Annotated in this window: 102 protein-coding genes, 2 tRNA genes and 1 other RNA gene (1 of these 105 running past the window's edge); 84 read left to right on the top strand and 21 right to left on the bottom strand. The window is 41.8% G+C overall.

Annotated features, from left to right (window positions below; translation table 11 throughout):
- Positions 1–31: the 3' end of a DUF1858 domain-containing protein gene (locus tag DOT_RS17595; protein WP_009621584.1), read on the top strand. Its footprint begins 851 nt before the window's first position; only the last 31 of its 882 coding nucleotides appear in the window; its start codon lies beyond the left edge, outside the window; its stop codon occupies positions 29–31.
- Between the two features lie 68 nt (positions 32–99).
- Here DOT_RS17595 and DOT_RS17590 read toward each other — a convergent pair whose 3' ends face one another.
- A complete protein-coding gene (locus DOT_RS17590) occupies positions 100–288 on the bottom strand; it encodes a ferredoxin (protein WP_009621581.1) in 189 nt (62 codons plus the stop codon).
- Between the two features lie 496 nt (positions 289–784).
- Here DOT_RS17590 and spo0A point away from each other — a divergent pair, with 496 nt between their 5' ends.
- From spo0A to DOT_RS30625, 11 genes are all read left to right on the top strand, one after another.
- Complete coding sequence (gene spo0A, locus DOT_RS17585) at positions 785–1,585, top strand: sporulation transcription factor Spo0A (protein WP_009621579.1); 801 nt, start codon at positions 785–787, stop codon at positions 1,583–1,585.
- 652 nt (positions 1,586–2,237) lie between these two features.
- Positions 2,238–3,662 carry a peptide ABC transporter substrate-binding protein gene (locus tag DOT_RS17580; RefSeq protein ID WP_242833862.1) on the top strand — a complete coding sequence of 475 codons (1,425 nt, stop codon included), beginning with the start codon at positions 2,238–2,240 and terminating at the stop codon, positions 3,660–3,662.
- A 175-nt stretch (positions 3,663–3,837) separates the two neighbouring features.
- Positions 3,838–5,169, top strand: coding sequence for a HAMP domain-containing sensor histidine kinase (locus DOT_RS17575; protein WP_009621575.1), 1,332 nt, complete (start codon positions 3,838–3,840; stop codon positions 5,167–5,169).
- Complete coding sequence (locus tag DOT_RS17570) at positions 5,166–5,792, top strand: response regulator (RefSeq protein WP_009621573.1); 627 nt, start codon at positions 5,166–5,168, stop codon at positions 5,790–5,792. Before DOT_RS17575 ends, DOT_RS17570 begins: the two co-directional genes overlap by 4 nt.
- 151 nt (positions 5,793–5,943) lie before the next feature.
- On the top strand, positions 5,944–7,572 hold the full coding sequence (locus DOT_RS17565) for a peptide ABC transporter substrate-binding protein (RefSeq protein ID WP_009621571.1): 1,629 nt from the start codon (positions 5,944–5,946) through the stop codon (positions 7,570–7,572).
- Between the two features lie 73 nt (positions 7,573–7,645).
- On the top strand, positions 7,646–8,575 hold the full coding sequence (locus DOT_RS17560; protein ID WP_040412656.1) for an ABC transporter permease: 930 nt from the start codon (positions 7,646–7,648) through the stop codon (positions 8,573–8,575).
- Positions 8,576–8,579: 4 nt separating this feature from the next.
- Positions 8,580–9,497, top strand: coding sequence for an ABC transporter permease (locus DOT_RS17555; protein WP_009621567.1), 918 nt, complete (start codon positions 8,580–8,582; stop codon positions 9,495–9,497).
- 14 nt (positions 9,498–9,511) lie between these two features.
- The gene (locus DOT_RS17550; protein ID WP_009621565.1) at positions 9,512–10,507 is read left to right on the top strand and encodes an ABC transporter ATP-binding protein; all 996 of its coding nucleotides are present in this window, start codon (positions 9,512–9,514) and stop codon (positions 10,505–10,507) included.
- A gap of 17 nt (positions 10,508–10,524) precedes the next feature.
- On the top strand, positions 10,525–11,478 hold the full coding sequence (locus tag DOT_RS17545; RefSeq protein ID WP_009621563.1) for an ABC transporter ATP-binding protein: 954 nt from the start codon (positions 10,525–10,527) through the stop codon (positions 11,476–11,478).
- Between the two features lie 238 nt (positions 11,479–11,716).
- Entirely contained in the window at positions 11,717–12,316 is a 600-nt protein-coding gene (locus DOT_RS17540) for a guanylate kinase (protein WP_009621561.1), read from the top strand.
- A 292-nt stretch (positions 12,317–12,608) separates the two neighbouring features.
- Entirely contained in the window at positions 12,609–12,836 is a 228-nt protein-coding gene (locus DOT_RS30625) for a hypothetical protein (protein WP_157998483.1), read from the top strand.
- 131 nt (positions 12,837–12,967) lie between these two features.
- Here the strand turns inward: DOT_RS30625 and DOT_RS17535 are convergent.
- Positions 12,968–13,043, bottom strand: a tRNA-Arg gene (locus DOT_RS17535).
- 285 nt (positions 13,044–13,328) lie between these two features.
- Between DOT_RS17535 and DOT_RS17530 the strand changes: the two genes are divergently transcribed.
- Both DOT_RS17530 and DOT_RS17525 read left to right on the top strand, forming a co-directional pair.
- Positions 13,329–14,198, top strand: coding sequence for a YitT family protein (locus DOT_RS17530; protein WP_009621554.1), 870 nt, complete (start codon positions 13,329–13,331; stop codon positions 14,196–14,198).
- 65 nt (positions 14,199–14,263) lie between these two features.
- Positions 14,264–15,283, top strand: coding sequence for a hypothetical protein (locus DOT_RS17525; protein WP_040412654.1), 1,020 nt, complete (start codon positions 14,264–14,266; stop codon positions 15,281–15,283).
- 6 nt (positions 15,284–15,289) lie between these two features.
- On the opposite strand, the gene DOT_RS17520 is transcribed toward DOT_RS17525, so the two are convergent.
- Both DOT_RS17520 and DOT_RS17515 read right to left on the bottom strand, forming a co-directional pair.
- Positions 15,290–16,081 (bottom strand): polysaccharide deacetylase family protein, encoded by a 792-nt coding sequence (locus DOT_RS17520; RefSeq protein WP_009621551.1) that lies wholly within the window; start codon positions 16,079–16,081, stop codon positions 15,290–15,292.
- Between the two features lie 145 nt (positions 16,082–16,226).
- Positions 16,227–16,484 (bottom strand): hypothetical protein, encoded by a 258-nt coding sequence (locus DOT_RS17515; protein ID WP_009621549.1) that lies wholly within the window; start codon positions 16,482–16,484, stop codon positions 16,227–16,229.
- Positions 16,485–16,691: 207 nt separating this feature from the next.
- Between DOT_RS17515 and DOT_RS17510 the strand changes: the two genes are divergently transcribed.
- The 12 genes from DOT_RS17510 to DOT_RS17455 all read left to right on the top strand — a co-directional run bounded on the left by DOT_RS17510 (position 16,692) and on the right by DOT_RS17455 (position 28,995).
- On the top strand, positions 16,692–17,954 hold the full coding sequence (locus tag DOT_RS17510) for a tetratricopeptide repeat protein (protein WP_009621547.1): 1,263 nt from the start codon (positions 16,692–16,694) through the stop codon (positions 17,952–17,954).
- Positions 17,955–18,077: 123 nt separating this feature from the next.
- Positions 18,078–18,608 (top strand): hypothetical protein, encoded by a 531-nt coding sequence (locus DOT_RS17505; protein WP_009621546.1) that lies wholly within the window; start codon positions 18,078–18,080, stop codon positions 18,606–18,608.
- Positions 18,608–19,141, top strand: a complete 534-nt coding sequence (cobO, locus tag DOT_RS17500; RefSeq protein ID WP_009621544.1) for a cob(I)yrinic acid a,c-diamide adenosyltransferase — start codon at positions 18,608–18,610, stop codon at positions 19,139–19,141. Before DOT_RS17505 ends, cobO begins: the two co-directional genes overlap by 1 nt.
- A gap of 147 nt (positions 19,142–19,288) precedes the next feature.
- The gene (glnA, locus tag DOT_RS17495; RefSeq protein WP_040412652.1) at positions 19,289–20,617 is read left to right on the top strand and encodes a type I glutamate--ammonia ligase; all 1,329 of its coding nucleotides are present in this window, start codon (positions 19,289–19,291) and stop codon (positions 20,615–20,617) included.
- Between the two features lie 191 nt (positions 20,618–20,808).
- On the top strand, positions 20,809–21,009 hold the full coding sequence (locus DOT_RS17490; RefSeq protein ID WP_040412679.1) for a hypothetical protein: 201 nt from the start codon (positions 20,809–20,811) through the stop codon (positions 21,007–21,009).
- Between the two features lie 149 nt (positions 21,010–21,158).
- The gene (locus DOT_RS17485) at positions 21,159–23,060 is read left to right on the top strand and encodes a PrkA family serine protein kinase (RefSeq protein ID WP_009621538.1); all 1,902 of its coding nucleotides are present in this window, start codon (positions 21,159–21,161) and stop codon (positions 23,058–23,060) included.
- An 18-nt stretch (positions 23,061–23,078) separates the two neighbouring features.
- Entirely contained in the window at positions 23,079–24,215 is a 1,137-nt protein-coding gene (gene yhbH, locus DOT_RS17480) for a sporulation protein YhbH (RefSeq protein WP_009621536.1), read from the top strand.
- Between the two features lie 72 nt (positions 24,216–24,287).
- Positions 24,288–25,769, top strand: a complete 1,482-nt coding sequence (locus DOT_RS17475) for a SpoVR family protein (RefSeq protein WP_009621534.1) — start codon at positions 24,288–24,290, stop codon at positions 25,767–25,769.
- A gap of 239 nt (positions 25,770–26,008) precedes the next feature.
- On the top strand, positions 26,009–26,623 hold the full coding sequence (locus DOT_RS17470; protein WP_009621532.1) for a DedA family protein: 615 nt from the start codon (positions 26,009–26,011) through the stop codon (positions 26,621–26,623).
- Between the two features lie 78 nt (positions 26,624–26,701).
- The gene (locus DOT_RS17465) at positions 26,702–27,307 is read left to right on the top strand and encodes a DedA family protein (RefSeq protein ID WP_009621530.1); all 606 of its coding nucleotides are present in this window, start codon (positions 26,702–26,704) and stop codon (positions 27,305–27,307) included.
- Positions 27,308–27,408: 101 nt separating this feature from the next.
- Positions 27,409–27,927 (top strand): peptidylprolyl isomerase, encoded by a 519-nt coding sequence (locus tag DOT_RS17460; protein ID WP_040412649.1) that lies wholly within the window; start codon positions 27,409–27,411, stop codon positions 27,925–27,927.
- A gap of 159 nt (positions 27,928–28,086) precedes the next feature.
- Positions 28,087–28,995, top strand: coding sequence for a selenium metabolism-associated LysR family transcriptional regulator (locus DOT_RS17455; RefSeq protein ID WP_009621526.1), 909 nt, complete (start codon positions 28,087–28,089; stop codon positions 28,993–28,995).
- A 21-nt stretch (positions 28,996–29,016) separates the two neighbouring features.
- Here DOT_RS17455 and DOT_RS17450 read toward each other — a convergent pair whose 3' ends face one another.
- A complete protein-coding gene (locus DOT_RS17450) occupies positions 29,017–29,901 on the bottom strand; it encodes an amidohydrolase family protein (protein ID WP_009621523.1) in 885 nt (294 codons plus the stop codon).
- A gap of 152 nt (positions 29,902–30,053) precedes the next feature.
- Between DOT_RS17450 and DOT_RS17445 the strand changes: the two genes are divergently transcribed.
- From DOT_RS17445 to lgt, 6 genes are all read left to right on the top strand, one after another.
- On the top strand, positions 30,054–31,022 hold the full coding sequence (locus DOT_RS17445; protein ID WP_009621521.1) for a DnaA/Hda family protein: 969 nt from the start codon (positions 30,054–30,056) through the stop codon (positions 31,020–31,022).
- Positions 31,023–31,147: 125 nt separating this feature from the next.
- A complete protein-coding gene (gene pfkA, locus DOT_RS17440) occupies positions 31,148–32,119 on the top strand; it encodes a 6-phosphofructokinase (protein WP_009621519.1) in 972 nt (323 codons plus the stop codon).
- A gap of 38 nt (positions 32,120–32,157) precedes the next feature.
- Positions 32,158–33,585 carry a glucose-6-phosphate isomerase gene (locus tag DOT_RS17435; RefSeq protein WP_009621518.1) on the top strand — a complete coding sequence of 476 codons (1,428 nt, stop codon included), beginning with the start codon at positions 32,158–32,160 and terminating at the stop codon, positions 33,583–33,585.
- 215 nt (positions 33,586–33,800) lie between these two features.
- Positions 33,801–35,906, top strand: a complete 2,106-nt coding sequence (locus tag DOT_RS17430; RefSeq protein WP_009621517.1) for a cell division FtsA domain-containing protein — start codon at positions 33,801–33,803, stop codon at positions 35,904–35,906.
- 56 nt (positions 35,907–35,962) lie between these two features.
- On the top strand, positions 35,963–36,160 hold the full coding sequence (locus DOT_RS17425; RefSeq protein ID WP_009621516.1) for a hypothetical protein: 198 nt from the start codon (positions 35,963–35,965) through the stop codon (positions 36,158–36,160).
- Positions 36,161–36,317: 157 nt separating this feature from the next.
- On the top strand, positions 36,318–37,103 hold the full coding sequence (lgt, locus tag DOT_RS17420) for a prolipoprotein diacylglyceryl transferase (RefSeq protein ID WP_009621513.1): 786 nt from the start codon (positions 36,318–36,320) through the stop codon (positions 37,101–37,103).
- Between the two features lie 37 nt (positions 37,104–37,140).
- Here lgt and DOT_RS17415 read toward each other — a convergent pair whose 3' ends face one another.
- Both DOT_RS17415 and DOT_RS17410 read right to left on the bottom strand, forming a co-directional pair.
- Positions 37,141–37,572, bottom strand: a complete 432-nt coding sequence (locus DOT_RS17415) for a formylmethanofuran dehydrogenase subunit E family protein (RefSeq protein ID WP_009621512.1) — start codon at positions 37,570–37,572, stop codon at positions 37,141–37,143.
- A gap of 244 nt (positions 37,573–37,816) precedes the next feature.
- Entirely contained in the window at positions 37,817–38,188 is a 372-nt protein-coding gene (locus DOT_RS17410; RefSeq protein WP_009621511.1) for a TIGR04086 family membrane protein, read from the bottom strand.
- A 106-nt stretch (positions 38,189–38,294) separates the two neighbouring features.
- Between DOT_RS17410 and panB the strand changes: the two genes are divergently transcribed.
- The 4 genes from panB to DOT_RS17395 all read left to right on the top strand — a co-directional run bounded on the left by panB (position 38,295) and on the right by DOT_RS17395 (position 40,916).
- A complete protein-coding gene (gene panB / locus DOT_RS17405; protein ID WP_009621510.1) occupies positions 38,295–39,128 on the top strand; it encodes a 3-methyl-2-oxobutanoate hydroxymethyltransferase in 834 nt (277 codons plus the stop codon).
- A gap of 133 nt (positions 39,129–39,261) precedes the next feature.
- Positions 39,262–39,723, top strand: coding sequence for a hypothetical protein (locus DOT_RS17400; RefSeq protein ID WP_040412646.1), 462 nt, complete (start codon positions 39,262–39,264; stop codon positions 39,721–39,723).
- Between the two features lie 56 nt (positions 39,724–39,779).
- A non-coding RNA gene (ssrS, locus tag DOT_RS28835) (6S RNA) lies at positions 39,780–39,959 on the top strand.
- A 294-nt stretch (positions 39,960–40,253) separates the two neighbouring features.
- Positions 40,254–40,916 carry a histidine phosphatase family protein gene (locus tag DOT_RS17395; protein ID WP_009621507.1) on the top strand — a complete coding sequence of 221 codons (663 nt, stop codon included), beginning with the start codon at positions 40,254–40,256 and terminating at the stop codon, positions 40,914–40,916.
- A gap of 96 nt (positions 40,917–41,012) precedes the next feature.
- Here DOT_RS17395 and DOT_RS17390 read toward each other — a convergent pair whose 3' ends face one another.
- Complete coding sequence (locus DOT_RS17390; protein WP_009621506.1) at positions 41,013–42,035, bottom strand: phosphatidylserine/phosphatidylglycerophosphate/cardiolipin synthase family protein; 1,023 nt, start codon at positions 42,033–42,035, stop codon at positions 41,013–41,015.
- 137 nt (positions 42,036–42,172) lie between these two features.
- Between DOT_RS17390 and DOT_RS17385 the strand changes: the two genes are divergently transcribed.
- The 12 genes from DOT_RS17385 (at position 42,173) to surE (ending at position 52,823) form a co-directional block, all read left to right on the top strand.
- A complete protein-coding gene (locus DOT_RS17385) occupies positions 42,173–44,521 on the top strand; it encodes a M28 family peptidase (RefSeq protein ID WP_242833861.1) in 2,349 nt (782 codons plus the stop codon).
- 68 nt (positions 44,522–44,589) lie between these two features.
- Complete coding sequence (locus tag DOT_RS17380; protein WP_009621503.1) at positions 44,590–44,829, top strand: YkuS family protein; 240 nt, start codon at positions 44,590–44,592, stop codon at positions 44,827–44,829.
- A 527-nt stretch (positions 44,830–45,356) separates the two neighbouring features.
- The gene (locus tag DOT_RS17375; protein ID WP_009621501.1) at positions 45,357–46,631 is read left to right on the top strand and encodes a class I SAM-dependent rRNA methyltransferase; all 1,275 of its coding nucleotides are present in this window, start codon (positions 45,357–45,359) and stop codon (positions 46,629–46,631) included.
- A gap of 109 nt (positions 46,632–46,740) precedes the next feature.
- Entirely contained in the window at positions 46,741–47,190 is a 450-nt protein-coding gene (locus tag DOT_RS17370) for a transcriptional repressor (RefSeq protein ID WP_009621498.1), read from the top strand.
- Between the two features lie 267 nt (positions 47,191–47,457).
- Positions 47,458–48,627 carry a tetratricopeptide repeat protein gene (locus tag DOT_RS17365; protein ID WP_009621496.1) on the top strand — a complete coding sequence of 390 codons (1,170 nt, stop codon included), beginning with the start codon at positions 47,458–47,460 and terminating at the stop codon, positions 48,625–48,627.
- Positions 48,628–48,807: 180 nt separating this feature from the next.
- Positions 48,808–49,185, top strand: coding sequence for a 6-carboxytetrahydropterin synthase QueD (gene queD, locus DOT_RS17360; protein WP_040412642.1), 378 nt, complete (start codon positions 48,808–48,810; stop codon positions 49,183–49,185).
- Between the two features lie 4 nt (positions 49,186–49,189).
- Positions 49,190–49,882, top strand: a complete 693-nt coding sequence (gene queC / locus DOT_RS17355; RefSeq protein WP_009621491.1) for a 7-cyano-7-deazaguanine synthase QueC — start codon at positions 49,190–49,192, stop codon at positions 49,880–49,882.
- A gap of 61 nt (positions 49,883–49,943) precedes the next feature.
- On the top strand, positions 49,944–50,501 hold the full coding sequence (locus tag DOT_RS17350) for a DUF366 family protein (protein ID WP_009621490.1): 558 nt from the start codon (positions 49,944–49,946) through the stop codon (positions 50,499–50,501).
- Positions 50,501–51,235, top strand: a complete 735-nt coding sequence (locus DOT_RS17345) for a 7-carboxy-7-deazaguanine synthase QueE (protein ID WP_009621489.1) — start codon at positions 50,501–50,503, stop codon at positions 51,233–51,235. Before DOT_RS17350 ends, DOT_RS17345 begins: the two co-directional genes overlap by 1 nt.
- A gap of 44 nt (positions 51,236–51,279) precedes the next feature.
- A complete protein-coding gene (gene folE / locus DOT_RS17340; RefSeq protein ID WP_176716267.1) occupies positions 51,280–51,855 on the top strand; it encodes a GTP cyclohydrolase I FolE in 576 nt (191 codons plus the stop codon).
- A gap of 13 nt (positions 51,856–51,868) precedes the next feature.
- Positions 51,869–52,054 (top strand): YpmA family protein, encoded by a 186-nt coding sequence (locus DOT_RS17335; RefSeq protein WP_009621486.1) that lies wholly within the window; start codon positions 51,869–51,871, stop codon positions 52,052–52,054.
- A gap of 13 nt (positions 52,055–52,067) precedes the next feature.
- Positions 52,068–52,823 (top strand): 5'/3'-nucleotidase SurE, encoded by a 756-nt coding sequence (surE, locus tag DOT_RS17330; RefSeq protein WP_009621484.1) that lies wholly within the window; start codon positions 52,068–52,070, stop codon positions 52,821–52,823.
- Positions 52,824–53,109: 286 nt separating this feature from the next.
- On the opposite strand, the gene DOT_RS17325 is transcribed toward surE, so the two are convergent.
- A complete protein-coding gene (locus tag DOT_RS17325) occupies positions 53,110–53,337 on the bottom strand; it encodes an alpha/beta-type small acid-soluble spore protein (RefSeq protein WP_009621480.1) in 228 nt (75 codons plus the stop codon).
- A gap of 384 nt (positions 53,338–53,721) precedes the next feature.
- The gene (locus tag DOT_RS17315) at positions 53,722–55,266 is read right to left on the bottom strand and encodes a polysaccharide biosynthesis protein (RefSeq protein ID WP_040412637.1); all 1,545 of its coding nucleotides are present in this window, start codon (positions 55,264–55,266) and stop codon (positions 53,722–53,724) included.
- 264 nt (positions 55,267–55,530) lie between these two features.
- On the opposite strand from DOT_RS17315, the gene iadA reads away from it, so the two are divergent.
- The 8 genes from iadA to DOT_RS17280 all read left to right on the top strand — a co-directional run bounded on the left by iadA (position 55,531) and on the right by DOT_RS17280 (position 67,675).
- Entirely contained in the window at positions 55,531–56,697 is a 1,167-nt protein-coding gene (gene iadA, locus DOT_RS17310; RefSeq protein ID WP_009621476.1) for a beta-aspartyl-peptidase, read from the top strand.
- Between the two features lie 145 nt (positions 56,698–56,842).
- Positions 56,843–58,861 (top strand): elongation factor G, encoded by a 2,019-nt coding sequence (gene fusA, locus DOT_RS17305; RefSeq protein ID WP_009621474.1) that lies wholly within the window; start codon positions 56,843–56,845, stop codon positions 58,859–58,861.
- Positions 58,862–59,062: 201 nt separating this feature from the next.
- Positions 59,063–59,638: a TetR/AcrR family transcriptional regulator gene (locus DOT_RS17300; protein ID WP_040412634.1), complete on the top strand. Its 576-nt coding sequence runs from the start codon at positions 59,063–59,065 to the stop codon at positions 59,636–59,638.
- Positions 59,639–59,691: 53 nt separating this feature from the next.
- Positions 59,692–64,038, top strand: a complete 4,347-nt coding sequence (locus DOT_RS17295; RefSeq protein WP_009621469.1) for a 2-hydroxyacyl-CoA dehydratase — start codon at positions 59,692–59,694, stop codon at positions 64,036–64,038.
- Positions 64,039–64,181: 143 nt separating this feature from the next.
- Positions 64,182–64,349 carry a hypothetical protein gene (locus tag DOT_RS30620; protein ID WP_157998482.1) on the top strand — a complete coding sequence of 56 codons (168 nt, stop codon included), beginning with the start codon at positions 64,182–64,184 and terminating at the stop codon, positions 64,347–64,349.
- A gap of 222 nt (positions 64,350–64,571) precedes the next feature.
- Positions 64,572–66,299: a GMC family oxidoreductase gene (locus DOT_RS17290; protein ID WP_009621467.1), complete on the top strand. Its 1,728-nt coding sequence runs from the start codon at positions 64,572–64,574 to the stop codon at positions 66,297–66,299.
- Between the two features lie 285 nt (positions 66,300–66,584).
- Complete coding sequence (locus tag DOT_RS17285) at positions 66,585–66,986, top strand: DUF2809 domain-containing protein (RefSeq protein ID WP_040412674.1); 402 nt, start codon at positions 66,585–66,587, stop codon at positions 66,984–66,986.
- Between the two features lie 68 nt (positions 66,987–67,054).
- The gene (locus tag DOT_RS17280) at positions 67,055–67,675 is read left to right on the top strand and encodes a hypothetical protein (protein WP_040412632.1); all 621 of its coding nucleotides are present in this window, start codon (positions 67,055–67,057) and stop codon (positions 67,673–67,675) included.
- A gap of 74 nt (positions 67,676–67,749) precedes the next feature.
- Here DOT_RS17280 and ilvD read toward each other — a convergent pair whose 3' ends face one another.
- The 3 genes from ilvD to DOT_RS17265 form a co-directional block, all read right to left on the bottom strand.
- On the bottom strand, positions 67,750–69,411 hold the full coding sequence (ilvD, locus tag DOT_RS17275; RefSeq protein ID WP_009621461.1) for a dihydroxy-acid dehydratase: 1,662 nt from the start codon (positions 69,409–69,411) through the stop codon (positions 67,750–67,752).
- A 127-nt stretch (positions 69,412–69,538) separates the two neighbouring features.
- Positions 69,539–70,225, bottom strand: a complete 687-nt coding sequence (locus DOT_RS17270) for a FadR/GntR family transcriptional regulator (RefSeq protein WP_009621459.1) — start codon at positions 70,223–70,225, stop codon at positions 69,539–69,541.
- Positions 70,226–70,539: 314 nt separating this feature from the next.
- A complete protein-coding gene (locus DOT_RS17265) occupies positions 70,540–70,809 on the bottom strand; it encodes a YjcQ family protein (RefSeq protein ID WP_009621456.1) in 270 nt (89 codons plus the stop codon).
- Positions 70,810–70,979: 170 nt separating this feature from the next.
- On the opposite strand from DOT_RS17265, the gene DOT_RS17260 reads away from it, so the two are divergent.
- A complete protein-coding gene (locus DOT_RS17260) occupies positions 70,980–71,867 on the top strand; it encodes a hypothetical protein (protein WP_009621454.1) in 888 nt (295 codons plus the stop codon).
- Between the two features lie 90 nt (positions 71,868–71,957).
- Here the strand turns inward: DOT_RS17260 and DOT_RS17255 are convergent.
- A tRNA-Trp gene (locus DOT_RS17255) sits at positions 71,958–72,031 on the bottom strand.
- A 240-nt stretch (positions 72,032–72,271) separates the two neighbouring features.
- Between DOT_RS17255 and DOT_RS17250 the strand changes: the two genes are divergently transcribed.
- The 8 genes from DOT_RS17250 (at position 72,272) to DOT_RS17215 (ending at position 89,101) form a co-directional block, all read left to right on the top strand.
- Positions 72,272–73,099 (top strand): PHP domain-containing protein, encoded by an 828-nt coding sequence (locus DOT_RS17250; RefSeq protein WP_009621452.1) that lies wholly within the window; start codon positions 72,272–72,274, stop codon positions 73,097–73,099.
- 261 nt (positions 73,100–73,360) lie between these two features.
- Positions 73,361–73,549 (top strand): DUF2179 domain-containing protein, encoded by a 189-nt coding sequence (locus tag DOT_RS31930; protein ID WP_242833860.1) that lies wholly within the window; start codon positions 73,361–73,363, stop codon positions 73,547–73,549.
- 53 nt (positions 73,550–73,602) lie between these two features.
- Entirely contained in the window at positions 73,603–74,610 is a 1,008-nt protein-coding gene (locus DOT_RS17240) for a potassium channel protein (protein ID WP_009621440.1), read from the top strand.
- A 96-nt stretch (positions 74,611–74,706) separates the two neighbouring features.
- Positions 74,707–75,597 (top strand): BON domain-containing protein, encoded by an 891-nt coding sequence (locus DOT_RS17235; protein ID WP_009621438.1) that lies wholly within the window; start codon positions 74,707–74,709, stop codon positions 75,595–75,597.
- Between the two features lie 241 nt (positions 75,598–75,838).
- Positions 75,839–76,798, top strand: coding sequence for a metal-dependent hydrolase (locus DOT_RS17230; RefSeq protein ID WP_040412630.1), 960 nt, complete (start codon positions 75,839–75,841; stop codon positions 76,796–76,798).
- A gap of 143 nt (positions 76,799–76,941) precedes the next feature.
- Entirely contained in the window at positions 76,942–79,554 is a 2,613-nt protein-coding gene (locus DOT_RS17225) for a DNA translocase FtsK (RefSeq protein WP_085930991.1), read from the top strand.
- A 215-nt stretch (positions 79,555–79,769) separates the two neighbouring features.
- The gene (locus DOT_RS17220) at positions 79,770–88,355 is read left to right on the top strand and encodes a glucoamylase family protein (protein WP_009621435.1); all 8,586 of its coding nucleotides are present in this window, start codon (positions 79,770–79,772) and stop codon (positions 88,353–88,355) included.
- Positions 88,356–88,378: 23 nt separating this feature from the next.
- On the top strand, positions 88,379–89,101 hold the full coding sequence (locus DOT_RS17215) for a class I SAM-dependent methyltransferase (RefSeq protein WP_009621434.1): 723 nt from the start codon (positions 88,379–88,381) through the stop codon (positions 89,099–89,101).
- A 262-nt stretch (positions 89,102–89,363) separates the two neighbouring features.
- On the opposite strand, the gene DOT_RS32465 is transcribed toward DOT_RS17215, so the two are convergent.
- Entirely contained in the window at positions 89,364–89,492 is a 129-nt protein-coding gene (locus DOT_RS32465; protein ID WP_009621433.1) for a hypothetical protein, read from the bottom strand.
- Between the two features lie 117 nt (positions 89,493–89,609).
- Positions 89,610–91,058: an MFS transporter gene (locus DOT_RS17210; protein WP_009621432.1), complete on the bottom strand. Its 1,449-nt coding sequence runs from the start codon at positions 91,056–91,058 to the stop codon at positions 89,610–89,612.
- A 273-nt stretch (positions 91,059–91,331) separates the two neighbouring features.
- Between DOT_RS17210 and DOT_RS28825 the strand changes: the two genes are divergently transcribed.
- Complete coding sequence (locus tag DOT_RS28825; protein ID WP_009621430.1) at positions 91,332–91,499, top strand: DUF3787 domain-containing protein; 168 nt, start codon at positions 91,332–91,334, stop codon at positions 91,497–91,499.
- Positions 91,500–91,592: 93 nt separating this feature from the next.
- On the opposite strand, the gene nifJ is transcribed toward DOT_RS28825, so the two are convergent.
- Positions 91,593–95,117: a pyruvate:ferredoxin (flavodoxin) oxidoreductase gene (nifJ, locus tag DOT_RS17205; protein WP_009621428.1), complete on the bottom strand. Its 3,525-nt coding sequence runs from the start codon at positions 95,115–95,117 to the stop codon at positions 91,593–91,595.
- A gap of 138 nt (positions 95,118–95,255) precedes the next feature.
- Here nifJ and DOT_RS17200 point away from each other — a divergent pair, with 138 nt between their 5' ends.
- The gene (locus tag DOT_RS17200) at positions 95,256–95,882 is read left to right on the top strand and encodes a ribonuclease H family protein (protein ID WP_009621426.1); all 627 of its coding nucleotides are present in this window, start codon (positions 95,256–95,258) and stop codon (positions 95,880–95,882) included.
- On the opposite strand, the gene DOT_RS17195 is transcribed toward DOT_RS17200, so the two are convergent.
- Both DOT_RS17195 and DOT_RS17190 read right to left on the bottom strand, forming a co-directional pair.
- The gene (locus tag DOT_RS17195) at positions 95,883–96,359 is read right to left on the bottom strand and encodes a DsrE/DsrF/DrsH-like family protein (RefSeq protein ID WP_009621424.1); all 477 of its coding nucleotides are present in this window, start codon (positions 96,357–96,359) and stop codon (positions 95,883–95,885) included. It abuts the gene before it with no gap.
- 67 nt (positions 96,360–96,426) lie between these two features.
- On the bottom strand, positions 96,427–97,740 hold the full coding sequence (locus DOT_RS17190; RefSeq protein WP_009621423.1) for an aminotransferase class V-fold PLP-dependent enzyme: 1,314 nt from the start codon (positions 97,738–97,740) through the stop codon (positions 96,427–96,429).
- Positions 97,741–98,030: 290 nt separating this feature from the next.
- Between DOT_RS17190 and DOT_RS32460 the strand changes: the two genes are divergently transcribed.
- Positions 98,031–98,165: a hypothetical protein gene (locus DOT_RS32460; RefSeq protein ID WP_282433471.1), complete on the top strand. Its 135-nt coding sequence runs from the start codon at positions 98,031–98,033 to the stop codon at positions 98,163–98,165.
- A gap of 172 nt (positions 98,166–98,337) precedes the next feature.
- The gene (pepT, locus tag DOT_RS17185; RefSeq protein ID WP_009621419.1) at positions 98,338–99,561 is read left to right on the top strand and encodes a peptidase T; all 1,224 of its coding nucleotides are present in this window, start codon (positions 98,338–98,340) and stop codon (positions 99,559–99,561) included.
- 69 nt (positions 99,562–99,630) lie between these two features.
- On the opposite strand, the gene DOT_RS32455 is transcribed toward pepT, so the two are convergent.
- Complete coding sequence (locus DOT_RS32455; protein WP_009621417.1) at positions 99,631–99,759, bottom strand: hypothetical protein; 129 nt, start codon at positions 99,757–99,759, stop codon at positions 99,631–99,633.
- A gap of 310 nt (positions 99,760–100,069) precedes the next feature.
- Here DOT_RS32455 and DOT_RS17180 point away from each other — a divergent pair, with 310 nt between their 5' ends.
- The 15 genes from DOT_RS17180 to DOT_RS17115 all read left to right on the top strand — a co-directional run bounded on the left by DOT_RS17180 (position 100,070) and on the right by DOT_RS17115 (position 114,519).
- Positions 100,070–100,444 carry a hypothetical protein gene (locus tag DOT_RS17180; RefSeq protein ID WP_009621415.1) on the top strand — a complete coding sequence of 125 codons (375 nt, stop codon included), beginning with the start codon at positions 100,070–100,072 and terminating at the stop codon, positions 100,442–100,444.
- Between the two features lie 270 nt (positions 100,445–100,714).
- Complete coding sequence (locus DOT_RS17175; protein WP_040412627.1) at positions 100,715–101,029, top strand: hypothetical protein; 315 nt, start codon at positions 100,715–100,717, stop codon at positions 101,027–101,029.
- A gap of 112 nt (positions 101,030–101,141) precedes the next feature.
- Entirely contained in the window at positions 101,142–101,489 is a 348-nt protein-coding gene (locus DOT_RS17170; RefSeq protein WP_040412624.1) for a YlbF family regulator, read from the top strand.
- Positions 101,490–101,675: 186 nt separating this feature from the next.
- Positions 101,676–102,830 (top strand): class I SAM-dependent RNA methyltransferase, encoded by a 1,155-nt coding sequence (locus DOT_RS17165; RefSeq protein ID WP_009621409.1) that lies wholly within the window; start codon positions 101,676–101,678, stop codon positions 102,828–102,830.
- Positions 102,831–103,103: 273 nt separating this feature from the next.
- Positions 103,104–103,994 (top strand): nitrate reductase gamma subunit, encoded by an 891-nt coding sequence (locus DOT_RS17160; RefSeq protein WP_009621407.1) that lies wholly within the window; start codon positions 103,104–103,106, stop codon positions 103,992–103,994.
- Between the two features lie 45 nt (positions 103,995–104,039).
- Complete coding sequence (locus tag DOT_RS17155) at positions 104,040–105,656, top strand: (Fe-S)-binding protein (protein WP_009621405.1); 1,617 nt, start codon at positions 104,040–104,042, stop codon at positions 105,654–105,656.
- A 487-nt stretch (positions 105,657–106,143) separates the two neighbouring features.
- Positions 106,144–106,290 carry a hypothetical protein gene (locus tag DOT_RS30615; RefSeq protein ID WP_009621403.1) on the top strand — a complete coding sequence of 49 codons (147 nt, stop codon included), beginning with the start codon at positions 106,144–106,146 and terminating at the stop codon, positions 106,288–106,290.
- Between the two features lie 239 nt (positions 106,291–106,529).
- Positions 106,530–106,718, top strand: a complete 189-nt coding sequence (locus DOT_RS17150) for a 4Fe-4S binding protein (protein WP_009621401.1) — start codon at positions 106,530–106,532, stop codon at positions 106,716–106,718.
- 33 nt (positions 106,719–106,751) lie between these two features.
- Positions 106,752–107,975 carry a dissimilatory-type sulfite reductase subunit alpha gene (dsrA, locus tag DOT_RS17145; protein ID WP_009621399.1) on the top strand — a complete coding sequence of 408 codons (1,224 nt, stop codon included), beginning with the start codon at positions 106,752–106,754 and terminating at the stop codon, positions 107,973–107,975.
- Between the two features lie 36 nt (positions 107,976–108,011).
- Positions 108,012–109,067, top strand: coding sequence for a dissimilatory-type sulfite reductase subunit beta (dsrB, locus tag DOT_RS17140; RefSeq protein ID WP_009621397.1), 1,056 nt, complete (start codon positions 108,012–108,014; stop codon positions 109,065–109,067).
- A gap of 39 nt (positions 109,068–109,106) precedes the next feature.
- Positions 109,107–109,349 carry a hypothetical protein gene (locus DOT_RS17135; RefSeq protein WP_009621395.1) on the top strand — a complete coding sequence of 81 codons (243 nt, stop codon included), beginning with the start codon at positions 109,107–109,109 and terminating at the stop codon, positions 109,347–109,349.
- A gap of 191 nt (positions 109,350–109,540) precedes the next feature.
- Positions 109,541–111,007 carry a cobyrinate a,c-diamide synthase gene (locus tag DOT_RS17130; protein ID WP_040412668.1) on the top strand — a complete coding sequence of 489 codons (1,467 nt, stop codon included), beginning with the start codon at positions 109,541–109,543 and terminating at the stop codon, positions 111,005–111,007.
- A gap of 511 nt (positions 111,008–111,518) precedes the next feature.
- Complete coding sequence (locus DOT_RS17125) at positions 111,519–112,457, top strand: LysR family transcriptional regulator (protein WP_009621389.1); 939 nt, start codon at positions 111,519–111,521, stop codon at positions 112,455–112,457.
- 56 nt (positions 112,458–112,513) lie between these two features.
- Positions 112,514–113,362 carry a nitrilase-related carbon-nitrogen hydrolase gene (locus tag DOT_RS17120; RefSeq protein WP_040412618.1) on the top strand — a complete coding sequence of 283 codons (849 nt, stop codon included), beginning with the start codon at positions 112,514–112,516 and terminating at the stop codon, positions 113,360–113,362.
- Positions 113,363–113,682: 320 nt separating this feature from the next.
- Positions 113,683–114,519, top strand: coding sequence for a VanW family protein (locus DOT_RS17115; RefSeq protein ID WP_009621385.1), 837 nt, complete (start codon positions 113,683–113,685; stop codon positions 114,517–114,519).
- 54 nt (positions 114,520–114,573) lie between these two features.
- Here DOT_RS17115 and DOT_RS17110 read toward each other — a convergent pair whose 3' ends face one another.
- Positions 114,574–114,882: a zinc-ribbon domain containing protein gene (locus tag DOT_RS17110; protein ID WP_009621383.1), complete on the bottom strand. Its 309-nt coding sequence runs from the start codon at positions 114,880–114,882 to the stop codon at positions 114,574–114,576.
- Positions 114,883–115,343: the final 461 nt, after the last annotated feature.

The raw sequence follows: 115,343 nt of genomic DNA, 5'->3' as shown, positions 1-115,343 counted from the left end.
TCATGAAGTTGCAGAAAAAGCTATGCATTAAGACAGTAAAAAGCGGATGGTATCATCCGCTTTTTACTGTCTTTTTAAGGTTTGACGTTCATTTCTTAACTAGTTAACATGAATTGCGTCTGTTGGGCAGCCATCAGCGGCTTCTTTAGCGGCTGACTCGACCTCACTTGGTACCGGGCTAGTATACGCTACGGCTAATCCGTCATCCTCCATCTTGAAGACCTCGGGACAGAATTCTGGGCAAGCTCCACACCCAATACACGTATCTTTGTCAACTGCAGCAATCATATTGTACCCTCCTTTAATTAACTAGCTATATTCTCTCCTTGTTAAAGTCAACTATTCATAAAACATTAACTATTTTCGAAATGGATTTGGTTCAAGATCAGACGATCCGTAAGCAATGAAGCAAAAAAGCACGATTTTGTGGGTAGCATTGTATGCAATGAATAGACTTTACCCGCTTCAATAACACGTTATTTTTTCTCAGGAGGATATGTTTTGCTTAAACTCGATATTGTTCACGACAATTCGTTTATTTAATAGTGTAATAATTGCTTATGGAAAATTATAGTAGATTTTGCGGTAAATAGAAAATTCCAATAATATCCATAAACCCTTTGCCGATAAGCCTTTCTCGTAAAATTAACGGCTTAACATAGTTGCCTTATTATTTACGATTTCGACATCGACCCTAACGTATAATAAGGGCACCGGAGTGAAACAAACGCTGATAAAGGCAATTAGGTGAACCGGAATACAGTTAAGGCGGGATGATGGTAGAATGGGTAAGAAAATAAAAATAATTGTCGCGGACGATAATCGTAATTTATGTCAAATGCTACAGAACTATCTCCAAGAACAAGAAGACTTAATCATTGTTGGAGTCGCTAATAATGGTTTAGAAGCTTGGGAACTCATTCAAACTCAGGAACCGGACTTGATTATTCTTGATCTAGTGATGCCAAATTTGGATGGTTTAGGCGTATTGGAACGAATTAATAATCGTACAACAATGACTCGACCGAAAATTATTATGTTAACGGCTTTCGGACAGGAATCTCTCACTCACCAAGCGATGATGCTTGGAGTTGATTACTTTATTTTAAAACCATTCGATCTTGATATTCTCAGTAAACGTATCCGTACTTTAACGCAGGATATGCCTACGGCAGCACCCGAACAGTTTTCTTCTTCAAGTTCTCCCATCGTGTCAACGGCGGGAAACGGACTTAATTTGAACGTTGAAGTGACCACGATGATGCATCAAATTGGGATTCCAGCCCATGTTAAAGGGTATCAATACATTCGTGATGCAATTTTGATGGTGGTTGAGGATGTTTCGTTGTTAGGAGCGGTAACCAAGGAATTATATCCGGGGATTGCCAAAAAGTTTGATACTGCACCTAGTAGGGTAGAACGTGGAATTCGTCACGCTATAGAGTTAGCTTGGGAACGTGGACATACAGATACGTTAAAACGTATTTTTGGATATTCGATGAATATTGAACGACAAAAACCTACAAATTCAGAATTTATAGCACTTCTAGCCGACAAATTGAGAGTGATGAGCAAAGTGAGTTAATCTAAGTTAATCTAAGTCATCAAGTTAATCTAGGTCAAATTAAGTCAGTCAAATCAAATCTGCTGCACCATATCTGTTTTATTAGAATAATTGAATCTGTAAATTCGTAAGAACCTGGAGGTTTTCATTTGAATTGTTTGCTGTGATTTTTAGCAAATTTATAAATAATATATATTTTAAATCCCTCAAAACAAACGACTGAAAGATAATTTTGGATGAGATAGAGGGTGCACTTTATTCAAAACAATTATATTGCTCAGAAAACAGACGAAACACCTTATAAATAAATAACGTAAGGTGTTTTTGTCTGTTTTTGTTTTCCAAGACTAGTGTTATAACGAAGCTTCAACGTTGCCTTTTCAATCTCTATGCAATGATTTCAGAGCGATATAAGGTCTGAATAATGCTTCTTTGTTATATGGTTACCAATAAATGCGTTTAAAAGCGTGTAGGTAAATCTTAGAAAGGAAGGAATAAGCACATGTTTAGGAAGAATAAATTAGGAGCGATAATACTAGTAGTTGCCCTAATGATATGCATTACGGCACCAGGCTACAGCCTCAGAAAAATGAAAACTAGTTATAACCCGGGACCCGAACCAAAAACATTGGACCCTCAAATGTCCAATAATACTTCTGAAGTGATTATGGAAATGGCCATGTTTGAAGGCCTGACACGTTTAGATGTGAACAACGTTCCGCAGCCAGCTATTGCGGAAAAAATTGATGTATCAGCTGATGGTCTGAATTATACGTTCCATTTGCGTGACTCCAGATTTAGCAATGGTGATCCGCTAACGGCAGATGATTTTAAATTTGCATGGATGCGAGCCATGGATCCTGTTAATGCCGCAGGGTATGCATACCCGATAGCTGCTTATATTAAGGGAGGAGCTGCCTATAATGCTAAAATGGGAAAAGCTGAAGATGTTGGTATAAAAGTGATCAATCCACAGACATTAGAAGTAACGCTTGTCAATGTTGCTCCTTACTTTCTGGCTCTGACTGCATTTCCAACCTATTTTCCGGTTGATAAAAAGGTTGTTCAAGCGAATAAGGATTGGAACCTTAAAGCGGAGACATTTGTCAGTAATGGTCCTTTTCAAATGAAATCGTGGACTCATAATAAGGAAATCATCGTTGTGAAAAACGATAATTACTGGGATGCCAAATCGGTTAAAATTTCAGAACTTACGTTTAACCTTATTGAAGATCCTAAAGCTGCGCTGACTGCCTATGAAGCAGGTCAAGTTGATGGAATAGATAGTGTTCCGGCAGGTGATACTAAGCGTCTACTTAAATCAGGAGATCTTAAAATTGATCCTCAAGTAGGTACCTACTATTATGCTTTTAATGTTACAAAGAAGCCTTTTGATGACCCCAAAGTGCGCCAAGCCTTGACCTTAGCGATCGACCGCCAGGAAATTATTGCTGCAGCAACCCAAACAAATGAAAAGCCGGCCTTTGCTTTTGTTCCATACGGTATTAACGATGCCGATACAAGTAAACAATTTCGCGATGTCGGAGGTGACTACTTCCAAGAAGACGTCGCAAAGGCTACGAAACTCATGTCCGATGCGGGTTTCCCCGGTGGAAAAGGTTTTCCGGAAATCAAAATCCTATTTAACCCTAATTTCAATCACGAAAAAATTGCAACTGTTATCAAAGATATGTGGAGTAGAAACCTTGGGATCTCGGTTACACTTCGCAAAGAAGAAGGTCAAGTCTATTTGAAATTGTTACAAAGCTTTGATTTTGATGTAGCTCGTGTTGGCTGGACTGTTGACTATATGGATCCACTGTCTTTATTGGATATTTTCACAAAAGGTGGTGCAAATAATAAAACTGGGTGGGCTAACCAACAATATGATACGCTTATTGCAGGAGTAAAGAAAAACCTGGATCCTAAGGCCCGCATGCAACAAATGCATGATGCTGAAAAAATCTTAATGACGGAATTGCCTGTGATGCCTATTTATTATGAAAACCTTAAATACACTTCGAAGTCATTTGTAAAAGGTGTAATTCATTCGCCCCTTGGTCTTGTAGACTTTAAAAACGCAACTGTAGAAAAATAAACAGGAAACTTCGTGAGAAATGAAATTTCAATTGAATTGGAGGTTAACTTGACAGAGGTAAGATCAAATCGTAAAGTTGTCTTATTGGTGACGAGTTATGCCCACTTGAAGCGGAAAAATTATCAGTATTCCGATTTCATGTTACACTCTCATGAGTAGGAAGGTGGTAATTTAAGTGGGGAAAGTCGTAAGGTCGCGGAAAATATGGATAGGAATTGGGTTGTTTTTGTTAGGTGTCTTAATTCCACTTTGGTTAAAACCTCAACTTCTGAGGTTAGATCAATTACTCCAAACGATGGATCATAGAACTGACGGGAATGCGTTAATGATTGACGCATTTCTTACTGTATCAATTAATACCATTATTACCACCCCCCAGTTTCTCAGTGTGGTGATGCTGGGGGATGGAATGGCAGATGTTTTCAATCGTTCCGCCTTAAAGACTATCGTTCCCTTGGTTGCTGTGCCGCTCGCTTATGTTATCGTTAATGTAATGACGCCGCTAAACTATAGTTTTGGAGCTACAGATATTTTCCTTTGGCTTACGATCGTGGTGATGCAGCAACTAAGTAAACAAAAATTGAATATGGGAATGAAATTACTGGTTTTCTCCCAACTGATTTTTGGTGTTGCTTGGTTAAATCAAGTTCCTTTTCTTACTCAATATGGTTTCGGACAAGGTTCTTTATCGATAAAAGTAAAACAGGCAGCGATTCAACTTGGATTTGGTCGAGTGCTCGCCCTTTATGCGAATGTATTGTTTTTTATCTTCGTAGCTAGTGCTCTCACTTTATGGATTTACTTGATTTTGTATATGGAAAAATGGTCCATTTCTCAGGACCTGCATCGTGCTCAACTTGAAGCTTATGAATCTCGATCAGGACGTGAAGTTCTGCATCTTGTCCATGACCTTAAAACTCCGCTTGCTACCGTCGAAGGATTGGTTTCTTTAATGGAAATACGATGGCCCGATCCTAAGATGCAAGAATACTGTCAAACCATCTATGGTTCGATTCAATCGATGAGCAGAATGGTTTCGGAAATTTTGTATGAGGATCGAAAGAACTGGTGTGAGCTTAAAGAATTAATTGATTATATTCGGGCTAGTCGTCTAAGTGGAACTAATTTATTGGTGGATATTGAGTTAGAGGAAGAACCTCACCCGATTATTTACATTAATAAAATTAGGCTGACTCGAGCAATCATAAATTTAATTGATAATGCCTTGGATGCCACTCGAGAGCAAGATAATGGAAGGGTAGTCCTGCGCGCAAAAACATTGCCCAACGCAATAAAATTAGAGGTTGAAGACAATGGGCATGGTATTCAGGCAAACGATGTAAAAAGAATCTGGAAAACTGGATACAGCACTAAAAACCATCCTGGAGTTGGCTTAGCTTTTGTGCGACAGGTAGCGGAAGGGCATGAAGGATCCGTTAATATAAAAAGTGTAGTGGGGCAGGGAACGAAAATTTGGATAACCCTGCCACTGGGAGAAAGCCAATGAGAATATTAATTATGGACGATGACCAGTCTCTTCGTTATATGCTGAGTGAAATATTTAAATTTGTTGGTTGGGAGCCCGAGGCCTATCCTAATGGAAGAGCCGGAATTGAGGGGTTTCTCAAGCATGGCGCGGATATCATTTTAGTGGACTATCATATGCCGGAAATTGATGGTTTAGAAACAGTTCGTCTAATTCGGAAACAAGATCAACAAATACCGATTCTTGTACTTACCGTTGATGAAAGGCAGGAAATTGCCGATCGTTTTTTAGATGTAGGTGCCACCGATTTTGCCCTTAAACCTGTCAAAGCACCTGATTTAATTGCTCGCGTGCAACTGCATAAACGACTATTGGATATGACGAAAACTTTTCAAGCAACACCTAAAGTCCAAGACGAAGTGTTTGTAACCAAGGGGATTAGCAAGCCGACACTATCTTATATCGAACGATATCTAACGACTTGCCAGCAACCTTCCACAGTAGAGGAGATTTCCAAGGAATTATCCCTCGCCGTTCCCACCGTTTATCGCTATCTGATGTATCTTGTTCAAAATGGTAAAGTAAAGCCAATTCCTAGTTACAAAAAAATAGGACGTCCGAAAAATCGCTATTGTTGGGTTTAACGCAACCTTTTAGGGAATACTTAAGCGGGATTCTCTCAAATCCGGCAAATATAATCAAACTTATACTTTTTATCTTTTTTATTTCTTTAGTTGGTCCATGCATTTTGTTATAATAACTAAAAATGTTGCACATTAATTAAGGAGGATACATATGACTAACGCAAAAAGGTTCATTGCCGGAATCTCAACCACTGTGCTACTTGCGGGTCTACTTACAGGGTGTGGTGGAAACACGGCTCAATCAGGCAGTGCGGGAAATTCTAAGCAATTATTAAAAATGACTTTGCTGGCAGAACCGCAGGCCCTGGACACATCAGTTGCCAACGCCGCCGTATCGTTTGATATTCTGAATGCGATTAACGAAGGCCTCTATCGATTAGGAGCAAACGGAGAACCGATACCTGCTTTAGCTGCTTCAATGCCGGTGATTACGAACGAAGGAAAGACGTATACAATCAAGCTGCGGGATAACATTAAATGGTCAGATGATTCACCTGTGACGGCAAAAGATTTCGAATATGCTTGGAAGCGTACGTTGGATCCTAAAACAAAAGCGGATTACGCCTTTATGGTTGCTTGGATTAAAGGTGGAGATGCCTTCATGAACGGAAAAGGGAGCGCTGACCAAGTTCAGGTCAAAGCAATTGATGACAAAACCCTCACGTTCACGTTGGAGAACCCAATTCCTTTTATGACGGCCCAACTCTCATTCCCGGTCTTTTTCGCAGAAAAGCAAGAGTTTGTCGAGAAATATGGTGACAAGTATGCTGCTGATGCTGACAAGCTGTTGTTCGATGGTCCTTTCCAACTAAGCAAATGGGATCATGAACAAAGTTTAACCTTAGTGAAAAACGACAAATATTGGGACAAAGATAATGTAAAACTGAATGAAGTAGATGTTCAAATCGCTTCGGACAATAATACCTTAGCTAACTTGTACCAATCCAACGCCATCGATGTAGCTCGCATCACCCGTGACCAGGTGGATCAATGGAAAGCTAAGCCCGATTATCAGATTTCACCCCAACTCTATATTACCTACGTAGAGATGAATGAAGCTGTACCAGCCTTGAAAAACGATAAAATTCGTCAGGCTCTGGCCTTGTCGATTGATCGCAGCAATTTAGTCGATATTGTATTCCATGATGGAAGCCAAGCGCCGACTGGATTCGTACCGAATGGGACTATGGACGGAAACAATAAAGAGTTCCGTAAAGATGCAGGAGATGTGCTGCCGAAATATGATCCAGCCCAAGCCAAAACATTATTAGCTCAAGGATTAAAAGAAGCAGGACTTACCTCCTTCCCAACCTTAAAATTCACAGGTGATGATACCGAAGATGGGAAAAAGGCTTTAGAATTTATCCAAGGACAATGGAAACAAAATCTTGGGATTGATGTCACAGTTGAGTCGATTCCCCACAAACTAAGGATTGAACATGGACAAACGCATCAATTTGATCTGTTATTATTTAACTGGGGTGCGGATTATAACGACCCAATGACTTTCCTGGATTGCCATGAATCAACCTCTTCCTTCAACGAGAGTCAGTTTAAAGATCCAGAGTACGATCAATTGATTGAAAAAGCCAAAGCAGAACCCGATGGAGCGAAACGTGCTCAATATTTAGTTGATGCTGAAAAGATTTTAGTTGCTAAAATGCCAGTTGCTCCCGTGAACTTCCGTGCTTATTCCTATCTGGTTAAACCAAACGCCAAAAATATTCTCTTCTTCCCTTATGGTTCTGAGTGGGATCTCAAAAACGCATCTGTCGAATAGTTAGATCAATTTAGAAAAGATAGAGGGGTTCCATCCGGAACCCCTTCCTTTTTAGTTTGTAGGAGGTGTTATGATGTATCGTTTTATTCTGCGACGTTTCTGTTATATGTTGATCACGTTCTGGATGATTGTAACTGTGACTTTTGTGCTCATGCATAATTTGCCAGGTGATCCATTCGCCAATTCCGAGAAACTTTCTACCCAACAGAGGGCGTTATTAGCCAAAGAATACGGACTGGATCAGCCGATTTCCGTTCAATATAAAGACTATCTCATTAACATAGCAAAGGGTGACTTAGGAGTATCTTTTGCTTATCCTACCCGTAGAGTCACTGAGATCATTAAACAGTCCTTCCCTGCATCAGCTGAACTTGGCATAGAATCGATTATTTTTTCTGTTTTAATTGGGTTGATTCTCGGGATTACAGCAGCTCTCAAACATAATAAATCTTGGGATTATGGAGCGATGTTTATTGCTATTGTCGGTGTTTCAATTCCTTCATTTGTGCTGGGACCGATTTTGCAATATCTAGTGGGTGTCAAATGGGGGATTTTACCCGCGGCTCTTTGGGATGGACCTGCCAACCGAGTCTTACCCGCCTTGACCTTATCATTTATGACGATTGCCATAACTGCGAGAATGATGCGTACCTCAATGCTTGATGTCCTTCATTCGGATTATATCAAAACAGCTCGATCCAAAGGATTGTCTCAATTCTCTATTATCCTTAAGCATACTTTGCGTAATGCGATTCTACCGATCGTTACAGTTCTTGGACCTATAACAGTCAATGTTATTACGGGAACTCTTGTGGTAGAACAGATTTTTGCCATACCAGGCCTAGGAAAATACTTTGTTCAGGCTGTTTATTCTAATGATTACACGTTAATCATGGGGTTAACCATCTTTTATAGTCTGCTGCTCATCGTGGTGATGTTCTTGACGGATATCGCCTACGGATTCATTGACCCTCGAATTCGTTTAGCGAAAGGGAGGAATTAATACTATGCCGGAAGTCAGAGATAACCTGTTTATCCCCGTTACAAAACAGGCTGACCAACAAGAGAAAATTACGCGACCGTCGATCACCTATTGGCAAGATGCTCGGCGACGGTTGAAGAAAAATAAGTTCGCAATGGCCGGTTTCTATTTCTTACTGGGAATTACTTTATTCGCTATTCTTGGGCCGTTTTTACAAAAAAATGGGTATGATGTGCAACACCTGACAGCGAGAAATGAGATGCCCAACAGCACATTCTGGTTTGGAACGGATGAATTCGGACGAGATCTTTGGGTTCGGCTCTGGTGGGGAACCCGTATCTCGTTGTTCATCGGGATTATGGCTGCGCTGATGGACTTGTTGATTGGGGTTCTATATGGTGGAATTTCTGCCTATTACGGTGGGAAAATCGACGATATGATGCAGCGCTTTATTGAGGTGGTCTACTCCATTCCGTATTTATTGATCACGGTGTTACTCATAGTGATGATGGGATCGGGAATTTGGACGATTGTATTTGCCTACGGTATAACCGGTTGGATTTCGATGGCTCGTCTGGTTCGGGGACAAGTCCTCTCCTTGAAAGAACAAGAATACGTGTTGGCGGCCACCTCTTTGGGTGCCAGCCCTTGGCGAATCATTACCAAACATCTTATTCCCAACGCGCTTAGTTTTATTATTATTCAGATTACCTTTACAATTCCTCAAGCTATTTTTACAGAAGCTTTTCTTTCCTTTCTCGGACTCGGAGTTAAAGTTCCCCTAGCTTCATTAGGAATGCTACTCTCGGATGGAGTTGGGTCGATGCGTGTATACCCCTGGAGATTGTTGTTCCCGGCCCTGATTTTTTCGTTGATGATGGTCTCGTTTAATCTTCTCGGAGACGGTTTGCGTGATGCGCTTGATCCAAAATTTAGAAAATAAAAGGAAGTGTCCGTGTGGAAAACATTCTGGAAGTAAAAGATCTAAAAGTATCTTTTCATACGTATGCGGGAGAAGTTCAGGCTGTGCGAGGCGTTTCCTTTGATTTAAAGAAAGGGGAAGTCTTAGCCATTGTGGGGGAATCTGGGTGCGGGAAATCGGTAACTTCTCAAACCATAATGCGATTAATTCCAAGCCCACCTTCAATTATCAAAGAAGGTTCAATTCTCTTTGACAAGAAGATAGACCTGGTGCAACTTACCCTAAAAGAAATGGAATCAATTCGTGGTTCCGAAATTGGCATGATCTTTCAAGATCCAATGACATCCTTAAATCCAACAATGACTATTGGCAAGCAAATCACCGAAGGATTAGTCAGACACCAAGGGCTCAGCAAGGAGAAAGCTCAAAAGGAAGCGATTGAACTGCTTTCGTTGGTAGGTATTCCTCGTCCTGAAACTCGGATAAAACAGTATCCGCATGAATTTTCGGGTGGGATGCGTCAACGGGTAATGATTGCTATTTCTCTGGCCTGTCGTCCCAAATTATTGATTGCTGATGAGCCTACTACGGCGCTCGATGTAACAATTCAAGCCCAAATCATTGATTTATTAAAGGATTTACAGGAGAAAATTGGCTCTTCAATTATTATTATTACTCACAATTTGGGAGTCGTTGCCGACATCGCTCAACGGGTGGTGGTTATGTATGCCGGAAAAATAGTGGAGCAAGGAACAGTGGATGACATTTTCTACCGTGCCCAGCATCCCTACACCTGGGGGCTTTTGCATTCCATTCTACGGCTCGATGATGACGAAAAGAGCGAACTAGTGCCAATCGAAGGAATGCCGCCGGATTTGTTAGCTCCTCCGCAAGGATGTGCTTTTGCTGCACGGTGTCCGCACGCTATGAACATTTGTTTAAATGAGGATCCGCAAACTCAGATTATACAAGATGAACACAGCATGGCTTGTTGGCTAATGGACAAGCGAATGAGGACGGAAATTCGCTAAAGCAAGGAGGGAACACTGTGTCTGATCCAATTTTAGAAGTTAAAAATCTAAAAAAATATTTTCGCGTAACGAATGGCGTTTTGAAAGCCGTGGACAATGTCAATTTATCTATTCAACGGGGAGAAACCTTTGGCTTAGTGGGAGAATCGGGATGCGGAAAGTCTACTTTGGGACGCACAATTATGCGCTTATATAATACAACTGAGGGACAGGTTCTTTTTAATGGAGAGAATGTTCATCAGTTGAAAGGAAGCAGGCTGAAACAATTTAATCGAGACATGCAGATGGTGTTTCAAGACCCTTATGCTTCGCTTAATCCGCGGATGACCGTAGGCGATATCATTGCCGAAGGGATCGACATCCATAGATTATCTAGCGGTGTCAAACGACGGGAGCGGGTTTCTGAGTTGTTGCAAACAGTTGGCCTTCCCGAAGAGCATGCTTCTCGCTTCCCCCATGAGTTTTCCGGAGGACAAAGACAACGGATTGGAATTGCGCGGGCCCTCGCGATTAACCCCCAATTTATCGTTGCGGATGAGCCAGTCTCGGCGTTAGATGTTTCCGTACAAGCCCAGGTCATTAATTTATTTAAGCGTCTGCAAGAAGAAAATGGACTAACCTATTTGTTTATTTCTCACGATTTAGCCATGGTCAAGCATATTGCCGATCGCGTTGGGGTAATGTATTTAGGATCGTTGACCGAAGTTGCCCAGTCTCACGAGTTATATCGTAATCCACTTCATCCCTATACCGTAGCCTTATTGTCTGCGATTCCGATCCCTGACCCTGAAGTGGAACGAAAACGGGAGAGAATTATTTTGGAAGGGGATGTTCCTTCTCCAATCAATCCTCCACCTGGTTGTCGCTTTTTTGCTCGGTGTCCAAAAGCCATGCCTCAATGCCAAGTGGATACTCCGCGTTGGATTGAAGTGGAAACGGACCATTATGTAGCCTGTCATTTATATAAATAGCCAGGGAAATGTTGTTATCCATCGGTCAATGGCCTGGCCTGAAACTCAATGATTATTCGACGACGTCGGTTATAGTCTTCCTAAACGGAGAACGGTAACCGATGTCTGTTATTGTTCAAGAGTTAATATAGTTTAAAAACATATTTCGTTCTATGCTCAAGTTTGCCATTCCTTGATAAGCGATGTTACAATAGATGTTACAGTAAAGTGCAGTAGTGATTATGAGGGATGGGACGATGTGGGTAAGATATTCTGCCTAATGGGTAAAAGCAGCTCTGGAAAAGATACTATTTCTAAAAAGCTGTTACAAGATAAACAACTGAATTTGAAGTCAATAATTCCATATACGACGAGACCTATAAGGCACAACGAAGTCCAAGGGCTTGATTATTACTTTGTATCTAAAGAATTATTGGCACATTATCGAGAAATGGGTAAAATTATAGAACAGAGGGATTACTATACTATTCATGGTAAATGGTCTTACTGTACGATTGACGATGGTCAAATTAAATTGACTCAGGATAATAATTATCTGCTGATCGCTACGTTAGAGTCCTATGAAAACCTCCAAAATTATTTTGTGGCAAGTGATGTTATTCCCCTGTATATTGAAGTTGACGATGGAGTTAGACTGCTACGGGCAATAGAAAGGGAAAAACAGCAAGCTCAACCTAACTATGAGGAGCTATGCAGAAGATTTTTAGCGGATAGTAATGATTTTAGTAAGCAAAAGCTAGAAGATCTTGGAGTGATAAAATTTTATTCAAATGAGAATATAAATCAATGTATTAACCGTATTAAAACCGATATTTTGCTAGTAATTCATAAATCGTAGTCTTATGATGGGTGTAGAATTATGATGAGTGTTGAATTATAAAATATAGAGGTAATAGGAAAAATGGGTGCCCTGAACTCATTAAATACCTGCAAAAAAGAGGTGGTAAATATAAAATTGCCACCTCTTTTTACTACTAGTTAGAAATGTATTGCGCTAAACTTTCTGGAAGGTCCCTTCTCGCCATCCTTGGCTACAGGGACACTCGGCCCGTCCATGGCCAGCGGTCTCTTTTTGCCATCACGGTGCCTTGCCAATCCACACTGCAGGAGTATGCGTAATAAGTTGCAGTGTGGCGATAAGCTCGTCCGCTTATCGTCATGGCGATGCTCTAATCTCGAACGTCCTGTTCGAATCTTGGCTACAAGGACACTGGGTCATCCATGGCTGTGTTCTGATCTCGCACGTTACACCGGTTGTTAGGGTTGTTATACAAGCTTTAACGGACGCCATTAGTTCGGGGCATCTCGCTAGACAAAGAGGTAAAATACATGTCCTGTTTGCAATATCAAAAGAATAGGAAAAAGAATCAGAAAATTCTTACTTCATTGAGAACAAAAGTAGTAAAATTGCGAAGTAGTAATAAAAATAAAACTAAAAATAGAATAAAAATAAAAAAAGCCACAAAAAAATTGTGACTTAATTTCAGTATGGTGCGCCCGGCGGGATTTGAACCTGCGACCTCCGGCTTCGGAAACCGTCACTCTATCCACTGAGCTACGAGCGCTTATTGAGGACACTTTAACACTTTACTCAATAATGAGTATTTTGTCAAGCATATATTGTAAATATATATTTGGTTAGAGTGATTATCTGAATCATTCTTAGAGGATAATCCAAATATAATACAGTATTTATCAAAGAATTCTAGCTCTTTGCTGGATAAACTATTGTAGGGCAACACCCAGATCTGATTTGAAGGGTTCATTAAGTTGTCTCTAGGGAGACTCTGCAGTATAATTCAACAAGGATAAACAACACGTGGATAATAATGTGTGAACGGAGGATTCAAGTGCACTGGAGACGTTTTCGTGAAATTATTCCGTGGCAATTGTTGCAACACTTGGTGGGGATCATAGTAGGTGCTACGATCGTGAGTGTAAGTATAAACACACTAATTATCCCTAATCAAATTGCAGATGGCGGGGTCACGGGAATAGCTATCATATTACATTACTTATTTCTTTGGCCCGTAAGCTGGACGGTTCTTCTGCTGAACCTGCCACTTTTTATTCTAGGCCTACGTTTGGTAGGACGAAACTTCTTAGTTTTTAGTGTCGTGGGTGTTGGTATGCTCTCGGTTATGCTTTCTCTGACTTCACATCTCCCGGCATTGACTCATGATACGCTGCTTGCCGTGATATCTGCAGGGGTCCTTTCAGGAATCGGGATGGGCATCATCTTCCGCTCCAGCGGTTCGCTTGGTGGAACGGATATTTTAGCTGTCCTGTTTGCGCGAACAACCTCATTTAGTGTGGGTCAAATATTGCTGGGGATTGATGCCCTGATCTTTCTGGCAGTTGCCATTTTGTTTCGCCCTGAAATGGCTATGTATGCCATGATTTATATGTTTATAGCGACGCGTGTCGTTGATCTTGTACAGGAGGGATTAAGTCACTCCAAGGCGGTTATGGTAGTGACAACTCAGCCTCAGAAAATTGCTGAGGAAATCATGGCGAAGCTTGAGCGAGGGGTTACACTTTTTCAAGCGACAGGGGCCTTCTCAGGCGATGCTAAACAAGTAGTTTATTGTGTAATTAATCGTACTGAATTGTCTCAAGTCAAAAAAATTGTTCGGGATCAAGATCATCAGGCTTTTGTGGCTATTTCGGAGGTGCCGGAAGTTGTTGGTGAAGGTTTCTCATCATGGAAAGGACATTGAGAAACAATGGTGATTAATCAAAGAATGTGAGCAATAGTTAAGAAAGATGGAAACGAGGGATAGGATTGTCAAAACGGCGCAAACATGGTCTTAGAAGACGTCGACAGGCCACGTTTTTGCTTTTATTGTCTATCATTTTTATGCTTAGTTGTGGGCCTTTTTTATGGCGTCTGGAGCAATTAAGACAAGCTGAAAGTGTTTATGACGTTTCAAAGGTGAGGGATGAACTGCAGTGGTGGAATGCACATGGGGGCCTATTAAATAAACTGGAATTGTTGAAAGAGGCAAATTTATGGCTGGAACTTGAACTTAATGTGGAGAGTAAGGACTTAGAGTCTCAACTGACCATGTATCAAGACGAACAGCACAGATTCTGGTTGTTTTTGTATTACTTGAAGAACGGGAAAATCACGGAAGCGCAGGATGTCCTTGGCCCCATGGGTAAGACGCCCTTGGGTCAGTTGGGGCAAGGGCTCACATCCTTAGAAAATGGTGATGCAGAAGAGTCACGTAGTCAGTTGGCCGAGACAGAGACAGAAGTGGATTGGAATAAATTACCGATACAAGAGCAGACTTTAAGACATTTAGTACTAGCTCAAGCTGCAATGAGCATGGGTGATCAACTGGCAGCCAGGGCTGAGCTCGAAGAGGCCCAGAAACTAGAACCTCATAATCCGGCCTGCCTTACTGTAGCTTTTGACGTCGCTGTAGGAGAAGGACAGTGGGCAAAAGCCGTAGAGTTATGTCATTCAATAGTTACTCAAACCTGGCGGTCTAGAACTACGTTGTTTGAAACCAAAAGGGCGGTCCTTGCCCTACATGAAAATAATCTGCAGGAGTTGACTGCTAGCCTAGCCTCTCTCAAGGAGCTCCCCGGAGGGGATGGTTGTATCGACTATGTGAATGGAATTCAAGCTTTAAGTAAAGGTCAGCAGCAAGAAGGTAAGAACTTGCTTGAACGTGCTATGAACAGTGGGCTTGAGGGAGAGTTAAAAGCAGATGCCCAAAAAGCAGTGGCGCAGGTCATAGATCGACAAAAAGCGGATCAACTCTTGCGATCTGTCGTGGATGAAAACGTTGAATAACGGCACTTATTTATTGGTTGAACTAGGTTCTTCTTTAAGATTACTTTCAGGTGGCCAAGTGCTGTTTGCTTCAGAAAGCAATTGTCCTACTGGGATGAGGGTGTAACCTTTAGTTCTGAGGCGTTGAATGACCGTCGGCAAGGCCTGAATAGTATCTGGCGCTGAGTCTGAGGCATGAAATAAAATAATGTCCCCGGCTTTCGCCCCACCTTCGGAGTGTATCCCGTTGAGTACATTATTAATGACAGCGCCAGGGCCGGGCCGTTTCCAGTCTAGAGAATCAACACTCCATTGGATAACTCGATAACCCAGCTTGTTGGCGGTGGATATGACCTTATTATCATAGGCTCCGTTGGGTGCCCGGATCAATCGGACTTTCTGACCGGATATTTGCTCAAGGACTTGTTGGGCAGTAGTAATTTCATGTTCTATCTCGCCTGATCCTAAAGTATTGAGATCAATATGACGGTTGCCGTGTGATCCGATCTCATGGCCATCGGCCACCATTCGTTGCACTAATTGTTGATGTTTGTCTGCCCATGGACTCGAAAGAAAAAATGTGGCATGAACGCCTTCCTGTTTGAGAATATCAAGTATTGGTTCGGCTGTCTTCTCCCCCCAACTGATATCAAAGGTCAGTCCAATTGCCTGGGTGTTGACGTTTGTGGAGTAAATTGGCTTTAACTTTCCAGAAAAAACAGAAGTGACATTTTCACGGTAAGCAATCAAGATGAACAAGAGGATCCCCCAGAGGGCAATATTTCGCCATGATGGACGTTTGAAGATTATAATTTGCATTTGGCATTCCTCCTTTGAGTAAAAGATATTCGTTAGAAAGCCAGATCATGAGGGTAAAACAAAAAAACGCCCTTTTAAGGCGTTCGATTTGGAAAAGATTGTTATCTTATTAAAATCTGGTTAAGCTTAAGTAAATTTGATACCCCTAACGATTCTTATATCGTCCACCCAACACTAACTTGAAGAGATCAATTTTAAATAATAATTTAAGAAAAAAATGAACGACAACAAAGGAGACGCCAACAAAAACGATAAAGCGTATTAGGAAAAAGGCAACTGCAAATACCCACGTGAATACTTTACCTAAGATCAAGGCAGAGAAATAGAGACCCAGAATGAGTATGAGAAGTTTGAGTGCAACCATCCAATAATTTGAAGATTGAGTTGGACGATAAGTATTCAAGGCCAAACACTCCCTTCTTGAACCTAAAATTAGATTATCATATTTCGACTTTTATGTCTAGGTTACAATAAGGTTCGTCCTTAATTTCCTTTGATTTTATGGCTATTCAAATGCTGTGCTGTGAAGAGAAGCTCCAGCTTGAATTTAAATATTGATGCCCAAAGAATCGACTCGTGCATATGATGGAACAGACACGGAGGCGATAATATGTACGATGGGGAATTATCCGTTTGGCGGAACCTTATGGAGGTTGGAACACAGTGTCTTGGAGAAGAACAGTACCTTAAAGCTGAAGAGTATTATACGCAGGGCCTCTTAAAGGCGTATCAATTAACCGTACCGGAAATCGTCGCATTTACGCTAAGACTGTTAGCGACAGTGAGAGTGCGTTTAGGAAATTTAGAGTTTGCAGAAGAGGGTTTCAAAGAAGCATTACGTATTTGCCAAGAGATTCAGAATGCGAAAGGAATGTCCGAAGCATGGGCAGGGTTAGCCAGTGTCTCAGTTAAGAAGGGTATGCTTGGAGACGCTAGCAGGGAATATGAGCTTTCAATATCTGTGTACCCGAGTTCATCTCCACCGTTAAGGTTGGGCATGCTCTATGCTGACCTGGGCCAAGTCTATGCTACCCTCAAAGATTGGGCAATGGCCAAGAGAGCTTATGAGGAGGCACATAAAATCTGCCGTTCCAATGGGTTTCCTAAAGGAGAAGGAGAGTTGGATGTTCTCTTAGGAGAATTGTGCTTTCGACAAGGGAATAATAAGGAAGCTACGCTAAACTTAAAGAATGCGTGCCAAATTTTTGCTCAGATAGAGGATCTGATCGCTTTGTCAAATACTCTGCAATATTTGGCGTTTCTCTACTTTGATCAAAATGAAATGCTCTTAGCCTTTGAATGTCAACAAAGGGCAGTGGCCCTGTGTTTAAAATTTGATAGTAGCAATGTATTTAGTGAAAGTTGTTTTTTCTTGAGTAAAATTGAGCAAATCTTAGAAAACTATGAAGAGGCGAAATATTACCTTGAATTATCGATTCAGTTTTATCCAGATCATAATTTTGACCTAGCCTTGCGTTTTCAAAGTTTAGCGGGCTTATTCTTTCTTTCAATGGATTTAGCTAAGGCTGAAGTTTATTATTTAAAAGCCTTAAGTCTTTTCGAATCGATAGAAGACAATCTGCGGATTGGTGAAGTATATGAAGCACTAACTGCTCTTAAAGAAATTCGAGAGAGTAAGGTTGTGCCACAAAAAGCTCGAGTTGAATCAGAAGATAAAGCTCAATTTCATAGAGAATTTTCACTAGAAGCCCTGGTGCGTTTAGCGGAGTTTTATGAAAAGCGTCGTAACTTTAGAGATGCTTTAGAATGTTACTGGAAGGCTCTTGAATTGGGACGAGATGCAGCAATAGCGACAGATTGGATCGAGACAAGTGTCCAGCGCGTTTCCAAACGTCTGCGCCAGAAGAAGTAATTTAAGTCGTTTTCCTAAATATTTTGAAAAGTAGGCTTTATAAATCAATGAGGTTCAGATAAAATAGCATTATAGAAACTCTCCTCCGATCAAAAGGAGGGACGGGGATGAGGGGGAATCAATATGCGAGAGGAAGATGCGATACTCCTCGAATGCTTGGAAGACGTGTATCACACCTTTGAAACAGCCTTAAAGAAGGCTCAAAAAGTTCGTTCGATCCATGTCCGAAAATTTGAGCGACTCTTTGATGAGTTAATGAGTGAGCGTCGGGTTTTTGAAGATATTTCTATTCCAGCTCGACTCATTGTTGAACAACTACTAGAATCTCAATTTAAAGTTGGACAGGTTGCGCTGGAAGCGGAGTACTTAAGACAACCATTTACAGGCGTAAAATCTGTCAAAGTCGAGGAATTTGGAATGATCCGTGTCAAACTTGGAGATGTAGAAATTTCCTGGCGAGATGGGAATTATTCCTATTACTTCTATCCAGATAAGGTGGAATTAAGAGCGACTGATGAGAAGTCGGCAATCAAATTGTTTTTTTCTATTGCCTTCAATCGGCAAACTCTTGAAAGGTTTCCTGAAATACTAACGTCACCAAAGGTCGTTTATATACATCCACAACTTGAAAAATGGATACGGGGTGTGCTATAATGTCAAATCTTACACAAGGATTAGTACAAGTTTATACTGGCAATGGTAAGGGAAAAACAACTGCTGCCTTTGGTTTGGCAATCCGTGCGGTTGGTCATGGTTTTCGGGTTTATATTATTCAATTTATGAAAGGGAGAGACGACTGCGGAGAGTTAGAAGGCTTGAAACGTTTGTCGCCAGACTGTCAACATGAACACTTTGGAGGACAAGGTTGGGTTCATAAGGGAGAACATCAGGAAGAACACATCCTCGAAGCTCGTAAGGGCTTTTTAAGGGCACAGGACATCATTCTTTCGGGACAATGGGATATTGTAATTCTTGATGAAGTCATTAATGCGCTTTGGTTTGATCTAATACCTGAAAGCGAGGTTCTAGATTTACTGAGTAAGAAGCCAGTTCATGTTGAAGTGGTTTTAACTGGCCGAAATGCTTCGCAGCCAATAATCGAAAGAGCAGATCTTGTAACGGAGATGGTCCTAAAAAAACATCCTTTTGAGCAAGGGATTATGGCGCGCCAGGGGATTGAGTATTAAACTCAAGCCAAACCATTGTAAATTGAAATAACAATGGATATACTATCCTTATAAGGTTTAGGACAAAGTATTGTCCATGCTGAGCCATTCAGGGTTGACGCATGGACGTTTTTCATTTTTTAAGAGTGGAAGGGAGAGATTAATATTATGATGATGACCAAAGAAGACGTCTTGCGGGAAGCACATGACAAGGGGGTTAAGTTCATTCGGTTGCAGTTTACAGATATCTTTGGAATTCTTAAGAATGTGGCCATTACAATTGAGCAGCTGGAAAAGGCCCTAGATGGGGAGATGATGTTTGACGGTTCGTCAATTGAAGGATTTGCCCGCATTGAAGAATCCGATATGTATTTGAGACCAGATCCTAATACCTTCGTTGTTTTTCCTTGGCGCCCCAAAGAGGGAGGAGTCGCTCGGCTCATTTGTGATGTTTATAACCCCGATGGAACCCCTTTTGTGGGATGCCCACGCAATGCCTTGAAAAGAGTCTTAAAAGAAGCCTCTGAAATGGGGTATGCTATGAATGTCGGACCGGAATTGGAATTCTTCCTCTTCCATACGGATGCTGAAGGACGACCAACGACAACTACACACGATAAAGCTGGTTATTTTGATCTAACACCGATTGATCTTGGCGAGAATGCACGTCGTGATATGGTTTTAACGTTAGAACAAATGGGCTATGAGATTGAAGCTTCTCATCACGAAGTGGCGCCCGGACAACATGAGATTGATTTTAAATATTCAGATGCTCTGGATATTGCAGATAAAATGGCTACGTTTCGTTTCGTTGTACGTACGATTGCTCAGCATCACGGTTTACATGCTACATTCATGCCTAAACCTATTTTTGGGATTAATGGATCAGGAATGCACAGTAATCAATCACTTTTTCAGAATGGCAAAAACGCCTTCTATGATCCCAATGATCCGATGGAGCTTTCCGAAATCGCTTACAATTATATAGCTGGACTTATGAAATATGCTCATTCTCTAACAGCCATCACGAACCCAACGGTCAATTCATATAAAAGACTTGTGCCGGGTTATGAAGCACCATGTTATGTAGCATGGTCCGGACGAAATAGAAGTCCCTTGATTCGTATACCTGCTAAAAGAGGTTCTTCCACCCGCATTGAACTTCGGAGTCCAGATCCTTCTTGTAATCCCTACTTAGCCCTTGCAGTCCAACTTAAGGCGGGGCTGGAAGGTATTAAGAACAAACTAACGCCACCACCTGCAGTCGATCTAAATATTTACTCTATGACCCGAGAAGAACGCGAAAACCTGGGGATCGTTTCCCTACCGGGAAGTTTAAAAGAAGCATTAGATGAACTAAGTAAGGCTCCTGCCATCCGTGAAGCACTTGGTAATCATATCTATAATCGCTTTATCGAGGCGAAGACCGAGGAATGGGAGAGTTTTCAAGTCACAGTCACTCAGTGGGAACTTGACCAGTATTTACACATGTATTAAGTTAAGTTATTAGTTATTAAGGGCCTAGCGAATGCTAGGCCTTTCAAAATATGAAAATATGAAAAGGTCTATAAAAATATAATATTATGAATATTCTAATTTTATCTAGATTTCTGGAGCCAGTTATGCTAATATAAAAATGGTTAATAGCGAAATAGATAAAAGGAGGGTATCACAGATTGGCAATCATAATGCGTGAACCCGAACCGCGCTCTTTCCATCGTCGCCAACAACAGTTTAAAATAGGAGATCGTGTTATCACATGTAACCGTTGCTTGGGTACTGTTGTTCGCCTCGATCGTGATGAGAAAGGAGACTATATTGTAGCTCGTTTAGATATTATGCGTGGGGAATTTGCCTACGACCCCTGGGATTTGAAAAAAATTGAATAATTGTTTTGTTCAAAGAAAAGAACATCTCAATTTATTGAGGTGTTCTTTTCATTTTCATCCATAAGTATATGCCTTATCTTCCAAGAGTAGGCATATACTTAAATATGACCCGACAGGTCTTGCTTGAGGTTAGAGAAGGGAGGGCTACCATGGAAGTCATAAAGTGGTTGCGTGAATATCGCGAAAATGAGGCCGCTCTGGCATGGAGCGGTACGTTTGGTGATTACTTGTCAATGGTTACTAAAAACCCTAACTTGGCATTGCATGCGCATGCTCGAATCTATGCGATGATCAAAGCGGCTGGAGTTGAAACAAACGGAGATCAGAAGAAATACAATTTTTTTGACAAGGAGCTATTTGGGCTAGATAAGACGTTAGAGCGTCTTATCGAAGAGTATTTTCATAGTGCTGCAAAACGGTTAGATGTCCGCAAACGTATTTTATTGTTAATGGGGCCAGTAAGTGGTGGTAAATCGACAATTGTTAGTCTTTTGAAACGTGGACTTGAAGAATTCACTAGAACTGAGGAAGGAGCAGTTTACGCTATTGATGGGTGCCCGATGCATGAGGATCCCCTGCATCTGTTGCCACTGTCCTTACGTCAAGAGTTTGAACAGAAGTATGGTATCAGGATCGAGGGAAACCTCTGCCCAGTTTGCCGTTTGCGTTTGGAAGAGGAATTTGGCGGTGAAGTTGAGAGTTTTCCTGTGAAACGAATTCTTTTCTCAGAAGAGCAAAGAGTAGGAGTTGGCACGTTTACCCCCTCGGACCCTAAGTCACAAGATATCGCCGATTTAACCGGTAGTATTGATTTTTCGACGATTACTGAATACGGATCAGAGTCTGATCCGCGTGCTTATCGTTTTGACGGAGAACTCAACAAGGCCAACCGAGGCCTCATGGAATTCCAAGAAATGCTGAAGTCCGACGAAAAGTTCCTTTGGAATCTTCTAAGCCTCTCCCAGGAGGGAAATTTCAAAGCTGGGAGATTTGCGCTTATTTCTGCGGATGAGCTAGTAATTGCTCATACCAATGAAAATGAATATCGGGCGTTTATAGCAAATAAGAAAAACGAAGCCCTACAGTCCAGAATTATTGTTATGCACATTCCTTATAATCTCAAAGTAAGTGATGAAGTAAAAATCTATGAAAAATTGATTAGCCAAAGTGACATCCAAAATGTGCACCTTGCTCCTCACAGTCTCTGGGCCACATCTGTTTTCAGTGTCCTATCTCGCTTAAAGCCATCAAAGAAACAAGGGATGGATCTTGTTAAAAAGATGCGGATCTATGACGGCGAGGATGTGGAAGGATTTAATCAAAAGGATATCAAAGAGTTAATGATGGAGGGAGACGAGCAAGGCGAAGGAATGGATGGCGTGGATCCACGTTATGTGATCAATCGAATTTCAACAGCTTTGATTCGAGATCAGCATGCGTGTATTAACGCATTAGATATTTTGAGGGCTATTAAAGATGGGCTAGCTCAGCATACCTCGATCATGAAAGAGGAAAAGGAGAATCTTCTCAATCTAATTGCGGTTGCTCGGCGTGAGTATGACGAAATGGCCAAGAAAGAGGTCCAGAAGGCATTTGTCTACGCGTATGAAGAATCTGCAAAGTCGTTATTGAACAATTATCTGGATAATGTTGAGGCATTTTGCAATTCTACCAAGCTGTTTGACCCAATTACCAGTGAAGAATTAGCTCCCGATGAGCAACTAATGCGCAGTATTGAAGAACAAATCGGGGTTTCAGAAAATGCTAAGAAAACCTTCCGTGAGGAAATTCTCATTCGGATTTCGATGTATGCCCGCAAAGGGAAAGTATTTAGTTATACGTCCCATGAACGGTTGAAGGAAGCCATTGAAAAAAAATTGTTTGCTGATTTGAAGGATATAGTAAAGATCACTACCTCTGTTGAACATCCAGATCAAGAGCAATTGTTAAAAATCAATAATGTTATGGATCGTCTCGTTAATGAGCATGGATACTGCCCAATCTGTGCCAATGAGATTGTGAAGTATGTAGGGGCCCTCCTTAACCGATAGAGAGGAAGGGGGATAAACGTGGCAGATGACATCATTGTGAGTCGTGATGACTGGAGTTTGCATCGCAAAGGGTATCTAGACCAAACAAGGCACAAGGAAAAAGTTGAGGAAGTCATTAAGCAACAACTCGGTGATTTGATTGTTGATGAAAGTATCATCCTAACGGATGGCAAAAAGAGCACTAAAATTCCCATGCGTTCTCTGGAAGAATTTCGTTTCCGGTATGATTTTAATAAAAAGAATCATACCGGACAGGGGACTAAAAAGATGGTTCCGGGTGAAATTTTGGGGCGTGATCAGGCCAAGGGCAAAGGCGCTGCTGGGAGTGGAGCTGGTGAAGAACCAGGTCAAGATATCTATGAAGCAGAAGTCACTTATGAGGACTTAGCAAATATTCTGTTCGAAGAACTAAAGTTACCCAATCTGGACGATAAAAAAAGACCTCTTATTGCTCATGATCGTCCGGAATTCAACGATGTTCGAAAAAAAGGGCTAATGGCGAATGTTGATAAGAAGCGCACGCTGCTGGAAAGTATCAAGAGGCAGGCCTTTTCTCAAAAACAGGAGAAAGATGCCAGATTAAAAATTTCCCCTGAAGACCTGCGCTTTAAGACTTGGGAGACTCGGCCAAATTTTGAGACGAATGCTGTAATTCTGGCGATGATGGATACCTCTGGCTCAATGGGGCAATTTGAAAAATATATCGCTCGGACATTTTTCTTTTGGATGGTGCGTTTCCTACGTTTAAAGTATGAAAATGTGGAGATACGTTTTCTAGCGCATCATACCGAGGCCAAAGAAGTAACCGAGGCTGAATTTTTTACGCGCGGGGAAAGTGGCGGAACCCGCTGTTCCTCAGTGTATCAATATGCCTTAGATTTAATTGAAACCAAATATCCTCCGGCTCATTATAATATTTATCCCGTTCATTTTACAGATGGCGATAATATTGGTTCGGATAATTCCAGAGCGCTGTCCTTAATGCAACGTTTGGTCGAAGTAAGTCGGGTTGTAGGCTACGGAGAGATCTTAAGAACGCATTATTCGAGTACCCTAATGTCAACATTAAAACGCATTACGGACCCAAAACTACGCTTGGTGACGATCAGAGACCGCAATGAGGTGTATGCCGCTCTCAAGACGGTTTTTTCCTAAAATTTAGCCCAAGAGTGTAGCTATTGCTCTAACCCAAGAAATGATGAACGCGCAAAAGGTAGGGGGGAAGTCATGGACAATGAGAAGCGAGCCTTAAACTCCATAGCTCAGGATATCGCTCAAGTGGCCCGTGGCATGGGACTTGATTTCTATCCGGTAAATTTTGAAATCGTTCCGGCGGAAGCCTTATATACGTTTGGAGCCTATGGGATGCCGGTGCGTTTCACACATTGGAGCTTCGGAAAAGCTTTTTATCGGATGAAGACTCAATATGATTTGAATTTGAGCCGGATTTATGAACTAGTTATTAATACTAATCCGGCTTATGCTTTTTTGTTGGAAGGCAATCGACTGGTTCAAAACAAACTGGTAATTGGGCATGTTTATGCCCATGTTGACTTCTTTAAGAATAATTATTATTTTTCACGTACGCCGAAGGACATGGTTGAGCGTATGGGTGCTCATGCCGAGAAAATTCGAGAATACGAATTATTGTATGGGCGAGAAAAAGTTGAGCGAACCTTGGATGCAGTCCTTGCTATTCAGGAACATGTGGATTATCGATCTCATATTGGTACTAAAGGCAAAATGGAAAATTTACCTCAGGTCAATCGCCCACTCAAAGATGAAGGGCATAAGTGCCCAGGTGATGCCTGTTCTGGGAATCATTCTTGTGGTTCCTGTGGAGGAAATTGTACTACAAAGGAACCAAGTAAGGCAGACTCTCCCAAGAAGGTTAGGGCAAAAAGAGCATCTTTGCCCTATGAAGATTTATGGGGAGATCTGATAGATGATGATTGTAAATGCGAGTCCCAACCAGAGCATGAAGATCTTTTACTCTATATTATTAAATTTGCGCCGGGGCTCGAAGAATGGCAAAGAGATATAGTTGGCATTGTTCGGGAAGAATCGTTTTATTTCTACCCCCAAATCGAGACAAAAATTATTAACGAGGGATGGGCGACATTCTGGCATGCCAGAATTATGCATGAACTTGATCTTACAGATGCCGAATCCCTAGAATTTGCGCTCATGCACAGTCAAGTCGTGCAGCCTTCGCGTATGGGGATGAATCCGTACTATCTGGGTGTAAAGATATGGGAACATCTGGCGAAAAATAAAGCCCTCAGCGAAATTTTTGAGTTGCGCGAAACCGAAAACGACCTTTCGTTTATCCGTAATCATCTCACTCGCGAACTAGTGGAGGAACTGAATTTATTCAATTTCCGTAAAGTTGGGGCCCACTGGCAAGTTACCGAAAATGAATGGGAAAAAGTGCGTGACAATCTGGTACAGCAACTAGTTAATGGAGGGCATCCTCGAATCGTAGTACTTGAGGGAGACTATGAGGGTAAAGGCGGGCTATATCTTAAACACCGTCATGAAGGGGTTGATCTCGATATTGTCTATCTTGAGAAAACCCTTTCCCTTGTTCAATTCCTCTGGGGGAAATCAGTCAGTCTTGAAACAGTGGTAGATACAAAAAAAGTTGTTTATGATTGTTCCAACGGACTAGTCAGTCATCATCAGGTGAGCAAAGCGGGAGAAAAGTAAGAATCTTTCCGAGAAATAACAAATTAGTTCTTAACCAAAGCAGATGTTAGAAATAATGTCTGCTTTGCAAACCTTGAAGGATTTTAGAGAGTGTAAGTAGAATCTACAAAATCGAATCGAAAATGATGGCAACATAAATTATTCAGGTCGAATTGGCAAAGGAGACAGGTCTATGGTAAAATACCCACGATACTTAAGAATGAATATTGGTTGTCAGAGATTAGTAAAGGAGGTTTACATTGGAAGTGATTTTAACGCACCTTGGACAATTCGTTGAATATATGATTTCATCTTTCGGCTATGCTGGGGTTTTCTTTGCCATGGCAATCGAAAGTGCTTGTATACCTTTGCCAAGTGAAATCATTCTTCCGTTTACTGGTTACATGGTATTTGCAGGACGATTTGGTTTTTGGCAAGCAACTATCGCTGCTACTTTGGGGAACCTTTTTGGAGCACTTGTTGCTTATTATGTCGGTGTGTGGGGAGGTCTGCCGTTCCTCAAACGTTATGGACGTTATTTCTTTATCAATAACCGAGAACTGGCTTGGACAGAACATTTATTTGAACACTATGGTGAAGCAACCGTTTTTGTCGGTCGAATGTTACCAATCGTACGCACTTTCATTTCTTTACCTGCAGGTATCGCGCGAATGAATCCAATGAAAATGGCAGTCTACACGACAATTGGCGCGTTTTTCTGGTGTGCGCTCTTAATTTTTGTGGGTCAAAAATTAGGAGAGAATTGGGATTCACTCAAACCTTACTTTCATCGTGCCGACATAGTCGTTGGAGGGGCCATTGTTTTGGTAGTTATCTATGTAGTATGGAAACGCCTCAAACGCAGCAGGCGCTGAAACATATCAGCTTTTTACTTATATTCGAACTAAGAACGACGGAACCACGAACCACGCATTGAGGAAGGCAGGCAGGGTATGCACGGGCTAGAGCACTATGTGACGGATATAATTTATCACTATCGTTATGAAGGCTTATTTCTACTACTTATTGGTGGTATGGTCGGTGTGCCGGTACCCGATGAATTTCTCATGACGTTTAGTGGGTTTCAAACGACATTGGGGCGAATGAATTATGGGGAAACCCTTTTTGTCGCTACTTTAGGTAGTTTTCTAGGAATGAACTTGAGTTATTGGGTTGGAAGGCGATTAGGAATTCCGTTCTTGCATAAGATTGCCCCCTATCTTCATCTTAATGAAAAAAAGATCGCTCGGGCTGAACATTGGTTTCAGCATTTTGGCGACCGACTTATTGTGATAGGGTACTTCTTTCCAGGATTTCGTCATTTTACTGCGTACTTTTCTGGGATGAGTAAGCTTCATTTTGGTCGGTATGCAGTGTTAGCCGGGATGGGCGCTTTTCTATGGGCATTAACGTTTATTACGCTGGGACGAATCCTTGGAGAACACTGGGCAAAAATCACGTTTATTTTACATCGTTATTTGGCACGAGGTGGAATTGTTCTTGCCCTGATTGTGTTCTTAATCTATCTTTATAATGTGAAACGAGGTCGGGTAGACTGAAACAAAACCTTCTTAACATTAGGCGAAAGCCAAGTCAAGTGGTATAATTTATAGGATAAAAACCTAAACATAAAAACCCAAACATGAAGGAGGTCACTCAGGTGACAAATGAAAGTACACAAGACCAAGGACTTAAGCAAAATCCTATCGTAACTTTAGAGATGGAAAACGGAAACACGATTAAGATTGAACTATATCCAGAGGTAGCACCTCAAACTGTTAAGAACTTTGTATCCCTCGTCACTGAAGGATTTTTCGATGGCCTCATTTTCCATAGAGTCATTCCAGGCTTTATGATCCAAGGCGGAGACCCTAATGGGACAGGAATGGGTGGTAGTAAACAAACAATTCCTGGTGAATTTTCCTCCAACGGTTTTAAAAATGATTTAAGGCATGACCGTGGAGTTATATCCATGGCTCGGACCTCAGCCCCCAATTCAGCTAGTTCTCAATTTTTCATTGTTGTTAAGGCTTCAACTCATTTAGATGGTCAGTATGCTTCCTTCGGAAAAGTCATCGAAGGAATGGAAGAAGTCGATCGGATTGTCAGTGTTCAGAAGGATCGTAGCGATAAACCATTAGAAGACCAAAGGATGAAGAAAGTTACCATTCAACTCTAGTTACACTCTGAATGGCACTAGATTGTACACTATCGCAGAAGAAGAGGGCCTGGCCCTCTTCTTCTGCGTAGTGTGCCACGCATGGCGATTAACTAGGTGGTGAAAGCCCACTCGGCCAACGTTAGTTCTAAGATGAAATCTCAGATGGAGGGGGTTAATATGTTAGATTTGCTGCGTTTATTTGGTCAAGTTGTAGAGGAACAGAGTTTTACTGTTGTTGCGCGAAAATTAGGAATTAGCCAACCTGCGGTCTCCAATCAGATGCGGGCGCTCGAAGAGAAACTGGGGGTAAAATTGCTATATCGCAAGGGAAAGGGTTTTGCGCTAACACCGGAGGGTGAAACAGTTTATCGGCATGCCTTCCATATGCTCGATGAATGGTCAGAGCTTATGCGAGAAATCGGAGGTTCGGAAAGGCTAATGAATGGCAAAATCCATATCGGTGCTTCACACATTCCAGGCGAATATTTACTGCCCAATTTCTTAGCTTCTTTCAGAAAACTGTATCCTGAAATACAATTCAAATTATCCATCGGAGACAGTCTAGAGATGGCAGAAAAGGCACTTGCTCACGAAGTGGATTTTGCCGTTGTTGGAGCAGTATTCGATACGGAAAAACTAACTTCTGAATACTGGGTTAAGGATGAACTAGGTTTTGTAGTCTCTTCTGATCATCCATTATGTACTAATCAAAGTGTTGAAATTAATATGCTGCGGGATTATCCGATGATTATTCGGGAGAACGGCTCCGGCCATCGGAGGGCCTTCGAAGAGGCGCTTACTAAACGCGGACTCGATTTAAATGACTTCAACATAGCCTTAGAAGTTGGAAGTACAGAAGGTGTGAAAAATGCTGTTCGTTCTGGGCTAGGTTATTCGTTTCTATCAAGACATGCCTTAGAGTCTCATGCCGAGCAAGGTTTAGTATGGGTGAATGTCCAAGATTTTTCGATTGAACGTGGTTTTTACCTTTTAACCCGTAGGAATAAGTCCTTGACGGTCATTGCTGATGAGTGCTACAGATATCTAGCAGCTCAGAAGGCAGAGGTTGGAGGCCAGGGGAAATAAAGAAAAAACACTAAGTCTTCTTTATGACTTTTCTGTATGGAGAAATCTCTGGGCATTATCCCATAACAATTGTGATTTTACTTCTTTCGTAAGAGGAAGCAGGTTAACGGCTTGGATGGCATCTTGGGGGGAGTAGTCCATTATTGGAAAATCCGAGCCATAAATGAATTTAGTTGGATTAGCGTCTATTGCTTTGAGCCAGTCTTCCTGCAATGGAAAGCGGGGGTTACCTAACATATAGGCAGTATCCAGGTAAACGTTCGAATAGTTAGCAGCTAATTTTACAGCTAGAGAGAAGTCCTTAGGAAGACCCATGTGCGCGATGGTGATCTTCAGATTAGGGAAGGACTTTAGTACATCTAGAAGTGCATCAACTCGTGTATTAGGGGTTTCAATAGGCAGCCCACTTAAATGGAGAATTATCCCCTTTCGCCTTTCACTGAGCATGCCATACATAGGCCACAAACGTTCGTCATTAGCAGCAACATTTTGCACAAACGCGTGAATCTTGACACCGGGAAAATCCCATTCATCAAGGGCTTGACTTAAGATTTTCTCTAGCGCAGTGTCATCTTGATGAAGGGCAGCAAAAGGGTGTAACCATGGATGCTTTTCACAAACATCTTTGAGCCATGAGTTGATACCTGCCGCCATATCCTTTTTGTGGACATACCCTAAAACAAAAGCCGATGTTACCCCAATGTTTTCAAGATAATTCAAAAGGGTCTCAACGGGTTGGCGATAGGGCATAGTCCAACCTCGTTGCACAAACCAATCTAAAATCGCTCCCATTAAGCGATCGGGAAAAAGATGAATGTGGGCATCGCAGATTTTCTGAATATCATACATGCCTTCTCCATTGCTCTTGGCATTTACAGCAGCTCTGTCGTGCTTATTAATTGTCATCAATTGTGCCCCCTTCAAGAAATAGAGTGAAGCTGTATTTCTGAATTGTTTCGACATGAAAGGCTAAATTCCTTTCCAATTTAATGCGATAATAGCCTTGACGATTGGGCAACCCTTTTATCTCTACTAGGTTAAATAAAGGAGAGGCACCTTTGAACTGGTTTTTAAGTGAATTCAATATTCGAGCCTGGCGTCTGATCAGAAGTTACCGACTAGAAGCAGCTCCAAATGTTACGCTGATTTACGGACCAAGGGGGATAGGTAAATCAACTATGTTGCGCTCTCTTTATCAACATAATAGGTTGAATGAAGAGGTTATATTTACCGATGCTCTGTCTTTTTCTCGTCAGTATGCTTATGCAGCTCAGGATAACAAGCTTAAGCTTTTTCGGCAACGGTACCGCTCTACTCGGTTGCTTCTGATTGATGATCTTCAATTTTTTGAGGGCAAAGTTAAAACGATCGAAGAACTCCATTACACATACGAATATGTCATTGGAAATGGAGGAAAAATGGTCATTTCACTGGAAGCCAATCTGCCACAGCTGGAATTTCTCGGAGAGCGGCTGGGGTCTCGTTTTTTGAGTGGCGTAGTCGTCCCAGTTAATTGCCCTCTTGAACATGAGATGGAGCGCTTCCTGGACGAATATATTCATCAAAAACACCTTTTCATGGACAGATTGGTCGTGGGTGTTATTGCTAGGCTTACAGACAATTTAGCAGATGCCATGAGGGTTGTTGAGCAATTTATTCAATTTGCAGAATTAGAAGAAGATGAACTTAGCTTGCAGTGTTTCCAAGTCTTTTGGGATAAGGAAGAAGAAAAAAGAAAAATGGTTGCTGATCCAATAAATATTATCAACATAGTTTCCCAGAATACGAAAGTTTCTGTTGAGGAATTGGTAGGGCCAAGTCGAAAGACTAATGTGAATGAAGCGAGACAATTAGCCATATATACGATACGGACTCTTTGCCAGATTTCTTTTCCGTTAATCGCGTGTTATTTTAATCGTAAACATTCTACCATGATAACCTCTTATCAAAAAATCCAGGCTAAGCTGGCAAGTGATCAAGAACTATATAAAATATATGAAATAATATTAAAGTCTTTTAAAGCATAGTTTATTAATACTTTTGTCTTTGTTGGCCTTAACTCATACAGCACATAACGCTCGATTAGACAAAAATAATGTGATTTACTAGAGTAGAAACTATGATAAAGAAGATAATGAGAAGGGGTGATACTATGTCGGGTAAAATACAACGGATTGGGGTACTAACTAGCGGAGGGGATGCTCCAGGTATGAACGCAGCCCTTCGCGCAGTGGTGAGGAAAGGGATTTACCATGGGCTTGAGGTTTATGGAGTAAGTCGCGGCTATGAGGGGCTTATACATGGAGAAATTCAAGCAATGAGCATAGGTTCTGTTGCGGATATTGTACTTCGGGGTGGAACGATATTGAAGACAGCACGTTCCGAAGAAATGCGGACCCAAGAAGGACAGCAGAAGGCTCTAGAACAGTTACATAAGCATAGAATTGAAGCATTGGTAGTAATCGGAGGAGATGGGTCTTTTCGCGGAGCCCAAACTTTAGTAGCTCAAGGTATTCAGATTGTAGGGATTCCAGGAACTATTGACAATGATATCGCTGGAACTGATTTGACAATAGGATTCGATACAGCCACGAATACCGTCGTGGATGCCGTGAGTAAAATTCGAGATACAGCGTCTTCTCACGAACGGACGTTTATTGTGGAAGTTATGGGAAGAAATTGCGGAAACATTGCACTTCAGGCAGGTTTAGCCTGTGGAGCTGAATCAATCTTGGTCCCTGAAATTCCGTATAATCTAGATGAAATCAGTGATAAATTAAAGCGTGGTCATCAACGTGGGAAAAACCATAGCATTATCTTAGTTTCTGAAGGTGTGGGAAGCGCTTATAAAATCGGAGAAGAATTGCGAACCCGTTCAGGGTTTGAGACTCGGATCACTGTTTTAGGCCATATACAACGTGGCGGAAACCCAAGCGCTTTAGATGCCGTGATTGCCGCAGGCATGGGTGGCAAAGCGGTTGAGATCATTTTGGAAAAAGAATCCAATAAGATGACTGCTTATGTCGATCAAGCCGTTGTCGCTAGACCGTTAGATTCCGCTTATGGTATACGGCGGCCATTTAATAAAGAACTTTATGATTTAGCGAATGAGCTTTCGATTTAGTATACAACAGAAAATAATTTTAGAGATGAGGGTGAGTAATGGAAAACCAAGCCAAACCTACAATAATGATAGATTATACTGGAATGATGAGTAATTATCAAAATCCGAAGGGGTTTAAAGAAGAGGAACTGTTGGGCCTTCAGAACGCTTTGGACCAAGCGCAGGTTTCACTCTTGACCCGTAGAGATGCTGGAGAGCTTGATTTCTCAAAGCTTTTAGTTCACATGAAAACTGAACTCTCAGAAATAATTGAGTATGCTAATAGTATTACTCCTAAATTTGAAAATTTTGTAGTTTTGGGAATCGGAGGGTCTGCTCTAGGGCCGTTAGCTGTTCACCAAGCACTAAATCATTACTATTATAATGAACTTTCTCCGGCCGAGCGCGGTCACCGCCCCCGCTTTTATGTCGTGGATAATATTGATCCGGTACGCGTGAATGAGTTGTTGCAGATGCTTGAGCCAAGCAAAACTCTTTTTAATGTAATTTCAAAATCAGGTAACACCTCAGAAACTATGGCTCAATTTCTAATTGTTCGAGATACCCTACGACGGGTATGTGGAGACAGCTACGCTGAACATATTGTCGTCACGACAGATAAAGAAAAGGGAAATCTTCTGCCGATTGCTCTGAAAGAGGGATATAAACGGTTTGTGATTCCCGCTGGAATTGGCGGGCGCTTCTCAGAACTGACGCCCGTAGGATTGCTTGCTGCCGCCATATGCGGGGTTGATATTAATCAGCTGCTTGAAGGTGCTTTAGTAATGGATCAGCAGATCAGGGCAGCTAAGGGGGTATCCTCTAATCCGGCACAATTACGAGCGGCCCTAGCTCTTTTGTCATGGCAAAAGGGAAAAAATATCTCGGTGTTTATGCCCTATGCGGACGGTTTAAAAACAATGGCTGACTGGTATGCTCAATTGTGGGCGGAAAGCTTAGGGAAAGGTTACGATCGACAGGGACGTGCTGTTCACATCGGACAAACACCTGTGAAAGCGTTGGGGGTAACAGATCAACATTCCCAAGTTCAGTTATATGCTGAGGGGCCCGATGATAAGGTTATAACCTTTGTAGCCGTACAGAAATTTAAGGAATCTCAAGAGATTCCGATCGATTTAGAGTTACCTGAAGACATTCAATTCTTAGGGGGGCGGACCCTGGAAGAGCTGTTGTTTGCGGAACAAAAAGCAACCGAATACGCCTTGACCCTTGCTGGGCGGCAACATCAGAAGATTATACTACCTGCCTTAGATGCTTATCATGTAGGGCAATTACTTCTCCTACTTGAGTGGGAGACGGCCTATATGGGTGAATTATTGGACATCAATGCTTTCGATCAACCGGGAGTCGAGGAAGGTAAGAACGGGACATATGCATTAATGGGTCGCCAGGGATATGAAGCCAGGAAACGTGACATTGAAGAGTATGGTGAAACGCGATATGTTTTTGGGGAGGAAGTGTCTTAACTCATTTGTACACGCTACACTAAGCAGAAACTTTTTCTGGTTGCAGTCGACGGGGGTGTAGAACGACCTTAGGGCTTGGGCCTACATGGTTTTCTGGAAATTGAAATTACGCTTGAAATGCCCTCCCCAAGTAGAGGATTGATAAAGTTGTTTAACTGGAACGAGAAGGAATTTAGCTGAAATGAGTCGAACTCTCTTCTAGAGAGGTGAAGTAAGTGGAACCTATTTTTGCGCTAGATATTGGTACCCGTATGGTGATGGGACTTGTCATGACCAAGAACAAAGAGCAGGGTTATGAAATTTTAGCCAGCGCCAAGACAGAACATAAGCAGCGTGCCATGTATGATGGGCAAGTTCATGATGTCAATGAAGTTGCTCGGGCCGTTATTAAAGTCAAAGAGGCCCTTGAAAAAAAACTTGATATGCCCTTAAAACAAGTAGCTGTGGCGGCCGCAGGTCGGGCGCTCCGAACCGAAGTTGCTTGTGCTGAACATAAGGAGCCTCTTCCTGTGCGCTGGGAAAGGGAGGATGTATTAGCTTTAGAAATGGAAGCAGTGCATCTGGCACTTCGCCAATTGCAGTCATCAACAGATGATGATGCTCAAAGCTATCACTGTGTTGGATACAGCCCCATCGCCTGGTGGAATGAGGGAGAGGAAATTTCCAATTTGATTGGGCAGAGGGGAAAAGTCGCAAAGGTTTCTGTCATTGCAACCTTCTTGCCCCGGACTGTTGTCGATGGTTTGGTAGCAGTATTAAGTCAGGTAGGTCTAGAAATGACAAGTCTAACATTGGAACCTATTGCGGCAGGTCAAGCAGCCATTCCATTGAACATGAGGCGCCTTAATCTGGCTTTGGTTGATATTGGGGCTGGAACCGCGGATATAGCCTTGACACGGAATGGTTCATTTTTCGCCTATGGGATGGTCCCTATGGCTGGTGATGAGGTCACTGAAGCGATCTGCACGCACTATTTGTTGGATTTTAAGGTAGGAGAAAAAGTTAAAAGGGAAATAAATACCAAAGCCCAACTGAATTTTAAAGATTTTCTCGGAGCTAAAGTCGTCGCCAAAAAAGAAGACGTGTTAAATGTAATTAGATCCGTGGTCGGCAAATTAGCGGAGAGTATTTCAAAAGAGATTCTAATTCTCAACAACGACGTTCCTCAAGCCATTATTCTGATTGGCGGAGGGAGTTTAACTCCTATGCTTTCTGAAATGGTCGCTGAGACCTTGGGAATTCCTCAGAATAGAGTTGGGATTCAAGTCAGAGAACGGTTAGGCGAGATTTTTGGGGAAAAGAGTTTAAAGGGACCGGAAAGTATTACCCCAATCGGGATTGGAATTGCTGCGCTGGAAGGCAAGGGGCTTCAGTATTACAGCGTGACAGTGAACAATACGATTGTTTCGATTTTTGAAATACAACTTGCGACGGTAGCAGAAGCTCTGCTCGCTGCTGGAATATTGCCGCGATCTTTTTTTGGTAAGCCGGGAGCAGCATTGACGTTTGAATGGAATTGCGAAATGCGGGTTATTAAGGGGACGCTGGGTAGTCCTGCCCAATTATCGGTGAATGGCATACCGGGTAAATTAGAACAGGCCCTAAAAGCAGGTGATCAAATTACGTTCATTCCTGGAGAGCCGGGAAAAGATGCCCAAGTAAGCTTTAAAGAGGTGTTGCCTCCACATGATGCAAAGTGGATATTATGGAACGGTCAACGCGAGATTTATGCCCCTCAAGTTTTGGTGAATGATCAGCTAGCCTGCGAAAAAGATACGATCCTCGATGGATGCAAAATAACGTACATCCCCAATGATGACTTAAAAAATCTTCTTAAGCAAAAGGGCTATAATCTGCAAAAGAAAGAAGAGATAGAATATGGGATCAATGGAGAAGCACATAAAATTAACCTAGATCAAGAGATTTTGGTCAATGGTTGTAGGGTTGAGGATAGTTGTACAATCTATGATGGAGATTCAATAGAAGTTAACACCAAGCAGATCATGATCGGTGAACTGGACCTTCTGCCTAGGCCGCTCATTTTCAGCGTAAATGGGGTAGAAATAGAATTTCCTCCCCAAGAAACGATCATTTCCTTCCGTGGACAGCCCGTGTCAGAGAACCAACCGCTTAAGGATGGAATGGACCTGAGGGTACAAGGATTTAAGCGAATGCCAATTCTTTCAGACCTTTTGCCCTACGTCAAGTTTCCTAAAGAGGTCCCGTCAGGGTCCTCATTAAAATTAAAAGTCAATGGTCAAATGGCTGAATTCACAACTGTTTTACACCCGGGTGACCGAGTTACGGCGATTTGGGATTAAAAACACTTGACAATTAGGCTATAGGCCATAAAATAGTAATGGAGGTGTGTAGAGAAATGTTAGAAGGATTAATGGTCCTAATTGCAATTGCTATTTTAATTGTTACATTGTACTCCGATGCAGGCTCGGCTAAAAAGAAACATTCTACCTATTTTCAAAAGGTTCAGAAACCGACTAAGAAAACAGTACGTGAGCTTACGATGCCCGATTCCAGTCAAAACGATGGTTTTTTTGCAAAACTTAATAGTTTATAAGCCTAACAGATCCGATGGTGACATCGGATCTGTTATTTATGACGAAACTTGAGACCATTGCTATTTCAGGATATAATACTATGCAGAAGATGGCTTATATCCGAAGAGCTGGGTCTAAATTCGGGAACCCGGTCTTTTTTTAATGAAGGAGGAAAAAATGCATCAGTATTGGTTCTTTATCGGAAGTTTTCCTTTGCGTGCTTACGGGACACTTTTCGCCTTGGCCTTCATCCTCGGAGTGGGCGTAACGCTTTATTTTACCAAAGCTGAAGGACGACCCGAATACATGGAGATATTAATGGATTTAGCACCCCTTCTGCTTATTTCAGGCATCTTGGGTGCTCGCTTTTGGCAGGTGTTTTTTTTCGATTGGGCATATTATAGTAAATATCCAGGCGAAATCATCGCCATCTGGCATGGCGGACTTTCGATTCAAGGTGGTGTGGTCGGGGCGTTATTAGTTGGCGGAATCTACGTCTGGCGAAAGAAGTTACCCTTTTGGGAGCTCGCTGATTTAGCTGCGCCAGGGCTTATGTTGGCCCAGGCGATTGGAAGAGATGCCAATCTAATGAATGGTGACGCTTTTGGCGGGCCAACGGGAGGAGATTTTGGAATACTCTATCCAGTTGGTACAATTGCCCGTGACACTTTTGGGAACCAACCGTTGTGGCCGGCAGAAGTTTGGGAAGGGCAAGTTGATGTTATAATTTTTGCCTTACTCGTGATTCTGAAATTGAAAAAATGGCCATCGGGCACAATTTTTTTGTTATATTTAATCCTTTACAACTTGTCTAGATTTTTTCTCGAAAATCTCCGAGGGGATAGCCCGCGGTTTCTGTTCAACTGGTCTGCAGCCCAATGGAGCAGCATGGTGGCTGTATTAATTGCCTTATTACTTCTAGCTTGGAGGATATGGAGAGAACGGAAACATGAGGCGGCTTAGGTGTTTTGCGTGGCCCAAGGCTTGAACACTCTTCGAGTTAGACTTTCTGAATGGTACAGAATAGCGTTTCTTCGCTGCCTAGAATCAATTGAATGGCTTCTAAATATTTGTTTTGTTTCTCGCGAGTATTCATGTGTTCGTGTATCCCGACAAGGTGGTCTAATATTTCCGAACGTATGGAGATTTGTAATCCTTCTGATGTACCCGTATATTGAAAGTGATAATCATGTTGTTTCTTTTCATTCACAGTTAAAGTCCCACGTCCGTAGGTTGCACGGTTTAATATCTGAAAGGCGTCAATAGCGCAGGAATGAGTGTAAGCAGTAACCAACAGTTGGGAGGTTGGGGCAGGACGAATTCCTAGTTCGCGCATGGCAATCTGCGCTACTCGAAAACCCAAGGCAATTTCTGGACAAGTATGACCGTGAAAATCAATAACCTGCTCCCAAGGCGTTTTTTCAACACACATAGATCATTCCCCCTTTAACAATTTAAGTATATTGTATAACGATAGGGCTTTAATATAAAGTACTTAGTATATTTTATAAAACAGATGCTGTTTAAGCGCAGGAGTTTTAAATCGAAAGATAGAAAATTATTAGGAATCCTCCAGAAAGGTTGTTTTGTGAATAGCACAAAAATATGCAAGAGAGGGAAATCTCATAGTGAGATTTCCCTCTCTTCTCAAAGGAAGTGATTTCTCGGGATTGTGTTCAGGACTTTGGAAATAGTACTCCGATGATTCCGCCTACTCCACCAGAAACAAGCGCCAAGATACTTTTCTCTCCCATTCTTAACCACGATGGGGTTTCTGACCAGAAAATAGCGGATAGGACCAGCACCAAGAAGATAAATCCTAGGCCAACAGCCAATCCATAGTACAATCCTCTTGTGCCTGCTTGATGAGCTGTGATAAAAGCAGCGATGAAGATACTTGCGCCAAAGATAATGTTGATTGATAGTTCAGATTCAGGAAGTGATGTGTAGGAAAGTAGGATACCGAAGATAAGTGACAATGATAATGCTAAGACGGTCGCCATGAGTATTCCTTTTAGAATTAAACTAAACTGAAAGGATTTTAACATTAGTTATCCCTCCTTTGATTGATAACACCTATGCCTCAATTAAAAGGAGTATGACAGCTAGACGCTATAAAATACAAAGATTGAGAAATTTTAAGGAGGAATTGAAATGAAAAAGTCAATCCCTGATTTCGAAAAAATGAAACGAGCCGGTGAGAAAATCAGCATGTTAACAGCGTATGATTATCCATCGGCGCAGTTAGTCGAAAAGGCTGGCGTTGATATGATTCTTGTTGGCGATTCTTTAGGAATGGTGGTCTTAGGGTATGATTCAACAGTTCCAGTAACGATGGAAGAAATGCTTCATCATACTAAAGCGGTCTGCAGAGGTGCAACGCAAACGTTTGTAGTTGCCGATATGCCGTTTATGAGTTATGCTACCCTGGATCTTGCAATTCAGAATGCTGGGCGACTCATCAAAGAAGGCGGCGCGGATGCCGTAAAACTTGAAGGGGGATATCATCTAGTCCCCATTGTTCAGGCTCTCACGCGTGCAGGAATACCTGTGGTCGGGCACATTGGACTAACACCTCAAACAGCAAGTCAGCTCGGTGGATTTAAAGTTCAGGGTCGAGACCTGGACAGTGCCAAGCAGTTAGTGGAAGATGGTCAATCCATAGAACAGGCTGGGGCCTTTTTACTTGTTTTAGAGGCAATACCTCGGCAGGTTGCGAAGCAAATTTCCTTGGAACGAAAAATTCCCACGATTGGGATAGGGGCAGGACCGGATTGTGATGGGCAAGTTCTTGTGTTTCATGATTTATTGGGGCTTTTCGAACGGTTTAAACCTAAATTCGTTAAGCAATATGCTCAACTAGGGCATGACGCTGTTCAAGCTATCCAAGGATTTCATGAGGAGGTCAAATCAAGTATATTTCCTGCAGAGGAGCATACTTTTGGTTTGTCAAACGAAGTTATTGAAAAGCTTTATGGTGATAAATGAGATTAAACACTAAATAGTATGATTAAAGTTTAATAATTGATATCCTTACAGTATAGCTTTTTCTTTTAAATTTGATATAATATAATTGATTTTTAAGAAATTCTATAATTGTTTTTGGAAGGATGGACTTGCATTGAGATTAAAGGAAAAAACCCATCGGAAATTTGTCGAATTTTTTGAAAAGATTTCTTGTATGTATCAAGGTAAGGATTTCGAGTTAGCATATTCAGATATTCAACGAGAAACAGGGGCAGCAAGTGTCACTTTGAAGCGTGCTATTCAAGCTTTAGCAGAAGACGGAGTGATTGAAGTTAATCCGGGTCGCAACTCTAGATATGCCCGTTTCCGTTTCCTCTTGATTTCTCAAAACACAGACGAGAAATCTTCAGAAGCTAGTGAAACCCGGAACTTAGAGGATTTCAATAACTCGAACAGGGCTCAGTCTGGAGGAAATTCTGAATCTGTTAATGAGGACGTCAGTGAACTTACCCAGCTTGTTGATCATCTTCGTCGGCGTGTACGTAATCAAGAAATGGCAATTGCCTTACTTCAAGATCGTTTGGCAGAGATTGAAGACAAAATGCGGAAACGATGATTTAATTTCCAAGCATTTGCTAGAGATTTTTTTGTGTTGTGGTGTTATAATAAAACTACATCCTGCCTTGTGCGTATGGATTACCATGGTTTTGATCCTATCAAGTGACAAGGGAGCTAAATGCCAAGCGATTACAACAGGCCCTGTTATTTTGGGAAGTTGGAAAGTTTGGACTAGGTGCCCACCTGCGAAAGCGGGGTCAGAAACCTGGAGTCTTACGGCAAGTTGGGGAAGGGTAGGGAATTTTCCTTACCCTTTTATTTTACTATCAGAAAGTATAAACTTCGTTATATACTGCAAGTAGGGCTAATCCGTGCGAAGACAGTGTCTTCAAGTAGGGCTAATCCGTGCGAAGACAGTGTCTTCAAGAAGGGTTAATTCGTGCGAAGACAGTGTCTTCGTGTGGGCGCCAGCCAAGTTTTCTTTATATACTAGTAAGTATATCTTTTTGTTTCACAATTTCTCGATCATCGTGATGCTCTAAACTTGAACGTCCTGTTTGAGTTATGAAGTGCTAAAGGGGTGTATTGATGACACGGATCATACTAACTCGTCATGGACAGACCTTATGGAACATTGAAGGGAGAGTTCAAGGAAGTCTGGATTCTCCGCTTACCGAAAAGGGGATACTTCAGGCCCGTTCTTTAGCTTGTAGACTAAAGAACCAGGGTATTGACCATATCTATTCTAGTGATTCTCTTCGAGCAATCGGTACAGCTGAAGAGATTCGTCGGGAACTTGGACTTGAAAACTTATCAACAAATCCTGCGCTCCGTGAGTTTTCATTTGGAGAGTGGGAAGGGTGTATATGGCAAGAGTTACGTGTTGCCTATCCGGATATCTTTAAGATTTGGGACTCAGAACCGCACATGGTCACTACCCCAGGCGGTGAAAACATGGAAAAAGTCCTCGAAAGAGCTTGGAAATTTTTGCAACAAATTATTAAAGACCATTCTGGGCAGACGGTCTGTCTTGTAACGCATGGGTTAACTTTAAAGTTATTGGTTACGAAAGCCTTGGGCTTTGAGGTTCATGAGTGGGCAAAAACACCCTGGCAACATAACACAGCATTAAATATTTTCGAAGTCAAAGACGATCAGTGGACACCAACATTGCTTGGAGATTGTCAGCACTTAGATGAATTAGAGTTGAAATCGCCGTTGATAATTCCCCAAGAAGCTCACAAAGAATAGGTCGAATTAGTTTGTAAATTAAAGGGACAGCTGCTGGTCAGGCATCTGTCCCTTTAATTTCGCATATACGTAGTAGTGATCCTGTTCCAGTCCTTGTTAGTCAATACTTCGTTCCCAGTCTTGATTGAATACCTGACCTAATTTGTCAGATGCGGTAGGGGAGGGAACAGTAATAGAAAATTCATGGTTGGTGACAAAAGAATTGAATGTCCAACCTGAACTGCTTAAAATGAACGACGAATTATCAAAAATTGCCAAGTTCATTCCGAGATCAGGTTGTTTCGGGTAATACCTAATGTGAACACCATTTTCTTTTAACTCTGCTAATGTATCGGATGTTTTATTAGCATTTGTTTGATTGACAATAATTCGAACATCACGACCTTTGGCTGCTGCATCAATTAAGGATTGTTTTAGATCAGGCTCTGTAATTTCCGAGTTCTCTATCCAAATCGATTTCGTACTGGTTAAAATTTGTTCCGTTAGCTGCTGTTTAACATTGGCATTAAGGGCCAAGACAATGTTATCCTCCGGTAAAAGAGACGTTTTGGCGACAGTTAGGGGGAAGGTAGTTGTGAATTCCCAATCTTTAGAAAACAAAGTCGCCGTTTTCCAAGCGGATCTTCCGGATAACTCCACGGCAAGATCATGAGCCAATAGCCCAGAGGCTGTCCAGGGAGGGCCATAGATGATGGCCCGGCTTTGATCAATAATCATGTATTTGGTGTGGTCAATTTGTCCTTTTTGTGCGGGATAAAACTGAATCGATACATTTTGGCTTTTTAATAGATCGAGTGTTCCATGATTTACTTTCTGCCATTGGTCTAAGAGAATGCGGACATCTATGCCTGAACGAGATTTAGTGAGGAGAAGCTGAATGAGGCGAGGGTCGTCAAATTCTGCTTGCTCAACGTAGATTGACGTTTGTGCGGACTCAATGAGAGCTATCGTTCGATTATAGATGGCATCTTTATCAATAAAAAGTGCTTCAGCTGGCAGTTTAGAAATGGGTGCAACTTTAGGAGCTAGTTTTGGAATTTTAAACGAGCAACCACTTAATAACAAAATACTAAATAACGGTAGAAAGAGAATAGAAAAGACGAATCTGCGTTTTGACATGGCACATACTTCTCCCAAGGCTAAAAATATTGTCTATATTATACCATATGTGTCCAAAAGGTTGAAAGTATTGAGAGGCATAACCTTAAGAAGTTTTTCATACCAGTTAGAAAGCATAAGTTTGCTTCTCTATAAAAATGGGCAAGGTGAGTTTACAGTTTGAAAGGGCAGAGGCTATGAAGCTTATCAAGACGAGTGTGATTGTATTAATAGCTATTTTGAGTCTCTTGGCAATTCCCTGGCTTCTTTATTCGAAAACTAATATTTCGCCGATTCCCGATGATCCAACATCAGGGTTTTCAGCTGCGGCAGCATATGAACATGTGAAATATCTGGTCCAAAAAATTGGCCCCCGGCCTGCGGGAAGCAAGCCGGAATTGAAAGCTTCTCAGTATATAAGTTATGTGTTAAGTCAAAATGGCTGGAAGGTACGTGAACAACCCTTCAGCAAGATCGTCGTTCGAGAAGCCTCAGTTCTAGAAAAAGAACAACAGGTCGAATTGATTAATAGCCAGAATATCATTGCCGAATTGCCGGGAACACGTCCCGATACTATTATCGTCGGGGCGCATTACGATTCTGCAAATCTAAATGCTCCTGGGGCTGTGGATAACGCTTCAGGTGTTGGAGTTTTACTAGAACTGGCTAGAGTCCTGAGTAAAGAGCCTCATGAACAAACTTATCAACTTATTTTTTTTGGAGCAGAAGAATATGGGTTATTGGGGTCACAATTTTATGCGTCTCAAGCTGACTTATCAGCCGTTCGATGGATGCTCAATATTGACATGGTTGGAACCCCGCTGGAAATAGAGGTTGCAGGTAAAAAGTCAGCTCCTCCGGAGTTAATTAAGCAGGTTGCGGCTTTAGCTGGACAGAGTCATATCCCCTTCCATCTTAGCCGCGATTTTATCCTAATGACCCGTGAAAGTTCTCAAGGAGGTGCAAGCGACTTCAGCTCTTTCTTGGATCAGGGAATTCCAGCTCTTGGACTAGGTATTTCTGGTCGACCTGCGGGGTATTTTCATCGACCAGAAGATCTATTAGATCGTGTCTCCCTGGAGGATATGCAGAAAGTCGGAGATTATAGTAATCGATTACTAACGACTGTCAAATTGGAGAAGATTGGGCCGAGTGTATGGGATGAGCTATATTTACCTTTTCAAATTGGAAATCATGTGTTTATTCTACCTAGTCATGGAATTCGCATCTTCACCTTTTTAACGTTTATTTTTACAGGTCTGATTTTAATTAAGTATGTTAGAAAAAGTTCGGAAAACCATAGAGTAAGTTGGCAAAAAGTATTGGGGATTTTAGGAATCACACTAGTGCTGAGTCTGATTGTGACATGCTTAAGTGGGATCGGGGAGAATCTTTGGCATTTGATTAAACATATCCAGTTATTGTACTACGCCTATCCTGTGTTCTTTGTTATGGCCCGTATTGGGATTGGCGTAGGGATATTTATTCTTCTTGCGGGTTGGTTTTATAAGCTTCCTTTAGCCAGGAATGCTCAGCTCTACTGGTTTGTCGGAGTAGTATTGCTCTTAGGTGCGAGTTTAGTGTTAGCGCTCATCCGGATTGACCTGGCATTTCCTTTTGTTTTTTGGCTTCTGTGCCTAGATTTACAGTATTTCTTACCAAGCATTATCTTGGTCTTGATCGGTCCATATTTCATCTATTGGCTCCACTTTGAGCTTTTAAATTCGCAACAATGGGTGAGCTTCTACACAGCAATTCATAAATATTTCCTAATTTTTCTGGTAATTTATAGCTTACTACTTGTTCCCTTCTTCTTATCTGCCTTACATGTGGCGATCACAAAAACACAACTATCAAAGAAACTTTTGTCTCATTTAAGAAAGCCGGCGTTAGTGGTTACTGGTTTACTTATTTTGTCGTTAGGCCTAGTTCCTATTTATACAAGAGATTACCCACAGGCAGTTATAGTTAGAGAAGAGTGGACGGGGAGCAATGGTGGAGTAGTGCATATTTTCTCTGACGAACCTTTGCCTCACCAAGTAGTGAGCGATCTCGGTGGACAGGAAGGAAAAAGCCAATATGTGTCTATCCAAAATCAAAAACCACCAATAAGCGTCGATACAACTGTGGAAGAAAAAAACAAAAATGCGCAGAGAATCCTCGATATTTCATTTAAACTTAGCTATACGAGTGAACCATATTTAATTAGGCTCAAATTGGAAAGCACGTCCCCATTTGATGTTCAAACCGACGAATTTTTACCAATATCCAAACTTCCCAAAAAATTGCAACTGAAAGGTGTACAACAACCCTCTGGAAAATATTCAATCATCTTACAGAGGACGCCCCCGCATCGAAATATTATCCATTTGTCGATTAAAACACAGAGTGTAATGACGTGCTCTCTAGAAGCGACGTTCCCAGATCCCTCACCTCGCATACAAATTCAACATGCTCTCTTGTCTGTAGATTACCAGATCCAGTATAAAGAAAGTTATGATTTGTAAGGAAAATTAATCCTGCATACGTTGGAGAAATTAGGGGAAAATATAAAAAGTATGAGGAGGGTAAATAAATGTATAAAACTATAGCGGTTGAAGAAGGACTAGCGAATGTTACACAGGCCCTTCATAATGCAGGATTTAAAACTACCCCTTTAGAAGGAGAAAAATTGCAGAATGTCCGGGCTGTTGTCGTCAAAGGGGACGGAACAGATATCCTAGCGCCTGAATGGCCTGTTAAAATGCCTATTATCAATGCAGCAGGTCGGAGTGCCGATGAAATCGTGGACGTTCTTCGAGATCGTCTCTCCTAGACGCTTAAACTTAAAACTGTAAAACATAACGAAATTGCCCTACTTTCCGTCTTCCGGCCCGATGGTCAGTGTTTGAGTTTGCTGTTCGATTCAGGTATTTCTTAAGGGTTTTGCTAACCTCGAGGAATTACTTGTTTCGAACCCCAGAATTCGAACCACGTACATCGATCCTGGGGGACGGTTTTTTTGTGCCAATTGGGATATGTTTCCATATAATAAACTAGAATTAAAGATCTCTTTAGGAAGGAGTTGCTCTTATGTTCTTTGGCGTTATCCCCTTTGCCTTGGGTTTTGGGTTAGGGACTCTTGCAACACCACGTTATGTTCCGTCAGCCTATCCATACCCGTATCCGTATCCTTATCCCACCTATCCATATCCGTATAGGCTTTGGTACTAAAGATTTCGTCTTAATTTATAATAAAACTCGAATTAAGGAAGCAAAAGCTTCCTTTTCCTCGTGTTTCACGGTATATTTTTAGGGACGTTCATCTCATATTAAGGGAAGACCGGAAAGCGAGGAAGATAAATGACCGTTTCAAAAGTGTTTCTTAAACAAAATCGTAAAAAAAGGCTTGAGCAAGGACATCCTTGGGTGTATCCAGGTGAAATCGAAAAGATAGAGGGAGATCCTCAAGGTGGAGATATTGTACATATTGTTAATCATGCTGGGCATTTTTTAGCCCAAGGTTTTTATAACCCACTATCCCAACTCAAAGTACGCGTTGTGACTTATGCTGAAGTTGAAGTCGATGAAAACTTATTTTTTGATAAAATTGAGCAAGCTTGGAAGCGGCGGCAGTGGTTATTGCCGGAAGTTACATCCTGCCGGGTTGTTCATGGAGAAGCTGATTTCTTGCCAGGGTTAATTATCGATAAATATGAAGATGTGCTGGTGGTACAAATTCTTTCTCTGGGGATGGAAGTGCGCCGACAATGGATCTTTAAGGCTTTAAAGAAGATTTTTAGACAGCGGGGAATCTATGAACGGAGCGATGTTCCAGTTAGACGGCTCGAAGGGCTTGAGGAAAGAGTAGGTTTTGTTGAGGAGCCCTTTGATACCAAAGTAATGGTTCGTGAAAATGGACTAAGTATTTTGGTGGATGTTGCTGAGGGGCAGAAAACAGGCTATTTTTTTGATCAACGAGAAAACAGAGCTGCTTTGAAACCTTTGATGTCAGGGTGGGGGCTTCGGCATGGTATTCAAGTGCAGGAAAATGGGCATCCCCTAGATACGAAAGGAAAAGAAATTAAAAATCCTTTTTGGAACGGTGCCGAAGTCTTGGATTGTTTTTCGCACACGGGTTCATTTATGTTACATGCTTGTCTTTTTGGAGCCAAAAAGGTGACCTGTTTAGATGTTTCAGAGAAAGCTATTGAAATGGCCAAAGGTAATGCTTTGCTTAATGGGTTCCTTCATCGAACTGAATTTGTGGCAGCCAATGCTTTTGATTTTTTGCGTGAACAGGTAAAGCTTAAAAAATCGTGGGACGTCGTCATTTTAGATCCACCTGCGTTTGCCAAAAATCGCCAAGCTTTACAAGGGGCCATTCGGGGGTATAAAGAAATTAACCTCCAGGGTATGAAATTGGTACGCAACGGGGGAATCTTAGTGACTGCCTCATGTTCCTATCACCTAAGTGCCACACTTTTTCTGAATATGCTCCAAGAGGCTGCCCGTGATGCGCATAGAGTGTTGCGACTTGTCGAATTCAGGCGTGCTGGTATCGATCACCCCGTGCTTCTCGGAAGTGAAGAAACTGACTATCTAAAATTCGCGATTTATGAGGTATTTGATCGATAATTATGACAAATGACTTTGTTATGGATCCTTCTTGACATATAATAGAAATATATCTCTATGCAAGGGACAGCATTTGACATATAATAGCAAATATGGAGGAGGGCAAGGGGTGGAAGAAATAAAAACGTTTGAAAATATTTGCAATTTGTTACGCAACCATTCCTATAAGGTGACCCCTCAGCGTCAGACGATATTACAAACGTTTCTAGAACATGTTGATCGACATCTGAGTGCTGAAGAGGTTTATATGCTAGTTAAGCACCAAAACCCTGAAATTGGCTTAGCGACAGTTTACCGTTCCCTTGATATATTGGCAGAAATTGGAGTTTTGCTGAAAAATGATTTTGGTGACGGGCGAAGCCGGTATGAATTTAGCAGAAAAGACGAACATCACCACCACCATCATCTCATCTGTTTACGTTGCGGGGATGTCTCGGAATTCGATGATGATTGGTTGGAATCTCTTGAAACCGTAATTACAAAACGAAATCATTTTAAAATCGTGGATCATGATTTAAAATTTTATGGTTATTGCCATAAATGTGAAGAGACGCTGTAAAAAACAGCGTCTCTTCACATTTGTAGTAATATTCTCTTATAAATGAGTTTGAGAACATAATTATTTCATGACAATAGAAGAAATTGTAACAATCAGAGCTGGTTTTACTAGAAATGTGACGGCGGTAATGGGTATTATAACGTCTTTTTACGAATTACCGCACATTTGATAGGCATTTGACGTGCGATTCTTGGAATAAAGAGCAGGGGATAGGGCATCAAAAGGAGAAGATGTATCTGGTAAAATAAGTAAAAAGGGGTGAAGGCTATGGATCTCCCTTTGGCCTCGAATGTCAAACAAAAGCGGCAATCTTTGCAAAGTTCTTACTTATGGAATTCCCTTCGAGCCAAATGGCATCATCGGTTAGGTAAGACGGATGAGGCTATCCAGAATTGGGTCGATTTATTAAATCAAGATTGCCCTAAGCCACGTCTAAAAGAGGTTCGATATTTGATCGAAGCTCAAGCCTTTCAAGAAGCAAGAGATTATTTAGAAGGTCTGCCAAGCAAGCAAAGTGACGACGATTCAGCAGAAATAAGCTATTTACTCGCCCGGTGTTATCTAGGACAAGCTCTTATTCCACAAGCCAAAGAAATGATCCAACAAGCAATTCATTTAAAGCCACAGAAGGCGATTTATTGGGACTTACTCGCTGATTGTCATTTGGAATTTGGAGATTGGCGTGAGGCGATTAAGGCGCTGGATAATTCATTGCGGGCGGCACCTCAAAATGCAGAAACAAATTATCGACTGGGGATTATTTACGCTTATCATGAAGAAAATCTGGAAGCATTAAGGTGTTTTCAGGGATGTTGTCAGCTTCGACCACGTGAATCATTATATTGGGAAATGAAAGCTGAGATGCATTTGCTTTTGGAACAGGTGGCAGACGCTTGTATAAGCTTTGATAGAGCGCTCCGTTATGGAGGAACTCCAGATTTGGCTGCTAGGTTAGCGTATTGTTATGTCCAAAATAATGAGATCAAGAAAGGAATTCAGTATTACAAATTCGTTCTCAAATATGAACCTGATCATTATGATTCAATAAACAATCTAGCAGCAGTTTATCAAAATGAGGGACGTTCTCAAGATGCTTTGAATTTGCTAGAACGCGCCAAAAACATCTATCCTAAGGATCCAATTTTACTCAATAATATTGCCTTTACTTTGGTACATCTGGGGCGCACAAGGAAAGCTGAGGAGTATTATCGCGAGGCATTAGAACTAGTACCTAACCATCCGCTAATTCTTTACAATTTAAGTGTTTGCTTTACTCGCAAAGGAAATTGGCAGGAGGGCATTAATTCACTGAATCAACTCATTGAACTAGATCCAAATCATTCAGCTGGATGGGCTTTACTGGGCAATATTTATGACCAAATGGATCAATTTGATACGGCTATCGACTGTTTCAATAAGGCCTTGAAATTAGCATAATTTGGAGAGAGGCATTAAAAACATGGCGGTTGCAGAGGAATCAGACTTTCACCTAAGCGGCGAAAGTCGATTTTTTTTATGCTGAAGTCGCTTTGAATTTTAGATTTATTGATATTTCATTTTCTTTTGTAAATAATAATGGTAAAATGAACTGTAATATGTCAAATAAGGAGCTTTAAGATGTTTCAGGTATGTGTACAAGCGCATTTCGATGCTGCTCATTTTATCCGCAACTATAATGGTAAGTGTGCTAACTTGCATGGTCACCGTTGGACCGTTGTAGTATGTGTCGAAGGCAAGCAATTAGATCATTTAGGGTTATTGATAGATTTTAGTGAAGTTAAGCAAACTATACAAAAAACTTTAACGTCTCTAGATCATAATGTGATCAATGATCTACCTTACTTTGGTCCCAAAGGGGTCAATCCTACAGCCGAGCACCTCGCGCAATTCGTGTTTATGGAACTCAAGAAAGATTTGCTACTTAATGAAAAGCGCTTAGCATGGGTTAAAGTCTACGAATCTCCTGATGCATGGGCCATTTTTAAGGAGGACTGATTGAATGGCTGGAATTGCTTTACTTTCGGGTGGTTTAGACTCAACTCTTGCCGTGGCGCTCTATTTGGAAAAGGCTGGAATAAATTTAGCCCTCACCTTTGATTATGGACAAAGGGCAAACGAAAAAGAAGTTTCTGCAGCGCGAAGAATTGCTGATTATTATAATATACCTCACAAGGTGATTGCCTTGCCCTTTTTGCAGGAACAGACTCATTCCGCTCTAGTTAATCGCTCTGAAGATTTGCCTCTTTTGAAATCCGACGAACTTGATGATTTAAGCCGAGCTCAGCTAAGTGCTCATCAAGTGTGGGTTCCCAATCGTAATGGCCTATTTATGAATATCGCTGCAGTCTATGCGGAGAACCTGGGTGAACCTGCAGACTTAATCACGGGCTTTAACCAAGAAGAAGCAGCGACCTTTCCAGATAACTCCTTAGAATTCATTGATGCCATGAACCGATGTTTAAGCTATTCGACCCAAGAAAAAGTGACCGTCGTGAGTCCCACCTCAACTCTGACCAAAACGGAAATTGTTCGAGAAGGGTTGCGACTGAAGGTTCCTTTTGAGCATATATGGAGCTGTTATGAGAGTAAAGAAGCAATATGCGGGCAATGTGAAAGCTGTCAACGCTTAAAGCGTGCCCTGCTTAGAAATGAAGCCCAGGGACTTGTCGATCAACTGTTTGGTGCCGAATGAGGATACTTTGTAAAAAGCGCTTCAAAAAGGTTTCAAACCGCCCGAGAAAGAGGGAATGGTTATGAAATACATTGTTCAGAAAAAACCCTTAAATTATGATGGCAGTCAACTACAATCTCTATTTGCCTATAAAAATTTTGGTCTTAAGGGTGACAGTATTATTGTATTCCGCGGCTCGTGTCGTGTGGAATTAAACGAGATGGTGGATATGGAGGATGTCTTAGCACAAGATTGGATTTACAGTAAGGACATGCTGCATTTCATTGTTGAACATTTTGAAATGGATTTAGAAAAGACTATTATTCGTCAACGGCTACTTATCGCCACAATCAAGGAAAAGCTTGAAGAGCTTGGTGTTGCTACCTTGAGGAGGAGTGGAGATGATCTCTATGAAGCTGACAGAAAACTTTCTGTGAGCATCAGCACCCTTTCGCCGGTATCCACCCTGATTCATTGTGGATTGAATGTGTCGAATGAGGGTACGCCTGTTCCGACCATTGGCTTGGAAAATCTCCATGTTCATGATGTTTTATCGTTAGGGGAGAGTGTTGCCAGACATTATTGTAATGAGGTTCTATCCATGCGCCTCGCGCGTTGTAAGGTTCGAGGGGTGCAGTAATGTTCAGTTTACCAGTTACAGAAATTTTCTCGTCGATCCAAGGAGAGGGACCTTATGTTGGGGTCCGGCAAATTTTTTTGCGTCTGCCAAACTGCAACCTAACCTGCCCGTATTGTGATACTGAGACCAATATACCGCTACAGTTTCGAATGGAGACGGTGCCTGGCTCACGGCATTTTAACAAGCTGAATAATCCTGTCTCCCTTGAAAAGTTGCTAGAATTATTATTACAGACCTATGATTTTTCACTGCATCACTCACTAAGTGTCACAGGAGGAGAGCCTCTCCTTTGGGCAAATGAACTTCAGGTGTTATTGCCTCTTTTAAGAGAGAAACGGTTAAAGATTTATCTCGAGACCAATGGAACTTTACCAGATCAACTTCTTCAAGTTTTACCTTGGGTGGATGTGATCAGCATGGATATAAAGTTGCCTTTCGGTGGTCAAGCTTTCTGGGATGTTCACGAACCTTTTCTGCGATATGGCCTTCAAAAAGAGGTTTTTGTCAAAATTGTTGTTAATACGGAAACTACCCCGCAAGACCTTAAAGATGCTCGCGATTTGATTGCGAGAGTTGATTCATCGATTGTAACGATTCTTCAACCTGTTACAAAAACTCATGACATTATTACTCCTAAACCTTATCAGCTTTTAGAGTGGCAAAACCTTTTTCTTGAGAAACTCATCAACGTTCGAGTCATTCCTCAAACACATGTTTTTATGGGACAACTTTAGATATACGTTAACAGAGGGACTATAGAGTAAAGGAGAGAGAAAGTATGGGGATGGATTTAGAAAAGATTGAACAGGCGGTTTACATGATTTTGGAGGCTATAGGGGAAGACCCTGACCGAGAAGGATTAATTGATACACCTAAACGTGTAGCTAGGATGTATGCGGAAGTATTTTCTGGGTTACACCAAGACCCAAGCCAGCATTTTAATGTGCAATTTACGGAAGAAGAACATGAAGAGATGGTCATCGTCAAAGATATTCCCGTTTATTCCATGTGTGAGCATCATCTCGTCCCCTTCTATGGAAAAGCACATGTTGCCTATATCCCGCGGAAAGGTAAAATAACTGGGTTGTCAAAATTTGCTCGTGTCGTAGAGGGCTTTGCCCATAGACCACAGCTTCAAGAACGATTGACATCACAAATTGCCAATGCTGTAATGGATGAACTTGACCCCCTTGGAGTTGTCGTTGTCATTGAAGCAGAACATATGTGTATGACTATGCGAGGCGTCAAGAAAGCGGGATCCCAAACATTGACCTCGGCAGTGCGAGGGGTATTTAAAACCAATGACAGTACAAGATCTGAAGCTTTCTCAATGATTCGAGGACACAAACGTTAAGAAAGAGGTAGTTATGGATAATCAATCGTCCGATCGACAAGGCAGAATAGAACTTATTGCGACACAACGGATCGGCGTGAATAGCGAACTGTATAAGGTTGTTGATTTTTTAAACAAAAATTTGAAAGATCATCGCCTAATGTTTGGTCTGACGAAAAAAGAAGATAAAATGGTTATCTCTGTCTATGAAGTAGAGTGATCGGGGGAATGGCATGCATATTTTACTGACAAATGATGATGGCTATAATGCACTTGGGATTCAGACATTATATCGAACTCTTCGCTCGCAGACAAACCATGATATTAGCATTGTTGCCCCAGAAGGTCAGCGTTCCGCCACAGGTCATTCTATCACTCTGTTTCAGCCTTTGTTTCTAACAGAACATAATCTTGATGGACATCTGAAGGGGTATTCCGTTAGTGGGACTCCGTCAGATTGTGTAAAACTAGCGATCCAAGGGGAGCTTATATCCAAGCCTGATCTCCTTATTTCTGGTATCAACCATGGTTCGAACTTAGGGACAGATATTTTTTATTCGGGAACTGTTTCAGCTGCGATGGAAGGGGTATTACTCGGAGTTCCTTCCCTGGCAATATCACTGGCCAGCCTTGAATGCACAAATTTTGAACCTGCAGCTGCCTATCTTGCAGAGCAATTAGATATCATTGTTCAGCATCATCGAGCAGGATTAGTGAATATTAATATCCCTGGAAAACCTCAAACTGAGTGGCGTGGTTTGAAAGTGACTAAGTTAAGTAAAGCTGTCTATGAAAACGTATTTGAACGTCGCGTTGACCCGCGTGGCAGAACTTATTATTGGCAGTGTGGAAATTTAGCCCAAGATCTAGAAATGGAGACTGATTTAAGAGCTATCCAAGAAGATTATATTTCCATCACTCCCATGCATAGTGATTTAACGGATTTTGAATGCCTTCAGACATGGCAAGCCAGATTTGACAGGAAATAAGGAAAACCTGACTTGCGCCAAGCCACAGGCGCTGGCGGAAGTCTTTGGTTGCACTTATGCGCTGGCCATGGATGGCCAAGTGTCCCTGGAGCCAAGACTCGAATAGGACGTTCGAGACGATAAGCGGACGAGCTTATCGCCACACTGCAACTTATTACGCATACTCCTGCAGTGTGGATTGGCATGGTGCCGTGATGGCGAGAAGGGACTCACCCGAAACTAGTACTTTCTGACATGGTATAATGAATAAAGGAGTACAGATAAAGTCTGTACTCCTTTATTAGATTTAAAGGGAAGTGTTGTTGAGTGATTCCTTTGCTCTACGAATCATCGTTTTGACCATACTTCCGCCAATTCGTCCACCAACATGGCCACATTCGCGAGATGTCATATTCTCCCACCCTTGGGATTTGATTTTTGAACTTAAGCCTAACTCATCGGCAACTTCCCATTTAAACTGCTCCAATACAGATTGAGGCAAAATGCCGCTGTTTCGATTATTACGTCGACTCATAAATGCATCTCCTCTCACTCTATTTCGAGACAATTGTAGTATTCACAAATAATCGGCGGTATATAGCATTCAGATTCTGGATATATTATTTCTTTTTGCTAATGGAGGAAGTTCTAAGATGATATTTGGAACATTTATAGTTTATTTCTTGCTTTTTATAGTTATTTTTTCTTATCCTGGATTAAAAAACAAAAAGAAATCAAGTTCACTACTAAAGTTTTTCTCAATCCCTGCTTTTTTAGGCCTGCTTATGGTCTTTCTGACCGTTATCAAGGTGTACTTTATTTACAAGTTCTTGGTGCTGTTATTTGTTCTAATCACGTTGTTATTATCCTATTGGCAATGGGGAGAGCAACTTCGGCGTTGGTGGAAATGATTTTTTCGTTAGAGTGGAAGAAATTTTCCAATCCAAGGAAGCCTTTTTAAATCATTGTACGTAACAGCGCCATTGAAACATAAGATGGCACTGTAAATTGTTAACCCTAGAGAAAATTCACCCAGATATCCTACGACATGCCTACCTAAGATTGGATCCAAAAAATGAAAAACCAGCAGCATGCCGATGCCCCCACTGAGTGGTTGGAGGACGAACCGTTGCAGGTCTACAGGCATCCCTGTATTCCGTATAATAGCCAAAAGATTGAGGAATGCCATAATTACAAAACCAAGGGTATAAGCCCAAGCTGTTCCTCGCAGACCCCATTGAGGAAGGCCGGTTAGATACACTAAGATTGGAATGCGTAAGATAGCCGCAATGATGGAATGAAGGACTGGAAGATGAACTTTGCCAAGTCCTTGGAGAATTCCTGTTGTGGTTTGTTGTATGTACGAAAAAATTCCCCCCAAGGCCAAGACACGTAAAACGGGAGCGATCTCGGTGCTCTTAAAAAAGGCGGTGAGTGGCAACGAGAAATAAAATAGAATAATCAGACATGGAATCCCGATTAAGATGGTTAAACGAATGGCTTCAGCGCTACGGGCTCGGACGACATGAAATTGGCGTTGAGTAGCTGCTTCGGAAATGGCGGGGACCAGTGAAGTTGCCAGGGCAAAAGTAAAGACACTCGGAAAGGTGAGTAAAGTAAAAGCTGCGCCTCCAAGTTGGCCGAATAGGGTTACTGCTTCTCGAGCCGCATAGCCTGCTACTTGGAGACGCAGAGGAATGAGCATGGCATCCAAAGCAGATAGCCCGGTTGAGAGCAGTCTTCCGACCGTAACAGGTGAAGCTAGCTGCCATAATTTATGCAAGATATGTCGTGAGGAATAACTAGCTCTTGGACTCTCTGCTTGAAATTTAAGATTTGCCCTTTGGTATTGAAAAACGATTGCTAACAAACCAATCACTTCCCCAACCAGCATGCCTAAAGCTAATCCTGCTGCAGCCCATTCAACACCAGAATCGAGGAGACGCAGTGCTGCTGTATAACCGAAAGCGACCCGAATAGTTTGTTCGCAGATTTGGCTAATGGCTGTTGGAACCATGTTTTGTAGTCCCTGGAAGTAGCCGCGGAAGACCGACGATATAGAGACGATAAATATTGCCGGTGTGCAAATTTGAAAAACTGTAAGTACTCGGGGATCAGGGAAAACTCGCTGAACTAAGTAGGGGGAAACGAAATAAAGAATGATTGCTACAGCGGCACCTGAAACACCAAGGATCTTTAAGGCAAGTCGAAAAATGGCCTTTGCTTGTAAATAGCGCCCAAAGGATACTTCTTCAGAGACCATTTTAGCAATCGCCAGCGGGATCCCAGCAGTAGTGAAGACAAGGGCCAGCATGTAGATCGGGAAAACCATAGTAAATAGACCATAGGCTTCACCGCCGATATGGGCCATAATTAAATATTGATAGGCAAAACCCAGCATTCGATTCAGCAAATTGGCTCCCAACAATATGGTCGCTCCATAGACAAAGGTCCTTTTCGGCATGTAATCCTCCACAAACAAAATTGTTAATCGAGTTAAATGTTTACTTCTAAACTTATGCTTGTATAAAAAAAGAAATGACTAAGCGCCACGCAGACTCCACTGATAATGTAGTGAAGTCTGCGTGGCACTTTTAAGCTTGAGATATTTTTTTTGTTTAGCATTTGGATAATAAAGGATTTTGGGATCGTCATAGAGAAAGATTTTTCTAGGTAAGAATATTTGACCAGAATTGGGGTAATATACCTCCGAATAGGGGGAATCATAGTGTGGAAACTAATCAAGAATGCAAAACTTTACTGCCCGGAACTTGTAGATGACACAGATGTTTTGATTGTTGGTAAAAGTATTGCTACAATCGGTAAAAATTTGCGACTTCCCGACTATGCCTCAGGGGAAGTGGTCGACCTTCAAGGCAAAACATTAGTTCCAGGTTTTATCGATGCCCATGTTCACATATGTGGAGGAGGGGGAGAAGCTGGCCCAGCTTCACGTACTCCGGAAATTCAACTTTCGCAATTAACTCGGGGAGGAACGACAACAGTCGTTGGTTGTTTGGGGACAGATTCCATATCTCGGTCAATGACAGAGCTTCTTGTTAAGGCCCAAGCTCTTGAAGATGAGGGAATAACCACGTTTGTCTATAGTGGTGCCTATCAGGTTCCTACGAGAACACTATTACCAACCCTGCAAGAAGACTTGACCTTGATCGAAAAAGTTGTTGGTGCAGGGGAAATCGCGATATCTGATCATCGATCTGCTCAACCTCAAATTGCTGAGCTTGAGCATTTAGCTGCCGAGGCTCGAGTGGGTGGAATGCTCGGAGGAAAAGCAGGAGTGGTTCATCTCCATCTAGGGGAAGGGAAGCGAGGATTGCAACCGATTTGGACGATTCTTGATCAAACAGAGATCCCCATTACACAATTTATGCCAACCCACATAAACCGAACGCACTCTTTACTAGAACAGGGGATTCAGTTTCTGCTTGCTGGTGGGCATATTGATCTTACGGCAGGTTGCGACGATTTTCCAGCTGAACTACAGGTGCCGGCTGTCCTGCAAATGTTTAACGAACGTAAGATCCTTAATGATCGGGTTACCGTCACTTCTGACGGGAATGGTAGTATGCCTCAGTATAATGAAGCGGGTGTGCTTATCGGCATGGGAGTCGGTTCGGTAGAGGTTCTGTGGCGTGATGTCAGAGAAGCAGTGAGAGATTTCGGACTTCCATTAGAGGTAGCTTTGCGGACGATTACCTCTAATGTGGCTAATGTTCTTCGCCTTAAGAATAAGGGAATGATTCACGTTGGTTACGATGCAGACCTAGTGCTCCTTGATGAAGATTTAGAGGTTCAAAGTGTCTGGGCAATGGGAAAATGTATGGTTGAAAATAAGCAAACGCAGATATGGGGAACTTACGAAAGGAAAAGTTAATAATATAGAGAGAATACTTGATCTAATCTGCTCAATAAATAATACTAAAAAAGTCGCTTCAGAGATAATACAAACTCCAATAATACTGTTGCAAGCAAAAGGCATGCGTCCTTTTTCTTAATAACATACTAAGGAGGAGATCGTCTTGAAGACCTATGACACAAAACATCTTCGCAACGTTTGTCTGGTTGGTCATGGTGGAACAGGCAAGACTTCCCTAACGGAAACTTTTTTGTTCAATTCGGGTGTGATCAACCGTATTGGCAAAATTGCCGAAGGCAACACTGTTTCGGATTATCTGCCCGAAGAAGTGAAACACAAAGTGTCGATTAGTACGAGTCTTATTCCGATTGAGTGGCAAGGGGTTAAGGTGAATCTTCTGGATACTCCTGGATATTCGGATTTTTTGGGGGAAGTCAAGTGCGCATTGCGTGTCGTCGAGTGCGGAGTCTTAGTACTTAGTGGAGTCGCAGGGCTGGAAGTTCAGGCGGAAATTACGTGGGATGTCATGGAACAACAGAAGTTACCCAGAGCGGTTTTTGTTAATAAGCTGGATCGAGAGAATGCTGATTTCGGAAAGGTATTGGCCCAGTTAAAAGACACCTATCCTCATGCCAAGTTTGTACCTTTGCAAATCCCAATCGGTCAAGAAGCTGGCTTCAAAGGTCTTATCGATATTATCGAGAACAAAGAGTATGATTACGAAACTAATGGGAGCGGTAAGTTTTCGGTTAAAGAGGTTCCAGAAGAGTACAAGGAAGAGATAGAACGTTTAAGAGCTCAATTAGCCGAAGCTGTCGTTGAAGCGGATGATGAAATATTGACAAAGTACCTAGATGGAGAGGAAATATGTAACGAAGACCTACAAACCGCTTTACGGGAAGCCTTGAAGCAAAACCTTGTAGTCCCAGTGCTTGGCGGCTCAGTATATAAAAATATTGGCATTACAAACGTCATGAATTTCTTTCATTCCATGCCTTCTCCTAAAGAAGTGAGAGAGAAAGTAGCGTTAGTATTTAAAACCCTTGCTGATCCCTACGTAGGCAAAATGTCGTTCTTGCGTGTTTATGGGGGAAAGTTCACGGCAGATACGTTGGTCTATAATTCCATTCGCGGGATCGAGGAAAAAATAGCGCAACCATTTTATCTGAGAGGGAAAACACAAGAACCAGTTTCATATGTTTCAGCTGGAGATATTGCTGTGGTCGCTAAATTACAAGAAGTGAAAACAGGGGACACCTTATGTGATAAGGAACAGCCAGTGGAGCTTCCGGTAATTGATCTTCCTGTCCCTTCTTTATCTGTGGCCATTGAGCCGAAAAGTAAAGGGGATGAGGATAAACTCAGCAATTCGTTGGCACGTTTGCTAGAAGAAGATCCAACCATCAAACTTAGCAAAAACACGGAAACCAAAGAGCTGCTTTTAACCGGTCTGGGAGAAATGCAGCTAGAAATCCTTCAAGAAAAGCTGACCCGTAAATTTGGGGTGGCGGTAGTTATAAAAGTTCCTCGTGTACCCTATCGTGAAACAATTCGTAAAAAGGTAAAAGTAGAAGGGAAGCATAAAAAACAAACAGGTGGACACGGTCAATACGGACATGTATGGATTAATTTAGAGCCCTCGGGAGGCAAGGATTTTGAGTTTGACGAAGCAATTTTTGGAGGATCGGTCCCGAAGCAATATATACCAGCTGTGGAAAAAGGAATCCGGGAGGCTATGGCGGAAGGAACCATGGTTGGTTATCCAGTGACCGATATCAAGGTCACACTTTGTGACGGTTCTTATCATGCGGTAGATTCATCCGAAATGGCGTTTAAACTTGCTGCGATTATTGCCTTTCGCAAGGGGATAGAGTTAGCAAAACCAACCTTGCTTGAACCTGTTGTTGAGGTAGAAGTGAGAGTACCTGAAGTCTATATGGGAGATGTGATTGGTGATCTCAATGGAAAACGCGGAAAATTATTGGGTATCGATGCAGGTGAAAAATATCAAATAATTCGAGCTCATGTCCCTCAGGCCGAAATGATGCGCTATGCCATTGATTTGAGGTCACTTACCCAAGGTAGAGGCACATTTACCATGCAATTCGTCCAATATGAAGTAGTACCGGATAAAATCAGTGAAAATTTAGTAAGTCAATTAAAATCCGTTCATAGCCATTAAGAAAAAGAGCTGTTTGCGATCCTTTTTGCAAACAGCTCTTTTGTACTAGATAAAAATAGGCTTTTATTATAGACCAAATGAATAAATACAAATTATTCTATCTATACCAAATTCTTGGATTGAAGTTATTTATAGAGGATGATAAACTTATGTTAGTAGGAACTAACATGAAAGAGCGTAAGTTGATGATTGGAGAGAGATATGTGTGTCTTGAATACTGAGGATAAAATCCTAAATGCTTCAATTGTTCTCTTTTCGCAAAAAGGCTTTAACGCTGTAACGACTAAGGAAATTGCCAAAAAAGCCGGAGTAAGCGAAATGACTTTATTTAGACATTTCGAAAGTAAACAAAATCTGTTCGAGAAGGCGTTTGATAAATTTGTTTTTTCTCCTAAATTTAGAGCTTTGTATGATGGTTTGGAATGGGATTTAGAAAGAGATTTAAATAAAATATGTTCCTCCTATCAAGATACTTTGTATAGAAATCAGAAAATCATTTTAATGCATTTTAAAAATGATGAATTGAACCCCGATTTTGATGCAACGTTATTCAATTTCCCAAATGAGTTTAGAAAGCTATTAGGCTACTATTTTGAAGAAATGAAAAATAGGGGAGCAATCAGGGAGAATCCTGAAACATTGGCCATGAGTTTTTTAGCTACCAATTTTGGTCTATTCATTACTTCTTTAGTTATGAACAAACTTACGTATGAAACGGATATTCAGGTATGCATAGCCACTTGTGTTAAAATTTTTGCAAAAGGAATAACTTGTTAAATATAAATAGCTCTCGAAGATTTAGTAAATGTTGTGCATAGTGGAGGAAAAAAATGAGTAGTGTTTTAAATATTGGACTGGATGTTGGTTCTACAACTGTAAAAATAGTTGTTTTAGATAAAGATAAAAATATTGTCTATAAGAAATATCTAAGACATTTTTCTAATATAAGAAATACCGTCGTTATGATGCTTGATGATGCTAAAACAGCCATACAAGGGCATCTATTGACCTTGATGGTTACCGGATCTGGAGGTTATAATATCTCCCAAAAGTTGGAGGTCCCTTTTATTCAAGAAGTCATTGCTTGCACGAATGCTATTAAGAAGGTTATTCCCAACACGGATGCTGCTATAGAACTCGGTGGCGAAGATGCCAAGATAACGTATTTTGGCGAATCGATCGAACAGCGAATGAATGGTACGTGTGCCGGAGGTACAGGGGCTTTTATTGATCAGATGGCTTCCTTATTACAAACGGATGCTTCGGGTTTAAATGATCTTGCCAAAAACTATCATAATATCTACCCGATTGCCTCCAGATGTGGTGTGTTTGCCAAGACTGATGTACAGCCCTTATTGAATGAAGGAGCCGCCAAAGAAGATATAGCTGTTTCTGTTTTACAGGCTGTTGTTAATCAAACAATTAGCGGCCTGGCCCAGGGGCGTCCGATCAGAGGAAATGTGGCGTTTTTGGGTGGGCCGCTCCATTTTATGTCAGAACTAAGACAACGTTTTATCGAAACCCTTAATCTGGAGAATAAGGGCGTGATTTTCCCTGAGGATTCACAATTTTTTGTGGCGATTGGAGCAGCACTGTCCTCACGTGATAAAGTGCCTTTTACATTTGAATGTCTCTTTGAAAGAGCACCAATGATTCATAACATTAATAATGTTGAGGGTGAAAAATTAGAAATTCTCTTTGCGAACGAAGAGGAATATGTTGAATTTAAAGAGAGACATGATTTGCATAAAGTCAATCGTCTGGAGCTTGATAACTATGAAGGAAATGCCTATCTAGGTATTGATGCTGGATCGACAACCACCAAGATTGCTCTTGTCAATCAAGAAGGAAGTTTATTGTACTCACACTATGGCAGTAATATGGGCAACCCTTTAGAATCGACAATCGAGGCCTTGAAAAGTTTGTATGGAAAACTAAATAATAAAACAAAAATTATAAATTCCGCTGTTACCGGATATGGTGAGCATCTCATTAAAGCAGCCCTGAGAGTGGATATCGGAGAAATTGAAACGGTAGCCCACTACACTGCGGCCAATTTTTTTCGGCCTGGTGTTGATTTCGTCTTAGATATTGGTGGGCAGGACATGAAAAGTTTAGTAATTCGTGATGGCGTGATTGAGTCCATCACTTTAAATGAAGCTTGTTCTTCAGGATGTGGGTCCTTCGTTGAAACATTTGCCAATTCTCTGGACATGGATGTCAAAGAGTTTGCTAGACTGAGCCAGGAGTCCAGACATCCCGTTGATTTGGGGACGCGTTGTACGGTATTTATGAACTCTAGGGTAAAACAAGCGCAGAAAGAAGGTTCTGAAGTTAGTGATATTTCTGCGGGGATAGCGATTTCAGTCATCAAGAATGCCCTATATAAGGTGATTCGCTTGCGAAACGCCGAAGAGCTCGGCAAAAGAATCGTGGTTCAGGGTGGAACCTTCCATAATGACGCTGTCCTGCGGGCCTTTGAGAAAATCACGAAGCAAGAAGTTGTACGTCCTGATATAGCCGGTATTATGGGCGCTTTTGGTGCCGCTTTAATTGCTCAAGAGCGTTATGAAGCTGGGCATCAATCTAATCTCATGCAAGCGCAAGATCTCATGGATTTCAATACGGAAACTTCGATGAAACGTTGTGGATTATGTGGGAACAATTGTTTAGTAAGTATTAAGCATTTCTCAAGTGGAAGTGACTATATTTCAGGAAATCGCTGTGAAAGAGGCGCGGGAAAAGACACCTTGAAAAGTCAGATTCCCAATCTTTACGAATATAAGTACAAACGAGTATTCAACTACAAACCATTAACTAAGGACAAGGCCTTGAGAGGAACTATCGGAATTCCACGAGTTCTCAATATTTATGAGGACTATCCCTTTTGGTTTACATTTTTTACGGAACTAGGTTACCAAGTTGTTATTTCTGGCCGATCATCTAAAGAAATTTATGAACTTGGGATGGATACTATTCCTTCTGAGTCTGCCTGTTATCCCGCCAAACTTGTGCATGGTCATATTGCTGATTTGATTAAGAAAGGGATTTTTAAGATATTCTATCCTTGCATCCCTTATGCTCAAGTGGAAGATTTACAGGCAGATAATCATTACAACTGCCCAATCGTAACCTCCTACCCTGAGACCATTAATGCGAATATGGATAGTCTTAGAGAGCATAATGTTACTTTTTATCACCCTTTCTTGCCTATCGATATGCCAAGCAGGATGGTCAATCGATTGGCAGAAGAGTTACAACCAGAGGGAATTCCGAAGACTGAAATAGCGAGTGCTTTGCATAAGGCTTATGCTGAACAAGAAAGGTATAAGCAAGAGGTCAGAAGAAAAGGCGAAGAAACCCTAGATTATATCCGCGAAAAAAAGATACGGGGCATTGTACTCGCAGGCAGACCTTATCATATTGATCCGGAAATTAATCATGGTATACCCGAGATGATAGCGTCCTATGGATTCGCTATCTTATCCGAAGATGCCATCCAACATCTGGGCAAGGTTGAAAGACCTTTGCGTGTTGTCGATCAATGGGTATATCATTCAAGAGAGTATACAGCAGCCAGCTACGTTGCTAAGCTGAATGATTTAGAGTTAATTCAATTGAACTCATTTGGCTGTGGTCTCGACGCAGTGACCACAGACCAAATAAAAGAGATACTTGAGGCTTATGGAAAAATGTATACCGTGTTGAAAATCGATGAGATTAGTAATTTGGGTGCTGCAAGAATACGGTTGCGTTCCTTGATCGCGGCCATTAATGAGCGGAAAAAGAAGAATTTTGTCCCTCAGAAACGCTATGATAAGCAGCCTAAGGTTTTATTTACCAAGGAAATGAAGAAAACACATACAATTTTGGCACCACAAATGTCACCCATTCATTTTCAGTTTTTCAAGAATGGCTTTGAGGACGCAGGCTATACAATTGAATTCTTACCTTCTGTCGATAAGTCTGCGATTGATGAAGGATTAAGGTATGTTCATAATGATGCTTGTTATCCCGCCATTATTGTCGTGGGTCAGTTGATGAAAGCGTTGAGATCTGGCAAATATGATTTAGACAATACTTCGGTCATTATTACGCAAACTGGTGGCGGTTGTCGCGCGACAAATTATATCGCCTTTATCAGAAAGGCCTTAAAAGATGCCAATCTGGAACATGTTCCAGTAATTGCCTTAAATACGGGAAACTCATCAAGTCTAGAGAAAAACCCCGGGTTTAAATTTACTATGCCTATGTTTAATAAAATATTGAGAGGACTTATCTACGGAGATCTTTTAATGAGAGTCCTTTATAGAGTACGCCCCTATGAAGCTTTCCCGGGTTCGGCTAATCTCTTATATGACTATTGGGTAAATCGATGCCTAGAATCCTTGAAAAAAGGAAATCGAAGAGATCACGAAGAAAATATTCGGCAAATTGTCACGGATTTTGATAACCTGGAAATATACGAAGATCTAGTCAAACCAAAGGTTGGAGTTGTCGGGGAAATACTGGTTAAATTCCACCCTACTGCAAATAACAACATTGTGGAGCTGTTGGAGGCTGAAGGGGCAGAGGCTGTCGTTCCAGATCTCACAGACTTTCTGTTGTATGGTGCGTATGATAATCGTATTAAGTATAAGAAACTATCGGGTAGCTTTTGGGAGATGTTGTCTGGAATGCTTTCCATAAATAGAATAGAAGCCTATCGCAAAGAGATGAAGAGGGCTTTGGAGGCTAGCAAACGGTTTAGTGCCCCGAAACCCATTGAAGAGATCGCCAAATATGCAGAACAGCATCTCTCTCTCGCCAACCAGTCTGGAGAGGGCTGGTTCCTTACGGGAGAGATGGTCGAGCTGATTCGCAGTGGCGTCAATAATATTGTTTGTTTACAACCGTTTGCCTGTTTACCTAACCATATCACAGGCAAAGGTATGATTCGTGAGATCAGACGAGCTTATCCTCTTGCTAATATCGCTCCCATTGATTATGATCCCGGAGCAAGTGAGGTCAATCAACTAAATCGCCTAAAACTCATGCTTTCTGTAGCTGTAGAGAATCTACAAAAAAAGATAGCGGACACTAAAGTTACTTTGGCGAAGACAGAAAATAATTTACTAGATGGTAAACTGGCAATGATGAATTTAGACTCTAAGTTAAGAGAATGTAATCTGGATTAAAGAGAAAACAGCGGGGTTGTCCTTTTGAAGAAGGATGACCCCGTTTTAGTTATACTAGTCAGATAGTATAACTTATCATTCCATACTTTCTGGAAGATCCCTTCTCGCCATCACGGCACCATGCCAATCCACACTGCAGGAGTATGCGTAATAAGTTGCAGTGTGGCGATAAGCTCGTCCGCTTATCGTCATGGCGGTGCTCTAACCTCGAACGTCCTGTTCGAGTCTTGGCTACAGGGACACTCGGCCATCCATGGCCAGCGGTCCCTTCTGGCCCTCACGGGGGACCGGCAATCCCTGGCGGCGTTTAAGCCTTCAACGGCCTGTTCGGAGTAATCCTCTTTGCTGGATATGTAACAGATTACAATTTGTTACATAGTTTATATTATGAGGAAATGGCAGGGCATTTACTGAAACTTTTTCAATATTGAACAACTGTTCGATTCCATTATTCCAGTGCAGAAACTATTTGATGGAATCCGATAAAGGGTGAAATTTATTCTGAATTCCATATTGAGAGGAAGGATAGTATTTTGGTAACTAAAAATCTTTTTGATTATATTGTTATTAGTGCTGGAACTGCCGGAGGAGTAATTGCCAAAGAATTAACGGATGACAAATGTACTTCTGTGCTAGCTCTTGAAGCAGGGACGAATATGACGCAAGAGCTAAGTAGTGCTTCTAATGCTGTATCCGGCATGTTAGCTTCTGATAATAAATTTTCGTTTAATATGCTTACCAAAACGGAGCCAGCCATTGGCAGCCAGCTTAGATTAGCAAGTGGTAGAGCAATTGGAGGAAGTTCAGAACACAATGCCATGTATGCAGTACGTGGAAGTAGTAACCTTTATGATGAGTGGGCAAATCTTGTCGGACCTCAATGGAGTTACAACAATGTTAGTTCTTTATTCATAGAAAATGAAACCTATACAGGAAAGACACAAGACCAGGAAGAACGGGGAACAAAAGGTCCTATTTTTGTTAGACAACAAATAATTCCTAAGGATGGACTAACAATTACTTTAGCAAAAGCAACATCAGATGTTCTCGATATTCCAATTGTTGAAGATTATAATACAGGAATAAAAGACTGCACGTTTTTTAAATCACAATTTTTAAACAAAAAAGTAGATGGAAAGTTTGTGCGTTCATCTACAGCAACCGGATATTTAGATGAAAAAATTGTTACTCAAGGAAACGAATTTCATCCAGATGAATTCGGGGTTGGTCAAAGAGCGTTGGTCATTTTGACAAAAGCAACCGCAAATAGAATTTTATTTTATAATAAAAGAGGACTTAATATTGCTGTGGGTGTTGAGTTTGTCAGGAACGGAGTATCAGAAAAAGCTTATGCAAGAAAAGGAATTATTGTATCAGCCGGTAATTTTTCCTCGGTTATTTTACAACGTTCGGGAATCGGAAAATCAACTGATTTGGCTAAAGCAGGTATATCGACATTAGTAGAAAGTCCGAATGTTGGCAACAATTTTCAAGCTCATTTTACAGCTGGAATAGGAGTAGAAGTAGAAACAGCACGACTACTAGAGGTAATATCTTCAGATCCCGATCAGCCATTTCCATTAGGTGCTTTTAAAGGAGAAAAAGGAATAGGCGGTCGTCGCCTTCAATTATATGGGTCCGTGACACCATCGTTTGTCCCTATTCAAGAAGTAGTTATTAATAATTGGGGTTTTAGCCCAACAAAGCCGAGCAATGTCATGAGTATTGGAGTATTCGACGTTAACCCTCAAAGCAGGGGCACAATTATGGTCGCCCATAGTGATCCTGAAGCTTATCCATCCATTGATCTTAATCCGCTAGGAAATCCTGATGACTTAAATTTTATGGTGGATCAATATATAGAGATCTTTAAAATTATGGAAAGAGCTCGTCAACTGGATCCGGATGGTATTTATAAGGTTGTATTCCCTCCTGAAAATATATTTCATTTAACAAATGAGGGAGAGAAGCGAAAACAGCTTGCTAATTACGTGAAAGCCTCTTATCGTAATATAGCTCACTTTGGAGGACAATGTAAGATGGGTAGGAATATTCAAGAAGGAGTTGTCGATGGATTCCTAAATGTCTTTGGTACTAAAAATCTTAAAGTCGCAGATCTTTCAATCGCCCCTATTTTACCAGATGGTAATACTTCCATGCCTGCTCAGATGATCGGTTTAAATGCGGTACGATTTATTCAAGATGATCACTGGTCATATCCGGTGCATGAAGAAGAATTTGAAAATTTTACAGATTTATAAATGTGTGATTAGTATATTACCCTGTTCCTACTAATCAAATTACTCCCACCTATGTTTCCGGTTGATGTTCTTAAAAATAATGTAAAGGAAGTCTTAGCTCTTGGAATTGTCAGATGGCCGTTCCGAGGGCTTTTGTGTGTTAAAAAATTTTTATAGTTGTAAGACAGGTTTCCCCTTACTTTGCAAGAAAGTTATGCGATGATTAATAATCTGGAAGCATATCTCGAGATCGTGTCAAACCCGAGACAGTGAATGTAAGCAATTGAGAGAGGATATGATTTGGGTTTGTTAGCTAAGAGGAATAGGTTCATATATTCTTTCCTGGTTATTACCGTTATGATACTGGGTTTAAGCACTCGACGTTTTTCGATATATTTGCCAGATTGGATTAACTTGTATTTAGGTGATGCATTATGGGCACTTATGATTTTCTTCTTACTTGGTCTACTATTTCGGGCTGGAGATACGAGATGGGTTGCAGTAGGAGCCCTCTTGTTTTCTTTTTCAATAGAAATTAGTCAGTTATACCATTCCCAATGGATTGACTCATTGAGGATGACTAGAATCGGTGGATTAGTTTTAGGTTATGGATTTTTGTGGAGCGATTTAGTTTCTTATACTGTGGGGATTGGGAGCGGCGTGCTAATTGAGAGGCTCATATTAAAACCCAACTTCAAACGGAGATGACATTTTGGGTAACCAGACCCGACATCGCAACCCTTAGAATAAGTTAAAATACATTTTTGGAGGTGAATATGAGGTCAATAATTTCTCGAGTCAGAGTAAAGTGGTCGCTACTAATAATGTTGATATGTTTAGTAGTCGGAACAGTATATAGTTTATCCCCATTACCAAACAGAGACGCTATTTCTTTGGCCGTTCAAAAGAATTTTGAGGTGCCAATAAATACGGGCTTCGAGCTCCAAGGGAAAAACCAGTGTGCTGCGTATTCGACAGCTTTTGTTTTAAGAAACTCTGGTAAACAAGCTAAAGGCATTGAGGTTTATGCTGAAATTCCTTTCAAAATCCCTATTTCAGGGTATGTTTTGCCGAAGGGAGTTCTTTCATATCTGCAGTCTCAAGGGCTAAAACCAATGATGTATAAAGGGGATCTGTCGTCACTTAAGGCTAGACTTGTCGAGGGGCAGGCTCCGGTTATCGTATTGGTTGGAAATAAGTTCTTCTGGCAGCATTACATGACCTTAGTTGGGTTTGATGAAGATAAAAATGAACTATATTTCTTCGATTCTGATAAAGTAGATGATGAAAACGCTGAACTGCCAGGTAATAGGACTATGACAAATGACTATTTTCTGAAATGGTGGAGCAATGGGTTGCCAGTTTTTAATCATGTCTACATAACGGTGGCGAAATAGTTTTCTAGAGTATGGAAGCTAAAAAAGGCCCATACCCAGATAGACCTGGTTATGAGCCCCAATCGACATATATGCTATTGCTTGGGAATTTCTAAAATGGCCCCTTTATTGCCCGACGTGACCTGAGCGGCATATCTGGCCAGGTAACCTGTTGTAATTCTGGGTTTCCTTGGTTTCCAGTTTGCTCTGCGTTTTATTAGTTCGGTATCACTGATGATAAAGTCTATTTTATTGGCCATAATGTCAATTTGGATGATGTCTCCGTCCTCGATCAAGGCGATATTACCGCCTACTGCTGCTTCAGGTGAAACATGACCGATTGCTGCGCCTCTGGTTGCCCCACTGAAGCGCCCATCGGTAATCAAGGCAACGCTTTCACCAAGACCATGTCCCATAATTGCAGAGGTAGGGTTTAACATTTCTCGCATGCCTGGCCCACCCTTCGGACCTTCATAGCGGATTACAATAACATCTCCGGCCACAATCTTGCCGGAATTAATTGCCAGCATGGCATCTTCTTCACAGTCAAATACTCTGGCAGGACCTTCATGTTTGAGCATTTGGGGTGCAACGGCGGAACGCTTTACAACACAGGAATCGGGCGCCAGATTGCCTTTTAAAACTGCAATCCCGCCAGTTTTGCTATAAGGGTCTTCGACAGGTCGGATTACTTCCGGATTTTTATTGAGGCAGCCAGCAATGTTTTCTCCAACAGTTTGGCCAGTGCAGGTCATCAAATCGGTCTTGAGCAAACCTAATTTATTGACTTCATTCATCACAGCATAGATTCCGCCGGCTTCGTTGAGGTCTTCGATGAAAGTATGCCCTGTAGGGGCGAGATGGCAAAGATTCGGCGTTTTGTTGCTGATTTCATTGGCGATATCTAGATTTAATTCAATGCCGCATTCATGAGCAATGGCGGGAAGGTGCAGCATACTGTTGGTACTGCAACCCAAAGCCATATCTAAGGTCAAAGCATTTTCAAAGGCACCTTGAGTCATAATATCTCTTGGTCGGATATTCCTTTTCAAAAGCTCCATAATTTTCATGCCTGCGTGCTTTGCGAGCTGAATCCGGGCCGAATAAACAGCTGGGATGGTGCCATTGCCTTCCAACCCCATTCCCAACACTTCTGTCAGGCAGTTCATACTATTAGCCGTATACATGCCTGAACAGGAACCACAGGTGGGGCAACCTTTATTTTCAAATTCCTGTAATTTTTCTTTAGTGATTTTTCCTGCTTGGAATTCGCTGACTGCTTCAGAAACATTGGAAAAGCTAATTTTCTGCCCATCTACTTTACCTGCAAGCATCGGACCACCGCTGACAAAGACGGTTGGAATATTCAAGCGTGCTGCGGCCATTAATAAACCGGGGACGTTTTTATCACAGTTTGGTACCATGACAAGAGCGTCAAAGGCATGGGCCAGGGTCATAGCTTCGGTAGAATCAGCAATTAGTTCTCTGGTGACAAGCGAATATTTCATTCCCTGATGCCCCATGGCCAAGCCGTCGCATACAGCGATGGCGGGGTAGACAAGCGGAGTTCCTCCAGCCATTGCTACACCCAACTTGACCGCATCTACGACTTTATCCAGATTTATATGTCCTGGAACGATATCGTTTTTGGAGCTAACGATGCCGATTAAGGGCCTTTCCATTTCCTCATTTGTTAACCCCAGCGCGTGAAACAAGGCACGTTGCGGTACACTTTTGGTTACTGCATCACTATTCATTTTAAACACCTTTCTATTCTAAAGTTGTATAATTACATTATACGTAGTATGACGTCTAATGTCCATACTGTAAATTATACTGCTAATATGAAAAGCTGTTTTCTTAGACAAAATAGCTCGGGGTACGTTATTCTTCTGCAATTCCGAAGCCTCTCATGGCATGAATGATATGCAGCTTCATTGCGGTTTTCGCTCCTTCAGCATCTCGTTTTGCTAGAAACTCCATGATCATCCGATGGTCATTTAAGGTGTTCTGAATCATTTCCTCCTTCGTGTCTGCTAAGAGGACGCCTTTGTCAATGGCCTGATAAAGGATAGGCATCAGGCGATTCATAAATTCATTATGAGTTGCCTTGGCAATTGATTTATGGAAGGCCTGTTCAACTTCGGTTCGATCTTCTTTTTTTAGAATGAGTTCTTCTTCTAGACTCCCGTAGTAAAGAATCCGCTCAAGCTCTTTATCTGTAGCTCGCTTTGCTGCATAATAGGCTGATTGGGGCTCGAAAATCAGGCGCATTTCATATAAATCTTTTACGTCCAGTTGGCACGTTGTGAGCTCTTTTAAGCTATACCCTTCGTTTAACTCGGGGTTATTCTTCACATAAGTCCCTTTTCCGCGGCGAATTTCTAAGACTTTATGAGTGACTAAAATTCTTATAGCTTCTCGTAAGGTGGTTCGGCTGACTTGTAAATCCACAGAAAGTTCGTTTTCATTGGGAAGCTTATCTCCCATGGCAAATTTTTTATCTATGGAGATCATTGCTAGAATATCGTCTGCTACATTTTCAGCTAGGCTTCTGCCGGGTCTTGTCATGGGCAATCCTCCCCATTTAGAATATCTCAGTTTTATGATACTGTAGTAGACATCATTTTTCAAGCAAGATGTCTGATGTCTTATGGGTGAGGTGAAAACAAAATTGAAGCAAATTTTTTATGCTTGATGGCAAGGGTAATCCCCACTCAGAAAAGTTTGGTGAAGCTATTGAAGTTAACCTTCTTGTTAGCCTCTAACCAAGGCGGCTGCCTTGTTGCCCTTATACTCTCTGGAAGGATAAAAAAAGAGCCCGAGTCTCCAAATTATTTACAGACTCGACCACTTTTAATTCTTAATTTCTTTAACGTTCAATCCTATTTTGTCTCTACAAGAGTACTATTCTTTTCTAAGTAAGCCAATCCCTTTAAAGTAATTTTTGAAGCCTCAAGAAGTACCATGCGGTCAGGGTTTCCTTGCCCGCGAGGTACAGACGCTCCCTTAATTAAGTCATCGTCCTGAATTTGATCAATTAAGTCTCTAAATTCTATTAGACTCAGGCCAAAATCTGAGAATTTTAATTTTGATAGATTTTCACCTTTCTTAATAGCACTTAAAACGTTATAAATAATTTTCTTCTGATTCAAAACTGATTCCTCCTTGTGTGCCAACTTTAATCGATATAGTGAAGGATTTCTATTACTACTAACCTTAAATCATTCTTTATCTATTATATTGTGATGTTTGTAGATTTTCAATTTTTTAGGCTAGAGAATACAATGTTCATTTCAATAATTTTATTATTAGGGGTGAGTTTATGAATGTGAAGGTGGATACCCTCAGTCGTCCGCTCAGCCGTCATAAGTATTTATCTGTGATGTTTGCTTGCTTAGCAATCTTCATCCTCTCAGGTTCTGTATTCATCGATCATAAGGTAGAGGAGGCAGCAAGTAGGGAAATAATTAATGCACACGATGTAATTCAAACTTTCCGAATTGAAGGAATAAACTTCCTGCCTGAGACTTCACTTAACCCCCAAGAATTTAGGGCTAAAGATACTGAACCAACTATCTATAAGGATTCCCAAGGAAACTTACTGTTTATTTATCGATATGGTTCCTTTGTAGAGAGAAGGGAAAACTTTCGAGAGCTTGAGCAGAGAAACATATTTGCGTTTGCATTTGAAGGAAAAAGTTATTTCTCCAAGCAATACAGCGTAAAGAATCTTGAGCTTGTCTATTCAATTACTTATTTGTACAATGCTAACCCTCAAGCGGTTAAAGATAAACTTAAGAAAGTAGATCAGGTAATTTTTACTGATCTTAATGCTGGAAAAGAGGTTGTGTTCACGGGTGATAGTCCAAGCTGGGACGCTAAGCTTTCTTTAAGATACTATGAACACTGGTGGACTGACAGTGACGATAAGCTTCAACGTGATAGTCATCATACAGAAACAACGACTATCACCTACAAGGGCCAAATCCCTGAGCACCCAGTTCCAATGAAGTACAGCATTAGTGCTGGAGCTCATAAAAGTTATGGTACTCAGGAAATAACACCCGAAATGCTGGCGAGAACTATCAACCTAGGTGTCAGTGGAAGTAATGGCTTGATACCTCAATTAGATGGTGTCTACAAAATAGAGATAACCTTGGATGGTAAGACGGAGGAACTTGAACTAAAAGCCAAGTCAGATGGAAGCTGATACTTAGATTCTAGTCCCCAAACGCCATCAAAATCACTTTTAAGCAAACTAAAAAACACCGCAAATCCTTGCGGTGTCTATCTTTTTTGTTGGCAGGGGATGAGAGAGTCGAACTCCCACTGACGGTTTTGGAGACCGCTGTTCTACCATTAAACTAATCCCCTATGATTTTCTGCAACGAAGTGAATTATAACGTATAAAGAGGAATGTGTCAATGAAAAATATTAAGTGCTATAAAAATTGTAGTTTAAACAGAAACAGCCAAGCAGGATTTCTGACGAAAAGCCAGAATAGGCATATTAAGTTTATTTTCTTGAGCTTTTGCATTATATAGAAATCTAGGGATTAGATGGTACGAGGAACGCAACTATGATATAAAAAACAAATGGGAGGGAGGGGTGGTCGTGAGGGTCGATCTACACGTCCATACTCAAGAATCTGACGGTTTGCTTTCAGTTGAAGAGGTCGTGAACCTAGCCCATGACAAGAATGTTCAAACCTTGGCTATTACGGATCATGAAAGTACTGAAGGTGTCGCTAAGGCTGAAATTCTTGCCAAGGGTTTAAATATTAATATTATTCCAGGCGTGGAATTACTAACTAACTATCAAGGCCATGAAGTTCATCTCTTAGGCTATTTTAAGGATGTTAATCACCCACTCTTACAGGCTCGTTTGAGAGAGATTCGTAAGCAGCGAACCGCTTTAGCATATGATATGGTTGAATGTCTGAAAAATGATGGTCTCTCTTTAAGATGGCAAGATGTTGAGCGGGAAGTCTACTCTGAGGGCGCCGTTAGTAAGGGACATATTATGAGGGCCATATACCATCAAGAGAGCAGTCACAGTCAGCCAAACTGGCGTGAGATAGCACAATATTTTCGGCCAGGGGGAGTCGCCTATTTACCCTATCAAAAGCATGCGTTCGAAGATGCAGTTGACCTTATTTTTGCTTGTGGTGGGCTTCCAGTGGTAGCCCATCCCGGACTTTTGTTCGATCCAAAGATAATTTTTTCGCTTTTGGCTTATCGACCTATTGGGCTTGAAGTGTATTATGGTTATTGGGAAAGACAAAATACGCTTATTCCGTACTATGCCGAGATCGCAGATAAATTTGCTATCTTAGCAACAGGTGGTAGTGATTATCATGGGCCTTTTGGGCAGATACAACTTGGTCAGATGGATGTTCCAATTGAAGGTGTTCTTAAGTTACAGACCTACTTAACACTATAGAATACCTTTAATTACGTACAACCTTCCTAAAAGAGAGACCTCCATAGTTGTATCTAAACAAACCGGTTTCTCTGTTGGCGAAATTGAAATGTTTTTTAATATCAGAGCAATGTACTCACTCCTAGCCATATTATGCCTTTAAAATAATTCACTTGACAATTCAAGGCTTGGATGAGTCTAAGGTCATAATGATAGTATCCGATAAAATAGAAGAAATTGCAGAAGTCTTTATGGCTCGCCTAGGTCGAGGGGTTACGTTCCTTGAGGGTACGGGAGGATACTCTGGCAATGGGTGTCTTTTATTCGGCAATCACCCGCTTGGAAATTGCTAAACTGAAATCAGTTGATGAAATAGACGTAAATGCTTTTGTAACCATCCGTGATATTCGTGATGTTTATCAAGTTTTTAGAGGTAACTTAAAAAAGGCAATTCATAAAGTATGTTCTTAATATAAGATTTTTGTTCATGGTTAACGTGCAACCTGAAAGAGAGGATTGAATTATTGGATAAACGTATGAGGCTCGCTTTTTTAGCCTTATTGGTAACCCTAATTATTGGCACAGTCGGCTTAATATTAACGGAACACGTCAGTTTAGCTACAGCCATTTATTTTACTCTGGAAACAATCACAACGGTGGGCTATGGGGATGTTGAAGTAAAATCTGATGCCGGGCATATTTTCCTTGTCTTCCTGATGGTGGGTGGCGTAGGGGCGATGGTCAATCTAACTGGAATCATAACGGCCTTTCTGGTTGAAGGTCAGTTGGCCGGTGCGTATTGGAGAAGAAAGATGAAGAAGAAAATTGAAAAATTTCAAGGTCATATCATTGTCTGCGGTGGAGGTCGCGTGGGCAGACACGTTCTGTACAGCCTTCAAAAAGAGGGGGCTTCATGTATTGTTATTGAACAACAGGAAGATCTCGTAAATGATCTAATTGAAGAAGGGTTTTTAGTTATCCATAGCGACGCAACACAAGATGAATCCCTAAAAAGGGCAGGTATTGACAAGGCAAAGGGACTTATCACAGCGTTACCTGAGGACTCATTAAATGTCTTTGTAACCTTAACAGCTAAAGGGCTAAATCCCGGTATTAATGTGGTTGCTCGGATGGATAAGTTAGAGTCTGAGAAAAAACTATTGCGTGCCGGAGCGGACAAAGTGATTTCGACAGCCACTATAGGAGGGTGGCGTATGGCGATGGCTATTCTAAAACCTAAAAGTGTGGAGTTTATTGAGACCGTGATTCATGGTCACAATATAGAGATGCAAATGGAAGAGCTGAGAGTGGATCAAGGCTCTTGCCTGGTTGGGCAGACCTTGTCATCTAGTGGTATTAAACAGCAAACGGGTGCAATGGTTCTGGCAATCTTACGGAATAGCGAGGTTATAAATAATCCTAGCGCTCAGGAAGAAATCATGTCAGGGGATCTTCTCATTGTATTAGGTTTGAGAGAACAATTGCATCGTTTAGAAGAGGTAGCTGCTAACATAACAAGTTTGCAAGCTTAAATAATTGAACTAAATTGCGCTAATAAAAAAGCAAATCTTAGGATAAAATATCCTCCAAGTGAGATAAAACAACAGTTTCATTGTGGAGGTAGATTTATGCATAATTCACGCTCCGAACAAGCAGTCCTTAAGGATATCAAAAAACTTATTCATACACATTTCGGGGAAAGTGGCCAAGGACTTCATGTGGAGGTCAAGGGGGATCGAGCAACACTTTGGGGGACCGTTGACAGCCTTGTGGAAAAGGAGTTTTTCGGTAGTCGGGTGGGTCGAATTGATGGAGTTCGAGAATTGGATAATTCTTTAACTGTTGCCAATGATGGAAATATCAAGGATAAAGATGTTGAACAAGGTATTATTGAACGTTTTCAAGGCTCGAATTATAAAGACATCACAACCTTGGGTTGTCGAGTGAGCCGAGGAATTGCGACCCTGCTTGGGCATGTTGAGACCCAAAGTACAGAACGGCTGGCCAAACGTTTAGCTTCTCAAGTTCGTGGAGTAAAAGAAATTCGGAGTGAAATACAATTTTTAGAAAAGGCTGTGGATGACGCGACTTTGGTCAATCGTGTTGAGAATGCGTTGGTTGCATCTCCGTGGGTAGATGCTCATGAAATCAAAACAGAGGCTCGGAATGGGCTGGTTACCTTAACTGGACTGGTTAATACACAAGAAGTAATGGAGTGGGCTGTTGAAACAGCCTATCAGGTACCGGGTGTAAAAGCGGTGGTCAGCGAAATCTTTACCCGTCATCGCTCACAAGGAGATGATTTGTGGTTAACGGAACAGTTAGTCGCTAAACTTGGCCAACACCGTTTAAATTCCGGACAAATTCGTGCTTTTGTTCAAGATGGTATTGCATTTCTGACGGGTGAAGTGTATTCTGAAGAACATCGAGAGTTTGCTGAGCAAATGGTCCAATATATCCCGGAAATTCACGGCGTTAATAATTCCATAAAAGTTGCAGCACATTCCAGTAAAGGTTAAATCTTTGAAAAATGGAAAAATAAAATGAGAGAAGCTGTATTAGCTAATGCAGCTTCTCTCTTCGTGTCATCGTAACAACGTGCTATTGGAATTGCCTAATACAATCTAAGAAGTTATTTGGCAATAGAAATAATGGAAAACGAGGAATGAAAAGTAATTGGTTTCTATTTATGGCTTTATGATATAATTTAAGTGTTTGACGAATGCTTTGTTTTCTTTAAATGATGGAGGTAAGCAAAAAATGGATCCAATAACGCACGGTTTGATTGGAATCGCCTTGAGTACCCTTTCGGGTCACTCTATGCAGCTGAATGATCCTGTATTTTTAGGTTGCACATTAGGTGCAATGCTCCCTGATTTGGATATCATAGCTCACGTAAAAGGTCGCTTAAATTATTTATTAAAACACCGTGGAGCTAGCCATTCTTTGATTGCGTTAACGGGTATGGCTCTGGGGCTTGGTACAGGACTGTATTTCGCTTTTCCAACAACGCCGTGGACCAATGTTTTCTTTTGGACTCTGGTTGGAACAATGTCTCATGGAATGATGGACTTACTAAATTCCTATGGTGCTGAGCTTTTATGGCCTTTTTCGCGCAAGAAAATTACGGTAGATATGATTATGCTTACTGACCCAGTCGTTTTAAGCTCTTTCTTTATATCTTTTCTGATTTCACTTAAAGCGCCTGATTTAGCGAAAACCTCTTCACTCGCTGCTTTGACGATTAGTGCGCTATATTTAGGATATCGTCACTTGGGACGAATGAAAACACATGATCGTTTGACAAAGATCTATCAGCTGAAAGAAGGAGAACAAATTAAAGTGCTCCCCGCAATGTATCATCCCTTTACCTGGAATTTTATTCTTTTTCAAGGTGACTTTGTACGATTTGGTATTATACGAAATCAAACTCCGTCAATCTGTCGTGTTTTGCCTAAATTTGATGGAAATAACCCTTCTGTGGCCAATGCTCTCGAAGGGAACTTAGCTGAGATATTTAGTCAATTCACTCCTTATTATCATGTCATTGCACATTTTTCCGAAGCTGATGAATGCATCGTTGAATTTTTAGACTTGCGGTATTGGGCTAAAGGCGATTTTATTTATTCTGGTAACGTCTTCTTGAATGAAGATGGAGAAATATTCCAGGAAATCTTTCATCCTTTGCCTAATCAAGAAGGTGTACTGTTAAGTTACTAAAATTCACAATGATTTAAAAAAATCTTTTGACATTCTCCTAGCTCATCTACCATAATGGATAAGAAGTGTGGAGGTGAAAATGTGTGTCGAAAAGAGAAAACGATTCAAATTCTTTTTGGCTTAAATTAGTTAGTGTTTTTTTAATGTTGCTCTCCTTAACTGGGCAACTCGGTGCTTTTGGATTTTCCATGGGAAAACCTTTTTATTTCCTGTTTAAGGTGACTATGGGAAGTCTGGCCTGGGCAGGGCCCTTCTTATGTTTTGTAGCGGCAATTTTACTCTGGATTTATTCATCAATTTTAATGTCTTTTATGTTTGTGAAATCAGAAACACCATCCACACGATCAAGCGCTAAGGTACCCAGACCAAGAAAACGTAGAAAAACGCAGTCCGCTCAGCAAAGCTCCTCGCAATCGCAAAAGTCAGATTTCACACCGGATATTGATTCTAAAGGTATCTCTCTTCCTGCCGGGAAACTTGTTAGTTTGAAGGGGTTTAATCAATATTTTGCCTCGCCGGAATGGGTGGATATGAAGGATTCCGATCTTCAGAAGGCTGAAGAGTTGAGAGAAATAGGGAGAGATTTTCCTTCTTATTTTGGGACAGGAGAGTCAGTATTTCCAAAGAGAATGTCCAAAATGACAAGTTTACAAGGGCTTAACAAATATTTCGAAGAAGTAGACCAAGAAGAGCGCTCAGAACAGGCGATTCCTCGGCAGGATAACTTGAAGCCAACGGAAATACCGGGCATACATACTACGAAAGCAGCACGATTCTCTTCAGTTTTTAAGTCTCAGACGGATCAACAAGAGTACTTAGCTCAATTTAAGACAGATGGTAATCCCCTTGATCAGAAAACACTTGATTTCGTGGCAACTTTGAAGGAAAGCAGTAGAACGATTGATGAGGCAGAAAAGCTAGCGCAGGTTTTTGAGAGTGCTGTTTCAAAGACTGGGTTTGAAGAAAAGATAAAATCAATCTTGATTCAAGAGATCATGGCAGAGATTAAGACTGAAAGTAGATCGGGAGTTAGCCTTGAAGTAGTATCTGAGACAAATTCCGAAGAGGAATTGGTCAATGAACCTACCTTTGAATTCGATTTGGAAGATGAGCTGGTGGAAACGGAGAATACCTCTCCAGAAATGCTTGAGTTTGAAGCTCCTGCGGCCGCCGCTGCAGAGTTAAAACCTAACTATGCGGGGCAAGTGGCCCAATTAGTTAATCAGGTGAAAGATCAATACGAGGGGGAGGGAAAACCTCAGGTTGTAAGTCACGTTGAAAATTGCTTGGCAGATGGGCAGAGCCAGCAAGTTGCCAGTACTGCCGAAAATGACGAAGATTGGAAACCACCTGATTTCAATCTACTGGATCCTGTCGTACAACGTGTAATTGTACAGGATCCAGATACGCCGATCCAGCTGGAAAAAGTTCTTCTGGATTTTGGAGTGAAGGCCAAAGTTATTCGTGTAGCAAGAGGTCCTGTGATTACCCGTTACGAGCTAGCCCCAGCACCAGGCGTCAAAATTAGTAAGATTGTTAATCTAGCGGATGATATCGCTCTAGGGCTTGCTGCTCGGGATGTGCGCATTGAAGCTCCAATCCCCGGAAAAGCGGCGATCGGAATTGAGGTTCCGAATAAGCAGCCGCGTTCAGTACCATTTAGAGAAGTGCTCGAGACAACTAGTTTTGGACAATACCCATCAAAATTAAAAATTGGCTTAGGGAAAGACATTGCGGACCAACCCATTATTGCGGATCTAATCAAAATGCCCCATCTCCTTGTGGCAGGGGCTACTGGGTCGGGAAAAAGTGTCTGTATTACGACGATCATCAATTCTATTCTCTTCAATGCAACCCCTGATGAAGTAAAATTCCTGCTTGTGGATCCCAAAATGGTAGAACTCAGTCAGTATAACGGCATACCGCATCTTTTGGCGCCGGTCGTGGTCGACCCGAAGAAAGCAGCCAGTGCTTTAAAATGGATTGTCAAAGAAATGGAAAATCGGTATGAACTCTTTGCAGCAGCAGGTGTTCGTGATGTCGAACGCTATAACAAAATGAAAGCCGGCGACACGGTTAATTGTAAACCTACCTTACCGTTAATTGTGGTAATCATTGATGAGTTGGCCGATCTGATGATGGTTGCAGCTGGAGAGGTTGAAGAAGCTATCTGCCGCTTAGCACAAATGGCTCGAGCTGCTGGAATTCATTTGGTGATTGCGACCCAACGGCCATCGGTTGATGTCATTACCGGGGTAATTAAGGCCAATATACCCAGCCGTATTTCCTTTGCTGTTTCGTCTCAGATCGATTCTCGTACTATCCTTGATGCAACGGGTGCAGAAAAACTTCTCGGGCGAGGAGACATGCTTTACTCCCCACTGGGCGTGAATAAAGCCCTGCGTGTCCAAGGTTGTTTGGTTACGGATGACGAAGTGCAACGGATAATTATGCATTGGAAAGGATTAGGCAGACCCGATTATCTTGATCCAGAGCGGCTTTTCGCTGAAACTGCCCTCAAAAACGAAGAGGGCAATGGACCGGATGACGCCTTGTTTATTGACGCAGGTCAGCTTATTATCAGGACAAATATGGCGTCAGTATCTTTCCTCCAACGCAGGTTAAAACTAGGTTATGCGAGAGCGGCTCGTCTTATGGATATGCTCGAAGAAAATGGGGTCGTTGGAGCGTATGAAGGAAGTAAGCCGCGGCACGTGCTCTTAACCATAGAGGAATTTAATGAACGTTTTGGATGATAGCGAAGCGCGATAGTTAACCTTCGAACCTTAAAGAAAACACTCTAACCATGATTATTGGTCAGAGTGTTTTTTTTCGTGGTTTTTCTTTCTAGCCTCGAACATCGTTGCATCGAGCCTCGATTATTGGCTAGGGTGTTTCTTTATGATGAATGAAGTGGGAGAGAATGGGAATAATGCATAAATGGATGTAAAAAAATAGATGGAGACGAAGAATGAAGTTTTTTACACGGTCAATTACGAAAGCTAAACCATATAAAGATATTGTCTTAAACCGAGAAGACTTGCTTAATCATGCCCAAGAGATTGCTCAATTTTATGCCCATCAGGAAACTAGCCATCCAAAACGAACCTTGTTACCTAGGGTTAAGCAAAATATGAAGTTTCTAACACAGGCATATCGTGAAATCACGGAATACTCTGCGAGGACACAGGATGTTGTTCCAGCAACGGAATGGTTATTAGACAATTTTTATAGTTTAAAAGACTTAAGGGAGGAGATTCAAAGAAGCCTCCCTGAAAGATTTGAGCGTAAACTGCCACGTAATGCCAGTGGCGATTTTCAAGGATACCCGCGAGTTTACGGGTTATTAGTTGAGCTTATCGAACACACAGATAGTCAATTGCAAAGTGACACGCTCAAAGCGTTTATCAACGCTTATCAGGTGCAAGTGCCCTTGTCGAGTGGTGAACTATGGGCAATTCCCATTATGTTGCGTATTGTCCTCTTGGAAAATATCCGAAGGTTAGCTGAACAAATTCTTTTTACCCAAGCTGAAAGAGAAGCGGCTGATCGCTGGGTGTTGCCCTTATTGGAATCAGAGCATGGGCCAGAAGAGTGGGAAGAAATATTAAAAACTCTTAGCCCGCAAGAAGAATACTCATCAGCCTATGCCGAGCAGCTGCTTAAACGTCTGAGGGATCTGGGTGGAGATGTTGCACCACTTTTACACTGGGTCGACCGAGTCGTCGCCAAACAAGACACAACAATTGAAGAACTTGCCAAGCTTGAACGACAACGTCAGACTATGTATCAAGTATCTATGGGCCATGCTATTTTGAGCATTCATTTTATCACTGCCGAAGATTGGCCTCGTTTTTTCGAGGAAGTAAGTTTAGTGGAAAACGTCTTCACGAAGGACCCCCGTGGGGTTTATAGCAATATGGACTTTGAGTCTCGAGATGCTTATCGTCATCAGGTAGAAAAGATTGCTAGGAGCTTTAAAATCTCGGAGCTGGTTGTAGCTCGGAAGGTGTTAGCCAGAGCAGAAACGGCCTATGAACAAGGAGATCCGTTATCGTCGCATGTCGGTTATGATTTAATTGGAGCAGGACGAAGTGCACTTGAACAGGAGTTGGAACAAGACTTTAGGGAATCCCGGAACTTGGGAAACAAAATTCGGCGTGCGATTTGGCATAAACCAGTATTGTATTACTTCGGCAGCTTGCTAATTGGCACAGGAATTCTATGTTCTTGGGTTTTATTGCACGCGCGGCCAGTGAGGCCACTTTTTCTGACTTACGTTGCTTTGTTTATTGGTCTTTTGATTTGGGCGAGTAGTCTAATCATTCCGTTAGTGAATTGGGTAGCTTCGAAACTTTTCAGCCCTACTTTCCTACCAAAATTAGAGTTGAGAAAAGGAATTCCTGAAGAATTACGGACAATGGTTGCAGTGCCGACACTCTTAACGAGTGTTGACCGGGTTAGAGAACTGATTGCTGAAATAGAGGTTTATTATCTGGCCAATCGAGATGCGAATTTGCATTTTGCTCTCCTAGGTGATTTTGCAGATGCATCGTCGGAAATAGTTCAAGGCGACGAGGAAGTTATTGCGGTGGCCAGCGCAGCCATTGGTAGTCTAAACCAGAAGTACGGTCAAGATAGGTTTTACTTCTTTCATCGAAAACGAATCTTTAATCCATCTGAAGGGGTTTGGATGGGATGGGAGAGAAAACGTGGCAAGCTTGAAGAGTTTAATTGCCTTTTACGCCAAGATGGGGCAACTAGTTATGATGTTCAGATTGGTGATTTATCGATCCTGCCAACCTTTCGTTATGTAATTACACTTGATGCCGACACCCAGTTGCCACAGGGGACGGCTAAGAAGCTGATTGGAACTCTCGCTCACCCCCTACACGCTCCGCGTTTGAGTGAGGATGGAAGAAGAGTGGTGCAAGGTTATGGGATACTTCAACCGCGAGTGGGAGTTTCTATTCTGAGTGCAGGAGCCTCTAAATTTGCAAGTATTTTTTCTGGTCGAGTTGGAGTTGATCCGTATACCACGGCGGTATCCGATGTCTATCAAGATTTATTTGGAGAAGGGATTTTCACAGGTAAGGGCATTTATGATGTTGATATATTCCATAAAGTAACTCATAAGGCATTTCCGGAAAATACCATTCTTAGTCATGATTTGATCGAGGGATTATATGCCAGAGCAGGACTCGTGACGGACGTCGAGTTGGTCGATGGTTATCCTGCCAACTACCTCGCTTATATGCGCCGACAACACCGCTGGGTGAGAGGAGATTGGCAGCTGTTGCCTTGGCTATTTAAGCCTATCCCATTTGTTTCGCGCTGGAAGATCTTTGATAATTTGAGGAGAAGCTTAGAGGCTCCTGCTCAGTTATTACTTCTGATTCTTGCGTTTACAGTCCTTTCAGGAGAACCCTGGGTATGGGTTGGTATGATTGCCTTGAGTTTTATCTTGCCAATGGTCTTATACATGCTCTGTAGGCTGTTTACTGAAGGAACAGAACGAGGCAACGTCGGTCAAGATCTCCTGACGCTACTAACTCAGTTTGCACTTCAGTTTGTATTTCTTCCTTATCAAACTTTCATAATGCTTGATGCGATCATCCGAAGCATCTATCGACAGTTTGTTTCACACCGACACCTGCTGGAATGGGAAACCGCTGCCGATACAGAGAAACGCTTAGACGTCAGCTTCAAATCAATGTTTAGCGCGATGTGGCCAGTAGTTCTATTCATTTTTTTAGCGGTTTTGACTATTGGCTTTTCGTTTCCGAGTAAGGTAGGGCGATTTGCCCCGTTGGCCTTTGCCTGGGTAGCTTCAATTTGGGTTTCTTTCCACGTGAGTTTGCCTAATCTGCATAAAAAGGAAATACTATCGTTTTCGGAACAGCTTGCCTTACGGCGTTATGCTCGAAAAATATGGGCCTTTTTTGAGGAATTTGTCTGTCTTGAGGAACATTGGCTTCCTCCTGATAACGTTCAAATCGAACCACCGAACGGCGTTGCTCATCGGACATCTCCGACAAACATAGGATTAGCCTTACTAGCGAATTTGTCAGCAAGGGATTTTGGGTATTTAACGTTAAGGAATGTGTATGAGCGAATTGAACACACGCTCCAAACACTTGAGGTTTTAGGACACTGGAAAGGGCATCTTTATAATTGGTACGATACTCAGAGTCTTGAGCCCTTAGAGCCGCGTTATGTGTCGACCGTTGACAGTGGTAATTTTGTGCTCTATCTATTGACCTTAAAATCCGGACTCGATGAAACGATACGAGAAAAACCTTTGTTTGATCAGCAATATGCACTAGGCCTTAAGGATACGTATGATTTATTGATCGAGGCGGTTGGCAAGGATACTTATAAGGAGCTTAACGAATTCGGGCAGGCACTTGATGATGTTCTGAGTTCAGAAGGGGCATGGAATCTACAGAATTGGCTGAAGCTATTAGCCCTCTGGCCAACGCCAATTTTAGAACAAGAATTAAGCAAAGAGGGGATATATTGGGCACGCCGTCTCGATACGATGATCCAAGCCTTTCGTCAGGAGACGGAAGAGATTTATCCATGGGTCGTTGATCCTAAACATTTGGAAATACAGACACTCCTCAACGTGGAGGTTTTTCAAACAGCTAGTTTGGCGGAACTCGCTAAGTGCTATACCAATGGACTGAAAGAAGGAAGTTTTCCAACTGAGATCAAGGAGATGCTCCAGTCGGCACTTACGAAGATTCAGGATTATATTCAGCGGTCAGAGGAACTTCAGCAGCGACTTGAGACGATGGCTATGGCGACGGATTTTCACCCTCTGTTTGACGAAACGCGTCAACTCTTTTCGATTGGCTATCGTGTTGGAGAGAGTATGCTTGATAAGTCCTATTATGACTTGTTGGCTTCAGAGGCCCGACAGGCCAGTTTTATCGCCATTGCCAAAGGGGATGTGCCCCATAGTCACTGGTTCAAACTAGGACGCTCTTTGACACTAGCTAAAGGAAAACGTAGTTTAGTTTCCTGGAGTGGAACGATGTTTGAATTTCTAATGCCGCTCCTGGTTATGCGGAATTATGAGCGTACTCTTCTCGATGAAACGTATCGTTCCGTTGTCGAGGTACAAAGGAAGTACGGTCAGGAACTGGGAGTGCCATGGGGTATATCTGAGTCAGGATTTTATGCTTTTGATCCTCAGCTCAATTATCAGTATAAGGCCTTCGGGGTTCCTGGACTTGGTCTTAAACGTGGGTTGATTCAAGATCTTGTGGTCGCGCCCTATGCAAGTTTTTTAGCCTTAATGGTTGCTCCACATGAGGCCCTATTAAATCTTACGCTGATGGAACAAAGGGGGTTCGGAGGGCGTTATGGGTTGTACGAAGCGGCCGATTTCACCAGTGAACGCATACCGGTCGGGCGTCCTTTTATGCTGATCCAGAGTTTTATGGCCCATCATCAAGGCATGAGTTTTTTAGCGCTGGGTAATGTGTTATATGAAAATCGGATGCAGCAGCGTTTGCACAATGAAGCCTTAATTCAAGCTGCGGAGCTTCTGCTCCAAGAACGCATACCTGAATCCAGCGCGGCAATACCGCAACTAGTTGGTGAGCATGTTGTAACAGAACGTCAGGTTAAGGGCGTTGATCCGGAAAAAAACCAGTCTATTTCTCTAGGCACTGCAAAAAGTCCTATTCCTGTCACCCACTGTATTTCCAATGGACAATATTCGGTCATGATGACGAATGCTGGGGCGGGGTTCAGTCGTTTTAAGGAGATTAGCCTCTCGCGTTGGCGAGAAGATGTAACACGAGATGAATGGGGCATGTATTTCTATATTCAAAACTTAAATTCTGGTGACGTATGGTCGGCAACCCATCAACCTTGTCAGAACTCTGGTGAGGATTATAAGGTGACCTATGCACCAGATCGGGTTGAGTTCTTCAGAAAGGATGGTAACATCACAACCCGTACTGAAGTGGTCGTATCCCCTGAAGACCAAGCAGAGATGCGTCGTATTTCTTTGACCAATCACAGTAAGCATTACCGAACTGTGGAAGTAACGAGTTATTTTGAGGTGGTCTTGTCTAGGCCAAGTGAAGATTTAGCCCATCCGGCGTTTGGCAATCTTTTTATTCAAACCGAATTTGCGCATGAAGCGTTGTTAGCCTCTCGGAGACCACGTAGCGAAAATCAGACTCGATTATGGCTTATGCACACAGTGGCCACGGAGGGAGAGAAAGTGGGTTCTCTTCAATATGAGACAGATCGAGCGCGTTTTATAGGACGGGGGAGAAGCCTGGCTAAGCCTCAAGCGTTGGATGCGAATCACCCTTTATCGAATTCTGTTGGAGCGGTGTTGGATCCAGTGATGAGCTTACGTCAACGAGTTAAGATTGCTCCTGGACAAACAGTTCGAGTCTCCTTCTCCGTTGGCTATGCGGAAAATCGAGAGGAGATAATCCGTATTGCCGAAAAATACCGAGATCCACTCGCTGTGAATAGGGCGTTTGAATTGGCATGGACACATAGTAAAATGGAGCTTCGTCATCTGAATTTGACAGCGGCACAGGCCAATGAGGGTTTGAGTCTCGGTGGTCATTTGCTTTATCTGAGCCCCTGTCGTAGAGATGCAGCGGAATTCATTGAGCAGAATCGCAAAGGGCAGTCTTCTCTGTGGCCCTATGCTATATCGGGAGATCTGCCCATCATTCTTGTGCGAGTGAAGGAAGCTGAAAATTCGGATTTGGTGCGACGACTCTTAACCATCCATGAATACTGGAGGCTTAAAGGACTGTTTGCTGATCTTGTCATTCTCAATGAAGATGAGAGCGGATATGTTCAGGCCTTCCAGGAAAATCTCCGTGACTTAATTTCGATGGGGCATGCTCGGGATCTATTAAATCAGCCGGGCGGAGTTTTTCTGCTGCAAAAAGACCATGTTCATCCCGACGATGTGACGCTTCTCTGTGCTGTAGCTCGGATGATTTTTAGTGGTGATGGAGGATCTTGTTCTGTTCAATTCCGCAAAAAAGGAAAAGCAATTTTTGCGGATGGAGAGCGAGAGGAGACAGTTACCTCAGATCAGCCACTCCAAATTATCCAGCAGAGAAAAACTGAGTATCGTGAAGAAGTAAGCGGAGAATCAACTGTTCAACTGCAGTTTGCTAATGGATACGGTGGGTTTAGCGAAGACGGTCAAGAGTATGTTATCGAACTGAAGGAGGGGATGAACACTCCACTACCCTGGATCAATGTCATCGCCAATCCAAAGTTTGGTTTTCAAGTATCTGAATCAGGGGCTGGCTACACATGGTCGCTCAACAGTAGGGAGTACAAACTCACTCCTTGGTCAAATGATCAAATTCTGGATCCGACGGGGGAAGCCTTATACTTACGTGACGAAGAGACTGGGGAAGCTTGGTCTGTGAGTAGTAATCCTAAACGCGAAAAGGGTTCCTATACAATTCGACATGGCCAAGGGTATTCAATCTTTGAGCATCACAGTCACGGACTTAAGCAAACCATGCGCCTCTTTGTCCCTGTTCAAGAGCCGGTGAAGGTCATTGAATTAGTTCTTTCGAACACGACGGATCAAAACTTACGCTTAAGTACCGTCTATTATGTAGAATGGGTGATGGGCGTAGCTCGCCAACAGACTGCTCCGTATCTGGTAACAGAATATGATGGAGAACGTAACATCTTTTTTACTCGCAACACATATCAAGAAGAGTTTGTTGGACGGATAGGGTTTTTAACTGTCTTTGGCGCGGAAGTGAAAAGTTATACCGGGGATCGCTCCGAGTTTATCGGGCGTAACGGGAGTTTGGAAGATCCTATAGGGTTAAAGCTAGAACAATTCTCAGACACTGTTGGAGCAGGGCTTGATCCTTGTTCTGTTCTGCAGCTCATGTTCTCCGTGGCTCCTGGTGAGACTAAAGTCCTAACTTTCTTACTGGGTGAAACAGAAAACCGCCAAGAGGCGGAGAAAATCATATCAGCGTATAAGCAGCCTGAGAAGATCGCTGAAGCGTTTGAAGAAGTCAAGAAGTATTGGGATAAGGTTCTGGGAACTGTTCAGGTTGACACACCTGACCCGTCCATGAATCTCCTTTTAAACCGCTGGCTTCTCTATCAGACCGTTGTCTGCCGCGTATGGGCTCGTTCAGCGTTTTACCAGTCTGGGGGAGCCTATGGCTTTAGAGATCAATTACAGGATGTGATGGCTCTTGTCTATACGACTCCGGAGGCTACCCGTGCACAAATTATTCTTCATTGTGGTCATCAGTTCTTAGAAGGGGATGTGCAGCATTGGTGGCACGCCGGAAAAGGAAAAGGAATACGGACAAAATTCTCAGATGATTTGCTCTGGTTACCTTTTGTTACCACCTATTATATTGAGCGCACAGGAGATAAGGATATTTTAGATGAAACGAATGTTTATCTTGAGGATCAGCCCCTGAAAGACGATGAAGATGAACGATATTCGATTCCATCAATTTCCAACCAACAGGGAAGTGTATATGAGCATTGTGTTCGTGCCCTCGAACGAGGGCTGCGTTTTGGCGAACATGGATTACCTCTAATCGGGTCTGGAGACTGGAATGACGGATTTAGTCGAATTGGCCCCAAAGGAAAAGGGGAAAGTGTGTGGCTAGGATGGTTTTTGTATCTAACTTTGACTCGTTTTGCTGCTCTATGTGATGAACGCCAGGATCTTGAAAGAGGAGCCCGCTATCGTTTGATTGCCGAAGAACTCCAAAAAAATATCGAACTGCATGGTTGGGATGGCGGATGGTATCGGCGGGCTTATTTTGATGACGGGACTCCTTTAGGATCTTCTCAAAATGCAGAATGTCAAATCGATGCTATCGCCCAGTCTTGGTCGGTTCTATCTGGAGCAGGCAAATCATCTCGGGCCAAGGATGCGATGCTGGCCTTAGAACACTACTTGTGGCGAAAAGAAGACGGTGTCCTTCTCTTACTTACGCCACCCTTTGACAAATTTTTGCCCGATCCTGGTTACATTCAAGGGTATGTCCCAGGGGTCCGTGAAAATGGCGGACAGTATACACACGCAGCAACTTGGGCGATACTGGCTTACACCAGTTTAGGAGAAGGTGATAAGGCTGCAGAACTATTTCAAATGTTAAGCCCCATCCATCACGCCCGTACAGAACATGAGGTGAATCGCTACAAAGTCGAACCGTATGTTATGGCTGCAGATGTTTACGCCATCCATCCACATGTAGGCAGGGGAGGATGGACATGGTATACTGGAGCATCCGGGTGGATGTATCAGGCAGGGCTAGAGGGGATTTTAGGTTTTAGACGCCAAGGGGACAAATTAGTTTTAAATCCTAGTATTCCAGGCCGCTGGCCGGGCTATCGCTTAACTTATCAGTATCAAACGGCTCATTATGAGATTATCGTCGAGAATCCTAAGGGTAGAATGAGCGGGTGCGAGCGGATCACTGTGGATGAAGAAGTATTACAAGAACCTGTCATTTCATTAAAGGATGATGGTCAAGTCCATACAGTCCGGTTGACCCTGTAAACGATGAGGAGAGGATAATTAGAGTGGATTTTTACCGTGCTTTATCTGAATACTATGATGAGATCTTTCCGTTAAAGGAAGCACAAAAGAATTTCTTACATGATTATCTGAGGCAGGAATCACTGACATCAGTCTTGGATATCGGATGTGGTACAGGAACATTTGCTTTGGAATTAAGTAAAACCGGCATACACGTGCTCGGCGTGGATTTAAGTGCAGAGATGATTGAGAACTCTAGAAAAAAAGCTCACGAGACTGGAAGCACCGCTAGGTTTTCCTTAGCAGATATGCGGGATCTTAAGAGTATAGAGCAACACTTTGATGGAATCGTTTGCATAGGAAATACGTTAGCTCATGTGTCCGGGGAAATTGAGCTAAAACAAGTTTTAACTCAATTTCGAGAAAAGGGAACCCATTTATTATTACAAATCGTCAACTACGATCGTATATTGGCTAAGCAAATTAAGGAGTTACCGATAATCAAGACAGCACACTTAATCTTTCACCGATTTTACACGCATCGCTCGGATGGAAAATTGGATTTTGTGATGGAAATAGAGATTCCGAACTCGAAAGAGACTATCTCTGGGGTCAATGTTTTGTTCCCGATAAAATGCGATAGCCTAAAAAATGCTTTATTTGAAACTGGTTGGGAAGTATCAGGTCTGTGGGGAAACTTTGACAGAGAACCTTGGACTGAGGATTCTCCGGCAACCGTTTTGGCTGCGAAACGTTTACCTGGGTAAACCGAGATCAAACCTTGAGTAACTTACTTGATTTAAAAGAAGAAGCCAGTAGCCTTATTTTCGGTAAGGTTACTGGCCTCTTGATGTAATAACACTTTCTTTCTTCAGGAAAAGGTTATAGCCTATTGTATTTAATCAACAGAAAAGCTAGGTTCACTTTAAAAAGGTGGAACGATCTGGTAATCGTCCTTAGGGGATATCCTCAATCCTTAGAATATACAGTTTCTTAGTCAAGCATTAGTGCCTCAGTAGTGTCTATAAATTACAAATTAATTTTTAACTCCGGAGGCTTGACACTCTTAATCTCACAATCCTCGCATATCTTTAGACCTTGAACTTCAGAGAGCTCCTCTTGTGGAACTTCAGCACCACATTTTTCGCATTTAGCCATTACGATCACCTCCCATTAAATCTTAGCTAGGGTAATTAGTTTATAGATCCAGTTAATGGTTATATTAATATATTTTAGCTGAATTTCATAGACCTATCTCCTTACAATTGTGTATCTCTATGTTTCAGATCGCGTGTAACCTTTTCGATTGAGAGAAATCAAAGCAGCTATAATGGCAATACCCATCGAGGTCAACATAACAATACGGTAAGCGCCTACAAAAGCAGTAGCTTGTTGAACAGCTGTTGGGATAGTTACACCCGCAAGGAAGTTTGCTTCACGGTTTTCAAACAATGAAACTGAGTAAGCAATACCGATCACCATGCCAACGTTTCGGACAAGGGCGTTAATCCCACCGGCAACGCCTAATTTGTTAGGCGGAACGGAACTCATAACGCTACTATTATTAGGAGATTGAAAAAGACCGGCTCCTAAACCCATAAGCAGAAGACCCGGGATGATTTGCCAGTACAACGAGGCAGCTGTCATTGTTGAAAGATATAAAAAGCCTACTGCGGTAACAAGCAATCCACTAGTAGTTAAGATGATTGGGCCTATACGGTCAGAAGCATGCCCACTGATCGGAGCGGTTACCGCCATCATCAGGGGAAAGGCAGTCATTAGCAATCCCACTTGGGTTGGGCTATAATTCAAAACATGTTGTAGATAGAAAGGCATGAGCATGGTATTCGCATACATAGCCACGAAAGAGAGAAAGCCGGTAATATTCCCAATGAAAAAGGGGCGGATTCGAAACAAGGAAAGATGAATCATCGGATTTTTCACCCGCAGTTCAGTATAGAAAAAGAGTCCTAAAAGAATAGTTCCGATAACTAACCCAAAAAGGATTGGAGAGGTTTGCCAACCCCAATCTTGACCGTTGCTGACGGCAAATAAAAGACTTATCATACCGAGGGTGAAAAAGAGGGCGCCTACAAAATCGAATGTTTCATTGTTTTGTTGAGGGTTATCATGGGGAAGAATAATTTGAGCGGCAAGATAGCCAAGAATCCCAATTGGTAAATTAATATAGAATATGGAGCGCCAGCTTAAGAGGCCGACGAGAACTCCACCAAGAGCTGGGCCAGTTAAGCTTCCTAGGGCAACAACAGTTCCAGTTAAGCCTAGGGCTCGTCCCCTTTCTTTAGGTGGGAAGTTAGCAATAATAAGTGCGGCACTGTTAGCCATCAGCATCGATGCCCCAAGGGCTTGGAGAACACGCATTCCGATGAGAAACCAAATATTTGTAGCTAATCCACACAAAATCGAACCGAGGGTAAAAATTAAAAATCCTATTGAGAAAACGCGTTTGCGCCCTACAAGATCGGCAATACGCCCAAAAACAGGAAGTAAGCTGGAGATGGTTAATAAATAGGCGGTTACGACCCATTGTAAGATTGAAAGATCTGCCTGTAACTTTATAGAAATGGTGGGCAGGGCAACATTGACGATACTGCTATCTAAGGTTGCCATGAACGTACCAATCGAAACGGTTGCCAGGATATACCAGCGGTACCGAGGCGAAGTTTTTACGCGTGTTGAAATATTGTTGTCGACTTGATTCATAGCTAAGAGCTCCTTCCGTTATCTGATCAATTGCCTTTTGCTGGGTTAGATCTGTTTTACTTTGTGTTTTAACGAAAGCGAATTTAAGGAAATTGAGGAAAATCTAGATCTAAATATACCATACCACCAATAGTTTGGATACTAAAGTAAAACAATAGATTATATAGTTCGACAACTTCCAGTTCTGGTGTTGATTCGCAGAGGATTTAGGTCCCATTGGAATGTTATCGCTCTGGATTGATCATACTAAATAGGAAGGAGGGATGTCAATTTATGAGCAATAGTAATGATCAGGAACATCAAAAACTAAGACCGATCGAACAGCATACTACAGCGGCTTGGGCGAACATTGAAAGAACTAAGGAAATATCAAATGTTGCAATCCCGAGCGAAGTTGAAGTGGGGAATGCTAAAGAATGGGTCGACTCAAATCAAAAATAGTATTATAGTTTACTTATACTCACCAGATATCATGGAATATAACGAGCGGGTCGCCTACGTGCGCCCGCTCGTTATATTTGCTTTCTGAGGTTCCTAATACTGCATTTCAGTCAGCCGTTTGTAGGTTTGATATCGTTCCTTGGCATGGTACTCAGCCTCATTAAACAGTTCATCGGCAATGTCTGGGAAAGTAGATATTAACTGAGAGTAACGGCCTTCACCAAGGATGAAGTCCTTGAACGATCCTGAAGGTTCTTTGGAATCCAAAATGAATGGATTCTTTCCTTCTTGTTTAAGCAGAGGGTTGTGGCGGTAGAGGTGCCAATATCCTGCATCAACCGCTTTCTTTTCTTCGGCTATTGTGGTTCCCATACCGGTTTTAATACCGTGATTGATGCAAGGAGAGTAGGCAATCACTAGAGAGGGCCCTTTGTAATTTTCAGCTTCTGTAATAGCTTTGAGCGCTTGATTCATATTAGCCCCTAGAGCAATCTGTGCTACATAGATATAGCCATAGCTCATCGCCATCATGCCCAAATCTTTCTTGCGGATCTTTTTGCCCGCTGCGGCAAATTTCGCTACTGCAGCAGTTGGTGTTGCTTTTGAGGACTGGCCACCCGTGTTAGAGTAGACTTCTGTGTCTAGGACAAGGATATTGATGTCGTCACCAGAAGCCAAGACATGATCTAATCCTCCGTAGCCAATGTCATAAGCCCAGCCATCTCCGCCGATCATCCATTGTGACTGCTTGATAAGATGATCTTTTTTAACCAAAATTGATTGCACGAGCTCTTTAGAGGACTCAGGAGCAGTTTCCAGAGCGGCCAACACTTTTTCCGTTGCAGTCTTTGAAGCTTCCCCATCATCTTTTCCGGCCAGCCATTCCTGGAAGGCTTGCTTAAGGTTATCAGGGATCGAGGTCTCTAACGATTTTTGCATTAGAGTTGCCAAGTTGTCTCGCACCTGTCTAGCGCCAAGGAACATTCCGTACCCATATTCGGCGTTATCTTCAAACAGCGAATTTGCCCAGGCAGGACCCTTGCCCGCAGAATTTGTGGTATAGGGGACAGAGGGAGCACTGGCACCGTAAATCGAAGAACAACCTGTGGCGTTGGCGATCATCATGCGATCTCCGTATAATTGAGTAATGAGCTTAACATACGCTGTTTCTCCACACCCAGGGCAAGCGCCACTGAATTCGAACAGTGGCTGCAAAAATTGACTGCCCTTGACACTTTTAGGATCCATTAGGCCTTTTTTCTCAGTAATAGTGGTGGCAAAGTACCAGTTGTCCGTTTGGGCATTGATCTGAGGTTCAGCCTGTCCCATGACAATAGCTTTTCCTGGCGCAGGACAGACATCAGCACAGTTGCCGCATCCTGTACAATCTAATGGATCAACTTGAATTCGATAGTGATAGCCTTCTAATCCTTTGCCGAGCGGTTTTTTAGTCAGGAAAGTCTCCGGCGCTTTAGCCTGCTCCGCTTCATCGAGGAGGAATGGCCGAATAGTGGCGTGTGGACAGACTAAGGAACACTGGTTGCATTGGATACATTTGTCAATTATCCACTCAGGAACCATGACAGCAATTCTGCGTTTTTCATAAGTAGTAGTCCCCACGGGGAAGGTGCCGTCCTCCATGCCTACGAAGGTACTGACAGGAAGATTGTCTCCTTCGTTACGGGCCATGGGACGTTGAATGTTCTTGATGAAATCTGGTTCGTCAACTGTAGGGTTTTTCTCTGATTCAGCGTTAGCCCAAGATTCAGGGATAGATACCTTTTGTAAAGATTCTATGCCACGATCTACAGCGGCAATATTCATGTCTACAATTTTCTGGCCTTTTTTCCCGTAAGTTTTCGCAATGGATTCTTTTAAGTAGTTTACGGCATCGTTAACAGGAATGACATTGGCTAGCTTAAAGAAGGCAGCCTGCATAATCATATTGATCCTTCCACCGAGACCAATCTCACTGGCAATCTTTACGGCATCAATTATATAGAGATTAATCTTGTTTTTGGCAATATAACGTCGCATTGAGGCTGGAAGTTCCCTATCTAACTCCTCGGATTTCCAAGGACAATTCAGAACAAATGCCCCATTAGGTTTTAGACCGTTTAACAAATCATAGTTATAAATAAATGATTTGTTATGGCAGGCAACGTAGTCGGCATGAAGCACTAGGTAGGTAGATTTTATAGGCTTCTGACCAAAACGCAAGTGAGAAATGGTTGTGCCACCGGATTTTTTACTGTCATAGGAGAAATAACCTTGAGCATACAGCGGAGTTTTATCGCCGATGATCTTAATAGCAGATTTGTTGGCCCCGACTGTCCCATCTGAACCTAAACCGTAAAACTTGCAACCAATGGTTCCTTGGGGAGCAGTTTCAACAAGATCAACTTCGGCAAGAGAGGAGTTCGTGACATCATCCGTGATACCAATCGTAAACCTATTCTTAGGCTGAGCTTGTTTGAGATTTTCAAAGACCGCAATGATATGGGTAGGGCGAGTGTCCTTAGAACCCAGTCCGTACCGACCTCCAATGATGAGGGGTTTCGTTTCGCTATTGTAAAAGAGATCGACAATATCCAGGCATAAGGGTTCAGCAAGTGAGCCCGGTTCTTTAGTGCGATCAAGAACAGCAATCTTCTTGACTGTTTTGGGGAGAACGTTCAAGAAGTATTTTTCCGAAAATGGCCGATAGAGGTGAACTTTAATAACCCCGACCTTTTCTCCTTTAGTCAGCAGATAATCAACAGTTTCCTCAATCGTCTCGCAGACAGAACCCATGGCGACAATAACGTTTTCCGCATCTGGAGAACCGTAATAAACAAAAGGATGATACTCTCGACCTGTAATTTGTTTAATATCTTGCATATAGTTTTCGACGATATCTGGTACTGCATTATAGAAAGAATTTGCAACTTCCCGACCTTGAAAATAGATGTCAGGGTTTTGGGCAGTTCCTCGGGCAACTGGGTGTTCCGGGGTTAAAGCATGGTCACGAAAGGCCTGAATTCCCTTCCAATCGACAAGTTTGGCAATGTCCTGTTCATCAATTAGTTCGATCTTTTGAATCTCATGGGAGGTTCGGAACCCATCGAAAAAATGCAGAAAAGGAATTTGTGATTTAATCGTACTGAGATGGGCAGCGTAGGCTAAATCATGAGCTTCCTGAACACTAGAGGAGGCAAGCAGGGCAAAGCCTGTTTGACGACAAGCCATCACATCTTGGTGGTCGCCAAAGATGGACAAGGCATGTGCCGCAACAGCACGAGCACTTACATGAAAGACTGCAGGCAACAGTTCGCCGGCAATTTTGTACATATTGGGGATCATCAAGAGAAGACCTTGCGAAGCGGTGTAGGTGGTCGTGAGTGCTCCGGCGGCTAGCGAACCATGCAATGCACCTGCGGCACCAGCTTCAGACTGCATTTCAGCTACTTTTACAGGTTGACCAAACAAATTCATTTTTCCATGGGCCGACCATTCGTCGACCCCTTCAGCCATCGGAGTTGAAGGGGTAATAGGAAAGATAGCGGCTACTTCAGTTAAGGCATATGAGGCGGTTGCGGCGGCTTGATTTCCATCCATTGTTTTCATTATTTTAGACAAGAGAGCAGCCCTCCTTTATTTTTTAGTTTGTGTTTTGCTCAGCTTTGACCTATTATTTTGATATTGGAAGATTTTAATTCATGGCAAGGTTTATTTGATGAATAACATTAATTGCCTACGGTTAAGGGGGGACAAGCGTTGGGTAAAAAAAATTATTATGCAGTTAAAGAAGGGGCTAAGTTGGGAATCTTCAGTAACTGGCCGGAATGTCAAGCATCTGTTAAGGGTTACAAAGGAGCTGTGTTTAAAGGCTTCGAAACGAAAGCCGAAGCTCTAGAGTGGCTAAATGGTAGGGAAGAGGTTTTTGCGGATCTTAAGGTAAATTTAAATGAGCTGCCTGATTCGATAGATTCAATTGATTACGAAGTCTATACAGATGGAAGCTATTCTAATGGCAGGTATTCCTATGGCTATGCCTTCATTAAGGATGCCCAGGTTGTTTTTGAAAGTAACGGGGTCGGTGATGACCTGGAAGCCGCAAAAATGCGAAATGTCGCAGGAGAAATCGCGGCAGTACAGCATGCTGTGGAAAAAGCCAAAAAACTTGAGGCACGCATCCGCATCTATCACGATTATTCCGGCATCTCCTTATGGGTCACAGGGGATTGGCAAGCGAAAAATAAATTTACACAGGCATATGTAAAATTTATGCGTGCGCATCATGGGCTGTACGAATTTAAAAAAGTAACCGGTCACAGTGGAAATCGCTTTAACGATTATGTAGACCGGCTTGCTAAAGAAGCTTTGGGGATAAGTACTAAGTAACTAAATAAAAAGTTGCATGTCTGAGGCCAGGGCGTCGACTAAGTACTCTTTTGCCGTAATGATTTCAACCTCTGGAAGCAGTTCGTCTTCTTTAAAGCCCATGACATCCACGGATAATTTACAGGCGTAAAATTTAACGCCTTTTTTCTTCGCACCATTGAGAAAATCTGTTAGTGAAGGAGTTTTGTCCTCTTCCATCATTTCCAGAAGCATTTGTTTTCCAAGACCAGCCATATTCATCCGTGAAAGCGGCAACTCCTCAGGTCCCTTAGGAGTAACCATACCGAACATATTTTCGTATATGCTTTTGTCTTCGGACGTCGCTTTTTCAGGGTCGCGAATGAGAAAAAGTCCCCAAAATGCGAAGAACATGGTCACATCGACATCTAGTTCTTTGGCAGTGTTCGCGAGCAAAAGTGCGGCTAACGCTTTATCATATTCGCCGCTGAATATGAGAAGGTTCATTTTCTGGCTCAATTTTTACCCCCTTTATGGTGTTTATTCCAATCTATTATAAGTAAAAATAGAAATTATATAACATTCCTTAGATGTAAGTTGTTGGATGCTTAATAATTCTTTCAAGCCATTGGGTTAAGAGATCAATCTCAGCAAAATCATTGTATAATCCAAAGCTTACCCGAACGATACCTGGGCGCGGAGCGTCCACACTTTTTCTGTAGAACTCCATTTGTTTTGGAGAAATAGATAAAAGTCTTTGGATATAGGGTTGGGTACAAAAACATCCGGTGCGAACCGCAATGCCCGCCTGATTCGATAAAATAGTTGCAACTCGTTCATGGGCAATCCCTTTAAGATTGAAAGGGATAACCCCAATTCGAGGTTCACCTATCGCGGTTTGAGAGTAAAGCGTAATGCCCGGGATTGATTGAAGCTTGGAGTTGGCATAGTTGGTAAGTTGATTTTCATAGTGATCAATGTTATGCATGCCTAGAGCTGTTAAGGTTTTAATTGCAGCTACGAGTGCAACAACGCCCATGACGTTGGGAGAGCCCGCTTCTTCTTTGTGGGGTGGTTTCTCCCATACTACCCAATCATGGGTTACGGTTTCTGCGGTACCTCCGCCTACGAATTCAGAGATGCCGTGTTTAAATGTTTCTTTTGGCCCAATGAGAACCCCAGTGCCAAATGGAGCGTACATTTTATGAGCAGAGAAAGCGAGATAATCAATATGGTGAAGCGGGTTTTTGGGTTTCATGTTCACGGGATTGTGAGGAACCAGTTGAGCGCCATCGACTAGTATTTTCGCTCGATAACGGTGGGCAAGTTCAGCTATTTTATGTATGGGGTTGACATAACCTGTAACATTGGAGGCTCCGGTAACGGTAACGAGTTTGACATTGCCCTTATGTTTGATTAATTTGCTCTCCAGATCTTCGATGCTTAACTTTCCGGAAAGGTCCGTCTGGACATAATCGACTTGAAACTTGTTTCTCCACGGAAGGTCGTTGGAATGGTGCTCCATCCAGGTGGATAAGATAACACTTTTCTTTTTTCCTTCCCATAGACGATAGGATAATTTGTTAATGGCTTCTGTTGTATTTTTGACAAAGATTACTGTATCTTGAACAGGATCGGCATTAACAAATTTCAGGACTACAGACCTAGCGTCTTCAAAGAGTTGAGAAGAATACTGTGATTTATAACCTGTGCCACGATGAATCGAAGAATACATAGTGGAGAATTTTGCAATTTCCTCCGTCACCGAAACAAAGGGAGGGGTCGAAGCCGCGTTATCGAAATTGATGGCGGTTGTTAATTGACCGTTGTGGAGAGGGATCTTTGTGTCTGCTCCGACAACTAGATTCCTGTAATTGGATCGCGCTAACTTATAATTCATACACTCACCTCTATCTGTCAGATATCAAAGGCATTATTTCTCTTCCCATGATATTTAAATAGCTTAGAAAAGGTGACAGAAATAGGGTAACACTGTTATAAGAACGTATGTTCCGGTTAACAACACTCTAACTTTAAACCTTTCTGATCGAGTCTTCTTAGTCGTTGTAAGCTGTCAGTTGTTAATAAAGTTTGGGGCAAGTCAAGTTTTTTAAAAGTTACATGATATCCGTACGACTGCAACATACTAACTATTGTGTTACTAAAAGTAGAGTTGACATGGAGGTAAGTATGAAAAAGACAGGAGAGATCCAAAAGCATACTAAAGGGCTTGCCAGTGCCAAGTATGATTCTAGAAGTGCGGAATTCAAACAAGCTCAGAAAAAAGCTAAAGAGGACATTGTGACCTCCGAAAATGAGAGTTAAGACTTCAAGACTAGGAAAAGCCTCAAGCCTATGGGCTTGAGGCCTAAATTTAGTTAAATAAGCAACTTAATTTAGACTTGGTTTATTTAGTTAGATGAATAATAAACTAAGCTTAGTTATGTGAAATTAAGATGGTTAAATGTAGTGCTGATAGATGTGGAGGATTGTATAAATGATGGACGTTACGGAAAGATTTTTGAAGTACGTTAAGTTTGATACTCAGTCAAATGAAGAGGAAACTGTCCCGATAACGCCTGGACAGATAGAGTTCGCCAAGGTTCTTGTTGAAGAATTAAAAACAATGGATTTGGAAGATATTTATTTGGATGAAAAGGGCTATGTAATGGCCTATTTGCCAGCCAATATAGATAAGGCAATGCCAGCACTCGGTTTTATTGCCCATCTAGACACCAGTCCCGATATGAGCGGTAAAGGAGTTAGGCCCCAAATCATTGAAGAATATGGCGGCCTGGACATTATTCTAAATCATGAGAAAAATATCATATTATCGCCGAGGGATTTTCCAGAACTCAAAAATTATCTGGGAAAAACACTAATCACAACAGATGGAACGACATTGCTAGGAGCAGATGATAAAGCCGGGGTTGCTGAAATTCTGACAGCAATAGATTACCTAAAAAAACATAGCGAGATTCCGCATGGTAAGATCTGCATCGCGTTTACACCAAATGAAGAGGTAGGGAGAGGCGCAGACCATTTTAATGTAGAAAGATTTGGAGCAGATTATGCGTATACAATCGATGGTGGGCCGATTGGAGAACTGGAATATGAAAATTTTAATGCCGCAGGAGCAAAAATCAGATTTCAAGGAAGAAATATCCATCCTGGTTCTGCAAAAGGAAAAATGATTAATGCTATCTTGCTAGCTCAGGAATTTATCGACCAGTTACCAAAGGATGAAACACCGGCAGAGACGGAGGGGTATGAAGGATTTTATCACATAACCAATATTCAAGGTGAAGTCGAAGAGGCCAAACTTCGTTATATCATACGGGATTTCGACTCAGTCTCATTTGTAAAAAGAAAAGAAAAAATGCTGCAAATTGCCGATGGAATCAATAATAAATACGGAAAAGATACGGTGACCATTGAGATAAAGGATCAATATTTTAATATGAAAGAGAAAATTGAACCGGTAAGACATATTGTGGATACTGCTTCAAAAGCGATGAAAGCCGTGGGCGTCGTTCCAGACATTCGTCCGATTCGAGGAGGAACTGATGGGGCAAGACTTTCCTACATGGGTTTACCTACCCCTAATATTTTTACTGGAGGACACAACTTTCACGGTAAATATGAATTCATTCCTACGTTTGCCATGGAAAAAGCAGTGGAGGTTATTCTGAAAATTATTGAGATGTACACCGAAAAATAGCGGTCAAAATTTATGTTATTTGTTTAGTAGGTTCGTGGAATGGAAACAAATTCGAAAAAGGGCCGGGTTTTAAACCCGGTCCTTGGAATTATTAGTAGCACTTGTAGGAACCTTTTTCTTGTCATTATCTGAATTGGCGCGGTTGTCATCTACATTGGCGGCATGGGTTCTTGATTTGTCAGTTCTTTTATTGCTCATCTATTCTATCTCCTTTCACAAATAAGTGGGTGTTTCTATTTCCCTTAGAGTTTCCCGAATTGGTTGATCTAATGCGCCCTTACTTCAGTCTAACAGTGGCCAGTTGCCCGTTACCCATTCGGATGCCCGCGGCTCTACTAGTCATAAATGAAAATACAATTGATATTACGAATTAAGTATGGTATAATGAAAAGATTAATAAATCGAATTCATCTTCGAAACAAGAGCAATATGACTAGCGGGATGACGTGCAGAATTCCCAATGGCTGTTGCTTGTTTTTATTTGAGACACTTTGAAAGGAGTCAAACAATGAGCGACAATATTTCTACCAATTCTAAAAACGAAACAATGGAGATTGCTAGGCTAATAATTGAGAGGTATTTGAAAAGACAGTTAAAAGAAACAGAGATTGTACACCACCTAAACGAGGTTAATGATGACGACAGAACTGCAAATCTAGCGGTGTTTATTGATAGTGCTCATCACGTGAAATTTCAAAAATCCAAAAGGAAGTCTCAGTATGTCCCTGAGGTTGGACGTACTAGAACAGCAATAGAAGCAAACATATTAGAAAAGTACGGCATAGTGTTTTATGGACCGTTATATACAAGTGATAGAGAGAGAATGCTTAAACAGCTAGCAGAACGAACAAAAAGAGAACTGGGCTTGCTTAGAAAAGCATAGGAGCTGTAAGATCCTTTACTGCTGAGTGTTCGTGGTCATTTACTAAATTTATGACTCTCACTTATTTCTTCCTCAAGACGGCCCAGAATGGGCCGTCTTTTTGGTACTATTAGAAAGTATAAGGGCAACTAGGCAGCCGCCTTCGCTAAGGCTTCTCCGCTGTGCTAACCCGTGCGAAGACGGTGTCTTCGGGCGTCAGCCAAGTTTTCTTTATATAATGAAAAGAAAATAACAGACCAGATTAAAGTGAAAATTAAAGGGGTTGTTAAAATGGTAAAAACGATAGGAGCATATGTCAACGTGGCACTTGCGGATTATGATGAGTCAATGAAAAACCATCTGGTTGAATTGTTGAAGGAATCATTACGAGAGCAAGCAACAGAATACATTTTCGAAAATACTTGGGAAGTGGCAGAAAATAAACGTAAACTTTATAAGAATGAGGATGGAGCACTATTGGAGATGCAAGAGGAAACGAACGGAGGCCTGTCGTCTTCACAAATCAGTGACCCAAGAGAAATACTTGAAATCATGACTGTCAGTCTTACTGTTAAAGTAGAAGGAAATTCTGAGAATAACATGTAAATTACTTGCACTTTATGCACTTTGCAAAATCTTATCTTTGGTTAAAAGGTAGACTGTTGGCAAAGAATAGGTAGTAGGAATCTTTGAATTTATTTAGGGAGGAATTATGGATATGGGCCAACTTGAGGAAATTATGCAAAAGAGCAGTGAGCTCGGTAAATCGATCGCTCACACAACCATTTATCAAGATTATAAGAAGGCAGAGTATGACCTGCTTCATAACTCGGAAGCTCGTAAGTTAATTGAAAATCTCCAGAAAATGAAGCAGGAACATCATGGCAAGCAAATGGCTGGAATTGAATTGAGTAAAGAAGAACAGAAGGCAATGGAAGATATGGAAAATCTCTGTATTAAAGATCCTCAAGTTCTATTAACTAATAATGCAAATACAAAGTTCCAAGAGTTTATGGAGCAGATATCGGCAAAAATCAAAGAAGGGATCAAAAGCGTCGACAAATAAACGAGGAGACGGGCTATGTTCTGTAATCAAAAGGCCTTAGCCTGTGAGCAACATTTACCCGTGTAATTTAAACTTGCCATTTAGTCTTATAGCACTTATGATAGTACAGGATACAGATTATATGCATATTATGCGGTCAATGTTGGTGCGCTTATACCGTCTAATATTTAGAGAGGTTGAATCCAAATGGCAAAAATTGAGCTGATTGCCACAGCCGCTTTTGGTTTGGAATCCATTGTCGCTCGTGAACTAAGAAAACTGGGGTATGATGAGTTAACTGTAGAAAATGGGAGAGTCTTGTTCACTACTGATGAGCTGGGAATTTGTCGAACAAATCTCTGGTTGCGTAGTTCTGATCGTGTTTTACTTAAAATGGGCTCATTCAAAGCTCGGACATTCGAAGAACTTTTTCAGCAAACAAAAGATTTACCCTGGGAAGACTGGCTTCCGGAAGATGCAAACTTTCCAGTCCAAGGAAAGTCCATAAAATCTCAGCTCTTTAGTGTTTCAGATTGTCAGGCCATTGTTAAAAAAGCGATTGTGGAACGCCTCAAAGCACGTTATGGTCGGAGTTGGTTTGAAGAAACGGGCCCGCGTTATCAGATCGAAGTTGCGCTTCTCAATGATACTGTAACGTTAACCATTGACACATCCGGATTGGGTTTGCACAAGCGCGGATATCGGCAACTTGCGGGACAAGCACCTCTTAAAGAAACTTTGGCTGCAGCTATGTTACAGCTGAGCTTCTGGAATAAAGAGCGTGCGTTGATAGATCCATTTTGCGGAACTGGAACTATTCCTATTGAAGCTGCTTTTATTGCCCAAAATCGAGCGCCTGGTCTCAAGCGCAGTTTCGCAGCAGAAAAATGGCCCAATATGTCTAAAGCACTTTGGCAAGAAGCCTGGCAGGAGGCACTCGATCTTTGGGATCGCAAAGTGTCATTGCACATCTATGGCTCAGATATTGATCCCAATGCTTTGACCTTAGCTCGCACACACGCCCTTCAGGCAGGGGTAGAAGATGTGCTTCACTTTCAGCGACTACCGGTCGCAGAAGTGCGCTCTAGGTTTAAATATGGGCATATGATTGCCAATCCACCCTATGGAGAGCGACTTGGAGATGTTAAAGAGGTCGAAGGGCTTTATCTTGAACTTGGTGAAACGTTTAATCGTTTGGAAAATTGGTCCTTGCATATGCTTACGACTCATCAATTCCCTGAACGATTAATCGGACGACGCTGGGACAAAAGCCGAAAGCTCTACACCGGAAGGCTTGAATGCCATTATTTTCAGTTCTTTGGTCCACGTCCACCACGGTTACCGTATCAAAACGAGCAATAAAAAAGAAAGTCTTTTACCAGTAATATGCGTAGAAGACTCTCTCTTTTAGATTTTGTGGCCTGACCATTCGACCGTTGGCAGAAAGTTTTGAGGACATAGAATTCTTTATAAATTCCGTTTTTTCAATGTTATAATAAATTGACAATTGCTTGAATTCGCAAAATTCACTATCAAATTATGCGATGGCTTGATAGGAAAGGGAAATTTTACAAGCCTAATAAACTAACTTAGACTATATAATGACTATAAGAACAATGAAGGAGGTTGACAATTTTGTATCTAAGTGTTATTGCTTATCTTTCCATACTCCTTTTTGTAGGAATATCTGTTTATAAGGTCTATCGATTCGCCAAAATGCCTATGCACGGACGAATGGAACTCTATCCTTTGCCCAAAGAAATGGGGTTTGAACATGGGGGGTCTTTCTACGAGGAAGTTTCATGGTGGAGTAAACCTCATAAAGTCTCCCACGTGAGAGAGATTAAAGAAATGTTAAAAGAAATTTTATTTATTAAGAAGCTATTTGAAAATCAACGTCCTTTTTGGTGGATTTCTTACGCTTTGCACTTAGGGATATACCTTATAATGGCCTGGACAATGTTATTGGTGGTAGGAGCCATTACTGAACTCAACGGGATTGTCGTAGCAGCTAACAGTCTTAGTATTTGGGGTCTGTTGGTTTTTCATTTGTCCACTATTACAGGACATTTAGGACTTCTTTTGGGTACCTTGGGTGCTGGGTTGTTGATCCTTCGTCGGTTGTTCGATAATACCCTGAAAAAATACACCACACCTCAAGAGTATTTTAATCTTTTACTTATTTTTGCGGCCCTTGTCACTGGGATTCTGGTATGGTCCAGTGATTTATCCTTTCATTTTGCCAGAGAAGTGACCGCTAAACTTATTAGTTTCACGCCATTTGAAGCTAGTACCCTATTAACGGTTCATGTGATATTAGTTGGAATTATGTTAATTTATATTCCTATCAGCAAGATGAGTCACTATGTGGGGAAATATTTCACTTTCCATACGGTTCTTTGGGATAATAGACCTAATCTTAAAGGGAGCTCAGTTGAGCAAGAGATTAAGAAGGCGTCAGCTGTCCGTCCATCCACCACTTGGTCAGCCCCTCATATGAAGCCCCCTGCCTCACCTAAGATGTAGATGTAATTTTTGAGTGTTAACTTCTGGAAAGAGGAGAGCAAAAATATGTTAAATCAAAAAGACTTACGTCCCAAAGATTTGGGTCGTTCGGACGAGCAGTTGATCAAACTCGAACCCAATCAACTAATGCCTTTGCTGCCACCGTATGATAAACCTGGAATGGAGCCTGCTTTAACTGACCCTAAGCCTGCATGGAGAGAAAAATACTGTACTTCTTTAGATGGTTATGTTGGCATAGACACCTTAACTCGTCCGAAAACCAAAGAAGAAGAAGATGAATTTGTTCGCAAGTTTCTCACTGGTTTAGAAAAAATATTTACTGACGCCAATAATGGAGTGCTGCAACCTCTGTTATTATCCTTTGATTACTGTGCAAAATGCGATACTTGTTCGGCTGCCTGTCATATCTACGAAGCGTCAGGAAAAAATGAATTATATCGACCAATATTCCGTTCTGAGGTTCTGAGAAAAATTGTTAAGAAGTACTTTACCACCAGCGGTAAACTATTAGGCGGTTTTGTTGGGGCAGATATTGATGTGAACTGGGAAACAATCGCCCGATTGGGAGAATTAGCCTATCGTTGCAATCTTTGTCGTCGTTGTGCTCAGACCTGTCCACTGGGTTTAGATAATGCCATTCTATCCAAAGAAATTCGCAAGATTTTCAGTCAAGAGTTGGGAATAGCTCCGACTCCGCTCCATGCAAAAGGTACGGTGAATCAGCTCACTACTGGTTCCTCTACAGGTTTAGGTAAACCAGCTTTTTTAGACACGCTTGAGTTTTTAGAAGAGGATACCGAAGAGAAATTTGGCATTAAGCTTAAATTTCCAGTAGACAAAAAAGGCGCAGACATCCTGCTGTTCCATAATGCGGGAGAGTTTATTGCTTGGCCGGAAAACCCGGTTGCCTTTGCCATTCTCTTTGATGCTGCTGGTTTAAATTGGACACTCAGCAGTGATATCATAGGATATGATAGTGTCAACTATGGGATTTGGTATGATGATGCTATGGCCAAAAAGGTTGCTTTAATGCAAATGAAAGCAGCCAAAGACTTAGGCGTCAACCGAATGGTGATGGCAGAGTGTGGTCATGCCCATAAAGCTTCAGCTGTTGTAGCTGACCGAATGGCCTTAAGTGATATGAAGGTACCTGTGGAGAGCTGTCTGCCTATTCTCTGGGAAATGGTTAAGAATAAGACTATTAAATTTGATCCAAGTAAAAACAACTTTCCGGTAACCCTTCACGATCCTTGTAATGTGGTGCGACAAATGGGAATTGTTCAGCCTCAACGGGATGTTTTGAAAGCTATCTGTCCTCAGTTTAGGGAGATGACTCCACATGGTGTAGAAAACTACTGCTGTGGTGGGGGAAGTGGTTTCGCCATTATGAATTACTTGAATTTCCCTCAATTCAGAGATTCAGTGGCTTCTCGCATGAAGTTTAACCAAATTCTGGGAGCCTTTCAGGGGGTCATGGAAAATACCTCAATTCCCAAATATATCTGTGCTCCTTGCTCTAACTGCAAAGGAGCAATGCGGGCAATTCTGGAACATTATGACGCTACTGAAAAATTCAACCTTCAGTATGGTGGCTTAGTTGAACTTATGGTAAATGCAATGGTAAGTTTGAAAAAACCTTTCTTTGAGTTTTTAGAAGAATAGTTAAAACTAATAATTTTTATAAGAGGACCATTTCAGGATGTCTGAAACGGTCCTCTTTATGTTTAATTTAAATTTACAATTATTAACTAAATATAAAATCAAGAAATAGTTTGAGGTCATGGTTATCCTGTGTTAAAATAATAACAAACTTAATATTAGCGCATACAGATCATATGATAGGAGTTTATGCATTCTATGTGCTAATTAAAGAAACATCCGTTCGCATCCCCGTGTATAATGTCGAGGCACTGGGTGAGGAGAAGTAGCATGCAAATATTACGATTGCATCCTCTTATGACACAGCTATTGACGTACGCATCCATGCTCCTACAACGTTAGAAAACATTCTTTGGGGGGAAACAGAGGTGATCTCAGCTGAAGCTGTTGTGAGGCCGCTTATGGGCGGGAGAAGGCTCTGCCTTTTGATGTCCGTGAGTCGGAGGAAGCGAAGAATAGTCCTTGATCCAGCGGGAGACTATGATCTTCTATGTTAGAAGAACTTCGAGATCATTGGGAGGAAATACCGAAGGACATTCCTGTTACTACCTGTGGTTTGGGAATTCGAGGATATAAGTGGCTTGGATGTTCAGAGGAAAAGGATTTGCTAAGTAACTCTTCTCGAGGAAGGACTTAATCGTTGAAGTGGTTTCTTCATATAAGTATTGTTTATCAAATTCATAATCTGATTTCTAGATAGTTCAATCAGGATTATATATTGTACGAATAGAACGCAAGGTGTTAAATTAAGGACATGGACTAGTGTTAATTTACACAAGAAGAAATCTATCTTTCCAAATTGTTCAACATTCAATATTTAATTTTTAATATTCAATGTTTGATTATTCTCTTTAGTAGTTTAAGGAGGTGTAATTTGTGTTTATCGTGACAATTGATGAAGATCAGTGCTCAGGATGCAACTCTTGTACTGAAGGATGCCCAGCCCACCTGCTTGGCTTTAGTGATGACAAGGCTCATGTAACCGGTGATGAATCGGAGTGCATGGGCTGTGAAAGCTGCATCGCGGTTTGTCCTACGGGTGCCATCAGTATTTCTGAAATGTAAGAAATCCATTAACTTGAAGACGGAGGGTGTGCCATGACAGAAAAGAAAACGCCTTTACTAGACGAACTAGAAAAAGGTAAGTGGCCCAGTTTTGTTACTGAAATTAAACGGGCTGCGGCAAAAAATGCAGCTTCAGCTGAGTTGCTACAAGTCTTGGAAAGATCCTATGCTGAGCGCAGAGGACACTGGAAACATGGTGGGATCGTTGGAGTTAGAGGTTACGGCGGTGGTGTAATTGGCCGTTATGTTGATGAGCCTGAAACCTACCCGAACGTAGCTGAGTTTCATACTGTCCGTATTAATCAACCATCGGGCTTTTTTTACAACACAAAAACGCTTCGTACAATTTGTGATCTTTGGGAGAAACATGGTAGTGGCTTGACGAATATGCATGGTTCAACTGGTGATATTATTCTCCTAGGTTGTAAGACAGAGCATATTCAACCGATTTTTGACGATTATAGCGAAGCTGGCTTCGACTTAGGTGGATCAGGGTCCTGCTTAAGAACAACTAACTGTTGTGTTGGACCAGGTCGTTGTGAATTTGCTTGTTATGATACACTGGAAGCATGTTACAATATTACGAATGAATTTATGGATGAGCTCCATCGTCCAATGTGGCCTTACAAGAGCAAAATTAAATTCTCCGGTTGTGCCAATGACTGCACTGGCTCAATTGCCCGCTCTGACTGCTCAGTAATTGGAACTTGGCGCGATTCTTTAATCATTGATCAAGAAGCTGTTAAAGAATATGCAGCAAAAGGTTATGATATTCAAGGCTTAGTCTGTGACAAATGTCCTACTAAGTGCCTGACTTTCAATAAAGAAACCCAAGAACTTTCAGTAGTTGCTGAAGATTGCACACGTTGTATGCATTGTATCAATAAGATGCCAAAAGCTATTAAAGCAGGCAAAGAGAAAGGTGCTACAATTTTAATCGGTGGTAAATCCACAATCGTTCAGTCAGCATTCATGTCTTGGGTTATTGTTCCGTTCATGAAAATGGAAGCGGAAGATGATTATGAGGAATTCAAAGATCTCATGCGCCGTATCTGGGAGTGGTGGGATGAGAACGGGAAAACTCGTGAACGTATTGGGGAAACAATTTACCGTTTAGGAATGACCAATTTCCTCAAGGGAATTGAAGTTGCTCCTGTACCGCAGATGGTCTTCCGCCCACGTGCTAACCCATATGTCTTCTGGGATCAAGATCAGATTGACAAATCCGGGACTGCACTAGATGGATCTGCTCTATAAATTCTAAATAAAGTAGCTAACGAGAGGTGGATAATAATGGCAAAATTGGACCAAGGACCTCCTAATTATAAAGAAATGCTTCCCCCGGTTATTGTTGAAAACTATGGTAAATGGAAGTATCACGAGATCCCACGTGCAGGCGTGCTCAAACATGTTGGTGAAGCTAGCACACTTTATAGTGTAAGGGTGGGTACTCCTCGTTTGGTCAGTATTGATTTTATTCGCGATGTTTGTGCAATAGCTGATGAATATTGTGATGGATTCCTTCGCTGGACAACCCGTAACAACATTGAGTTTTTACTATCTGACGAAGCGAAAGTTAACCCGCTGATCGAAACTTTAGCAGCTAAAGGTTTTGCTGTTGGAGGAACAGGAGAATCAATCAGCAATATCATTCACACTCAAGGATGGGTACACTGTCACACTCCAGCAACTGATGCTTCAGGCGTAGTTAAAGCTGTAATGGATGATTTATATGAGTATTTTGAATCCATGAAACTTCCTGCAAAATTAAAAATGGGTTTGGCCTGCTGCTTAAACATGTGTGGATCAACCCACTGCAGTGACATCGGCATTGTCGGTGTTCACCGGACTCCTCCTCGGATTGACCATGATAAAATTCGTAAAGGCACTGAAATTCCAAGCCTTGTAGCCAGTTGCCCGACCGGAGCTATTCGTCCCGATCCGAAGAACAAGAGCGTTGTCGTAAACGAAGATAAATGTATGTATTGCGGTAACTGCTACACGATGTCTCCTGCAATGGAAATTTATGATGCTAAAAATGACGGCATAGCGATTCTTATCGGCGGAAAAGTTTCTAATGCCCGTTCGGCACCTAGTTTTTCCCGTATGGTTATTCCGTTCCTGCCTAATACTGCTCCTCGTTGGCCTGAAACAACTGAAGCAATCCGCAAAATCATTGAGCTTTGGATTGCTAATGCTAATAAGGGAGAACGTATTGGAGAATGGGTTGAGCGGATTGGTTGGGAAAAATTCTTTGCTATGGCAGAACTTCCATTCTCAGATATGTTGATCGACGATTATATTTTCTCCAGAGAAACCTTCCGTACGTCGGCAGCATTTAAGTATTAAATCTGAGTTCAATCTTAAATGAGAAAGCTGGTATTTTAAATGGCAAAAGGACCTGCTAGACCCGAAGTTAAAGCGAAAGTACTTGAATATCTCGCTAAAGTGCAAAAAGCTAAAAGTAGAGATGTCGCTGTTGCCATAGGCGAGACAAAGAGCGATGTGGATAACGCAGTTAAAGAACTTACTGCGGAAGATCTGGTTGAATACCTTTATATTACGACAACATTCATTTGCTTAAAAGGCAAAGTCCAAACTCCAGGCGATTTCGATGCTGATAAAGAGTAAACTCATCACTTCTGGATGGACATGCCGTAAATAGAATGAAACCTTCCGATGTACTTGCTATTGACCATCCTTTAGGTCCAATGCTCCTGTTTCTGCCGATTCGAATAAATCTGCATGATAGGGTACGGACACAGGATGGTCAATTGTTTTCATTCTATTCAACTCAAAAACTCCAAGAAAGGTGTGGGGTTATGTTACCATGGACTGATACGCATCAACAGAGTACTAATAATGTCCCTCGCTTAGTAATTGGAGCACCTCATGGACGGAGCGGGAAAACAACGTTTACTTTAGGGTTGCTTAGAGCGTTTGCCCGGCAGGGAATTGCAGTTCAACCTTTTAAGAAGGGCCCTGACTATATCGACGCGAGTTGGCATACGGCTGCAGCGGGATGCACTTGCCGTAACCTTGATTCTTTTTTTATGAAGAAACAGGAAATATGCAGTTCCGTAGCAAGTCAATCTTTAGACAAAAAGATTAGTATCATTGAAGGTGCAATGGGGCTATATGATGGTTTGGACTTACTGGGAAGCAGTTCAACAGCTGAAATTGCTAAAATAACCCGTTCGCCAGTGCTATTAGTAGTAGATGCTACTCGAATGACTCGTAGCACTGCAGCTATGGTGATGGGTTATCAGCATTTTGACCCAGATGTACAAATTATAGGTGTAGTTTTGAATAAAGTAGCACGTGCCCGCCATGTGAAGATAGCTCGTGAAGCTATTGAAGAGTTTTGTAAAATCCCTGTAGTGGGCGCGATTCCTAAGGACGTCAACCTATGTATTCCTGATCGACATCTTGGACTTGTTACAAATGGTGAAATGGCTGAAACTGATAAGTTGCTGGATTATCTTGCGGATGTTATATGTGAACATGTGGACTTACCCAAAATCTTAACTCTGGCTCGGTGTGCTCCTGAGCTTCCTCAGTTTGCGGAGACTCAGCTTCCTAACTTAGCCAAATTTATAAATAGAAATAAGGGTTGTACACCTAAAATCGGAATTATTCAGGACGCGGCTTTCAGTTTTTACTATCCTGAAAACTTGGAAGCCTTAAAAAGCATGGGGGCGGATCTCGTTTCCATAAGCGCTCTGTTAGATAGTCAACTCCCGGAAGACTTAGACGGACTCTACATTGGAGGAGGATTTCCTGAGGTATTTGCTGCTGAGCTGGAAGAAAATAAAGTATTGCGCGAGGAAATCAAACGAGTTGGCGAAAAGGGACTACCCATTTACGCCGAGTGTGGTGGTCTTATGTATCTGGGTCGCTCAATTCGGACCCCATCTCAAAGTTTTGAGATGGTTGGTTTGCTGCCCTTTGATACTCAGATGGAAAGAAAACCTCAAGGGCATGGGTATACGCTTATGGAAGCCAATCCGGGTCAACCTTGGTTTGAAGAGAAAGCTGAAATTAGGGGACATGAGTTTCATAATTCACGGATTATTAACTTGGCCGATGATGTAAAGTTTGGTTTAACAGTTAAACGTGGGCACGGGATTGATGGTCAGCATGACGGAATTAGTTATAAGAACGTTTTCGCTGCCTATAATCATATTCACGCTCTAGGTTGTCCCGAATGGGCAGAGTACATGGTTAAATTAGCGACTAGTTATCGTCAGGCTAAATGGGCTCAGATAGATAAGGTAGCGGGACAATAAGCTGTGGGTGGTCTTTTTATTATTAGCTTGTATTCTGATTGTTTTCTGGAGAAAGAAGAATATGACCATTATAAAAGCCTTCCTGACGGAAGGCTTTTTATTATGGCCAAAACTTTATCTGATACGACAATTATAGACGACAATTATATTAAGACGAAAATAGATGAATAAAGGTTTTTCGTCATTTTTTTGAAAAGAAAGAGTGCTTGCCTAGCGGAAACCTTCCACTGATGGTATGATAAGGATATACAATGTACATTCTGTATTAATTATATTTCCAGAGTACATGTAAACTCCTTTAGACTACGTTTCCCGTATGATAAACATTCCTTTTTAAGGACATGATAATCTAGTTTAAGAATAAAGACTATTTTATTAGGAAAACATGTGCTTTGATTAAACATTGCTTAAGATCGATAGGCAAATCAGGGGTTTCGTTATAATAAGTTTCTCTGGAAGGTGAACTATTAGGTGCCAATGGAGTGTGCTATTGGAAGGGAGATACATCATCATGGAACAACACTTTCTTGTGTTCAAAGAGGTTGCAGAAACCAAAAACATTACCTTATCAGCTAAGAAACTGCATATGAGCCAGCCCAGTATTAGTTTGCAGATTCAGAATCTGGAAAATCAATATGGTGCTCGATTTTTTGATCGTACTAATAAAGGGGTTACTTTAACTAAAGAGGGGCAAATCTTTTATGCTCATGTTCGGAGTGTCTTAGATCTTCTATCGAATGCCAAAGAGCAGATCAGTGCTCTAGCAAAAGATCAAAGAGGTTTGATTTATCTCGGTGCGACTTTAACGATTGGGGAATATATTCTTCCTAATATTCTAGCGTTTTTGTATAAGACACATCCCGATGTTGATTTCAAGGTAAAAATAGCTAACACAGAGTCCATCTCCCAAGATGTTTTAGAGAAGAAAATACATATTGGTCTAATTGAAGGGCCAGTCCCCCGTCACAAGGATCTTAATGTGGAGAGCTTCTGGGAAGACGAGTTAGTAGTCGTCATACCATATTTTCACCCTTGGGCGTCAAGGAACAGCATTACCCTGGCTGAACTCCCTCATGAACGCTTGGTCACCAGAGAGGATGGTTCTGGTACACGTAAGGTGATGGAGATGGCCCTGAAAGAGAGAGGGCTTGACCCAGAACAATTGAATGTAACGATGGAATTGGGAAGTACTCAGGCGATTAAACAATTGGTCTCTGCAGGACTTGGAATAACAATTATTTCTTCTTTAACTGTCAGTCGTGAATGCGATCAAAAAATATTTAAAATATTAAAGATCCAAGATTCACCTATTTATAGACCTCTCAGTATTCTCACCAATGCTCGAACCACTCAAACTAAAGACGAGCGACTCTTAATCAACTTACTTCATGATCATAGATTGCTAACGGATGTTTTAAGTAAGGATTATAGTGATTCAGAGGATTTTTAATTAAGCTATTTTCATAGTTTGTTATTGAGTAGTAGGGAAGGACGAGGACAAAAAATATGAAAACTGACTGCCGGATTGGACTCGTTCAGATGGAATCCAGAGTTGGAGAAACTGAACGCAATTTCCAAACAATTACTCGTTTAGCTGAGGTGGCGCAAAAGCAGGAAGTCTCCCTGTTGTGCTTTCCAGAATGCGCCTTAGATGGTTATTCACCACAATACGCATCAGAAATGGGCGATACACTGGATAGTACATGGGTTGGTCAGTTAAGAGAGTGCTCACAAGATTTAGGGATCACACTTTTGGTTGGGATGGTTGAACAAAGAAAGGGTCAGAACAAGCCCTATATATCACATGTTATCTTAACTCCGAATGAGGAACCCAACGTTTATCGTAAAGCACATTTGGGCCGGAGCGAATTGGAATATTTTACTCCAGGAGATGAGTTTCCGATTTTTTCAGCTCATGGGACGACATTCGCAGTGGGTATCTGCTGGGACTGGCATTTCCCTGAAATGGCAGCAATCTATTCACTCAAAGGGGCAGAAGTCTTGTTTGCTCCACATGCTTCTCCCTTGGTAGCAGGTGATCGAAAAGAAATTTGGTTACGTTATCTTGGAGCACGAGCATATGATAATTCTGTTTACCTTGGAGCGTGCAATTTGATAGGAAGTAACGGGAGAACTAAGGAATTCAGTGGAGGGGCTCTAGTTATTGGACCTAAAGGGGAGTTGGTTAATCAATCTTCTGTAAATGAAGAAGGAATACTTCCTGCTACCCTGTTAGCCGATCGGATTAATCATATACGTCGTCCAGATCGTACCTCGATGCGAGATAGCTTTTTTCTGGCAGATCGTCGCAAGGAGCTTTATCAAGAACTAATTGAACTGGACATTAATAGATAAATTAAAGGCAACAAAGGATTAACTATTTACAAAAGTTGAATCATAGAAAAACCTTCAGTCCACTTGGATTGGAGGTTTTTCTATGATTCTTTACATCTGAGTAGCATGTTAAGTGATGAAACTGCCAAAATATCCTCATTTTGAGAAAAACAGCAGGAATATAAATAATATTTCGCGAAACAAGTAGACATCAGAGAGTCTAACTGTAAACGAATCTATTCTTAATAAGTTACAATTTATCTACGTATATAGAGTCTCACTAGTATAGATAGGTAAAGATTCACTCCTACAATATATTCGATTTAATATGGAGGGAAAATATGGGTATAAAAACTCCCCATCAGTCTGAACGGCCAGCCAATCGTTCCAACTTGCGGGTTTTCTTAGGAAAGTTATACTTTACCTGGCGTCGCTACATTAAATGGTTCTTTTATAAATCAATTAAATACGCAACAACAATCCAGAATTCTCATCTTCCTCATTTAGCTGCGAAACATAGCACACCATTATATCGAAAGCTTCGTAACGTTGACATGTGGCTCCAAGAAAACAAGGTAACCAACTTGAGATTGGCTTCTGAAAGAATCAATGGAATAATTATCAGACCAGGAGAATCGTTTTCTTTTTGGCGATTGATTGGTAAACCTACTGAGGCAAGAGGGTTCAGGGAAGGGATGGTTCTTTTAAACGGATCATTTGTACCAGGGGTGGGCGGTGGGCTCTGTCAGCTTTCAAATCTGATCTATTGGATGACTCTGCACACATCATTAACGGTTACAGAACGGTGGAGACATACACACGATGTGTTTCCTGATACAAACCGCACACAGCCCTTCGGGAGTGGCGCGACTGTTGTCTACAATTACATCGATCTTCAAATAAAGAACAACACCTCGCAAGATTATCAACTGTTGGTATCGGTTGGCGACTATGAGCTTCACGGCGAATTGAGATGTGGTCAACCCTGCTCGCGAAAATACGAAGTGTATCAAAGCAATCATTTGATAGCTCAGGAATGGTGGGGAGGATATATGCGCCATAATATTGTTAGGCGTAGAATCTTTGACCTCAACAATAGCCTGATCGGTGATGATTTTATTACCGAGAACCATGCCATCATGATGTATGAGCCTTTGTTGGCAGGATCAAGCGAATAAATAAAAAACCTTCCCAGGCATTTAGCCAGGGAAGGTTTTTTTCATAAATACGACTTACCAATTGTTGCGAGCACGTGGTTGATAGCAGTCACGGCAATAAACAGGTTTGTCACCAGAAGGTTGGAAAGGCACTGTGGTTTCTTTTCCACAAGTAGCACAAATAGCGGGGAACATCTCACGTGGTTGACGAGAATATCCACCGCCACCGCTATTCCTATTTTGTTCTTTTCTGGCAGCGCGACATTCAGGGCAACGGCCAGGCTCATTGGTAAACCCTTTTTCTGCATAAAACTCCTGTTCGGATGCTGTAAATTCAAAATCACGACCGCAGTCTTTGCAACTTAAAATCTTGTCATTAAACATAAACAAACCTCCACAATTTTATTACCCGCTACATGGGAAGTTCAGAAAAATCTTCCCAAGCCGTAGGCAATCGAGAAGGTTCGTAAAATCCACAAGTACTCCGAGCATCTTAATTATAACGAAACAATTAAGAATAGTCAATCGTTTATACCGAAATTCGAACATATTTTCCAACTATACCCATTGAAAGCAGTCGTTATGGTATTATAAGGAAATCGTATTGGCCATAAATAAAGTAAAGCAATATAGCATATCAATAAGCCATATAGACAGTTCGCAGTTTTGGCGAGATGGGGGATGAGGAAAATGGAAGACTTTGATATTCAGACACTACCAGATCGTATTTTGGGCATGCAGAAACTTGAGGCCTTATTCAACCAGAAAGGTTATTTAATCTGTCAGTCTTCTGGAAAGAGAATATATAACTTTGATGAGGTTGCAACGATTTTCATTCCACTTAG

It is taken from the genome of Desulfosporosinus sp. OT, assembly GCF_000224515.1.
Classification (GTDB): domain Bacteria; phylum Bacillota; class Desulfitobacteriia; order Desulfitobacteriales; family Desulfitobacteriaceae; genus Desulfosporosinus.
This window is presented reverse-complemented; position numbering and strand designations above follow the sequence as displayed.

What these genes read in the sequence shown, in the direction of transcription:
- DOT_RS17590 (WP_009621581.1), bottom strand. Translation starts at nt 288, where the DNA reads ATGATTGCTGCAGTTGACAAAGATACGTGTATTGGGTGTGGAGCTTGC.
- spo0A (WP_009621579.1), top strand. Translation starts at nt 785, where the DNA reads ATGGGTAAGAAAATAAAAATAATTGTCGCGGACGATAATCGTAATTTA.
- DOT_RS17580 (WP_242833862.1), top strand. Translation starts at nt 2,238, where the DNA reads ATGGCCATGTTTGAAGGCCTGACACGTTTAGATGTGAACAACGTTCCG.
- DOT_RS17570 (WP_009621573.1), top strand. Translation starts at nt 5,166, where the DNA reads ATGAGAATATTAATTATGGACGATGACCAGTCTCTTCGTTATATGCTG.
- DOT_RS17565 (WP_009621571.1), top strand. Translation starts at nt 5,944, where the DNA reads ATGACTAACGCAAAAAGGTTCATTGCCGGAATCTCAACCACTGTGCTA.
- DOT_RS17560 (WP_040412656.1), top strand. Translation starts at nt 7,646, where the DNA reads ATGTATCGTTTTATTCTGCGACGTTTCTGTTATATGTTGATCACGTTC.
- DOT_RS17555 (WP_009621567.1), top strand. Translation starts at nt 8,580, where the DNA reads ATGCCGGAAGTCAGAGATAACCTGTTTATCCCCGTTACAAAACAGGCT.
- DOT_RS17520 (WP_009621551.1), bottom strand. Translation starts at nt 16,081, where the DNA reads ATGCAAATTATAATCTTCAAACGTCCATCATGGCGAAATATTGCCCTC.
- DOT_RS17510 (WP_009621547.1), top strand. Translation starts at nt 16,692, where the DNA reads ATGTACGATGGGGAATTATCCGTTTGGCGGAACCTTATGGAGGTTGGA.
- DOT_RS17505 (WP_009621546.1), top strand. Translation starts at nt 18,078, where the DNA reads ATGCGAGAGGAAGATGCGATACTCCTCGAATGCTTGGAAGACGTGTAT.
- cobO (WP_009621544.1), top strand. Translation starts at nt 18,608, where the DNA reads ATGTCAAATCTTACACAAGGATTAGTACAAGTTTATACTGGCAATGGT.
- glnA (WP_040412652.1), top strand. Translation starts at nt 19,289, where the DNA reads ATGATGATGACCAAAGAAGACGTCTTGCGGGAAGCACATGACAAGGGG.
- DOT_RS17490 (WP_040412679.1), top strand. Translation starts at nt 20,809, where the DNA reads ATGCGTGAACCCGAACCGCGCTCTTTCCATCGTCGCCAACAACAGTTT.
- DOT_RS17485 (WP_009621538.1), top strand. Translation starts at nt 21,159, where the DNA reads ATGGAAGTCATAAAGTGGTTGCGTGAATATCGCGAAAATGAGGCCGCT.
- DOT_RS17475 (WP_009621534.1), top strand. Translation starts at nt 24,288, where the DNA reads ATGGACAATGAGAAGCGAGCCTTAAACTCCATAGCTCAGGATATCGCT.
- DOT_RS17465 (WP_009621530.1), top strand. Translation starts at nt 26,702, where the DNA reads ATGCACGGGCTAGAGCACTATGTGACGGATATAATTTATCACTATCGT.
- DOT_RS17455 (WP_009621526.1), top strand. Translation starts at nt 28,087, where the DNA reads ATGTTAGATTTGCTGCGTTTATTTGGTCAAGTTGTAGAGGAACAGAGT.
- DOT_RS17450 (WP_009621523.1), bottom strand. Translation starts at nt 29,901, where the DNA reads ATGACAATTAATAAGCACGACAGAGCTGCTGTAAATGCCAAGAGCAAT.
- pfkA (WP_009621519.1), top strand. Translation starts at nt 31,148, where the DNA reads ATGTCGGGTAAAATACAACGGATTGGGGTACTAACTAGCGGAGGGGAT.
- DOT_RS17435 (WP_009621518.1), top strand. Translation starts at nt 32,158, where the DNA reads ATGGAAAACCAAGCCAAACCTACAATAATGATAGATTATACTGGAATG.
- DOT_RS17425 (WP_009621516.1), top strand. Translation starts at nt 35,963, where the DNA reads ATGTTAGAAGGATTAATGGTCCTAATTGCAATTGCTATTTTAATTGTT.
- lgt (WP_009621513.1), top strand. Translation starts at nt 36,318, where the DNA reads ATGCATCAGTATTGGTTCTTTATCGGAAGTTTTCCTTTGCGTGCTTAC.
- DOT_RS17415 (WP_009621512.1), bottom strand. Translation starts at nt 37,572, where the DNA reads ATGTGTGTTGAAAAAACGCCTTGGGAGCAGGTTATTGATTTTCACGGT.
- DOT_RS17410 (WP_009621511.1), bottom strand. Translation starts at nt 38,188, where the DNA reads ATGTTAAAATCCTTTCAGTTTAGTTTAATTCTAAAAGGAATACTCATG.
- panB (WP_009621510.1), top strand. Translation starts at nt 38,295, where the DNA reads ATGAAAAAGTCAATCCCTGATTTCGAAAAAATGAAACGAGCCGGTGAG.
- DOT_RS17395 (WP_009621507.1), top strand. Translation starts at nt 40,254, where the DNA reads ATGACACGGATCATACTAACTCGTCATGGACAGACCTTATGGAACATT.
- DOT_RS17390 (WP_009621506.1), bottom strand. Translation starts at nt 42,035, where the DNA reads ATGTCAAAACGCAGATTCGTCTTTTCTATTCTCTTTCTACCGTTATTT.
- DOT_RS17385 (WP_242833861.1), top strand. Translation starts at nt 42,173, where the DNA reads ATGGGCAAGGTGAGTTTACAGTTTGAAAGGGCAGAGGCTATGAAGCTT.
- DOT_RS17380 (WP_009621503.1), top strand. Translation starts at nt 44,590, where the DNA reads ATGTATAAAACTATAGCGGTTGAAGAAGGACTAGCGAATGTTACACAG.
- DOT_RS17375 (WP_009621501.1), top strand. Translation starts at nt 45,357, where the DNA reads ATGACCGTTTCAAAAGTGTTTCTTAAACAAAATCGTAAAAAAAGGCTT.
- DOT_RS17365 (WP_009621496.1), top strand. Translation starts at nt 47,458, where the DNA reads ATGGATCTCCCTTTGGCCTCGAATGTCAAACAAAAGCGGCAATCTTTG.
- queD (WP_040412642.1), top strand. Translation starts at nt 48,808, where the DNA reads ATGTTTCAGGTATGTGTACAAGCGCATTTCGATGCTGCTCATTTTATC.
- queC (WP_009621491.1), top strand. Translation starts at nt 49,190, where the DNA reads ATGGCTGGAATTGCTTTACTTTCGGGTGGTTTAGACTCAACTCTTGCC.
- DOT_RS17350 (WP_009621490.1), top strand. Translation starts at nt 49,944, where the DNA reads ATGAAATACATTGTTCAGAAAAAACCCTTAAATTATGATGGCAGTCAA.
- DOT_RS17345 (WP_009621489.1), top strand. Translation starts at nt 50,501, where the DNA reads ATGTTCAGTTTACCAGTTACAGAAATTTTCTCGTCGATCCAAGGAGAG.
- folE (WP_176716267.1), top strand. Translation starts at nt 51,280, where the DNA reads ATGGGGATGGATTTAGAAAAGATTGAACAGGCGGTTTACATGATTTTG.
- DOT_RS17335 (WP_009621486.1), top strand. Translation starts at nt 51,869, where the DNA reads ATGGATAATCAATCGTCCGATCGACAAGGCAGAATAGAACTTATTGCG.
- surE (WP_009621484.1), top strand. Translation starts at nt 52,068, where the DNA reads ATGCATATTTTACTGACAAATGATGATGGCTATAATGCACTTGGGATT.
- DOT_RS17325 (WP_009621480.1), bottom strand. Translation starts at nt 53,337, where the DNA reads ATGAGTCGACGTAATAATCGAAACAGCGGCATTTTGCCTCAATCTGTA.
- DOT_RS17315 (WP_040412637.1), bottom strand. Translation starts at nt 55,266, where the DNA reads ATGCCGAAAAGGACCTTTGTCTATGGAGCGACCATATTGTTGGGAGCC.
- DOT_RS17300 (WP_040412634.1), top strand. Translation starts at nt 59,063, where the DNA reads ATGTGTGTCTTGAATACTGAGGATAAAATCCTAAATGCTTCAATTGTT.
- DOT_RS17295 (WP_009621469.1), top strand. Translation starts at nt 59,692, where the DNA reads ATGAGTAGTGTTTTAAATATTGGACTGGATGTTGGTTCTACAACTGTA.
- DOT_RS30620 (WP_157998482.1), top strand. Translation starts at nt 64,182, where the DNA reads ATGCGTAATAAGTTGCAGTGTGGCGATAAGCTCGTCCGCTTATCGTCA.
- DOT_RS17280 (WP_040412632.1), top strand. Translation starts at nt 67,055, where the DNA reads ATGAGGTCAATAATTTCTCGAGTCAGAGTAAAGTGGTCGCTACTAATA.
- ilvD (WP_009621461.1), bottom strand. Translation starts at nt 69,411, where the DNA reads ATGAATAGTGATGCAGTAACCAAAAGTGTACCGCAACGTGCCTTGTTT.
- DOT_RS17270 (WP_009621459.1), bottom strand. Translation starts at nt 70,225, where the DNA reads ATGACAAGACCCGGCAGAAGCCTAGCTGAAAATGTAGCAGACGATATT.
- DOT_RS17260 (WP_009621454.1), top strand. Translation starts at nt 70,980, where the DNA reads ATGAATGTGAAGGTGGATACCCTCAGTCGTCCGCTCAGCCGTCATAAG.
- DOT_RS17235 (WP_009621438.1), top strand. Translation starts at nt 74,707, where the DNA reads ATGCATAATTCACGCTCCGAACAAGCAGTCCTTAAGGATATCAAAAAA.
- DOT_RS17230 (WP_040412630.1), top strand. Translation starts at nt 75,839, where the DNA reads ATGGATCCAATAACGCACGGTTTGATTGGAATCGCCTTGAGTACCCTT.
- DOT_RS17225 (WP_085930991.1), top strand. Translation starts at nt 76,942, where the DNA reads ATGTTGCTCTCCTTAACTGGGCAACTCGGTGCTTTTGGATTTTCCATG.
- DOT_RS17220 (WP_009621435.1), top strand. Translation starts at nt 79,770, where the DNA reads ATGAAGTTTTTTACACGGTCAATTACGAAAGCTAAACCATATAAAGAT.
- DOT_RS32465 (WP_009621433.1), bottom strand. Translation starts at nt 89,492, where the DNA reads ATGGCTAAATGCGAAAAATGTGGTGCTGAAGTTCCACAAGAGGAGCTC.
- DOT_RS17210 (WP_009621432.1), bottom strand. Translation starts at nt 91,058, where the DNA reads ATGAATCAAGTCGACAACAATATTTCAACACGCGTAAAAACTTCGCCT.
- DOT_RS28825 (WP_009621430.1), top strand. Translation starts at nt 91,332, where the DNA reads ATGAGCAATAGTAATGATCAGGAACATCAAAAACTAAGACCGATCGAA.
- DOT_RS17190 (WP_009621423.1), bottom strand. Translation starts at nt 97,740, where the DNA reads ATGAATTATAAGTTAGCGCGATCCAATTACAGGAATCTAGTTGTCGGA.
- DOT_RS32460 (WP_282433471.1), top strand. Translation starts at nt 98,031, where the DNA reads ATGAAAAAGACAGGAGAGATCCAAAAGCATACTAAAGGGCTTGCCAGT.
- pepT (WP_009621419.1), top strand. Translation starts at nt 98,338, where the DNA reads ATGATGGACGTTACGGAAAGATTTTTGAAGTACGTTAAGTTTGATACT.
- DOT_RS32455 (WP_009621417.1), bottom strand. Translation starts at nt 99,759, where the DNA reads ATGAGCAATAAAAGAACTGACAAATCAAGAACCCATGCCGCCAATGTA.
- DOT_RS17180 (WP_009621415.1), top strand. Translation starts at nt 100,070, where the DNA reads ATGAGCGACAATATTTCTACCAATTCTAAAAACGAAACAATGGAGATT.
- DOT_RS17175 (WP_040412627.1), top strand. Translation starts at nt 100,715, where the DNA reads ATGGTAAAAACGATAGGAGCATATGTCAACGTGGCACTTGCGGATTAT.
- DOT_RS17170 (WP_040412624.1), top strand. Translation starts at nt 101,142, where the DNA reads ATGGGCCAACTTGAGGAAATTATGCAAAAGAGCAGTGAGCTCGGTAAA.
- DOT_RS17165 (WP_009621409.1), top strand. Translation starts at nt 101,676, where the DNA reads ATGGCAAAAATTGAGCTGATTGCCACAGCCGCTTTTGGTTTGGAATCC.
- DOT_RS17155 (WP_009621405.1), top strand. Translation starts at nt 104,040, where the DNA reads ATGTTAAATCAAAAAGACTTACGTCCCAAAGATTTGGGTCGTTCGGAC.
- DOT_RS30615 (WP_009621403.1), top strand. Translation starts at nt 106,144, where the DNA reads ATGTTAGAAGAACTTCGAGATCATTGGGAGGAAATACCGAAGGACATT.
- dsrA (WP_009621399.1), top strand. Translation starts at nt 106,752, where the DNA reads ATGACAGAAAAGAAAACGCCTTTACTAGACGAACTAGAAAAAGGTAAG.
- dsrB (WP_009621397.1), top strand. Translation starts at nt 108,012, where the DNA reads ATGGCAAAATTGGACCAAGGACCTCCTAATTATAAAGAAATGCTTCCC.
- DOT_RS17135 (WP_009621395.1), top strand. Translation starts at nt 109,107, where the DNA reads ATGGCAAAAGGACCTGCTAGACCCGAAGTTAAAGCGAAAGTACTTGAA.
- DOT_RS17130 (WP_040412668.1), top strand. Translation starts at nt 109,541, where the DNA reads ATGTTACCATGGACTGATACGCATCAACAGAGTACTAATAATGTCCCT.
- DOT_RS17125 (WP_009621389.1), top strand. Translation starts at nt 111,519, where the DNA reads ATGGAACAACACTTTCTTGTGTTCAAAGAGGTTGCAGAAACCAAAAAC.
- DOT_RS17120 (WP_040412618.1), top strand. Translation starts at nt 112,514, where the DNA reads ATGAAAACTGACTGCCGGATTGGACTCGTTCAGATGGAATCCAGAGTT.
- DOT_RS17115 (WP_009621385.1), top strand. Translation starts at nt 113,683, where the DNA reads ATGGGTATAAAAACTCCCCATCAGTCTGAACGGCCAGCCAATCGTTCC.
- DOT_RS17110 (WP_009621383.1), bottom strand. Translation starts at nt 114,882, where the DNA reads ATGTTTAATGACAAGATTTTAAGTTGCAAAGACTGCGGTCGTGATTTT.